113 protein-coding genes and 1 tRNA gene (2 of these 114 cut by a window edge) are annotated in these 108,755 nt (G+C 71.0%); 58 read left to right on the forward strand and 56 right to left on the reverse strand.

Going from position 1 to position 108,755, the window contains the following annotated elements; genetic code table 11:
• From DFI_RS00915 to DFI_RS00935, 5 genes are all read left to right on the forward strand, one after another.
• On the forward strand, positions 1-47 hold the 3' end of the coding sequence (locus tag DFI_RS00915; RefSeq protein WP_043779788.1) for an ImmA/IrrE family metallo-endopeptidase. Its footprint begins 757 nt before the window's first position; 47 of the gene's 804 nt are visible here — the last part of the coding sequence; the start codon falls outside the window, past its left edge; the stop codon is at positions 45-47.
• Positions 44-919, forward strand: coding sequence for a dihydropteroate synthase (gene folP, locus DFI_RS00920; RefSeq protein WP_027464326.1), 876 nt, complete (start codon positions 44-46; stop codon positions 917-919). The genes DFI_RS00915 and folP overlap by 4 nt, the downstream gene beginning before the upstream one ends.
• 19 nt (positions 920-938) lie before the next feature.
• On the forward strand, positions 939-1,301 hold the full coding sequence (gene folB, locus DFI_RS00925; RefSeq protein ID WP_027464325.1) for a dihydroneopterin aldolase: 363 nt from the start codon (positions 939-941) through the stop codon (positions 1,299-1,301).
• Positions 1,298-1,816: a 2-amino-4-hydroxy-6-hydroxymethyldihydropteridine diphosphokinase gene (gene folK / locus DFI_RS00930; protein ID WP_027464324.1), complete on the forward strand. Its 519-nt coding sequence runs from the start codon at positions 1,298-1,300 to the stop codon at positions 1,814-1,816. Before folB ends, folK begins: the two co-directional genes overlap by 4 nt.
• A gap of 64 nt (positions 1,817-1,880) precedes the next feature.
• A complete protein-coding gene (locus tag DFI_RS00935) occupies positions 1,881-2,375 on the forward strand; it encodes a hypothetical protein (protein WP_027464323.1) in 495 nt (164 codons plus the stop codon).
• A gap of 69 nt (positions 2,376-2,444) precedes the next feature.
• On the opposite strand, the gene DFI_RS00940 is transcribed toward DFI_RS00935, so the two are convergent.
• The 3 genes from DFI_RS00940 to DFI_RS00950 are packed head-to-tail and all read right to left on the reverse strand — an operon-like array spanning position 2,445 to position 3,570.
• Positions 2,445-2,759, reverse strand: a complete 315-nt coding sequence (locus DFI_RS00940) for a hypothetical protein (protein ID WP_022800569.1) — start codon at positions 2,757-2,759, stop codon at positions 2,445-2,447.
• A 37-nt stretch (positions 2,760-2,796) separates the two neighbouring features.
• Entirely contained in the window at positions 2,797-3,138 is a 342-nt protein-coding gene (locus DFI_RS00945; RefSeq protein ID WP_027464322.1) for a YraN family protein, read from the reverse strand.
• A gap of 3 nt (positions 3,139-3,141) precedes the next feature.
• Positions 3,142-3,570: a putative dsRNA-binding protein gene (locus tag DFI_RS00950; RefSeq protein ID WP_027464321.1), complete on the reverse strand. Its 429-nt coding sequence runs from the start codon at positions 3,568-3,570 to the stop codon at positions 3,142-3,144.
• A 139-nt stretch (positions 3,571-3,709) separates the two neighbouring features.
• Here DFI_RS00950 and DFI_RS00955 point away from each other — a divergent pair, with 139 nt between their 5' ends.
• Entirely contained in the window at positions 3,710-4,996 is a 1,287-nt protein-coding gene (locus DFI_RS00955; RefSeq protein WP_081426040.1) for a uracil-xanthine permease family protein, read from the forward strand.
• A 40-nt stretch (positions 4,997-5,036) separates the two neighbouring features.
• Positions 5,037-5,495, forward strand: a complete 459-nt coding sequence (locus tag DFI_RS00960) for a DUF488 domain-containing protein (RefSeq protein ID WP_027464319.1) — start codon at positions 5,037-5,039, stop codon at positions 5,493-5,495.
• 4 nt (positions 5,496-5,499) lie between these two features.
• On the opposite strand, the gene DFI_RS00965 is transcribed toward DFI_RS00960, so the two are convergent.
• A complete protein-coding gene (locus tag DFI_RS00965) occupies positions 5,500-5,955 on the reverse strand; it encodes a hypothetical protein (protein ID WP_051308356.1) in 456 nt (151 codons plus the stop codon).
• A gap of 145 nt (positions 5,956-6,100) precedes the next feature.
• On the opposite strand from DFI_RS00965, the gene DFI_RS00970 reads away from it, so the two are divergent.
• Both DFI_RS00970 and DFI_RS00975 read left to right on the forward strand, forming a co-directional pair.
• Positions 6,101-6,889: a tryptophan-rich sensory protein gene (locus DFI_RS00970; RefSeq protein WP_027464318.1), complete on the forward strand. Its 789-nt coding sequence runs from the start codon at positions 6,101-6,103 to the stop codon at positions 6,887-6,889.
• On the forward strand, positions 6,886-7,668 hold the full coding sequence (locus DFI_RS00975) for a DUF72 domain-containing protein (protein WP_051308355.1): 783 nt from the start codon (positions 6,886-6,888) through the stop codon (positions 7,666-7,668). The genes DFI_RS00970 and DFI_RS00975 overlap by 4 nt, the downstream gene beginning before the upstream one ends.
• Positions 7,669-7,700: 32 nt before the next feature.
• Here DFI_RS00975 and DFI_RS20025 read toward each other — a convergent pair whose 3' ends face one another.
• From DFI_RS20025 to DFI_RS01005, 6 genes are all read right to left on the reverse strand, one after another.
• Positions 7,701-8,060 carry a hypothetical protein gene (locus DFI_RS20025; RefSeq protein WP_155864620.1) on the reverse strand — a complete coding sequence of 120 codons (360 nt, stop codon included), beginning with the start codon at positions 8,058-8,060 and terminating at the stop codon, positions 7,701-7,703.
• Between the two features lie 186 nt (positions 8,061-8,246).
• Positions 8,247-12,248, reverse strand: coding sequence for a DNA polymerase III subunit alpha (dnaE, locus tag DFI_RS00985; RefSeq protein ID WP_027464316.1), 4,002 nt, complete (start codon positions 12,246-12,248; stop codon positions 8,247-8,249).
• Positions 12,249-12,291: 43 nt separating this feature from the next.
• Entirely contained in the window at positions 12,292-12,861 is a 570-nt protein-coding gene (locus DFI_RS00990) for an endonuclease dU (RefSeq protein ID WP_027464315.1), read from the reverse strand.
• A 2-nt stretch (positions 12,862-12,863) separates the two neighbouring features.
• Complete coding sequence (locus tag DFI_RS00995) at positions 12,864-14,120, reverse strand: M24 family metallopeptidase (RefSeq protein WP_244940290.1); 1,257 nt, start codon at positions 14,118-14,120, stop codon at positions 12,864-12,866.
• A 28-nt stretch (positions 14,121-14,148) separates the two neighbouring features.
• Positions 14,149-14,820, reverse strand: coding sequence for an amino acid ABC transporter permease (locus DFI_RS01000; protein WP_051308019.1), 672 nt, complete (start codon positions 14,818-14,820; stop codon positions 14,149-14,151).
• A gap of 98 nt (positions 14,821-14,918) precedes the next feature.
• Entirely contained in the window at positions 14,919-15,689 is a 771-nt protein-coding gene (locus tag DFI_RS01005; RefSeq protein ID WP_027463600.1) for a transporter substrate-binding domain-containing protein, read from the reverse strand.
• A gap of 201 nt (positions 15,690-15,890) precedes the next feature.
• Between DFI_RS01005 and DFI_RS01010 the strand changes: the two genes are divergently transcribed.
• Together DFI_RS01010 and DFI_RS01015 are read left to right on the forward strand one after the other, a co-directional pair.
• The gene (locus tag DFI_RS01010) at positions 15,891-17,405 is read left to right on the forward strand and encodes a hypothetical protein (protein ID WP_027463599.1); all 1,515 of its coding nucleotides are present in this window, start codon (positions 15,891-15,893) and stop codon (positions 17,403-17,405) included.
• 58 nt (positions 17,406-17,463) lie between these two features.
• The gene (locus DFI_RS01015) at positions 17,464-18,207 is read left to right on the forward strand and encodes an SAM-dependent methyltransferase (RefSeq protein ID WP_022800556.1); all 744 of its coding nucleotides are present in this window, start codon (positions 17,464-17,466) and stop codon (positions 18,205-18,207) included.
• A gap of 11 nt (positions 18,208-18,218) precedes the next feature.
• Here the strand turns inward: DFI_RS01015 and DFI_RS01020 are convergent, their stop codons facing one another.
• The 3 genes from DFI_RS01020 to DFI_RS01030 are packed head-to-tail and all read right to left on the reverse strand — an operon-like array spanning position 18,219 to position 20,402.
• Positions 18,219-19,016: an ABC transporter permease subunit gene (locus DFI_RS01020; protein ID WP_027463598.1), complete on the reverse strand. Its 798-nt coding sequence runs from the start codon at positions 19,014-19,016 to the stop codon at positions 18,219-18,221.
• Entirely contained in the window at positions 19,006-19,908 is a 903-nt protein-coding gene (locus DFI_RS01025; protein ID WP_043778768.1) for an ABC transporter ATP-binding protein, read from the reverse strand. Before DFI_RS01025 ends, DFI_RS01020 begins: the two co-directional genes overlap by 11 nt.
• A complete protein-coding gene (locus tag DFI_RS01030; RefSeq protein WP_051308018.1) occupies positions 19,905-20,402 on the reverse strand; it encodes a GbsR/MarR family transcriptional regulator in 498 nt (165 codons plus the stop codon). The genes DFI_RS01025 and DFI_RS01030 overlap by 4 nt, the downstream gene beginning before the upstream one ends.
• Before the next feature lie 150 nt (positions 20,403-20,552).
• On the opposite strand from DFI_RS01030, the gene DFI_RS01035 reads away from it, so the two are divergent.
• Both DFI_RS01035 and DFI_RS01040 read left to right on the forward strand, forming a co-directional pair.
• Positions 20,553-22,391: a menaquinone biosynthesis decarboxylase gene (locus DFI_RS01035; protein ID WP_027463597.1), complete on the forward strand. Its 1,839-nt coding sequence runs from the start codon at positions 20,553-20,555 to the stop codon at positions 22,389-22,391.
• Positions 22,392-22,445: 54 nt separating this feature from the next.
• The gene (locus DFI_RS01040) at positions 22,446-22,925 is read left to right on the forward strand and encodes a hypothetical protein (protein WP_027463596.1); all 480 of its coding nucleotides are present in this window, start codon (positions 22,446-22,448) and stop codon (positions 22,923-22,925) included.
• A 76-nt stretch (positions 22,926-23,001) separates the two neighbouring features.
• Here the strand turns inward: DFI_RS01040 and DFI_RS01045 are convergent, their stop codons facing one another.
• On the reverse strand, positions 23,002-24,621 hold the full coding sequence (locus DFI_RS01045; RefSeq protein WP_051308017.1) for a glycoside hydrolase family 26 protein: 1,620 nt from the start codon (positions 24,619-24,621) through the stop codon (positions 23,002-23,004).
• 97 nt (positions 24,622-24,718) lie between these two features.
• Between DFI_RS01045 and DFI_RS01050 the strand changes: the two genes are divergently transcribed.
• The 6 genes from DFI_RS01050 to DFI_RS01070 all read left to right on the forward strand — a co-directional run bounded on the left by DFI_RS01050 (position 24,719) and on the right by DFI_RS01070 (position 29,202).
• Entirely contained in the window at positions 24,719-25,306 is a 588-nt protein-coding gene (locus DFI_RS01050) for a hypothetical protein (RefSeq protein ID WP_027463595.1), read from the forward strand.
• A 35-nt stretch (positions 25,307-25,341) separates the two neighbouring features.
• A complete protein-coding gene (locus DFI_RS01055) occupies positions 25,342-26,163 on the forward strand; it encodes an enoyl-CoA hydratase/isomerase family protein (RefSeq protein ID WP_027463594.1) in 822 nt (273 codons plus the stop codon).
• Positions 26,164-26,327: 164 nt separating this feature from the next.
• Positions 26,328-26,498, forward strand: a complete 171-nt coding sequence (locus DFI_RS20030; RefSeq protein ID WP_022800549.1) for a hypothetical protein — start codon at positions 26,328-26,330, stop codon at positions 26,496-26,498.
• A 149-nt stretch (positions 26,499-26,647) separates the two neighbouring features.
• Positions 26,648-27,637: a malate dehydrogenase gene (locus DFI_RS01060; protein WP_027463593.1), complete on the forward strand. Its 990-nt coding sequence runs from the start codon at positions 26,648-26,650 to the stop codon at positions 27,635-27,637.
• A gap of 222 nt (positions 27,638-27,859) precedes the next feature.
• The gene (locus DFI_RS01065; RefSeq protein WP_162899068.1) at positions 27,860-28,372 is read left to right on the forward strand and encodes a MerR family transcriptional regulator; all 513 of its coding nucleotides are present in this window, start codon (positions 27,860-27,862) and stop codon (positions 28,370-28,372) included.
• A gap of 38 nt (positions 28,373-28,410) precedes the next feature.
• Positions 28,411-29,202: an APH(3') family aminoglycoside O-phosphotransferase gene (locus tag DFI_RS01070; protein WP_027463591.1), complete on the forward strand. Its 792-nt coding sequence runs from the start codon at positions 28,411-28,413 to the stop codon at positions 29,200-29,202.
• A gap of 15 nt (positions 29,203-29,217) precedes the next feature.
• On the opposite strand, the gene DFI_RS01075 is transcribed toward DFI_RS01070, so the two are convergent.
• Positions 29,218-29,967 (reverse strand): hypothetical protein, encoded by a 750-nt coding sequence (locus DFI_RS01075; protein ID WP_027463590.1) that lies wholly within the window; start codon positions 29,965-29,967, stop codon positions 29,218-29,220.
• A 147-nt stretch (positions 29,968-30,114) separates the two neighbouring features.
• On the opposite strand from DFI_RS01075, the gene DFI_RS01080 reads away from it, so the two are divergent.
• From DFI_RS01080 to DFI_RS01100, 5 genes are all read left to right on the forward strand, one after another.
• Positions 30,115-32,340, forward strand: a complete 2,226-nt coding sequence (locus DFI_RS01080; RefSeq protein WP_027463589.1) for an MMPL family transporter — start codon at positions 30,115-30,117, stop codon at positions 32,338-32,340.
• A 27-nt stretch (positions 32,341-32,367) separates the two neighbouring features.
• On the forward strand, positions 32,368-32,949 hold the full coding sequence (locus DFI_RS01085) for a GIY-YIG nuclease family protein (RefSeq protein ID WP_027463588.1): 582 nt from the start codon (positions 32,368-32,370) through the stop codon (positions 32,947-32,949).
• A gap of 103 nt (positions 32,950-33,052) precedes the next feature.
• Positions 33,053-35,650, forward strand: a complete 2,598-nt coding sequence (locus tag DFI_RS01090; protein ID WP_081425904.1) for a S8 family peptidase — start codon at positions 33,053-33,055, stop codon at positions 35,648-35,650.
• A gap of 112 nt (positions 35,651-35,762) precedes the next feature.
• Positions 35,763-36,182, forward strand: coding sequence for a CBS domain-containing protein (locus DFI_RS01095; protein ID WP_022800542.1), 420 nt, complete (start codon positions 35,763-35,765; stop codon positions 36,180-36,182).
• Between the two features lie 138 nt (positions 36,183-36,320).
• Positions 36,321-37,028: a DUF421 domain-containing protein gene (locus tag DFI_RS01100; protein WP_043778762.1), complete on the forward strand. Its 708-nt coding sequence runs from the start codon at positions 36,321-36,323 to the stop codon at positions 37,026-37,028.
• A gap of 59 nt (positions 37,029-37,087) precedes the next feature.
• Here the strand turns inward: DFI_RS01100 and DFI_RS01105 are convergent, their stop codons facing one another.
• The 4 genes from DFI_RS01105 to dnaK all read right to left on the reverse strand — a co-directional run bounded on the left by DFI_RS01105 (position 37,088) and on the right by dnaK (position 41,399).
• Positions 37,088-38,008, reverse strand: coding sequence for a DnaJ C-terminal domain-containing protein (locus tag DFI_RS01105; protein WP_027463586.1), 921 nt, complete (start codon positions 38,006-38,008; stop codon positions 37,088-37,090).
• 36 nt (positions 38,009-38,044) lie between these two features.
• Positions 38,045-38,764 (reverse strand): VF530 family DNA-binding protein, encoded by a 720-nt coding sequence (locus tag DFI_RS01110; protein ID WP_043778760.1) that lies wholly within the window; start codon positions 38,762-38,764, stop codon positions 38,045-38,047.
• A 6-nt stretch (positions 38,765-38,770) separates the two neighbouring features.
• The gene (locus DFI_RS01115) at positions 38,771-39,421 is read right to left on the reverse strand and encodes a nucleotide exchange factor GrpE (protein ID WP_027463585.1); all 651 of its coding nucleotides are present in this window, start codon (positions 39,419-39,421) and stop codon (positions 38,771-38,773) included.
• A gap of 88 nt (positions 39,422-39,509) precedes the next feature.
• A complete protein-coding gene (gene dnaK, locus DFI_RS01120) occupies positions 39,510-41,399 on the reverse strand; it encodes a molecular chaperone DnaK (RefSeq protein WP_027463584.1) in 1,890 nt (629 codons plus the stop codon).
• Between the two features lie 246 nt (positions 41,400-41,645).
• Between dnaK and DFI_RS01125 the strand changes: the two genes are divergently transcribed.
• The 6 genes from DFI_RS01125 (at position 41,646) to DFI_RS01150 (ending at position 48,144) form a co-directional block, all read left to right on the forward strand.
• Positions 41,646-42,236: a Jag family protein gene (locus DFI_RS01125; protein WP_022800536.1), complete on the forward strand. Its 591-nt coding sequence runs from the start codon at positions 41,646-41,648 to the stop codon at positions 42,234-42,236.
• A gap of 54 nt (positions 42,237-42,290) precedes the next feature.
• A complete protein-coding gene (gene prmC / locus DFI_RS01130; protein WP_027463583.1) occupies positions 42,291-43,130 on the forward strand; it encodes a peptide chain release factor N(5)-glutamine methyltransferase in 840 nt (279 codons plus the stop codon).
• A gap of 35 nt (positions 43,131-43,165) precedes the next feature.
• A complete protein-coding gene (locus DFI_RS01135) occupies positions 43,166-43,993 on the forward strand; it encodes a VC0807 family protein (RefSeq protein WP_027463582.1) in 828 nt (275 codons plus the stop codon).
• A 92-nt stretch (positions 43,994-44,085) separates the two neighbouring features.
• A complete protein-coding gene (locus DFI_RS01140; RefSeq protein WP_027463581.1) occupies positions 44,086-45,795 on the forward strand; it encodes a M3 family oligoendopeptidase in 1,710 nt (569 codons plus the stop codon).
• A gap of 102 nt (positions 45,796-45,897) precedes the next feature.
• Entirely contained in the window at positions 45,898-47,112 is a 1,215-nt protein-coding gene (locus DFI_RS01145; protein WP_244940291.1) for a YihY/virulence factor BrkB family protein, read from the forward strand.
• 36 nt (positions 47,113-47,148) lie between these two features.
• Entirely contained in the window at positions 47,149-48,144 is a 996-nt protein-coding gene (locus tag DFI_RS01150; protein ID WP_027463579.1) for an NAD-dependent epimerase/dehydratase family protein, read from the forward strand.
• A gap of 3 nt (positions 48,145-48,147) precedes the next feature.
• Here DFI_RS01150 and hisA read toward each other — a convergent pair whose 3' ends face one another.
• On the reverse strand, positions 48,148-48,876 hold the full coding sequence (gene hisA / locus DFI_RS01155; protein ID WP_027463578.1) for a 1-(5-phosphoribosyl)-5-[(5-phosphoribosylamino)methylideneamino]imidazole-4-carboxamide isomerase: 729 nt from the start codon (positions 48,874-48,876) through the stop codon (positions 48,148-48,150).
• A gap of 59 nt (positions 48,877-48,935) precedes the next feature.
• Here hisA and DFI_RS01160 point away from each other — a divergent pair, with 59 nt between their 5' ends.
• Positions 48,936-50,099 (forward strand): glycosyltransferase family 4 protein, encoded by a 1,164-nt coding sequence (locus tag DFI_RS01160; protein WP_027463577.1) that lies wholly within the window; start codon positions 48,936-48,938, stop codon positions 50,097-50,099.
• On the opposite strand, the gene DFI_RS01165 is transcribed toward DFI_RS01160, so the two are convergent.
• Together DFI_RS01165 and DFI_RS01170 are read right to left on the reverse strand one after the other, a co-directional pair.
• Positions 50,086-50,571 carry a hypothetical protein gene (locus tag DFI_RS01165; protein ID WP_027463576.1) on the reverse strand — a complete coding sequence of 162 codons (486 nt, stop codon included), beginning with the start codon at positions 50,569-50,571 and terminating at the stop codon, positions 50,086-50,088. The genes DFI_RS01160 and DFI_RS01165 overlap by 14 nt on opposite strands.
• A 96-nt stretch (positions 50,572-50,667) precedes the next feature.
• Positions 50,668-50,752, reverse strand: a tRNA-Leu gene (locus DFI_RS01170).
• 141 nt (positions 50,753-50,893) lie between these two features.
• Between DFI_RS01170 and DFI_RS01175 the strand changes: the two genes are divergently transcribed.
• Entirely contained in the window at positions 50,894-51,535 is a 642-nt protein-coding gene (locus DFI_RS01175; protein ID WP_043778754.1) for a GDSL-type esterase/lipase family protein, read from the forward strand.
• 19 nt (positions 51,536-51,554) lie between these two features.
• Here the strand turns inward: DFI_RS01175 and DFI_RS01180 are convergent, their stop codons facing one another.
• Together DFI_RS01180 and DFI_RS01185 are read right to left on the reverse strand one after the other, a co-directional pair.
• Positions 51,555-53,609 (reverse strand): prolyl oligopeptidase family serine peptidase, encoded by a 2,055-nt coding sequence (locus DFI_RS01180; protein WP_162145425.1) that lies wholly within the window; start codon positions 53,607-53,609, stop codon positions 51,555-51,557.
• Positions 53,610-53,647: 38 nt separating this feature from the next.
• Entirely contained in the window at positions 53,648-54,118 is a 471-nt protein-coding gene (locus DFI_RS01185; RefSeq protein ID WP_155864567.1) for a hypothetical protein, read from the reverse strand.
• A 127-nt stretch (positions 54,119-54,245) separates the two neighbouring features.
• On the opposite strand from DFI_RS01185, the gene DFI_RS01190 reads away from it, so the two are divergent.
• A complete protein-coding gene (locus DFI_RS01190) occupies positions 54,246-55,118 on the forward strand; it encodes a hypothetical protein (RefSeq protein WP_027463572.1) in 873 nt (290 codons plus the stop codon).
• Positions 55,115-55,477 carry a hypothetical protein gene (locus DFI_RS01195; RefSeq protein WP_027463571.1) on the forward strand — a complete coding sequence of 121 codons (363 nt, stop codon included), beginning with the start codon at positions 55,115-55,117 and terminating at the stop codon, positions 55,475-55,477. Before DFI_RS01190 ends, DFI_RS01195 begins: the two co-directional genes overlap by 4 nt.
• 68 nt (positions 55,478-55,545) lie before the next feature.
• Here DFI_RS01195 and DFI_RS01200 read toward each other — a convergent pair whose 3' ends face one another.
• Positions 55,546-56,238, reverse strand: a complete 693-nt coding sequence (locus DFI_RS01200; RefSeq protein WP_051138506.1) for a DUF2270 domain-containing protein — start codon at positions 56,236-56,238, stop codon at positions 55,546-55,548.
• A gap of 265 nt (positions 56,239-56,503) precedes the next feature.
• Here DFI_RS01200 and DFI_RS01205 point away from each other — a divergent pair, with 265 nt between their 5' ends.
• Positions 56,504-57,880 carry a S8 family peptidase gene (locus DFI_RS01205; RefSeq protein ID WP_027463569.1) on the forward strand — a complete coding sequence of 459 codons (1,377 nt, stop codon included), beginning with the start codon at positions 56,504-56,506 and terminating at the stop codon, positions 57,878-57,880.
• A 53-nt stretch (positions 57,881-57,933) separates the two neighbouring features.
• On the opposite strand, the gene DFI_RS01210 is transcribed toward DFI_RS01205, so the two are convergent.
• Genes DFI_RS01210 through DFI_RS01235 form a run of 6 tightly spaced genes read right to left on the reverse strand, consistent with a single transcriptional unit; the run spans position 57,934 to position 62,838 of the window.
• Positions 57,934-58,578 (reverse strand): MBL fold metallo-hydrolase, encoded by a 645-nt coding sequence (locus DFI_RS01210; protein ID WP_027463568.1) that lies wholly within the window; start codon positions 58,576-58,578, stop codon positions 57,934-57,936.
• A gap of 24 nt (positions 58,579-58,602) precedes the next feature.
• Complete coding sequence (locus DFI_RS01215; protein WP_027463567.1) at positions 58,603-59,574, reverse strand: DNA polymerase III subunit delta'; 972 nt, start codon at positions 59,572-59,574, stop codon at positions 58,603-58,605.
• On the reverse strand, positions 59,571-60,332 hold the full coding sequence (locus DFI_RS01220; protein ID WP_027463566.1) for a metallophosphoesterase family protein: 762 nt from the start codon (positions 60,330-60,332) through the stop codon (positions 59,571-59,573). The genes DFI_RS01215 and DFI_RS01220 overlap by 4 nt, the downstream gene beginning before the upstream one ends.
• A gap of 60 nt (positions 60,333-60,392) precedes the next feature.
• Complete coding sequence (locus DFI_RS01225) at positions 60,393-61,436, reverse strand: S66 family peptidase (protein ID WP_027463565.1); 1,044 nt, start codon at positions 61,434-61,436, stop codon at positions 60,393-60,395.
• Positions 61,421-61,942, reverse strand: coding sequence for a GNAT family N-acetyltransferase (locus tag DFI_RS01230; RefSeq protein ID WP_027463564.1), 522 nt, complete (start codon positions 61,940-61,942; stop codon positions 61,421-61,423). The genes DFI_RS01225 and DFI_RS01230 overlap by 16 nt, the downstream gene beginning before the upstream one ends.
• Positions 61,939-62,838, reverse strand: a complete 900-nt coding sequence (locus tag DFI_RS01235) for a carbon-nitrogen hydrolase family protein (RefSeq protein WP_043778750.1) — start codon at positions 62,836-62,838, stop codon at positions 61,939-61,941. The genes DFI_RS01230 and DFI_RS01235 overlap by 4 nt, the downstream gene beginning before the upstream one ends.
• Before the next feature lie 138 nt (positions 62,839-62,976).
• On the opposite strand from DFI_RS01235, the gene DFI_RS01240 reads away from it, so the two are divergent.
• The 3 genes from DFI_RS01240 (at position 62,977) to DFI_RS01250 (ending at position 65,703) form a co-directional block, all read left to right on the forward strand.
• Positions 62,977-63,615: a DNA-binding protein gene (locus DFI_RS01240; protein ID WP_051308016.1), complete on the forward strand. Its 639-nt coding sequence runs from the start codon at positions 62,977-62,979 to the stop codon at positions 63,613-63,615.
• A 79-nt stretch (positions 63,616-63,694) separates the two neighbouring features.
• Complete coding sequence (locus DFI_RS01245; RefSeq protein WP_027463562.1) at positions 63,695-64,780, forward strand: PilT/PilU family type 4a pilus ATPase; 1,086 nt, start codon at positions 63,695-63,697, stop codon at positions 64,778-64,780.
• A 395-nt stretch (positions 64,781-65,175) separates the two neighbouring features.
• On the forward strand, positions 65,176-65,703 hold the full coding sequence (locus tag DFI_RS01250) for a GNAT family N-acetyltransferase (protein WP_027463561.1): 528 nt from the start codon (positions 65,176-65,178) through the stop codon (positions 65,701-65,703).
• Positions 65,704-65,712: 9 nt separating this feature from the next.
• Here the strand turns inward: DFI_RS01250 and DFI_RS01255 are convergent, their stop codons facing one another.
• From DFI_RS01255 to DFI_RS01270, 5 genes are all read right to left on the reverse strand, one after another.
• Positions 65,713-66,066, reverse strand: a complete 354-nt coding sequence (locus DFI_RS01255; protein ID WP_022800502.1) for a DUF2089 domain-containing protein — start codon at positions 66,064-66,066, stop codon at positions 65,713-65,715.
• A gap of 18 nt (positions 66,067-66,084) precedes the next feature.
• Positions 66,085-66,270, reverse strand: coding sequence for a hypothetical protein (locus DFI_RS20035; protein ID WP_027463560.1), 186 nt, complete (start codon positions 66,268-66,270; stop codon positions 66,085-66,087).
• Positions 66,271-66,280: 10 nt separating this feature from the next.
• Positions 66,281-67,006 carry an SHOCT-like domain-containing protein gene (locus DFI_RS01260; RefSeq protein ID WP_027463559.1) on the reverse strand — a complete coding sequence of 242 codons (726 nt, stop codon included), beginning with the start codon at positions 67,004-67,006 and terminating at the stop codon, positions 66,281-66,283.
• The gene (locus tag DFI_RS01265) at positions 67,003-67,311 is read right to left on the reverse strand and encodes a hypothetical protein (RefSeq protein WP_027463558.1); all 309 of its coding nucleotides are present in this window, start codon (positions 67,309-67,311) and stop codon (positions 67,003-67,005) included. Before DFI_RS01265 ends, DFI_RS01260 begins: the two co-directional genes overlap by 4 nt.
• Before the next feature lie 104 nt (positions 67,312-67,415).
• Positions 67,416-68,276, reverse strand: a complete 861-nt coding sequence (locus DFI_RS01270) for a DUF4097 family beta strand repeat-containing protein (RefSeq protein WP_027463557.1) — start codon at positions 68,274-68,276, stop codon at positions 67,416-67,418.
• A gap of 215 nt (positions 68,277-68,491) precedes the next feature.
• Between DFI_RS01270 and DFI_RS01275 the strand changes: the two genes are divergently transcribed.
• From DFI_RS01275 to DFI_RS01285, 3 genes are all read left to right on the forward strand, one after another.
• Positions 68,492-69,877 carry a ribonuclease R family protein gene (locus tag DFI_RS01275; protein WP_027463556.1) on the forward strand — a complete coding sequence of 462 codons (1,386 nt, stop codon included), beginning with the start codon at positions 68,492-68,494 and terminating at the stop codon, positions 69,875-69,877.
• A 147-nt stretch (positions 69,878-70,024) separates the two neighbouring features.
• On the forward strand, positions 70,025-70,294 hold the full coding sequence (locus DFI_RS01280; protein ID WP_027463555.1) for a hypothetical protein: 270 nt from the start codon (positions 70,025-70,027) through the stop codon (positions 70,292-70,294).
• Positions 70,295-70,362: 68 nt separating this feature from the next.
• Positions 70,363-70,734 (forward strand): hypothetical protein, encoded by a 372-nt coding sequence (locus DFI_RS01285; RefSeq protein ID WP_244940292.1) that lies wholly within the window; start codon positions 70,363-70,365, stop codon positions 70,732-70,734.
• 15 nt (positions 70,735-70,749) lie between these two features.
• Here the strand turns inward: DFI_RS01285 and DFI_RS01290 are convergent, their stop codons facing one another.
• Positions 70,750-71,013: a hypothetical protein gene (locus DFI_RS01290; RefSeq protein ID WP_027463553.1), complete on the reverse strand. Its 264-nt coding sequence runs from the start codon at positions 71,011-71,013 to the stop codon at positions 70,750-70,752.
• Positions 71,014-71,061: 48 nt separating this feature from the next.
• Here DFI_RS01290 and DFI_RS01295 point away from each other — a divergent pair, with 48 nt between their 5' ends.
• Positions 71,062-72,129 carry an agmatine deiminase family protein gene (locus DFI_RS01295; RefSeq protein WP_051308013.1) on the forward strand — a complete coding sequence of 356 codons (1,068 nt, stop codon included), beginning with the start codon at positions 71,062-71,064 and terminating at the stop codon, positions 72,127-72,129.
• Between the two features lie 49 nt (positions 72,130-72,178).
• Positions 72,179-73,339, forward strand: a complete 1,161-nt coding sequence (locus DFI_RS01300; protein ID WP_027463551.1) for a GNAT family N-acetyltransferase — start codon at positions 72,179-72,181, stop codon at positions 73,337-73,339.
• A 7-nt stretch (positions 73,340-73,346) separates the two neighbouring features.
• Here DFI_RS01300 and DFI_RS01305 read toward each other — a convergent pair whose 3' ends face one another.
• Positions 73,347-73,973 (reverse strand): DsbA family oxidoreductase, encoded by a 627-nt coding sequence (locus DFI_RS01305; RefSeq protein ID WP_027463550.1) that lies wholly within the window; start codon positions 73,971-73,973, stop codon positions 73,347-73,349.
• 105 nt (positions 73,974-74,078) lie between these two features.
• Between DFI_RS01305 and DFI_RS01310 the strand changes: the two genes are divergently transcribed.
• From DFI_RS01310 to DFI_RS01330, 5 genes are all read left to right on the forward strand, one after another.
• Complete coding sequence (locus DFI_RS01310) at positions 74,079-74,969, forward strand: peptidoglycan-binding domain-containing protein (protein WP_043778744.1); 891 nt, start codon at positions 74,079-74,081, stop codon at positions 74,967-74,969.
• 125 nt (positions 74,970-75,094) lie between these two features.
• Positions 75,095-76,900 carry an N-acetylmuramoyl-L-alanine amidase gene (locus tag DFI_RS01315; protein ID WP_027463548.1) on the forward strand — a complete coding sequence of 602 codons (1,806 nt, stop codon included), beginning with the start codon at positions 75,095-75,097 and terminating at the stop codon, positions 76,898-76,900.
• Positions 76,901-76,942: 42 nt separating this feature from the next.
• Positions 76,943-77,350: an MGMT family protein gene (locus DFI_RS01320; RefSeq protein ID WP_022800488.1), complete on the forward strand. Its 408-nt coding sequence runs from the start codon at positions 76,943-76,945 to the stop codon at positions 77,348-77,350.
• 88 nt (positions 77,351-77,438) lie between these two features.
• Positions 77,439-78,200, forward strand: a complete 762-nt coding sequence (locus DFI_RS01325) for a c-type cytochrome (protein ID WP_051308012.1) — start codon at positions 77,439-77,441, stop codon at positions 78,198-78,200.
• 174 nt (positions 78,201-78,374) lie between these two features.
• A complete protein-coding gene (locus tag DFI_RS01330) occupies positions 78,375-80,228 on the forward strand; it encodes an ABC transporter ATP-binding protein (protein WP_027463546.1) in 1,854 nt (617 codons plus the stop codon).
• 55 nt (positions 80,229-80,283) lie between these two features.
• On the opposite strand, the gene DFI_RS01335 is transcribed toward DFI_RS01330, so the two are convergent.
• From DFI_RS01335 to DFI_RS01385, 11 genes are all read right to left on the reverse strand, one after another.
• Positions 80,284-80,808 (reverse strand): YsnF/AvaK domain-containing protein, encoded by a 525-nt coding sequence (locus DFI_RS01335; RefSeq protein WP_051308010.1) that lies wholly within the window; start codon positions 80,806-80,808, stop codon positions 80,284-80,286.
• 136 nt (positions 80,809-80,944) lie between these two features.
• A complete protein-coding gene (locus tag DFI_RS01340) occupies positions 80,945-82,012 on the reverse strand; it encodes a PRC and DUF2382 domain-containing protein (protein WP_081425903.1) in 1,068 nt (355 codons plus the stop codon).
• A 482-nt stretch (positions 82,013-82,494) separates the two neighbouring features.
• Positions 82,495-83,025 carry a hypothetical protein gene (locus DFI_RS01345; RefSeq protein WP_027463545.1) on the reverse strand — a complete coding sequence of 177 codons (531 nt, stop codon included), beginning with the start codon at positions 83,023-83,025 and terminating at the stop codon, positions 82,495-82,497.
• Positions 83,026-83,121: 96 nt separating this feature from the next.
• Positions 83,122-84,354, reverse strand: coding sequence for a 2,3-bisphosphoglycerate-independent phosphoglycerate mutase (locus DFI_RS01350; RefSeq protein WP_022800482.1), 1,233 nt, complete (start codon positions 84,352-84,354; stop codon positions 83,122-83,124).
• Positions 84,355-84,449: 95 nt separating this feature from the next.
• Positions 84,450-86,024, reverse strand: a complete 1,575-nt coding sequence (locus tag DFI_RS01355; RefSeq protein WP_027463544.1) for an ABC transporter substrate-binding protein — start codon at positions 86,022-86,024, stop codon at positions 84,450-84,452.
• A 107-nt stretch (positions 86,025-86,131) separates the two neighbouring features.
• The gene (locus tag DFI_RS01360; protein ID WP_022800480.1) at positions 86,132-86,494 is read right to left on the reverse strand and encodes an ArsR/SmtB family transcription factor; all 363 of its coding nucleotides are present in this window, start codon (positions 86,492-86,494) and stop codon (positions 86,132-86,134) included.
• Positions 86,491-88,704, reverse strand: a complete 2,214-nt coding sequence (locus DFI_RS01365) for a heavy metal translocating P-type ATPase (RefSeq protein ID WP_027463543.1) — start codon at positions 88,702-88,704, stop codon at positions 86,491-86,493. The genes DFI_RS01360 and DFI_RS01365 overlap by 4 nt, the downstream gene beginning before the upstream one ends.
• 107 nt (positions 88,705-88,811) lie before the next feature.
• Positions 88,812-89,624 (reverse strand): TerC family protein, encoded by an 813-nt coding sequence (locus tag DFI_RS01370; RefSeq protein ID WP_027463542.1) that lies wholly within the window; start codon positions 89,622-89,624, stop codon positions 88,812-88,814.
• A gap of 242 nt (positions 89,625-89,866) precedes the next feature.
• A complete protein-coding gene (gene trmH / locus DFI_RS01375; protein WP_027463541.1) occupies positions 89,867-90,535 on the reverse strand; it encodes a tRNA (guanosine(18)-2'-O)-methyltransferase TrmH in 669 nt (222 codons plus the stop codon).
• A 123-nt stretch (positions 90,536-90,658) separates the two neighbouring features.
• The gene (locus DFI_RS01380) at positions 90,659-91,519 is read right to left on the reverse strand and encodes a phosphotransferase enzyme family protein (protein ID WP_027463540.1); all 861 of its coding nucleotides are present in this window, start codon (positions 91,517-91,519) and stop codon (positions 90,659-90,661) included.
• Complete coding sequence (locus DFI_RS01385; RefSeq protein ID WP_022800474.1) at positions 91,516-92,172, reverse strand: trimeric intracellular cation channel family protein; 657 nt, start codon at positions 92,170-92,172, stop codon at positions 91,516-91,518. The genes DFI_RS01380 and DFI_RS01385 overlap by 4 nt, the downstream gene beginning before the upstream one ends.
• Before the next feature lie 205 nt (positions 92,173-92,377).
• On the opposite strand from DFI_RS01385, the gene rpmF reads away from it, so the two are divergent.
• The 3 genes from rpmF (at position 92,378) to DFI_RS01400 (ending at position 94,970) form a co-directional block, all read left to right on the forward strand.
• Entirely contained in the window at positions 92,378-92,560 is a 183-nt protein-coding gene (rpmF, locus tag DFI_RS01390; protein ID WP_022800473.1) for a 50S ribosomal protein L32, read from the forward strand.
• A 93-nt stretch (positions 92,561-92,653) separates the two neighbouring features.
• A complete protein-coding gene (locus DFI_RS01395) occupies positions 92,654-93,445 on the forward strand; it encodes an AIM24 family protein (RefSeq protein WP_022800472.1) in 792 nt (263 codons plus the stop codon).
• 187 nt (positions 93,446-93,632) lie between these two features.
• Positions 93,633-94,970 carry an AAA family ATPase gene (locus DFI_RS01400; protein WP_027463539.1) on the forward strand — a complete coding sequence of 446 codons (1,338 nt, stop codon included), beginning with the start codon at positions 93,633-93,635 and terminating at the stop codon, positions 94,968-94,970.
• A 104-nt stretch (positions 94,971-95,074) separates the two neighbouring features.
• Here DFI_RS01400 and mobA read toward each other — a convergent pair whose 3' ends face one another.
• From mobA to DFI_RS01415, 3 genes are all read right to left on the reverse strand, one after another.
• Positions 95,075-95,674: a molybdenum cofactor guanylyltransferase gene (gene mobA / locus DFI_RS01405; RefSeq protein ID WP_027463538.1), complete on the reverse strand. Its 600-nt coding sequence runs from the start codon at positions 95,672-95,674 to the stop codon at positions 95,075-95,077.
• Entirely contained in the window at positions 95,667-97,133 is a 1,467-nt protein-coding gene (locus DFI_RS01410) for an aldehyde dehydrogenase family protein (protein ID WP_043778798.1), read from the reverse strand. Before DFI_RS01410 ends, mobA begins: the two co-directional genes overlap by 8 nt.
• Before the next feature lie 98 nt (positions 97,134-97,231).
• The gene (locus DFI_RS01415; RefSeq protein WP_027463536.1) at positions 97,232-98,425 is read right to left on the reverse strand and encodes a DUF418 domain-containing protein; all 1,194 of its coding nucleotides are present in this window, start codon (positions 98,423-98,425) and stop codon (positions 97,232-97,234) included.
• Positions 98,426-98,600: 175 nt separating this feature from the next.
• Here DFI_RS01415 and DFI_RS01420 point away from each other — a divergent pair, with 175 nt between their 5' ends.
• Positions 98,601-99,092 carry a DUF4385 domain-containing protein gene (locus DFI_RS01420; RefSeq protein ID WP_027463535.1) on the forward strand — a complete coding sequence of 164 codons (492 nt, stop codon included), beginning with the start codon at positions 98,601-98,603 and terminating at the stop codon, positions 99,090-99,092.
• Positions 99,093-99,316: 224 nt separating this feature from the next.
• Here DFI_RS01420 and groL read toward each other — a convergent pair whose 3' ends face one another.
• Complete coding sequence (gene groL, locus DFI_RS01425; protein WP_022800467.1) at positions 99,317-100,951, reverse strand: chaperonin GroEL; 1,635 nt, start codon at positions 100,949-100,951, stop codon at positions 99,317-99,319.
• A gap of 60 nt (positions 100,952-101,011) precedes the next feature.
• On the reverse strand, positions 101,012-101,299 hold the full coding sequence (gene groES / locus DFI_RS01430; RefSeq protein ID WP_022800466.1) for a co-chaperone GroES: 288 nt from the start codon (positions 101,297-101,299) through the stop codon (positions 101,012-101,014).
• A 269-nt stretch (positions 101,300-101,568) separates the two neighbouring features.
• Here groES and DFI_RS01435 point away from each other — a divergent pair, with 269 nt between their 5' ends.
• Genes DFI_RS01435 through DFI_RS01450 form a run of 4 tightly spaced genes read left to right on the forward strand, consistent with a single transcriptional unit; the run spans position 101,569 to position 104,196 of the window.
• Positions 101,569-102,177, forward strand: coding sequence for a GGDEF domain-containing protein (locus DFI_RS01435; protein WP_022800465.1), 609 nt, complete (start codon positions 101,569-101,571; stop codon positions 102,175-102,177).
• Positions 102,174-102,881: a nucleoside deaminase gene (locus DFI_RS01440; protein ID WP_244940293.1), complete on the forward strand. Its 708-nt coding sequence runs from the start codon at positions 102,174-102,176 to the stop codon at positions 102,879-102,881. The genes DFI_RS01435 and DFI_RS01440 overlap by 4 nt, the downstream gene beginning before the upstream one ends.
• Positions 102,882-102,928: 47 nt before the next feature.
• Positions 102,929-103,477 carry a GNAT family N-acetyltransferase gene (locus tag DFI_RS01445; protein ID WP_027463533.1) on the forward strand — a complete coding sequence of 183 codons (549 nt, stop codon included), beginning with the start codon at positions 102,929-102,931 and terminating at the stop codon, positions 103,475-103,477.
• Positions 103,478-103,533: 56 nt separating this feature from the next.
• Positions 103,534-104,196: a hypothetical protein gene (locus DFI_RS01450; RefSeq protein WP_118375813.1), complete on the forward strand. Its 663-nt coding sequence runs from the start codon at positions 103,534-103,536 to the stop codon at positions 104,194-104,196.
• A 31-nt stretch (positions 104,197-104,227) separates the two neighbouring features.
• Here the strand turns inward: DFI_RS01450 and DFI_RS20900 are convergent, their stop codons facing one another.
• Both DFI_RS20900 and DFI_RS01460 read right to left on the reverse strand, forming a co-directional pair.
• On the reverse strand, positions 104,228-106,942 hold the full coding sequence (locus DFI_RS20900) for a putative bifunctional diguanylate cyclase/phosphodiesterase (RefSeq protein ID WP_051308008.1): 2,715 nt from the start codon (positions 106,940-106,942) through the stop codon (positions 104,228-104,230).
• 181 nt (positions 106,943-107,123) lie between these two features.
• Positions 107,124-107,558, reverse strand: coding sequence for a DUF3197 domain-containing protein (locus DFI_RS01460; protein ID WP_027463530.1), 435 nt, complete (start codon positions 107,556-107,558; stop codon positions 107,124-107,126).
• Positions 107,559-107,662: 104 nt separating this feature from the next.
• Between DFI_RS01460 and DFI_RS01465 the strand changes: the two genes are divergently transcribed.
• Together DFI_RS01465 and zapE are read left to right on the forward strand one after the other, a co-directional pair.
• The gene (locus tag DFI_RS01465) at positions 107,663-108,370 is read left to right on the forward strand and encodes a S4 domain-containing protein (RefSeq protein ID WP_022800459.1); all 708 of its coding nucleotides are present in this window, start codon (positions 107,663-107,665) and stop codon (positions 108,368-108,370) included.
• 5 nt (positions 108,371-108,375) lie between these two features.
• A protein-coding gene (gene zapE, locus DFI_RS01470) for a cell division protein ZapE (RefSeq protein ID WP_027463529.1) crosses the window boundary here: on the forward strand, positions 108,376-108,755 show its beginning. 634 nt of this gene lie beyond the right edge of the window; 380 of the gene's 1,014 nt are visible here — the first part of the coding sequence; it begins with the start codon at positions 108,376-108,378; the stop codon falls past the right edge of the window.

Raw genomic sequence — 108,755 nt, forward strand, 5'->3', positions numbered from 1 at the left:
CCGAAGCTGACGGTGCCCTCTCGGACAGCGCCGCGCTCCCCACATGACGCGCGTCGCGAGGCCCCACACCCTGACCTTCGGACGGCCGGTGCCGGATGCCGAGCCGGACCCGGACGGCCGCTGGCGCCTGACCTGGACGGGCACGGCAGTGATGGGCATCCTGAACGTCACGCCGGACAGCTTCAGCGACGGCGGGAAGCACGCCGCGCTGGACACCGCCCTGCACGCCGCGCGGCGCATGCGGGACGCGGGCGTGCTGATCCTGGACATTGGCGGGGAAAGCACCCGGCCCGGCGCGGACCCCGTCCCCGCCCACACGGAGCTGGACCGCCTGCTGCCCGTGATCCGCGCCCTGGCGGGGGAGGGCGTGGTGCTCAGCGTGGACACCATGAAACCCGAGGTGGCGGCCGGGGCGCTGCGGGCCGGGGCGCACCTGATCAACGACGTGACCGGCCTGCGCGACCCGGAGATGGTCCGCGTGTGTGCCGAGGCCGGCGCGCCCGCCTGCGTGATGCACATGCAGGGCGAGCCGCGCACCATGCAGAAAAATCCCGTGTACGCGGACGTGGTCGCGGAGGTGCACGGTTTCCTGCGCGCCCAGGCCGCCCGGGTGCTCGCGGCGGGCGTGCCGGACGTGCTGCTGGACCCCGGCATCGGGTTCGGGAAGACGCTGGAGCACAACCTGGCGCTGCTGCGTGCCACGCACGCCCTGACGGCCGGACCGCACCCGGTGCTGATCGCCGCGAGCCGCAAACGCCTGATCGACTACCTGGCCGGCGTGCCGGACGCCGCGCAGCGCGACCCGGGCAGCCTTGCCATCCACCTGCACGCGGCGCGGCAGGGCGCGGCCCTGGTCCGCGCGCACGACGCGGCCGGGCACGTGCAGGCCCTGCGGGTGCAGGCGGCCCTGGAGCCATAACCGCCCTAGAATCCGGGGCGTGAGCCGCATCGTTCTGGAAGGCCTGGAATTTCACGCCCGTCACGGCGTCTTCGAGACGGAGGCCGCCCTGGGCGCGCGGTTCGTGGTGGACGTGGAACTGCACTACCCCTTCGCCGGAATCCCGGACGAGCTGGACGCGGCCGTGAACTACGCCGCGGTGTACGCCGCCGTGCAGGAGGAGGTGACCGGGCAGCGGTACGACCTGATCGAGGTGCTTGCCGACCGTATTGCCCGGCGGGTGCTGCGCGACCAGCCGAAACTGACGCGCGTGACGGTGCGGGTGCACAAGCCGTTCGCGCCGCTGCCCGGCATCTTCCGCGACGTCCGCGCCGAACTGGACCTGAGCCGCGGGGACCTGTGACCACGACACCCGCCTTGCACGACGCCTTCATCGCGCTGGGCGCGAACCTGGGCGAACCGCTGCCCACCCTGCGCCGGGCCGTGGAAGCCCTGGGCACGCTTGGCGAGATTGCGGGCGTCTCACGTCTGTACCGCACGGCGCCGGTGGGCGGGCCGGGCGGGCAGCCGGACTACCTGAACGCCGCCGTGCACCTGCGCACGCCCCTGGACGCCCGCGCCCTGCTGGCTGCCCTGCACAGCATCGAGGCCGCGGCGGGCCGCACCCGCACCGAGCGCTGGGAGGCCCGCACGCTGGACCTGGACCTGATCCTGCACGGCAGCGCGGTCTCCGACGACGAGACGCTGGCCCTCCCGCACCCCCGCGCCTGGGACCGGGCGTTCGTGCTTGCTCCGCTGCATGACCTGAACCCGGACCTGCGCCACCCGGTCACCGGAGAGAGTGTGCGGGAGGCCCTGACGCGGCTCGGGCCGGCCGCGGACGTGCAGCCCGGCCTGACCGGCTGGCTGGACGCCTGAGCATCCCGTCGATGCCCGGGGCCGGTGACGGCCCCAGCGTCCCCGGCGTATGCTGGGAGGCGTTATGAGCCAACACAACTCCATCACGCACAACCGGGGCAGCTCCCGCCCCTGGCTGTGGCTGACGCTGCTGCTGGGCCTGCTGCTGTTCGGCTGGGTGACCGCCCTGACCACCGGGAACAACCCCTACTACAGCGACCGTGACGCGAACGGCACCAGCAAGTTCCACTTCCTCAAGGAGTGCCGCGAACTGGCCCACGACGCCGAGAAACTCACCGTGGGCGCCATGGGCCAGGAACTGCCCCTGAAGACCCTGATCGAGCAGGGCCAGCCGCTCGGGAAGAACGACACCTTCCACGCCGCGCTGGAAGCCCCCTCCGCAGACATCGTGCGCGGCATCAGCTCTGTGCAGGGCGGCGGCTGGCTCATGACCACGCCCGCCACCATCAGCGTGACGCGCGGCGGCACGAACCAAGTGCTGGGCCAGCTGCCCTACCAGTGCAGCTACGACAAGAAGGCCGGCAAGACCACCGCCCAGATCCAGCTGCCCAGCCAGTAAGCCCCCGCAGCACCGCCGCGGCCCGCCACGTTCTGGCGGGCCGCGGTTCCTGTTGGGCTCAGCCGCGCGTCACAGCACAGCGTCCAGGCCGCTCAGGCACTCCTCCGCGATGGCGCGCGCCAGGGGGTCCCGGGTGCAGCGGGCGTAACTCACGCCCTGCGACAGGTGGTGGTCCACGTCCCGCGCGCCGATCAGCGTCAGCGTCTGGTAGTACGCCAGGTGCGTGTGCGCCAGCAGGATGTCCCGCGTCCGCTCCGGCGGCAGGGTCCGCAGGATGCCCAGCGACTCGTCGTACAGGCGCAGCGCGCGGTTCGCCTCGCCCTCCACGGCGTGCTCGCGGCCCAGTTGCAGGGCGCGGGCCGCATGCAGGTAATCCGGACGCATGCCCGGAAGTCTAGCGCCTGCCGCCCACGCGGGGCGGTTACGTTAGCGGGATCAGCGCGAGGGTGCCCGTGTCGGCCGGTCCGTCGATGGTGAGCACCTCCAGCCGGCAGGGCAGGTCCTCGCGGCCCAGCTCGCGGGTCAGGTATGCCAGGGCGGCGCGGTGCATCAGCGCCAGCTTGCGCGGCGTGACGCTCTCCGCGGCACTGCCGAACCGCCCGGCAGCCCGCTGACGGACCTCCGTGAACACCAGCGTTCCATCCGGCTCACGGGTGATCAGGTCAATCTCGCCGCCAGGCAGGCGGTAGTTCCGGGCGACCACCGCCCGCCCCAGGCCCGCGAGGTGCCGGGCGGCGCGGTCCTCGGCCTCTGCGCCCTTCAGGACTTACTCCGGGCCGTGCCCGAGGTCCGCGAGCAGCTCCCGGTACAGCCGCGCCGCGTCCCGGCGCACGTCGTCCAGCGAGGCGTCCTCGGCGGCGAACTCGGTGGCGGTGTCCAGCGCCTGCGCCAGCACCGCGGCGTACACCGGCCACACGCCGCCCGACGCCTCCGGGGCTTCCGCTTCCGGCAGCCAGCCGTCCCCGCTGGCACTGGCAGGCGCGCCGCCGTCCAGCACGCCCAGCGCCTCCTCCGCCGCCAGACGCTCGGCCTCGCGTTTGCTGCGGGCCTCCCCGTGCCCGAGCACCTGCCCGCCCGAGCGGACCACCGCGCGGAACACCCGCTCGTGCGCCGGGCCGGCCGCGGTCACGTCGAACTCCGGCGTGCCCCGACCGAGGGACAGCAGGCGCGCAATCAGGTCACCCTTCGCGTTCATGCGCCCAGCCTACCGCGCGCCTGCGGCCCGCATGAGCGGGCCCTGTGCAGTACGCTGGTTTCCCGGAAGGCAACCCCGCTCACCCCCACCCGGGGCGTGCCGGCGCCCTGCCCGCGACCCGCGAGCCTCCGGAGGCCCCATGACGAACCCGACGAACGCCGCCCCCCCGCCCAGCGCCCCCGAACCGCGCGTGAACGACCCGGCCCGGCGCGTGGTGCTGGGCCTGCAGCACTCCATCGCCATGTTCGGCGCGACGGTGCTGGTGCCGATCCTGGTGGGCCTGTCACCCAGCGTGGCGCTGTTCGGCGCGGGGCTCGCCACGCTGCTCTTTCACCTGCTGACCGGCGGGCGCGTGCCGATCTTCCTGGGCAGCTCGTTCGCGTTCATCGCGCCCACCGCGCTGGTCGTCAAGGAGATGGGTCCGGCGGCGGCCGGCGGGGGCCTGATCGCCGCGGGCGCCATGTACCTGCTGTTCAGCGGGCTGGTGAAGGTGTTCGGCACGGACCGGCTGCTGCGGGTGTTCCCGCCGGTCGTGACCGGCCCGGTGATCATCGTGATCGGCCTGGGCCTGAGCAGCGTCGCCGTGAACCAGGCGAAGACGAACTGGTGGCTGGCCCTGGCGACCCTGGCGGCCGCCGTGATCGCCAGCCTGTACGGCCGGGGGCTGTTCCGCATGATTCCCATCCTGATCGGGGTGGTCACCGGGTACCTCGTGTCGCTCCTGACCGGGCAGATCGACGCCAAGGCCCTGGCGGACGTGGCGGCCGCGCCGCTGCTGGGCCTGCCGGACTTCCACGCCCCGGCCCTCGACTGGCGGGCGGTGGCGGTGATCGCGCCCGTCGCGGTGGTCACGTTCATCGAACACGTCGGGGACGTGATCGTGAACGGCCGCGTCGTCGGGCAGAACTTCCTGCAAAAGCCCGGCCTGAGCCGCACGCTGTTCGCGGACGGCGTGGCGAACATGAGCAGCGCCGTCCTGGGCGGCCCGGCCGCCACCACGTACGCCGAGAACACCGGCGTGCTGGCCCTCACCCGCGTGTACGACCCGCGCGTGCTGCAGATCGGCGCCGCATTCGCCATGGCGTTCGGCTGCTCCCCGAAACTCGCCGCGCTGCTCAGGAGCCTGCCGCAGGGCGTGCTGGGCGGCGTGAGCATCCTGCTGTTCGGCATGATCGCCTCGGTCGGCATCCGCACCCTGGCCGAGGCCCGCATTGACTTCGCGCACAGCCGCAACCTGATCATCGTGTCCCTGATCCTGGTCCTCGGGCTGGGCGGCGCCGCGTTCCCCATCAACTTGGCGGGAACCAGCCTGGAACTGCACGGCATGGCGCTGGCCGCGCTGGTCGGCATTCTCGCCAACCTGATCCTGCCCGCCCAGCACCAGGAGGTCCAGGGCCTTCCCGAAGGCGAGGACGTGGCCGCCTGAAGGCACGGTTCCCGGCGCGCCCGCCCGCTACGCTCCGGGCATGACGCCCCCCACCATCTGGACCATCGGGTACGAGGACGCCGAGCTGCACGCCTTCCTGGACACGCTCGTGCAGGCGGGCGTGCAGGTGGTCGTGGACACCCGCGAACGCGCCCAGAGCCGCCGCCCCGGCTACAGCAAGACCGCCCTGGCCGCCGCGCTGAAAGAGCAGGGCATCGAATACCGTCACCTGCGGCCCCTGGGCACGCCTCCCGCCGTCCGCAAGGCGTACCGGCTGGACCACGACTTTCCGGCCATGAAGGCCGCGTACACCCTGCACCTCGCCACGCAGGGCGACGCGCTGCACGAGCTCGCGGACCTGGCCGCCATGCACCGCGCCGCGCTGCTGTGCTACGAGCACGAGCCCGGCGAATGCCACCGCAGCCTGATCACCGGGCGGCTCACGGCGCTGGGCCTGATCGGGGACGTGGTGGACCTCAGACCCCCGCGCCGCGCCTGAGCGGTCAGTCCCGCCGGTCCTCCGGCACCCGCTCGAACCCCTGAATCCGCGTGATCACCGTGCTGTTCCGGCACACCAGCTCCACCGGGTCGCGGCCCGGCACCTCCACCCAGATCCCGTGCCGGTCGGTCAGGTCCAGGCGGTCATGCGAGCTGTACACGCTGTAGCGCACGCCGCCGTTCGTGAAGTTCAGCGCGTCGTAGATGGCCCGCCCGATGCCTTTCCAGGGCGTGCGCGTCCAGCCGGAGTACGGCCGCGTGACCCGCAGTTCCGGCCGGCTCAGGTCCCGGCCGAACGCGTACGAGAGGCCCGTGCCCAGGTCGCGGACCTCCACTTTCTTCCCGCTGCCCTGCATGGTGCACGCGAAAATCACCCGGCCCGGCTGCGCCTGGGCCGACGCCCCCCCGGAGAGCAGCGCGGCGAACACGGCAGCGGACAGCAGGGCACGGGCAGGGCGCATGTCCCCAGCGTACGCCAGCCATGCCCCCGCCCGGCCCCCCGACGCGCCCAGGGGGCCGGTGATCCTCAAGAATCCCTGAACCCCACCCCGGCCGCAATGCCGTCCAGGCCATAGACCCCCGGCCCGCGGCCGTGGACGCTGAGGCATGACCGGACTCTCCCGCCAGATCACGCTGGTCCTCGCCACCGCGCTGACCCTCGTGATGAACTACCTCAGCCAGAGCCTTCCGCTGTTCGGCCGCACGAACGCCGACGTGAGCGACGCCCTGCCGAACGCCTTCACGCCCGCCGGCCTGACCTTCGCCATCTGGGGCGTGATCTTCACCGGCCTGATCGTCTTCGCCGTGTACCAGGCCCTGCCCGCCCAGCGCACAGAGCGGTACGACCGGCTGTTCTGGCCGTACCTGCTCTCCAACCTCCTGAACGCCTCCTGGCTGCTCGCCTTCCAGAGCCTGAACCTGGGCGTGAGCGTGCTGATCATGCTGGCCCTGCTCGCCACCCTGATCTGGCTGGACCGCACCGTGCGCGGCATGAACACCACCAACACCCTCACCACCCCGCCCCCCAACCGCGCAGACCACTGGGCACTGCAGGTCCCCACCAGCCTGTACCTGGGGTGGATCAGCGTGGCGACCATGGCGAACATCACCGCGTACCTCGTCAGCCAGGGCGTCACGGGCGGCCTGCTGGGCCTCAGCCCGCAGGCATGGTCCGCCGCGCTGCTCGTGATCGCCGGTCTCGTCGGTACGCTCATGCTCACCCGCTTCCGCGACTACGCCTTCGCGGGCGTGCTGCTGTGGGCGTTCCTCGGCGTGTACCTCGCCCGCCCCGACGCCGGCACCGTCACCCTGGGCGTGGTTATCGGCGCGGCCCTGGTCGTCCTGGCCGCCCTGCGCACCCTGAGCATGCGCCGCCCCCACACCGCCGCCGCATGACCCCCCGGCAGGTGCTGATCGGCTGCGCCGGCTGGAGCGTCGCCAGCGGCCGCCCGGAATTCGGGAAGGGCGCCAGTGTGCTGGAACGCTACGCCACGCGCTTCCATGCCGTGGAGATCAACAGTTCCTTCTACCGCCCCCACCGACCCACCACCTACGCCCGCTGGGCCGCCAGCACCCCGCCCGGCTTCCGCTTCAGCGTGAAGGTCCCCAAGGCCATCACCCACACCGCGAAACTCCGTGACGTGCAGTTCCCGCTCATCGAGTTCGTGGAACAGGTCAGCCACCTGGACGAGAAACTGGGACCGCTCCTCGTGCAACTGCCGCCCAGCCTGAAGTACGACGCCGCCCTCGCCACGGACTTCTTCGGCACCCTGCGCCAGCTCACGCCCGCCCCGATCGCCTGCGAAGCCCGGCACGCCACCTGGTTCACCCCCGAAGCCGACGCCCTGCTCACCGCCCACCGCGTGTCCCGCGTCGCCGCCGACCCAGCCGTCGTGTCGCAGGCTGCCCACCCCGGCGGATGGACGGGCCTGACCTATTACCGCTGGCACGGTTCGCCCAGGAGGTATTACTCCGCCTACACACCAGAAGCTTTACGGGATCTTGCCCAGGACGTCCAGGCGCGTGACGGGAACGTCTGGGTCATCTTCGACAACACCGCAGGAGGCGAAGCGGCAGGCAACGCCCTGGACCTGATCGCCCTGGACCGCAGGGGCCGCCGAGTATGTGGCCGATGGCGGCCCCTGAGTCAGTCCCTCAAGCCCGACGAACGTTGATCTTGGTAAAGAGGCCCTGTGCCTGTACAGCTTCAGGGGTTATGGCGCCACACCCGTTCTGCATTTTTTCCGGTTGCCGCTATCTCGTCCCACGCGGCTTCAAGGTGGCCGGTGTCACCCGCGAGGAACTGTTCCACTTCCTGTGCGAGTTGGCGCCGCGCGTCCGCCGTCTGCTGGGCCGTCAGCTGGTAGAGCCCATCGGCCTCATCGGAGAAATGGTCCATGCGTGCCAGAAGCATGTAGTCGTCCGAGTCATGGGGGATGAAGGCTCCGGCCAGTCTCCAGGCTTGTTGCGTGATCTCGAAGTCATCCAGCTCACCGGTTTCCCGTCTCTTGGCCCACAGTTCTTTTAGAACTGGGAGAACTTTGGAACCCTCGCCGTGACCGGCCAAATGTGCGAGGCCATCCTGAGCGTCCCGATAGGTTACCGGCTCAGGCTGACGGCGAGAAGATCGTCAGGAATCTCGGGCAGGGCCAACACCCAGTCGTCAGCCCAGGCGACGATGTCGCGCCAGCTCAGCAGGCGCAGGCTGCATGCCGGGCGCTGGCCTTCTCGTACAGCTGGGCGAGGGGCCGGTTCAAGCGCGCATGCCGCCGTTCTGCTTGTTCATCCAGGCGGGGGGTTTGGGCGCGAAGCGGCCGAGGATGGTCTGCTGGTCGTAGGCGAGGTGGGCGTTCGCCCAGGGGAAGGTGTGGTTCAGGACGCGGATGGCCTCGGGGCTGCCCATGCCGTGGTCGAGCTGGTAGATGACGAACTGCTCGGGGGTTTCCAGCCTCAGGTAGGTGGGCATGCTGCCGGCGTGTTCGTCGAGGAGGCTCTGGAATTCGCCGATGGCGTCGGGGCTGGCGGTTTCCAGGTCGATGGTGACGTACATGACCTTGGGGACCTCGCCGAGCTGTTCGATGCTGACGACTTCCTCGGCGATGGCGCGCAGGCCGCCGTCCTCGCTCTCGAGTTCGACGATGACGAGGGCGGGGGTGTCGTTGACGAGTTTGTCCTGGATGCGGTCGTAGGCGCGGCTGAAGGCGACGAGTTCGGTTTGTCCTGATTCGTCGGCGAGGATGAAGCGGGCCATCATGCCGCCACTCTTGGTGGGCTTCTTGACCACGCCTTCGATCATGCCGGCGAGGACGGCCTTGAGGCGTTTGCCGGGGGCGACGTTCTGCTGCGTGAACCAGGTATCCAGGTCGCTGATGCGGCAGCTGGCGGCTTCGCGCAGGCCCTCGTGCTGTTCGAGGGGGTGGCCGCTGATGTAGAGGCCGAGAGCGTCTTTCTCGATTTTCAGGCGGTCCAGGTCGGTGTAGGCGGGGACGTTCTGTTTGAGTCTGGGTTCAGGGGCGGTTTCGTTCATGCCGAACAGGGCGTCCATGCCGCTGGCGGCCATGGCGGCCGCGCCCTGGGCCCAGGCCATGGCCTCTTCCAGGCTCTGCATGAGCTGGTGGCGTTCGCCGAAGCTGTCGAAGGCGCCGCTCTTGATGAGGCTTTCCATGGCCTTGCGGTTGCAGACCTTGTTGCCCAGGCGGGAGCAGAAGTCCGCCAGGGATTTGAACGGCCCGGCTTTCTCGCGTTCCTCCAGGATTTTCAGCACGGCGTTCTCGCCGAGGCCCTTGATGGCGTACAGGCCGAAGAGGATGTCCTCGCCCTGCACCGCGAAGTCGCTGCTGGAGCGGTTGATGTCCGGGGGGAGGACGTGCAGGTCCATCTTGCGGGCGTCACTGACGTACTCGGCGACCTTGTCGCTGTCGCGGCGTTCCACGGTAAGGAGCGCGGCCATGAACTGCACGGGGTAGTTCGCCTTGAGCCACGCGGTCTGGTAGGTGATGACGCCGTACGCCGCGGAGTGGGACTTGTTGAAGCCGTAGTTGGCGAAGGCGTCCAGCAGGTCGAACAGGCGGTTGCCTTCGTCCTCGGGGACGCCGTTGCCCTTGGCGCCGGCGACGAAGATCTGCCGCTGGCGTTTCATCTCCTCGGCGTCCTTCTTGCCCATCGCGCGGCGCAGCAGGTCCGCGCCGCCCAGGCTGAACCCGGCGACCTCGGAGGCGATCTGCATGATCTGCTCCTGGTACACGGGGATGCCGTAGGTTTCCTTCAGGATCTTCTCCAGCCACTGGGCGCTGGTGGGGAAGCCGTCCTTGACGTAGTCCACGTCTTCCAGGCCGTGGTGGCGGCGGACGTAGGTGGGGATGTTCTCCATCGGGCCGGGGCGGTAAAGCGCCGACAGGGCGATGATGTCGGCGAGGCGGCGGGGCTTGAGGCGGCGACTGGCGTCCGCGATGCCGGCCCCTTCGAGCTGGAACACGCCCTTGGTGTCACCGCGGCTCATGAGCTCGTAGGTCTTCGCGTCGTCGAAGGGGATGTTGTCGAAGTTGCCGTAGCGCTCGTCGAAGTCGGTGCCGGATTCCCGCAGGATGCGTTTGGCCTCGTCCAGGAAGCTCAGGGTGCGCAGGCCCAGGAAGTCCATCTTGATCAGGCCGATGTCCTCCACGGCCTTCATGTCGTACTGGCAGACGATGCCCTCACCGCTGGTGTCGCGCATGACCGGCACGAGGTTCGTGAGTTCGGTCTTGCCGATCACCACGCCGGCCGCGTGGACGCTGGCGTGCCGGGTGAGGCCCTCGAGTTTCTGCGCGAACTCGTACGCCTCGAGCAGCTGGGCGTCCTCGGCGAGCATCTGCTGGATGTCCGGGACGCTCTCGCGGGCCTGTTCCAGGCTGTAACTCTTCCCGAACTTGATGGGAATGAGCTTGCTGACCTTGTCCACCTTGGCGTACTCCAGGCCCATCACGCGCGCCACGTCCTTGAGGCACGCCTTGGAGGCCATGGTTCCGAAGGTGGCGATCATGGCGACCTTGTCGTCCCCGTACTTCTGGCGCACGTAGTCGATCACCTCGACGCGGCGGGCGTCGTTGAAGTCAATGTCGAAGTCCGGCATGGAGATGCGGTCCGGGTTCAGGAAGCGCTCGAACAGCAGCTCGAACTCCAGCGGGTCCAGGTTGGTGATGCGGATCGCGTACGCGACCAGCGACCCGGCCCCCGACCCACGCCCGGGGCCCACGCTGATGTCGTGGTCCTTGGCCCAGTTGATGTAGTCCGCCACGATCAGGAAGTAATCGGGGAACCCCATGTTGTTGATCACGCTCAGCTCGTACTCGGCGCGGCGCAGCAGCACCAGCGCGTGCCGGTGGTGGCTGCGGGTGGTTTCCTGCTCGGCCTCGCCGTCCAGGTCAATGGTGGTGTCCCCGGCCCGCTCGCGGGCGCGGCGGCAGTCCTCGGCGGCGTAGGCGGGCAGCTCGCCGGTGTCGCCGCGGGCCTCCATCTTCACCAGGGCCGGGTACGGCGTGTACTTCTCCCCGGCGTCCTGCCCGCGTTTTTCCCACTCGCTGCCCATGAAGGCCAGCAGGGTGTACAGCGTGTCGGGGTCGCAGGTCTGCGGGTCGCAGCCGTTCACGCGGCCCAGCACCCGCGCGGCGTCCTCCGCGCCCAGTTCCGCCAGGGAGTACGCCGCGTAATCCCGCAGCAGGCCTTCGGTGAGGTACGCCGGGTAGCGTTTCACGGCGCCGGCGTACGTCTGCACGCGCAGTTCTTCCTTCATGGTGCGGCCCTCGGGGATGGGCAGCTCCGGCATCTGGTACACGCGCTTCTTGCCGACCGGCAGATCCACGTTGCACAGTTCGGCCACCAGGGCGGTGTTGTCGAACACCTCCTCGCCCCAGTCGCTCACGGGCAGCGCGGCCTGCATCTCCTCCAGGCTTTTCACGTAGAACTCGTCGCAGGGGAACTTGAAGCGGTTCTCGTCGGCCAGCGTCGCCTTCGTCTGGATCGCCAGCAGCGTCTCGTGGGCGGTGGCGTCGCTCTTCTTGACGTAGTGGCCGTCGTTCGTGGCGACCATCCCGATGCCCAGCTCCTGCGCCCAGGCCCGCAGGATGGGGTTGTTCTTCTTCTGCTCGGGCAGCCCGTGGTCCTGAATCTCGATGAAGTAGTTCTCCCCGAACAGCTCCCGGTACCACAGCAATCTCTTTTTCGCGTCGTCCTCGCGGCCCTGCAGCAGCAGCTGCTGCACCTCGCTGCCCAGGCACCCGGAAAACGCGATCACGCCCTTGTGGTGCTCCTGCAGCAGCTCATGGTCGATGCGGGGCTTGTAGTAGTAGCCCTCGGTGTACCCGCGGCTGCTCAGGCGGCACAGGTTCTGGTAGCCCTCGAAATCCCGGGCCAGCAGCGTCAGGTGAAAGATGCCCTTCTCGCCGTCCTGCCCGCGCGTGCGGTCCCGGCGCGTGCCCTGCCCCGGCACCACGTACGCCTCGTAGCCCAGGATGGGTTTCACGCCCATGCCGGTCGCGTAGTTGTAGAAGTGCACCGCGCCGTGCATGTTCCCGTGGTCGGTCATCGCCAGGGCCGGGGTGCAGCCGTCCGGCGTGACCTCCTTGGCCCATTTCAGCAGGTCCTTGAGTTTCGCCGCGCCGTCCAGCAGGCTGTACTGCGTGTGCTGGTGCAGGTGCGCGAACCGTTTGGGCTTGCAGCACGACCCGTCAGGAAGGTGAATGTGGGGCGTTTCCTGGGTGGGGGCGGCGGGCGCGGTCATACCCATCAGGATATGCGCTGAGCGTAATGCCGGGGTGTGAGCCTCACACCCGCTGGCGGCTGCGCACCCCCGGCGTGACCCCGGCCGCGATCAGGTGCGCGGCCCGCAGCGGCTCCGGAATGCGGCCAGCCAGCGCGAACTGCCGCACGGCCGCCTCCGCGTCCGGCAGGTCCAGTCCGCAGCGCTGCACGAACACGCCCGCGCAGGGTTCCATCTCCCCGGCGGCCTGCACCAGGCGCCACTTGCGCGCCCCGCCCGGCACGTGCGAGAGCAGCGCCGCGCGGATCCGGTCCAGGTCCGGGCGGCGCCGGGCGACGACCAGCACCGGCCGCCCGGTCGCCGCGTGCAGGGCCTCCAGGTCCACCACGTTGAAGCCCGCCAGCGCGATGCCCTGCAGGAAGATCAGCCCCGCGCCGTGCCCGTGCGCGTTCACCAGCCGCGCCAGCTCGGCCGTGCTGTTCCGCCCGTCGCGCCGCACCTGCCCGCGCATCACGCCGTGCAGCACCGGCCCCACATACCGCGTGCCGATCACCGGCACGTCCCCCCGGTGCTCCCGCCGGAAGGGCGCGTCGTCGAAGCCCACGGCGTGCGTGAAGCCCCGCGGTGCCCCCACGTTTACTCCCCGGCCGGCTCCCCGTACCCGCGGGCGCGCACCTGCGCCCAGGTGTCCGGGCCGCCCAGCACGAACGGCTCGCGCTGCACGTGCGTGGTGACCTCCGGTCCCGCCGGGGAGAGGAACACGTCGATCTCCGTGCGGATCCCGAAGCCCCGGTGCGCCGGGTACGTGCCGGGTTCGATGGTCACGCACAGCCCGGGCGTGAGGGTGCGGGTGTCGCGCGTCTCGTAATCGTCCAGGTTCGCGCCGGACCCGTGAATCTGCACGCCCAGGTCATGCCCGGTGCGGTGCAGGAAGTACGGCTCCCACGCCTCGCCCATGGCGTCCCGGGCAGCGCGGTCCAGTTCCCAGCCCTGCACCCGGCCCCAGCCCTCGGCCTCGAAGCGGTCCTGCACCAGGCTCAGCGCGGCGTCCCGGGCGGCGCGGGTGGCCTGCCACGCCTCGGCGTACTCCGGGCCCGGCTCGCCCGCATGCGCCACCCAGGTCACGTCCGCGAACGGCCGGCCCGGCTCCTGCGCCCACAGGTCGATCAGCACGCACTGCCCGGGCTGCAGCGTGGCGTTCTGCGCCTCGCCGGGCTCGTAGTGGCTGTCGGCGGCGTTCACGCCGAAACTCACGTTCACGTCATGCCCGGCCTGCATGCCTGCCGCGCGGATCTGGTCCATGATCAGCGCCTGCACCTCCAGTTCCGTGACCGCCTGCCCGGACTGCAGCCGCTCGTGAATCAGGCGGAAGGCGTCGTCCTTGGCGCGCATCAGGACGCTCGCGGCGTGGTCGTGCGCGGCGCGGTCCTCCGGCGACCACACCAGGAATGCCTGCAGCAGGTCCGCGCTGCTCTCGATCCCGGCGGCCCCGGCGGCCCGCACGCGCTCCACGGTGCCGGCGTCCACGCGGCTCACGTACGGCACCGCGCCCAGGGGGCTGTACTCCATCGCCACGCGCTGCCCGGCCACGACCGCTTTCAGGGCCGCGTCCAGTTCGGCGTGCGACCCGAAGGGCCGCAGGTCGGCGTCCCAGGCCCGGGTGATGTTCCGCCAGTTGCCGCCCTCGATGTGGTTGTGCAGCACCACTGCGCGGCCCTCGCGGGGCACCCACACGAAAAACCGCCGCGTCAGGAAGACGCTGGCGGGAATGTCCAGCACGCGCCGGGCGTGGGGGTTCAGGCCCTGGAAGTCGTACATCAGCCAGCCGTCCAGGGCGGTGGACTGCAGGGCGGCCTGCATGCGCTGGATGGGCGTTGCGGCGGGAGTGGTCATGCCCGGCAGCTTAGCGTCCCGCCGGCCCTCAGAACCCTCGGGCGTAACGGCGTTCCAGGCGGTGCTGCACGAGTTCCAGCGCGCTGCTGATCACCCAGTAGATCAGCGCGGCCGCCAGGTACGGCCCGAACGGCTCGAAGGTCCGGGCGATTTCCAGCTGCGCGCTGCGCAGCAGTTCCACGACCGTGATGACGGAGACCAGTGAGGTGTCCTTGACCAGCCCGATCAGGGTGTTGCTGAGGCTGGGCAGCGCCACCCGCGCCGCCTGAGGCAGCACGATCAGGCGCATGACCTGCGAGTCCGTGAGGCCCAGGCTGGTGCCCGCCTCCCGCTGGCCCCGGCCGATGCTCAGGATCGCGGCGCGGATCGTCTCGCTGAGGTACGCCGCGGCGTTCAGGGTCAGGGCGATCACGCCGCCCGCGATGGGGCTGAGGGTGAGCCCCAGGCTGGGCAGGCCGTAATACACCATGAAGATCTGCACCAGCAGCGGCGTGCCGCGGATGAACGACACGAACACGCTGCTCACGCGCCGCAGCGCTCCGAAGCGCGAGAGCCGTGAGAGCGCCACCAGGAAGCCCAGCGGCAGGCCCAGCAGCATGGCCGCCAGCGCGAACCCCAGCGTGATCGGGGTGGCCTTGAGCAGCGCCGGCAGGGCGTTCACGGCACTCTGGAACACGAGTTGCAGCTGTTCGAGGTTCATGCGGGCTCCGGAACGGGAAAGAGGCGAAACGGGGCGGTGACCGCCGGGGGTCAGGCGAGCATAGTGTGCCCGGCCCCGGCGGTCACCGCGACTTCAGTTCAGGGTTTGCTGACGTCCTGCCCGAACCACTTGCGGCTGATCTTGGCGTACGTGCCGTCGGCCTTGATCTGCAGCAGGGCGCGGTCCACGGCCTTTTTCAGCGCGGTGTTGGTCTTCTTCATGGCGATGCCCACGGGCTCGGGCTGGCCGACCACGCCGGCGCCGCGCACGGGGAGGTTTTCCTTGGTGATCAGGTAGCCCACCAGCAGGCGGTCGTTGAAAGCGGCGTCCAGGCGGCCGGCGGCGAGGTCCGCGAGGTACTCGGGCGCGCCGGGGTAGGTGACGACGTTGATGCCGCCGGCGTCACGCAGCTGCTTTTCGAAGTTGCTGCCCAGGCCCACGCCCACGCGCTTGCCTTTCAGCTCGGCCAGGCTCTTGGGCGCGAAGCTGCCGGTCTTCTTCACGATGATCTGCGCGCTGGAGTAGGCGTAGGGGGCGCTGAAGCCGATGGTCTTCTGGCGCTCGGCGGTGATACCGACCTGGTTGACGATCACGTCGTACTTGTTCGCCTGGAGCCCGGCGAGAATGCCGCTCCATTCGGTCAGGACGAATTCGGCCTTCAGGCCGAGCTTCGCGGCGACGGCGCGGGCGATGTCTACGTCGAAACCGACAAGTTCGCCCTTCTCGTTCTTGAAGGTGAAGGGGGCGTAGGTGCCCTCCATGCCGATTTTCAGGGTGCCTTTGCTGAGGGTGGGGACAGTGGCGGCGTGCGCGCCCTGCAGGCCCAGCAGGGCGGTGATGGACAGGGCCAGGATGGTGCGGTGCTTCATGGGTCTCCTTGGGGCCGGCGCGGTGGGCCGGGTGAGGGTCATGGGATGGGCGGGGTCGCCCCGACTCCATAAGATACCAAATTGGTCAACTATTGACCACCCCTCTGCCCTGGACAACCCCGGCACCTGCCACCCCGCCGCCCCGCCCAGCGGCTACCCTGAACCCAAACGCCGCCCCCCCTTCACCCGGAGGTTCCCCACATGCGCCGCCCCCCCATCCTGCTTCCCGCCCTGGCCGCCCTCCTGACCACCCTGCCGCCCGCCGCCCGGGCACAGGACACCTTCACGCCCGGCCCGGTAAAGACCACCACCAGCCGCTGCGGAGCCTACACCGTGCAGCTGCGCGAGAACGGCTTCGGCGACCCGCAGGACAGCGTGAGCCTGCTCCTGAATGGCCGCGCAGTCCTCACCCTGAAAGACGAAATGGTGGGCCGCGACCACTGCGGCGACCTGACCGGCGACGGCGTCCCCGAGGTGATCCTCACGCAGTTCAGCGGCGGCGCGCACTGCTGCACCACCGTCAGCGTGTACAGCCTGACCACCCCCCCGCGCCGCATCCTGCACACCGACACCCAGCACTCCGGCGGCGTGAGCGTTCTCCAGCTCGACGGCCGCGGCCCGAAGGAACTCGTGACCGGCGACTGGCGCTTCGCTTACGCCTACGACCTCAGCTTCGCCGGCAGCCCCGCCCTGCCCCTGGTGTACAGCTACCGGGGCGGCCAGTACGTGGACACCACCCGCGAGTACCCGCAGTACCTGCTGAACCAGGTGACGCCCCCCGAGTACCCGGAACTGGCCAGCGGCACGCACCTGTTCAACTACGCCGTGCAGGTCATCGCGGGCCGCACGGCGCAGGCCGAGGCGTACGTGCGCTCCCTGACCGGCCCGGACCGCGCGTGGCTGGACAACTACCTGCCCGACATCCGCCAGAACCTCAGCAGCGCCGGCCTGGACGACTGGCCCCAGCAGACCGGCGTGCCCCTGGACGGCGTGCGCGGCGCGGTGGGCGGAGCGTTCACCACGCCCGGGAAACTGGATCTGCTGGCCGCCGTGCGGGAACCGGGCGGCGCGGCCAGCCTGCGCATGTACCGCCAGCAGGCCGGAAAGGTCACGGCCAGCGGCCCGCTGCTGAGCTTCCCCAGCGCCGCCGCGCTGGACTGGCCGCTGGGCTTCACGGTGCCCCGCGCCGACGGCCGCGCGGACTTCGTGCTGAACGACACCCGCAGCGGCAGCGTGCGCTACCCCACCTACCGCGTGACCGCTGCCAGCCTGCAGGAACGCACGAACGACCCCCTGGCCGCCGCCGTGAAACCCCTCGCGGAACTCAGCAGCGTCGCCCGGCACCGCGCCAGCCTGTACCGCGCCAGCGTGAAGACCGGAGAGCAGCGGCAGGTGATCGGGGGCCGCATCCAGGCGGCCGTGACCCGCGCCGCGCCGTGGCTGGGCACCCTGAGCACCCCTGAAGTCATCAAACTGTCCACGCTGGGCAACTTCACCGTGAACGCCCTGGAAGTCACCCGCGAGAACACCGGAAACGCCCTGATCGCCGGCACGGTGGATGTCGGGCACGTGGAACCCGACCAGGACAGCGAGTACGTGCTCGCCGAGCGGTACACCCTGGCGGTGTTCGTGGAGAAGCGCGGCGGCACCTGGACGGTCACGCGCTGGCAGCTCACGCCCCGCACCGGCCCCGGCCCCCTGTACCGCGGCGAGTAAGGACCGCTCGGCCAGACGGCCGATGTGCCGCCGGCCCGGGGCGCCCTAGCCTGGGGGAATGCATTTTCTGGAGTTCTTCACCATCGTGGAGGAAGACCGAGACGTCCTGAACCCGGTCAGCCCAGGGGCCCTGGACCGCGTCGCTGACTACGCCGGGCTGCGCGACGGCCAGAGCGTGCTGGACATCGGCAGCGGCAAGGGCGCAGTGCTGCGGCAGTGGGCGGCACGCCGGGCGATCACCGGCACGGGCGTGGACCTGAACCCCGCCTTCGTGCAGAACGCCCGGCAGCGCGCACAGGACGCAGGGCTGAGTGCCGCCCTCACCTTCCCTCACGGCCCCGCGCTGGACTTCACGCCGGACCCGGCCGGGTACGACGTGGTGAGCTGCCTGGGCGCCACCTTCGCCCTGGGCGGCTTCACCGAGGCGGCCCGCTGGATGACCCGTCACCTGCGGGACGAAGGCGCCGTCGTGATCGGCGACGTGTACCGCCGGGGCCCCGTTCCCGATCAGGCGCAGGCGGAATGGTGGGCGGCGCTGCCCACCCTGGAGGAACGCAGCGACGAATTCATGGCGGCGGGGCTGGACCTGACCGGCCTGACCGTGTCCAGCCGGGCGGACTGGGACCATTACAGCAGCCTGATGTGGGCGGCCGTGCAGCGCTGGGCGCGCGTACACCCGGATCATCCGGACCGTGCCGAGGTGCTGGCGAAGACCCACGAGAGCCGGGCGGCCTACCTCCGCTGGGAACGGGCCTCCCTGGGCTGGGCGATCTGGGTGGGGCGGCCGGCGCAGGACGCGTAGGGTTCAGTCGCTCAGACGCTCACGTCCCGCCGACTGAACAGCGGAGCGGCCGCCGCCACTAGAAGTACGCCCACCAGCAGGGCCACCACGGCCGGCATGAGGCTCACCTGCTCCTTCAGGGCGTTCAGGGCCAGGGCGTACTTCCAGGGGTTCAGGCCCTCCACCGCGCTCAAGGCGGGCACCTGGGCGCCCAGGCCGTACAGCACCATGCTGAAGATCCCCAGGCCCACGCCCAGACCCGAGGCGAGCCCCGGCTGCCCGGTGGCCGCCCCGGCTGCCAGGGCCAGCGCCCCGAACACCCAGGCGCCCAGCGTGTGCAGCGCCACCGTGGTGAGCAGGTGCGCGGCGTTCAGCGGCGCCTGGAACAGCGCCCCGCCGACCCAGGTGGCCGCGAACAGCGTGCCCCCCAGGGCCAGCAGCAGGACCAGCAGCGCCAGGGTTCGCCCGGCCAGCAGGCCCGTACGGGACAGCGGCGTGGCGAGCGGGAATTCCAGGTGCCCGCGCTGCTCCGCGCCGGCGATCAGGCCCGCGCCGGTCAGGCCGGCGTACAGGCTCAGCAGCACCGGCATCAGGCTCAGCAGCTTCCCGCCCACGTACCCGGCGGGGCTGGTGTAGTCCTCCCCGAACAGGACCTTCAGCGCGTCCGGGAGGCTGCGCATCACCTCGTTCAGGCTGGGGTCGTCCTTGAAGGCGGGGTACACGGCCAGCACGCTCAGCGTGTACAGGCTGAGGCCCAGCGCCCACCAGCCCAGGGCGCGGCGATGGTCGTGCAGGGTGTCGCGCAGCACATGCGTGATCTCAGGCCACATGGGGACCCCCGGTGCGGTACTCGTCCATGAAGGCGTCCTCCAGGCTGGACGGCGTGAACGAAAGCGCCCGCACCTGCTCGCCCGCCAGCGCGCGCAGCAGCGGGTTGGGATCCCCGCGCCACAGGCCCTCCACGCTCAGGAGGCCAGCCCGGGTGACGGTCAGGCCCGGGAGCGCCGCAAGGTCCGCGCGGGGTGCGGCGGCAAACGTCACGTGCAGGCGCTGCGGCAGGCTGGCCTTCAGGTCCGGGAGCCGGTCCACGCGCACCAGCTGCCCCGCCCGGATGATGCCCACCCGGTCCGCGACGCGCTCCACCTCGCTCAGCACGTGGCTGCTCAGGAACACCGTGCGGCCCTCCGCCCTCGCCTCACGCAGCAGCGCCAGCACCGTGTCCTGCACCAGCGGATCCAGCCCGTCAGTCGGTTCGTCCAGGATCAGCAGGTCCGGGCGGTGCATCAGCGCCAGCGTCACGCCCACCTTCTGCCGGTTGCCCTTGCTGAGCGCGCCCACCCGCCGCGTCAGGTCCAGATCCAGGCGGCCGGCCACCTCCAGCCCGTACGTCACGTCCCGCAACCCGCGCAGCCGGGCGCCGCGGTCCAGCAGCTCCTGCCCGGTCCAGGCGGGATTCAGGTGCACCTCGCCCGGCAGGTACCCCACCCGCGCGTGCACCGCCTCGCGCGCCCGCCACACGTCCAGGCCGAAGATCCGCCCCTCGCCGCCGGTGGGCCGCAGGAAGCCCAGCAGCGTGCGGATGGTGGTCGTCTTGCCCGCCCCGTTCGGCCCCAGAAAGCCGAACACCTCGCCCGGCGGGACGCTCAGCGTCAGGGCACTCACGCCCACGCCCGGCGCGAAGTGCTTGCTCAGGGCCTGCGTCTCGATGGCGTCTGCGTTCACGCCTCACCACCCTCTGCCTGAGACTGGGCGCTCAGGCGGCGCCACTCGTCCATCATCCGGGGAAACAGCGCCAGCCACACGCGGTAGAACGCCTCCATCTCCCGCAGCGGCCCGGGGTCCGCGCCGTCCGGCAGGACCGCCAGGCCGTCCTGCGCGATCTGCCGGAAACTCTCCAGCTTGCGGGTGCCGGCCTCGGTCAGGGTGGCCCAGCTGCCCGGTTTCATGCGGAAGCGGTCGGCACGCTCCCCGGGATTCGGGGCGTGCTCGATCATGCCGATCAGCAGCAGCTGGTTCAGGGCCACGCTGATGCTCGCCCGGCTGGCCTGCAGCAGCCCGGCGATCTCAGCGGGCGTGCTGCCGCGCTCCGGGGCGATCAGCAGGGCCGCCAGCACCCGCCCGGACATGCGGGGGAACCCGGCGGCTTCCATCAGCACGCCGGTCCGCTCGATGAAGAGCTTCTGTTCCACCAGGGGCGGCTCCAGCCGGTCGGTCATGCCCCAAGATTAGCAAATTTCAGGAAGTTCTGAAAACTCGGCAATCACTCTGATACAGCCTCAGCCCGCGAGTCTGGACACCCCCGCACCCCCACGCGCCCTGAAGTCCCGGCGACCATTCGCCCACCCCACCCGCCCTATCCTGCCTGCATGGCGTTCCCGGACATTCAGTCGTTCATGGCCCTGCTGGAATCCCGCGGCGAACTGCTGCGCGTGCGCGAACCCGTCTCCCGCGACCTGGAAATCACCGAGATCAGCGACCGCCTCGTGAAAAAAGGCGGCCCCGCCGTGGTCTTCGAGAACGTCGTCGGCAGCGACTACCCGGTCGTGATGGGCCTGATGGGCACCCGCGAACGCACCGCCCTCGCCCTCGGCGTCCACGACCTCGACGACCTCGCCGCGAAAGTCCGCGCGCTGATCGACCTGAAAGGCGCCGGCGGGCTGATGGGCATGCTGGGCAACCTCCCCAAACTCCGCGACGCGATGAACCTCCCCCCCCGCCGCGTGAAACGCGCCCCAGCCCAGGAAGTCGTGTGGCGCGGCGACGAGGTGGACCTCAGCAAGATCCCCGTCCTCAAGTGCTGGCCCGAGGACGGCGGCCCCTTCGTCACCTTCCCCCTGGTCATCACCAAGGACCCCGACACCGGCGAACGCAACATGGGCATGTACCGCATGCAGGTCATGAGCAAGAACACCACCGGCATGCACTGGCAACGCCACAAGACCGGCACCAAGCACCTGGAAAAAGCCCGCAAGAAAGGCCAGAAGCTGGAAGTGGCCGTCGCCATCGGCGGTGACCCCGCCCTGATCTACGCCGCCACCGCCCCCCTGCCGCCCATCCCCGGTCTGGACGAGTTCGCGCTCGCCGGGTATCTGCGCGGACAGCGCTACCCGGTCGTCAAGGGCCTCACCGTGGACCTCGACGTGCCCGCCAACGCCGAATTCATCCTCGAAGGTTACGTGGACCCCCAGGAAGACTGGGTGGTCGAGGGGCCCTTCGGCGACCACACCGGCTTCTACACCCTCCCCGACCGCTACCCCCTCTTCCACGTCACCGCCGTCACCATGCGCCAGGCCCCCGTGTACCCCGCCACCATCGTGGGCCGCCCCCCCATGGAGGACGCCTACCTCATCGAGGCGTCCGAACGCCTCTTCCTGCCCGCCGCGCAACTGATCATCCCCGAGATCGTCGACTACCACATGCCGCCCGCCGGCGTCGCCCACAACCTCGTCGTCGTCAGCATCAAAAAGGACTTCCCCGGGCAGGCGTACAAGGTCGCCAACGGCCTGTTCGGCCTCGGGCAGATGATGTTCGCCAAGGTCATCGTCGTCGTGGACGACCACGTCAGGGTCAACGACATGGACGCCGTGTGGCGCGAAGTCACGCAGAAGGCCGTCCCCGGCCGCGACACCCTCACCACCCGCGGTCCCATCGACGTCCTCGACCACAGCAGCCGCGGCTGGGGTTACGGCGGAAAACTCATCATCGACGCCACCACCAAACGCCCCGAGGAAATCGGCAGCCCCAAAAGCAGCCGCGAAGCCCAGGCCCAGGACACCACCCCCGAAACCTTCCAGCCGCGCGCCCGCACCGACCTCCCCACCTTCGAAGGCGTCCTCGACCAGACCCAGACCCCGGACGGCTACTGGATCGTCACCCTCGACAAGACCCGCGCCGGCCAGACCCGCGACCTCGCCGCCGCGTTCGCCGCCCACCCCGCCGCCGCCGGCATCCGCCACCTCCTCATCGCCGACGAACACACCGACCCCCACGACCCCGGCGACGTCTGGTGGACCATCCTCAACAACATCGACCCCGAACGCGACGTGTGGCTTGAAGGTCAGCTTCTCGCCTGGGACGGCGCGAAAAAACTCCCCGAGGAGGGCTTCGTGCGCGAGTGGCCGCCGAAAATCGTCATGGACGCCAGCGTGATCGCCCGCGTGGACCGCATGTGGAACGTGTACGGCCTGCCCGAGCAGTGGCGCTGAGTGAGGCGGATCTGACGCCCTGGCCGCCCGCGGCAGGCCTCATCATGGAGCGGTATGCGACAGGTCCGGCCCGCCCTGGTTGTTGTCCCCGCTGCCTTCGTCAGCCTGGCCCTGGCAGGGTGCGCGCCCTCCGTCTCCCTGGCGGAGCCGCTGCCCTTCCGCGAAGGGCAGGAATGGGAACTGAAGGTGCAGGCCGGCGGCAGCTCCCTGAGCTACGCCGTCCGTCTGGGTGAGCCTGTGCTGCGGGACGCCGGGACGCGGCACTGGACCTGGAAAGATCAGCGGTCCGGCGACGTCCTGGTGGACTACATGGCGCGCCCCACGCAGGGGGCCCCGCTCCTGCGGATCAACTTCACCCGCGGTACTCCCACCATGGGCGTGTGCCGGATTCCCGTGTTCATGGCGGACGGAAGCGCCCATGAATTCACGGGCCGCTCCGCGGACCGGCCGCAGGCCCTGGACCACTACCTGAAGACGGGGGAGATCACAGGGACGCAACTCTGCACGTTCAAGCGCATCACGCCCGGGTGGTGAGGTGCGGCGCCGGTCGGGGTAGGCAGGCGCCACACCGTCGCAAGTCCAGGACTCCTGCCCGCTTCACCGGGCGTCGTCACTGGGCCTGGAAGGTCTTCTCGGTTCTCAGCATGAGCTGGCCGCTGGCGCTGTACGCGGTGACGGTCAGGCGGTGCGTGCCGGGCGTGGCCTGGAACCGGAAGGTGTGGGGGAGGGTGGGGGCGGTGGGGATGTCCTGGCCGTTCACGGTGACCTGCACGCGGGCGGGCGGGGTGGCGGTCTGGAGCCACAGGACGCCGCTGAGGTCGGTGTGGGCGGGCACGCGGGCGGGCCAGGGCGTGGCGGTGCTGACGGTGCAGGTGAGGCAGGCTTTCTGGAAGCGGCGCTGGAAGGCGTTTATGGTCCTCAGGTCCTGGAAGGCCTGCCATTTGGCGGGGCTGGCGAACAGGCGGTAGTCGTTGCGGCGGGCGGCACTCTTGCCGTTTGCTTCGCCGGTGAGCATGTTCAGGTCCAGCCAGTTGATGTTCTTCAGGCGGGGGTAGCGGATCCAGGCGCCCCAGTACACCTCGCGCAGCTGCCGGGCGGCGAAGTCGCTGTGGTCCTGGCTGGCGGCGGCGCCGCTGCGGTGGGAGGCGGCGTACTCGGAAAGCTGGATGGGGTGCGCGGGCGCGTAGCGCGCGTAGAAGCCGTCCACGAGGTCCAGGGGATGGGCGTTCAGGCGGGGGGCGCGGACGTTGCCGTTCTCGAAGGGCAGGCTGTACAGGCTCAGGCCGGCCCAGTCCACGGCGTCCGGACCGGGGTAGTAGCGGCCTATTTTCGTGAGGTCGCCGGGCATGGGCATCCAGACGGTCGCGGCGTTCGGCGCGTGCTGGTGCAGGGCGCGGGCGAGGCGCTGGAAGGTGCTGCGGTACAGCGCCGGGTCGCGGCTCCATTCGTTCTGGGGGTCGTTCATCTCGGCGGCGAAGCGCACGAAGACGGGCAGGCCGGCTTTCGCGGTTTCCTTCGCGAAGGCGCTGAGCATGGCGTCGGTGACCTGCCGCAGCGGCACGGCGGGTTCCAGGGCGATGTGCAGCGCCTGCCCGTGGGTGCGGGCGGCCTGGGCGTGCCGGTGGGGGAAGATCACGTCGGGGCTGCGGCTGGGTTTCAGGTCCCAGTAGCGGAAGATCACCGCGAAGTCCTGCCGTTCCGGGGACAGGCGGGGCGGCACGCCAGTCACGCTGAGTTCCGGGGCGTACGCGCCGAGCAGGATGCCGCGGGCGGGTTCCAGGCGCGCCAGGCGGGGCTGGGTGCTGCCGGTCTGCGCGGTCACCAGCCGGACATCTATGGTCTGCCGGTAGGGCGCGGCCTTGTACTCCAGGGCGCGGGCGGTGACGCCGTCGCCCTGCGCGCGGTAGCGGGCGGCGGCGCGGGTATACGCGTCGGTGGCGCTGGTGTAGTCGCCCAGCGCGACGTACGCGTCGGCCAGGGCGCGCCAGTTCGCAGCGGTGGGGTTCAGGGCGGCGGCCTGCGCGAACGCCCGGGCGGCGGCGCCGGGGTCGCCGGCGCGGGTGGCCTGCACGCCCAGCGCGTACCAGCCGTCGGCCTTGCGGGGCAGGACGGCCGGGAACGCGAACGTGCCGGCGTGGGCCGTGCCGGACAGCAGGGTGCCGGTCAGGAGGGGCGCGGCGGGAGAGAGCAGGGCGGCGAGGAGCAGCGCGGGACGGGCCGGGACGTTCACGGGCCGCATCCTATGGTGGGGCCTGGCGGGCCGGGCGTGCGGGACTTCACCGGGTCAGTTCGCGGTCAGGTTGGCCGGATGCTTTACGCTGCGGGGCATGCTGACGTTCGCTGAAGCGGCCCGCCGTGCCGAAGCGGAGGTGGGGGCGGAAACGCACCGGCTTGCCGCGCACGGCGTGACCGGCATGCTGATTCCCGCCACGTTCGAGGAAGGTTATTACCGGCAGGCGAATCTGCCCGAGCAGCTGCGCCGGCTGTTCGCGCCCGTGAACCCGCACCGCATCGATGAGGACGCCCTGGAGCCGCTGACCGTGCAGGCGCAGGCGCTGGTGCGCACCAGTGCCCTGCTGGACGACGCGGTGCAGATCTTCTACCGCGCGCTCGGCAACGCCGGCCTGAGCCACGGGGAGATGCACGCCCGTCGGCCCGGGGTGACGCGCGCGCAGACGGCCACCGTGACGCCGCCCGGCACGGCTGCCCTGCACGCCGTGAAGCGGCTCTGGGCCGACGACTGGTCCTTCGACGCGGTCCTCGCGCGGCTGGACGACACGGGCAGCATCGCCCTGGACGCCCGGCCCACGCTGCTGCTGGCCGGTCCGCCCGGCACGCCCGACTCGGCCCGCGCGGCCGAACTGGGGGTCCCGGTGGCCCTGGTGAACGCGGCCGGGCTGGTCGGCCTGCCCTGAACGGCCCGCCCGCGGCGGTGCGGTAGCCTCCTGCCATGCAGGCACACGAGCTCACCCGCCCGGGCGCGTACCCGGGCCTGAACCTCACGCTTCATGACGGCGGCATCCTGGAGGTCGTGATCGCCAACGAGCGCACGCTGAACAGCGTGGACCGCGGCGGGCACCAGTCCCTGACCCGCATCTGGCGCGATATCGACGCCGCGCAGGGCGTGCGCTGCGTCCTGATCCGCGGGGAGGGCCGCGGCTTTTCCAGCGGCGGGGACTTCGAACTGATCGAGGAGATGGCCTCGGACTTCACGGCCCTGGCCCGCGTGTGGCGGGAAGCGCGGGACCTCGTGTACAACGTCATCAACTGCGGCAAACCCATCGTGAGCGCCATTCACGGGCCCTGCGTGGGCGCGGGCCTCGCAGTGGCGCTGCTCGCGGACGTCAGCGTGGCCGCAAAAAGCGCCCGGATTCTGGACGGGCACGTGCGCCTGGGCGTGGCCGCCGGGGACCACGCCGCGATCATCTGGCCGCTGCTGTGCGGTCTGAACAAGGCCAAGTACCACCTCATGACCGGTGAGCCTGTGTCCGGCGAGGAGGCCGAACGCATCGGGCTGGTCAGCCTGTGCGCCGAGGACGATCAGTACCTGGAGCGCGCCTGGAAGGTCGCCCGGCAGCTCGCCGCCGGCAGCCCCACCGCCGTGCGCTGGACGAAGTACGCCCTGAACAACTGGCTGCGCGCCATGGGCCCCACCTTCGACGCCAGCCTCGCCCTGGAGTTCCTGGGATTCACCGGCCCTGACGTGAGGGAAGGCCTGGCGAGCCTGCGCGAGAAACGCCCCCCGACCTTCATGGAGGACGCCCCCCTCTGACCCCGCCTCGCCCCGTTTCCTGAAGGGCACGCTCACACATTCAAGAATCGTCAACCCCGCATGATGGCCCGCTGAACGCCCGGTGACGCTCCCCTGAACGTTCGCTCCACGGGCCTTCAGGCGGGTGTCACCGCCGCTCAGGGCCACCGGGGAATACTCCAGGCATGACCATCCTCCTGCTCATGACCGTGCTGACCGCCCTGCTCGTGGCGTTCGCCCTGTACAGCCTGGGCAGCGAGGACCGCGCCCTCGCCCGGGAACAGACCCTGCGCACCCTGCGCCGCACCGCACGCGCCCCGGGCCGCAGCGCCGGCCACCCCGCCATCGGCGACTGACCCTCCCAGCCTCCGCGCCCGCCCCTCCGGCGGGTCTTTTTTATGTCCCCTGTCCGGCATGCGCGGCTGTCCCCCACCCGGGAACGGGACAGCGCTCACCTTTGCGCGCGATAATCTCAGGCGCTATCTCACCCCCAGGAGGGACCCCCATGACCAAAGAACCCGCCCGCGTGACCGTAACCGGCGCCGCCGGCCAGATCGGCTACAGCCTGCTGTTCCGCATCGCCTCCGGCGACATGCTCGGCAAGGACCAGCCCGTCATCCTGCAACTGCTGGAAATCACCCCCGCCCTCAAGGCCCTCAACGGCGTCGTCATGGAACTCCGTGACTGCGCCTTCCCCCTCCTGCACGACATCGTCGTCACCGACGACCCCATGGTCGCCTTCAAGGACGCCGACTACGCCCTGCTGGTCGGCGCCATGCCCCGCAAGGCCGGCATGGAACGCGGCGACCTCCTCAGCGCCAACGGCGGCATCTTCAAACCCCAGGGCGAGGCCATCAACGCCGTCGCCAAACGCGACATCAAGGTCGTGGTGGTCGGCAACCCCGCCAACACCAACGCCCTCATCGCCCAGCAGAACGCCCCCGACATCGACCCCAAACAGTTCACGGCCCTGGTCCGCCTGGACCACAACCGCGCCATCAGCCAGCTCGCCGAGAAAACCGGCGGCGCCGTGAAGGACATCAAGAACGTCACCATCTGGGGCAACCACTCCTCAACCCAGTACCCCGACCTGAGCCAGGCGACCGTGAACGGCCAGCCTGCCCTGGACCAGGTGGACCGCACCTGGTACGAAACCGAGTACATCCCCACCGTCGCCAAGCGCGGCGCCGCGATCATCGAAGCGCGCGGCGCCAGCAGCGCCGCCTCGGCCGCCGGCGCCGCCATCGACCACATCCGCGACTGGGCCCTCGGCACCCCCGAAGGCGAATGGACCAGCATGGCCATCCCCAGCGACGGCAGCTACGGCGTGCCCGAAGGCCTCATCTACGGCTTCCCCGTGCGCGTCAAGAACGGCAAGTACGAGATCGTCCAGGGCCTGGACATCAGCGACTTCAGCCGCGCCCGCATGGACGCCACCGCCAAGGAACTCCAGGAAGAACGCGACGAAGTGCGCAAACTCGGCCTGGTCAAGTAAGACCGCACATCAATCTGGGAGCGGGGGGCGCAGGATGGCCCTCCGCTCCCTGTCATGGTCTGGTACGGGCTTGACGTGCAGTGGCCTGCACAGACAACGCTGAGGGCGGGAGGCCCACCCATGACTCAAGCCATGAGGACACCACTCACCCGGGAGCAGTTCCGGATCCAGGTTCAGGCGTTTCAGGGAGCGATGGATGCCAGCCCCTCCATGAGGGACGCCATGACCACCCTCTGCGGGAGCGCGGAAACACTGGACGCCCTGATGGACCCAAGAGGCGTAGGTATCGGGCAGTTCGCGGCTCTGATGAATCTACCCTCGACCACCGTACGCCACCTGTTACGCGAAGGCCTGCTGCATCCCTACAGGCTCGGAGCACGCTTCGTCTTCTTCGTGCAGAACGTGATCGAACTGCGTGGCGTGCAGCAGTGGCAGGCCCTGGGCCTGACCCTGGAGGAAACCCGGGACTTCATTCAGGCACAGAATCTGGTGGGGATGCTCATGGAGGCCGACCAGGACGGCACACGGCTGATGACGGTCAGCCACACGCAACCTCACCCTCCCGGTCCCGCTCAGGTCCAGGAACTGCAACTTCAGGCCCTGGAACGCATCCAGGCCGCCAATGCCCGCCTGAACGAAAAAAAGCGTGCTCTGGAAGAACAGCTTGCTCGGGGACAAAGCCTGGAGGAGGCGCTCAGAACCACCCTTCAGGAGGCGACGACCTCAGTGGAATAAGCCCCCGTCCCTTCGCATCGCCCCGTATCCTGCCGGGCATGACCGATCCTCTCGCTGCTGCCCAGCCTGACCTTCCGCCTTCCTTCCGGCGGGTGCTGCCGGCCGCCCGCTGGGAGCGCGTGACGGTGGGGGAGAGCGGGGCGGGCGTGTGGCGCAGCCAGCGGTTCGTGGTGAAGCTCCAGCCCCGCACCGGCCTGAGCGTGAGCAGCCTGTTGCAGGAGCGCGAGCGGCTGCGCTGGCTGGCCGGCCGGGTACCGGTGCCGCAGGTGGTCGCCTACGAACAGGACGCCGGGCAGGAGTTCCTCGCCATGACGCGCCTGCCCGGCATTCCCATGAGTGACGACGACGCCCGGCTGCACCCGGAACGCATGGTGAGCCTGCTCGCCCGCGCCCTGCGGGAACTGCACGCCCTGCCCATCCGGGACTGCCCGTTCCGGGAGACGCTGGACGTGCGCCTGCACGCCGCGCGGGAGAACGTCGTCCGCGGCGTGGTGGACGCCGACGACTTCGACGAGGAGCGGCTGGGCCGCACGCCGGAGAGTGTCTTCAACGAGCTGGTCCGCACCCGGCCCGTCCACGAGGACCTGGTCGTCACGCACGGGGACGCCTGCCTGCCGAACTTCATCGTGAACGGCGAATTCGTGGAGGGCCTGATCGACGTGGGCCGCGCCGGCATCGCCGACCGGCACATGGACCTCGCCCTGGCGTGGCGCAGCACCCGCAGCAACCTCGGCCCGGACCACGCCGAGCGCCTGCTGGACGAGTACGGCCGCGCGCTGGTGGACGAGGTGAAGATCGCGTACTACCTGCTGCTGGACGAACTGTTCTGACCGGCAGATGGGTGGTCAGTCCTTCAGTTCTGTCCTCGTGAAGTCTGCCGCCACATAAGTGCGCTTTTCCGTGCCGTACCCCCGGTCGAACACGAGTTGCAGGGTATGCAGGTTCGAGATGACCTGGGCGGAGTCTCTGGGAAATCCAAACTTGAACAGGCTGAATCCATGCCAGCGGCATTCGCCCTCCACGCACCGGCGCTCCCACTGGGCGGGATCGGCGGGTTTGGATAGACGATGCTGCTCCACTTCGGCGAGCAGCTTGCCGTTCTGATCCAGGAAGCGGAGGGTGGCCGTGAACTTCAGGGCGTCGCGGACCATCGCAATGTCGGTCTGCACGTAGAACGTCGTGGTCGTCAGGACGTTCTTCACGTCCACGGTGCGGTTCTCGCGGGCGGCATTCGCGCAGATGACCGCGTCGATCGCGGCCGGAAGCTGAACCAGGATGTTGTCCACCACCCTCTCCGGCACGCCAGGGCTGCTCCGGCGGTCCGTGAGTTGCTGCCCGACCGTCTGCTCGGCGGGCAGTTCGGCCGACGTGTACTTCTGCCCGGCCGGACTGGGGTTGACCTTCTCGAAGGCGGCCAGGGCGTCGCAGGCCTTCTGCCGGGTCGTCAGGGTGGGAGAGAGCAGCTCCGCCCAGCGGGGGGTGGCCGCCGCCGTCTGCGGGACCGCCGGGCCTGCGGTCTGGGCCACCGTCAGGGCAGGCAGACTGAGCAGGGCGAGCAGGCCGGACATCAGAGCAAAACGGAACTGGGGGCGCATACGGGGGCAGTATGCGCCGGGCCGTGCGCTTACCTGCGCGGAGCCGCGGGTGTTCCTGTCGCCGTTGCAACTTCCTGCCGCAGGGTTCGCTGGACTGTCTGCCGGAGTTGGTTGTTCGTCAGTGCGGGTGTTCTAGGATCGGGCGTTATGCGTGCTCTCTCCCTGTTGGTGTCGCGTGCTCCGTGGGCCGTGTTGATCGTGTGGGTGCTGGTGGCCCTGCTGAGCGTGCCGCTGGCCGCGCGGGCCCCGGCGGCCCTGACGGCCGACCCGGCCGGCGGTCTGGAGGGGTCGGAGGCCACCCGGGCGCTGGACATCCTGCGGGACGAGTTCGGGGAGAAGGACACGAACATGGCGCTGCTGGTCACGCGCAGCACCCCGCCGCTCAGCACGCCGGAAGGGCAGGCGCGGTACGAGGCGTTCGTGGACGGCCTGGAGGACGTGCCGGGCGTGACGCGGGTGATCTCGGCGGGGTCCGGGACGGTGGGCACGCAGTCCGAGGACGGCCGCATGGCCCTGACGGTCGCGCAGATTCCGCTGGAGGAGGGCGCGACCGAGGCGGTGCGGGAACTGCGGAACTACGCCAGGGCCAGCAGCACGGACGGCCTGAGCGTGCGCGTCACAGGCGGGCAGGCCATCGCGGACGACTTCACGGAGTTCGCGGAGGCGGACACCAAGCGCAGCGAGTTCGCGGCGCTGCCGCTGATCGCGGTGATGCTGCTGGTGGTGTTCGGGGCGCTGGTCGCCACGGGCCTGCCGCTGGTGGTGGGCGTGCTGAGCATCAGCGTGGCGATGGCCGGGGTGTATGGCCTGACCCGCGTGATGGAGGTGAGCACCTTCGCGCAGAGCGTGATCACCATGCTGGGCCTGGGGGCCGGGATCGATTACGCCCTGCTGATGGTCAACCGCTTCCGTGAGGAGCTGCGGCGCCTGGGCGGAGACAGCCGCGCCGCGGCGGCGCAGACGGTGCTCACGGCCGGCCGCAGCGTGACGTTCAGCGGCCTGACCGTCGCCATCGCCATGGCCGGCCTGATCGTGCCGCCCGTGATCTTCGTGCGCAGCCTCGGGATCGGCGGGGTGCTGGTGGTTCTGCTAACAGTCCTGGCCAGCCTGACGGCGCTGCCCGCCATGCTGGCCCTGCTGGGCGACCGGGTGAACAGCCCCCGCGTGCTGAAGATCGGCTGGTCGCAGAATGCGGGCGCCTCGGCCGCCTGGACCGCCTTCGCCCGCCGCGTCACCGCCCGCCCCTGGCTGGGCGTGCTCGGCAGCGCCGCGCTGCTGCTGGTGCTCTCGGTGCCTGCCCTGAACATGCGCATCGGGTACGCGGGCGCCTGGGCGCTCACCCCTGGCGTGGAAAGCCGCGACGCCCTGGCCGACGTGCGCACCCTCGGCGCCGGCGGGCTGCTCAGCCAGTTCGAGGTGATCCTGGACCTGAAAGGCCAGCGGTACACGCCCGACGACCGCGAGAAATTCCAGGCGGTCGTGAACGACCTCAAGGCCCTGCCAGACGTAAAGGCCGTCCTGAGTCCCTTCGTCACGCCCGAGGACCTGCGGCAGGCCGGGGACAGCACCGGCACGGACGCCCTGGGCGCCATGACCACCCTCACCCGGCGCTCCTTCAGTCAGGACCGCACCTTCCTGCGCGTGACCGTGATTCCGAATGACGCGCTGCGTGCCGACGCGATCCCCGAGTACGAGGCCCGCATCCGCGCCACCCTCGATCGCAGCGGGTACGCGTACCTGCTGGGCGGCTCCCCCATCGGGGGGCAGGAGTTCAGCCGCGCCATCACCGGCACGCTCCCCACCGTGGTCCTCACCGTATTCGCCGGGACGTTCCTGCTCCTGATGGTCGCCTTCCGCAGCCTGCTGATCCCCCTCAAGAGCATCGTCACGAACGCCCTCACCGTCGGCGCGGCCGCCGGGGTCGTCACCGAAATCGTGCAGAACGGCTTCCTGGCCGGACCGCTGGGCATTCCCACCGACGTCGGCGTGCTCGACTCCAGCCTGCCGGTGCTGCTGTTCGCCGTGATGTTCGGCCTCAGCATGGACTACGAGATCTTCCTGCTCTCCCGCGTGCAGGAAGAGCACCTGCGCGGCACCCCGAACGACGAGGCCGTCGTGAAGGCCGTCGGCCACACCGCCCGCATCATCACGAGCGCCGCCATCATCATGTTCATCGTGTTCTCCGCCTTCATGTTCGGCCGCGTGGTCGCCAGCAAGAGCATCGGCCTGGGCCTCGCGGTGGCCGTGCTGCTGGACGCCACCCTGGTCCGGCTGGTCATGGTCCCCGCCTTCCTGAAACTCGCCGGGAAGTGGAACTGGTGGCTGCCCGCCTGGCTGGACCGCCGCCTGCCCCACGTCACCCTCGAACACTGAGCGCGGCGGGCTGTGCCACAGTCAGGCATGGCTGAGGACCGCACCTACTACGTGTACGCCCTGAAGGACCCGCGGACCTCCCCCGCGGCGCCCTTCTACGTGGGCAAGGGTACGGGCACGCGGGCGCACGATCACCTCGTGCGGGTGGACGCCACCCCGAAAGGCGAGCGGATTCAGGAGATTCAGGCCGGCGGTCATGACGTGCTCGTCAGCCGACTCGTAGAGGACCTCTCCGAGCTTCAGGCCCTGCGTCTGGAGGCGGAACTCATCGCGGCATTCGGCACCGTTGCCAGCGGCGGCCTGCTCACCAACACGGTCCTCCCCTCCGGCCTGGGCGCCCGGCAGCGCCCGGCGCTGACCGTGCCGTCCGGCGTGAAGGAAAAAGCCCAGCTGGGGCTGGGGCTGTTGAAGGGCGCGGTGCTGGAGTTCGCGCAGGCCAACCCGCAGGGGGTCACGAATTCCGAAACGGCCAGCCTGCTGGGGCTGCGCAGCGATTACGGCGGAGGCTCCAAGGATTACCTTTCCTACAGCCTGCTGGGCCTGCTGATGCGGGACGGCAAACTGGACCGGAAGCTGAACAGCAAACGTCATGTGGCCCGCGTGCGCTGAGGCCGTCCGGGCGCCGCGCTGACTGACGGTGTCCTGATGAGAGGTCAAGGTGTCCTCACGCTCCATTCAGGGGGCGTCACAGGGGCGCGGCTACCCTGGCGGCATGACTCCCGAACCGAAACACCGCACCCGCATGGGCCTGCTGGGCCGCCGGGCCGGCGTGGCCGCGCTCGGCCTGGCCCTCACCATGGGCAGCCTGGGCAGCGCCGACGCCGGCACGCTGTCCCCCGGCCTGCTGAAAAAAGCCCAGGCCGGCAGCCAGAAGGTCGAGCCCGTCATCGTGCGCTTCCGCATCGAGAACACCACCCGCGGCCGGTCTTCCTTCCAGCAGATGCGCAAGCAGCTGCAAGACCGCGTGAACCTGCTCGCGCCGCAGTACAAGAACCTCGTCAAGCAGCTGTGGCTGGACGAGAGTGTCCTGCTGCCCCTCACGCCCGTGCAGGCGCGCCTGATGGCGCAGCTGCCGTTCGTGGAGGCGGTGTTCGAGAACTTCCGCGTGCAGATTCCCCGCGCGGTCGCCCTGAGCGCCGCGAACGCGCCCAGCGGCACCCCCTGGCACCTGGAGAAGATCGGCGCGCCCGCCGCCTGGGCCGCCGGCTTCAAGGGCCAGGGCATCACCATCGGCCACCTGGACAGCGGCATTGACCCCGATCACCCTGAACTGGCCGGGAAACTCAAGGCCTTCCAGGAGTTCGACGCGGAAGGCAACCGCAAGGCCGGCGCGGCCCGCGACACCACCGACCACGGCACGCACACCGCGGGCCTGCTGGTCGGCAGCAAGGTGGGCGTCGCGCCCAGCGCCAAGGTCATCAGCGCCCTGGTCCTCCCCAACAACGAGGGCACCTTCGCGCAGGTGATCGCCGGCATGCAGTACGTCCTCGACCCGGACAACAACGCCAACACCGACGACGGCGCGGACGTCGTGAACATGAGCCTGGGCATCCCCGGCACCTTCGAGGAATTCATCACCCCGGTGGACAACATGCTCAAGGCTGGCGTGGTCCCCGTGTTCGCCATCGGCAACTTCGGCCCGGCCCCCGCCAGCACCGGCAGCCCCGGCAACCTCCCGCAGGCCATCGGCGTGGGCGCCATCGACCAGGACGGCTCGGTCGCCAGTTACAGCAGCCGCGGCCCCGTGAACTGGACCGGGAAGATCAGCGGCGTGTTCGTGAAACCCGACATCGTCGCGCCCGGCACGGCCATCACCAGCACCTTCCCGAACGGCGCGTACGGCGCCAAGAGCGGCAGCAGCCAGGCCAGCCCCATCGTGGCAGGCGCCGTGGCCGTGATGCTCTCCGCGAAACCCGGCACGAGCGTGGACGCCATCAAGAACGCGCTGTACAGCAGCGCCAGCAACGCCGGCAGCAAGAACAACAACAGCGGTTACGGGCTGATCAGCCTGCCCGGCGCCCTCGGCAAGCTCGGCGCTTCCGCCGGGGCGCCCGCTCCGGCCCCTGCTCCGGCGCCCACACCCGCTCCGACACCGGCCCCCACGCCTGCCCCGGCCCCGACTCCCACTCCTGCGCCTACCCCAGCGCCTACACCTGCCCCGACTCCTGCGCCCGCTCCGACGCCAGCCCCGGCCATTCCGACCGGCCCCGCGGGCTTCACCTTCTGCGGTTGGGAAGGTAGCCGCTGCACCGGCGCCACCCAGAAGCAGGTGGCCTTCGGCATCAACGGCCGCTTCGTGAGCGGCACCAGCACCGACGACAGCTTCATGTGCACCGTGGCTGAGTGGGGCACCGATCCGGCTCCGAACACCCGGAAGGCCTGCTTCATCAAGAACCCCGGCACGGCCACCACGCCCGCACCGGCCCCTGCCCCGGCACCCAAACCCCAGCCCGCGCCCACCCCGGCCCCCGCGCCTGCTCCGGCGCCCAGCACCCCGGCCACCAAGCCCACCGTGCTGCTCGTGGATGACGACATGGGACAGGGCACCGACGTGACCGCCGCCCTGCGCGACGCCATCAAGGCGAACGCTGCCAGTGCGCTGGTCTGGAACACCCAGACGCAGGGAAACGTGCCCCTCAGTGAACTGCGCCGCGCGCAGGTGGTCGTGTGGGCCACCGGCGACCAGTACCAGAACACCATCACCGGGGCGGATCAGGGCGCCCTCGCCGAGTACCTGCAGGGCGGCGGGAAGCTGATCGTCACCGGCCAGGACATCGGGTACGACATCGGCACCAGTGCCTTCTACACGAACTTCCTCAAGACCCGCTTCCTGGCGGACAGCAGCGGCACCACCAAGTTCGTCACGACCGGCGCCTTCGGGAACACGGCCTTCACCCTGAACGCTCAGGGCAGCGCCGGCAACCAGTACTACCCGGACGTGATCGCCGACCTGAACGGCAGCGCGACCGTGGCCGGCTGGGGCAGCGCGAACGCCACCGCTGGAACGATCACCGCGCAGAGCCTCAAGCAGGACCCGAACAAGGCCCGCGCCACGCAGAAGCAGCGTGATCCCCGCGGCCGCACGCAGCCTGTGAACCGCGCGCCTGCGACCCTCGGGCAGCTGGTCGGCCAGCTGCTGGGCGTGCCGGCCCGCGTGACCGCGCAGAGTGCCGGGGACAACGCCGGGGCGATCGTGGTGAACAATGCCGGAAACTACCGTACGGTGAACATGGGCTTCGGGATGGAGGGCCTGACGCCGAACAGCCGCAACCTGCTCATGAAGACCGCGCTGGAATGGCTGATGCGCTGAGGACACTCACCCCCTGTTCCTGACTTTCCCGGAGAGGCCCCTGTGGCCTCTTCTTTGTTGCCCTTGAGGGTCCTGCCACGTGGGCCTCAAGCCGGGTGGGTAGCGTGGGGGCATGACCACCCTGAAAGACATCATGACGAAGGACCTGACGACCGTGGACGGCAAGGCGACCCTGCGGGAGGTGGCGCAGCGCATGAAGGCCGACGACATCGGCAATGTCCTGATCATGGATGGGGATCAGCTCACCGGGATCATCACGGACCGCGACATCGTGATCCGCGCAGTGGCGGATGGGCAGGACGTGAACACGCCGGTGAGCACGTACGCCACGAAGGACGTGTTCACCCTGCCGTGCAGCACCAGCGTGCAGGACGCCGCGAAGGCCATGGCGGAGCGGCAGCTGCGCCGTCTGCCGGTGACGGACAGCCAGACCGGGAAGATCGGCGGGATCGTGAGTCTGGCCGACCTGTCCAACCGCACGAGCGGGAATGCGGACCAGAAGGCGCTGGAGGGCATCAGCAAGCCCGGCTGACGGACCGGTGTCCTGCTCACAATGAAGAGGAAGCGCCCTGATTCCGGGGCGTTTCTTTATGTGTGATCTCCAGCGGGCTCAGCCATATACAGTGCTCGGCATGAAGGTTCATCCGAGCCCTGTGTGCGGGGAGCGCCCATGAGCGCCGGGTCGCAGGACGTCCAGCCCTTCGACTGGCAGCGCATCTTCCTGGGCGACATCGACCCGCTGTTCCTGCTGGAGATCGTGTTCCGCACGTCGGTGATCTTCCTGTGGCTGGTCTTCCTGCTGCGCATCAGCGGGAAGCGCGGTCTGGCGCAGCTCAGTCCGCTGGAACTGGCGATCGTGATCGGGCTGGGGTCGGCGGCAGGGGACCCGATGTTCTACCCGGACGTGCCGCTGGTGCACGCCATGCTGGTGCTGGCCCTGGTGGTGGGCTTGCAGCGGCTGCTGGCGCACCTGGTGATTCACAGTGAGCGGGTGGAGACCTTCGTGGAGGGCGTGCCGGTAGAACTCGTGCGGGACGGCGTGATTCAGCTCGATGGCCTGGAGCGGGCGAAGCTCAGCCGGGAGGACCTGTTCGAGACGGTGCGCACCCGGGACGTGCGGCAGCTGGGGCAGGTGCAGCGCGCGTACTTCGAGCAGAACGGGCAGCTGTCCTTCTTCCTGCGCGATAAGGAGGCGCCGCCTGTGCCCGGCCTGCCGATCGTGCCGCCCTGGGACGTGGAGGCGCCTCCCCTGGCGCCGGCCGGGTTTGCCGGTGCCGTGGCGTGCCTGAGCTGCGGTCGCGTGCAGGACACGCCACAGGCTCAGTGTGTCTGCGGCGGGCACGGCTGGACGCCAGCCCGGACCGACCCACTCGGCTGAGACGCATAAAGTGCTGGGCCGCGGGGGTGATTCCTCGCGGCTCAGCACTTTTCGTCCGGTCAGTGCTGCAATTCGCGCAGCTGGCGGTACAGGTCCTTTTCCTGCTCGGTGGGGTGCTTCGGTACGGTCAGGTTCAGTTTCACGTACAGGTCGCCGTGGCCGCCGCCGCGTTTCGGCCAGCCCTGCCCGCGCAGGCGCATCTTGCGGCCGCTGCTGCTGCCGGGCGGGACGGTCAGGTGCCCGGTGGTGCCGCTGAGCGTTCTGACCTTCACGTCCCCGCCCAGCGCGGCCACCGGGGCGGGCACGTCCACGGTGGTGGTCAGGTCGTCACCGTCCAGTTCGAAGCGGGCGTCTTCGAGCACGCGGATGTTGAGGAGCACGTCCCCGCCGCCGGGGCCCTGGCCGGCCAGCCGCAGCCGCGCGCCGTCCCGCGTCCCGGCCGGAACGCGCAGGGAGAGGCGTTTGCCGTCCACGTTGATGACCTCGTCGGACCCGGCGTAGGCTTCTTCCAGCGTGACCTGCAGTTCGCCCTCGACGTTCTGCACGAACCGGCGGGACTGCCCGGCGCCGCCCAGGCCGCCCAGCAGGTCCTCGATGTTGATCTGCTGCCCGCCGGGGCTGCGGAACCCGCCGCCCGCGCCGCCGCGGCCGCCCGGGCCGGCCTGCCCGAACAGGCCCTGGAAGAAGTCGCTGAACTGCGAGCCGTCGAATCCGCCGAAGTCCCCGCCCTGGAAGCCGCCCTCGTACCCGGGGGGCACGTGCCCGGTGTGGCCGAACTGGTCGTACACCTTGCGTTTTTCCGGGTCGTTCAGGACCGCGTACGCCTCGCCGATGTCCTTGAACTTCTCGGCGGCCTTCTCGTCCCCGGCGTTCTTGTCCGGGTGGTACTGCTTGGCGAGCTTGCGGTAGGCGCTCTTGATGTCGGCGTCGGAGGCGCCCCGGGAGACGCCCAGCACCTCGTAGTAGTCCTTGTAAGCCATGCGGGAACCTCCGTCAGGGGGTGCGGGGAAGAGGAATCAGGAGCGGGCCGGGAGTTTGTGCAGCGCGGCTTTCAGGCCGTACGCCTCGGCGATGCTGTGGGCGGTGTGGCCGCGCGGGTCGGCGCGGGTGGGGTCCGCGCCGCGGGCGAGCAGCAGGTCCAGCAGGTCGGTGCGCGGCGCCCGGGTCCGTTGCCGGTAGGCGAGGCCCTCGACGTCCACGGTGTGCAGCAGTGGCAGCCAGTAGCGCGCGTCGTTGGGGTCGGCGCCGCGGTCCAGCAGGGCCGGGATGAGGCCCGGGTCGTAGTCGCCCTCGCCCAGGCTGGAGTGCTCGATGGCGAGGTTCAGCAGGGGCATGCGCGCCTCGTCCGGCCAGAAGTTCACGTCCTGCACCTGCGCGAGCACCGGCAGGAAGTACAGCCGCAGCGTCTCGGCGTTCTGCGGCACGTGGCGCAGCATCCAGCCGAGCGCGGCGTGCAGTTTCGTCTGGCTCACATTGGCCGGGACCGCTTGCCCGCGCTTGACCGCGTCGATGACGGGGTTGGCGTCCTCGCGGTGCAGCAGCTTCACGTACTCGCCTTCCACCTGCGCGCGCGCCCAGGCTTCCTTGCGCAGGAATTTCAGGCTGCTGTTCACGCTGGGGTTGCTCTGGAAGCACTTCACGGGCACCCGGCGCGCGAGTTCGTCCCAGCCGTACTCCGCGTGCAGGTGCTGAACGAGGCGTTCCAGGGTCACGCCGTGCAGGGGATCGCGGGTCACGGGGGCTTACCCCTTCCGGCTGACGACGACGCGGGCCGGGCGCACCAGGCGGTCTCCCATGCGGAAGCCGAGCTGGTACACGGTGACGATCAGGTCGTTCTCGTCGCCGGGCACGACCTGAATGGCCTCGTGCCACTGCGGGTCGAACACCTCGCCTTCCCGGCCGGTGGCTTCCAGGCCCAGGCCGGCGAACACGCTCAGGACCTTGCTCTGCACCGCCTGAATGCCGGGGATGAGTTTGGCGGGGTCCTCGCCGCCCATGCTCAGGGCGCGGTCCAGGTCGTCGTACACGGGCATCAGGGCCTCGGCGGCCTTGCTCACGCCCTGGCCCTGCGCGGCGGCGACGTCCTGCTGGGTGCGGGTGCGGTAGCCCTCGAAGTCCGACGCGAGCCGGCCGAGCTTGAGTTTCAGGTCGGCGTTTTCCTTTTCCAGGTCCTCGGCGCGCTGGAGTTTGTCCATCATCTCCTGCACCTGGCCCAGCATGTTCTCGTCCATCTCGGGGAAACTGGCCGTTTCGGCGTCTTCCTGCATGTTGTCGGTTTCGGTTTCGGGGCTGGCGTCGAACTTGATGTTCTCGGTGTCGGGGGTGGTGTCGGCGTCCTGCGGGCCGGTCTTGTTCTGATCGTCGTTCATGCGCGGACCTCTCTTGCGGAACATTCGTTCAAGGATAGGGGAGAGGGGCCTGTCGGGCCGTCCTCTCCCCTGCGGGTGGGTGGTGGTGGGCGTGAGGGGACGTGCGGGGCCGTTACTCGGCGGGCTTGAAGTCCGCGTCGATCACGTCGTCGTCGGCCTTGGGCGCGCTGCCGGTGCCGGCGTCCGCCTGCGGCTGGGCCTGGCCCTGCTGGGCGGCGGTCATGAAGGCGCGCAGTTCCTCTTCCAGTTTCTTCTGCGCGGCGTCGATCTTCGCGTCGTCGTCGGCGCGCACGGCTTCCTCGGCCTCATCTGCGGCGGCCTTGAGGCGGTCCTTGACGTCCTGGGCGGCGCCTTCGTTCTCCTCGATCTGCGCGAGGGCCTGCACGCGCAGGGAGTCGAGGTTGTTGCGCTTCTCGACGCGTTCCTTGCGGGCCTTGTCGGCGGCGGCGTTCTGCTCGGCTTCCTGCACCATGCGTTCCACGTCGCTCTTGTCGAGGGTGGTGGTGTTCTCGATGCGGATGCTGGATTCCTTGCCGCTCTGTTTTTCCTTGGCGGTCACGTGCAGGATGCCGTTGGCGTCGATGTCGAAGGTCACTTCGATCTGGGGCTGCCCGGCACGCATGGGCGGGATGCCCTCAAGCTTGAAGCGGCCCAGGGACTTGTTGTCGCTCGCCATGGGGCGCTCGCCCTGCAGCACGTTGATCTCCACGCCCGGCTGGTTGTTCTCGGCGGTGGTGTAGATCTCGGTTTTCTTGGCGGGCACGGTGGTGTTACGGGTGATCATGGGGGCGATCATGCCGCCCTTGACCTCCACGCCCAGGGTCAGCGGCGTGACGTCCACCAGCACGATGTCGCCCAGCGCGCTGTCGCCCTGGATGATGCCGGCCTGCACGGCGGCGCCGAGGGCCACGGCCTCGTCGGGGTTCACGCTCTCGTTGGGGGTCTTGTTGGTGATCTCCTGCACGATGCGCTTGACGGCCGGGATGCGGGTGCTGCCGCCCACCAGGATCACTTCGTCGATCTTGCTGGCGTCCAGCTTGGCGTCCGAGAGGGCCTGCTCGACGGGTTTGCGTACGCGGCGCAGCAGGTCGGCGGTGAGTTCCTCGAACTTCGCGCGGGTCAGGGTCCGCTCCAGGTGCATGGGGGTGCGGGTTTCCGGGTCGAAGGTGATGAAAGGCAGACTGATGGTCGTTTCAGACGCGTTGGACAGGTCGATCTTGGCCTTTTCGGCCGCTTCGATCAGGCGCTGCAGGGCCTGCTTGTCCTTGCGCAGGTCGAAGCTGTGTTCCTTCTGAAACTCGCCGGCCAGCCAGTCCACGATGCGGTGGTCGAAGTCCGCGCCGCCCAGGTGGGTGTCGCCGGCGGTGGATTTCACTTCGAACACGCCGTCCCCGAGTTCCAGGATGGTCACGTCGAAGGTGCCGCCCCCCAGGTCGAAGACGAGCACGGTCTCGTTGCCCTTGCGCTCCAGGCCGTAGGCGAGCGCGGCAGCGGTGGGCTCGTTGATGACGCGCAGCACGTTCAGGCCCGCGATCTCGCCGGCCTGCTTGGTGGCCTCGCGCTGGGAGTTGTCGAAGTACGCGGGCACGGTGATCACGGCGTCGGTGATCTTCTGGCCGAGTTTGGCGCTGGCGTCCTGCACGAGTTTGCGCAGCACTTCGGCGCTGACCTGCTCGGGGGCGAGGTCCTTGCCGTCCACGGTGATGCGCACGCTGCCGCCGGGGCCTTCTTTCACGGTGAAGGGGCTGCGGGCGGCTTCTTCCTTGACCTCGTCCCAGCGGCGGCCGATGAAGCGCTTGACCTCGAACAGGGTGGAGGCGGGGTTCAGGGCGGCCTGGCGGCGGGCGATCTGCCCGACGAGGCGTTCCTCGCCCTTGTAGGCGACGACGGAGGGGGTGGTGCGCCCGCCTTCGGCGTTGACGATGACGTCGGGACGGCCGCCTTCCATGACGGCGATGACGGAGTTGGTGGTGCCCAGGTCGATACCGACAGCTTTAGCCATGAGTTGACTCCTTGAGTGCTGTTTGTGTGAGTGTCTTGCTTGTGCGGGATCTGCCGGCCGTGTGGACAGCAGTCTTGAAGCGAGAAGCATCATAGCCCCACAGTTTTTCAGTGTCAATAGACTTGAGTGCATTACGCTCAGGTTTTCCATTGGCAAAAACTTAACTCCCTGGCGCGGCACCACCCCCGCCCCGGCCCCCCAGCAGGGCAGGGAACGGTCCCAGACGCCCGGGGTAGACTGCAGGGCATGGACAACCGCACGAACCTCGACGATTACCTCGCGGGGCTGGGCATCAGTGACGCCGACGAAGCCGAAAGCGTCCCCCCACCCGCCCCGGACCCCCAGGCGCCGGCCATCAGCCCGGCCCTGAGTCACCCGCACGAGGAACCCAGCGTTGTCCTGGAACGCTTCCTGCAGGGCGTCATCGCCCGCATCGACCCCACCCTCGCCGTCACCGTGCGCGAGGCCGAGGACGCCCTGGAAGCCGACATCACCGGCGAGAACGCCGCCCGCCTCGCCGGCCGCGACGGCCGCACCCTCGGCGCGCTGGAGGTGCTCGCCTACACCGTGCTCGCCAAGACCGAGGGCCGCAGCGAACAGCGCGTGCGCATCGACATCGGCGGCTTCCGCCGCCGGCAGGCCGACACCCTCGCCAAACTCGCCGAACGGCTCGCCGTGCAGGTCGCCAAAAGCGGCGAACCGCACGAGATGCAGCCCATGCCCGCCTCCGAGCGCCGCATCCTGCACATCACCCTGAAAGAACACCCGGACGTGATGACCGAATCCGTCGGCGAGGGCGCCGCCCGCCGCCTGATCATCCGCCCCCGCCACGGGTAAGCGGGCCCGCGCAGGCCGGGGGCGCGTCCCCTGGCCTTTTCTTCTGGAGCGACGATGACCCTGCGTGAGTGGCTGCGCCACGCCGAAACCCGCCTCCAGGCCGCGGGCGTGGCCTCCCCCGGCGTGGACGCCCGCGCCCTGCTGCTGCACGTGCTCGGCGCCCCCGCCTCCGCGCTGATCCTGCGCAGCCACGAGCCCCTGCCCGACAAGGCCGCGCCCCGCCTCGCCGAGCTGCTCGCCCGCCGCGAGGCCCGCGAACCCCTCCAGCACCTGCTGGGCGAGGTGGACTGGGGAGGCCTGCGGCTGTCCACCGACGCCCGCGCCCTGATTCCCCGCCCGGAAACCGAGTGGCTGCTGCACCTCGCGCTGCAGGGCCTGCGAGGCGTGCCCGCCCCCCGCGTGTTGGACGTCGGCACCGGCACCGGCGCCCTGGCCCTGGGCGTGAAGGCCGCCCGGCCCGACGCCCACGTGACCGCCACCGACCTGAGCGCCGACGCGCTCGCCCTGGCCCGCGAGAACGCCGGGCGCAACGGCCTGGACGTGACCCTCGTGCAGGCCGACCTGCTCACCGGCGTTCCCGGGCCCTTCGACCTGATCCTCAGCAACCCCCCGTACCTCCCAGACGCGGACGTCCTCACCGCCGACCCGGAAGTGCAGCACGACCCGCCCCTGGCCCTGTACTCCGGCCCGGACGGCCTGGACCTGCCCCGGCGGCTGTGCATGCAGGCCCGGGAGCGCCTGACGCCCGGCGGGACGCTGTGGCTGGAACTCGACCCCCGCAACGCCCCCACCCTGGCCGCCGAACTTCGCGCGGCCGGCTGGTCCGCCTGCCTGCACGCCGACCTGACCGACCGGGAACGTTTCGTGCAGGCCACCCTCACCCCCCGGCCGTAGCGTCCTCACGCGCGCCTGACGTACCCTGAACGCCTGTGACCGCGCCGACCCCCACCCCCGCCAAGCCCCGCGCCCGCATTCCCAAGACCGTCTGGGACCTGATCTTTACCGCGGCAATTCCCATCGCGATTCTCAGCCCCAACCTGCTGGGCGAGGGCATCGGCGTGGCGAGCCTGCTGGGCGGTGGTAAGGACGGCAATGTCCGTGCATTCCTGCTTTCTGCGGCGATTCCTATCGCTTACGTGGCGTGGGACCTCATGCGCCACCGCACCCTGAGCCCTGTGGCGATGATTGGGGGGGCCGGGGCCATTGCGTCGGGTGCCCTCGCTCTGGGCATTGCTCACTGGGAGGTAGACGGACTGCCGTACGCCATCCTGGACAGTGCCCGGCTTTACCTCACAGCCCTGCTGTTCGCCCTAAGTACCCTGACGGCCGTGCCGCTGTTCCGGGTGCTTCTGGACGCCACCACCATCGGCGAGTCCGACGCCGACCGGCAGGCTACGACCACCGCGCTGCGCGACCCAGTGGTCCACCGCGGGCTGGTCGGGGCGACTCTGCTGTTCGCGGTGATGGAACTGGTGCAGGGCGTGATTAACAGCTACGTGAACTACGAGCGGGTCGTGGCGAAGTTCGGCACCGACGACTTCAACGCGCAGGTGGCGCAGGTGAACGCCATCATGCGCGTGCCCGGCATGGTGATCAGCCTGATCGGGGTGTGGCTGGCGATCTCGCTGGTGCAGCGCGCCGTGAAGGCCCGCTACGGCGCGGACGCCAGCCTGTTCGAACCGGCGAAACTCGCCGAGCGCCACCGCGCCCTGCAGGCGGGCGCCGCGCCCGTCCCCTCCGGGGAAGCGCAGGCCTGAACGCCCGCCCCCGGCTGCTTGCTGCTTGCTGCGGGCCGGTAAGCGAAGTGGCCTAGTGCCCCCGCGCGGGGCGGCACTAGACTCGCCGGCATATGACCACCCCACTGGACGCCGTGGAAGCCCGATTGCAGGTCGCGCCGGAACACCTCACCTGGGACACCTACCGCCCGGACTTCGAGGCGCTGCTCGCGCAGGACCTGACGGCCGCGGACGTGCCCGCCTGGCTGGACCGCTGGAGCGCCCTGCAGGCCCAGCTGGGCGACGTGTCCGCCCGCCTGAGCATCCACAAGGACCTGCACACCGACGACGACACCATCCAGCAGCGGTACCAGGACTACGTGGCGCAGGTGCTGCCGCCCGCCACGCGCATGGAGCAGGCCCTGACCGAGAAGCTGCTGGCGGTGCCCGGCTACGCACCCGCGCCGGACTTCGCGCTGAACTACCGCCGCTTCCGGGACGCCGCTGCGCTGTTCCGGGAAGCGAACGTGGACCTCAGCGTCACGGAAAACGAGCAGTCCAGCCGGCACTCGGTGATCACCGGGAACCAGAAGGTCACGCTGGACGGGCAGGACCTCACCATCCCGCAGGTCAAGCAGCGCCTGGACAGCCCGGACCGCGCGCAGCGCGAGGCCGCCTGGCGGGCCTGGCAGGACAGCAACATGGCGGTCGCCGGTGAGCTGGACGCCGTGATGCTGGACCTGATCGGCACCCGGCGCCAGATGGCGAAAAACGCCGACGAACCCGATTACCGCAGCTACCGCTGGAAGCAGCTGGACCGCGTGGACTACACCCCCGCGGACTGCGAGGCCTTCCACGCCGCGGTGCGGGACGAGGCCGTGCCCCTCACCACCGCCATGATGCGCGACCTGGCCGGGAAGCTCGGCCTGGACAGCATCCGCCCCTGGGATTACAACCGCAACAACCTGCTGGACGCCGAGGGCCGCGAGAGCCTGAAGCCCTTCACGACCGGCGCGCAGCTGGAGGAGCTCGCGCAGACGGCCTTCGCCGGCCTGGACGCCGACCTCGCCGCCCGGTTCCGGCACATGCGGGAGCACGGCCTGCTGGACCTGGAGTCCCGCCCGGGCAAGATGAGCCACGCCTACTGCGCGTACTTCCCCACCAGCAACGAGCCCTTCGTGCTGATGAACGTGGTCGGCACCGCCGAGGACGTGCGGGTGCTGTTCCACGAGGTCGGGCACGCCTTCCACGGCTTTTACAGCGGCGACGCGCAGGCACAGGTGTGGAACCGCTGGAGCCCCATCGAGTTCGTGGAGATTCCCAGCATGGCCATGGAATTCCTGACCCTGGACCACCTGAACCACGTGTTCGGGCCGGACGAACTGTCCCGCTACCGCACCAAGCAGCTCGAAAGCGTGATCGCGTTCCTGCCCTGGGCGGCGCAGATGGACGCCTTCCAGCACTGGCTGTACGCCCAGGCCCCGGAGCAGATCACGGTGGCCGACCTGGACGCCAAGTGGCTGGAACTGGACCGGACCTTCCACCCGTTCATCGACTGGAGCGGCCTGGACGAGACGGTCCGCGCGAAGGGGTGGCAGTACTACCACATCTTCCACATTCCCTTCTATTACATCGAGTACGCCATGTGTTACCTCGCCGCGGTCGGCATCTGGCGCGAGGCCCGGCAGGACCCGCAGGGCGCCCTGGACCGGTACAAGGCCGCGCTGCGCCTGGGGAACGCCTCGCCCGTTCCGGACCTGTACCGCGCTGCCGGCGTGGAGTTCCGCTTCGACCGGGAGCACATCCGCGGGCTGATGACCTTCCTGCGTGAACAGCTGAAGTAGGCGCCCGTCCCTGAACCTGCATGGCCGGGCCTGCCCTGACGTGCAGGTTCTCTCAATGCGGGCCGATTTCAGCGGGGAGGCCCGTTCCCTACACTGCGCAGCATGACCCGTGTGCCCGCGCCGACCGCCGCGCCCCGCCCGATGGGGATCGGGGACATCTTCACCATGCTGAAAGACGCCGCGCTGGCCTTCGGGCAGGACAAGGCCCCCCGGCTCTCGGCGGCGATCGCGTTCTACGCCATGCTCAGCCTTTCGCCGCTGCTGGTGCTGGCGGTGGCGCTGCTGGGCCGCTTCCTCACCGACCCCAGCACGCTGCAGGGGCTGTTCGGGCCGAACGGCACGGTCACGCAGGCGCTCGGCCCGCAGGCCGCCACCACCCTGCAGGGCCTGATTCCCAAGGGCGACGCCCTGAACAAGGGCACATTGATCGCCAGCCTGGTCGGCTTCGTGACCCTCTTCCTGGGGGCCACGGGGCTGTTCGTGCAGCTGCAGGACACCCTGAACAGCATGTGGGGCGCCGACCCGCCCCCCAAGCAGACCCTGGCGCAGATGGTGAAGACCCGCGCGGTGGCGTTCCTGATGATCCTGTTCATCGGCGCGATCCTCATCACCTTCCTGGGCGTGAACACGTACCTGTCGTCCATCGCCTCGGACCTGGGCGACCGCTTCGGCGCGGGCGCCTTCTTCGTGCGGCTGGTGAGCCTGCTGGTCTCCACGCTGTTCCTCACGCCGGTGTTTGCGTTCATCTTCAAGTTCCTGCCCACCATCAAGCTGGAGTGGCGGGAAACCTGGGTGGGCGCGGCCGTCACCGCCCTGCTGTTCAGCGTGGGGCAGGTCCTGATCAGCATCTACCTGGGCCGCACCGCGCCCGGCAGCGCCTTCGGGGCGTCCGCGGCGCTGTTCGCGCTGCTGGTGTGGATCTACTACAGCGGCATGATCTTCTTCTTCGGCGCGGAGGTCACCTGGGTGTACTCGCAGAAGTACGGCTCGCACGCCGGCGGGGCCGCGAACGTGGCGAAGAAGCAGGCCCTGGCCCAGCGTGGCGCGCAGATTCCCACCGAACCCAGCGAGCAGGAACGCCGCGCGGCCGCGCAGGCGGACGAACCCGTCCGGGACAGCCGCGGCCGGGTGCTGGGCCTGCCCGTGCCGCGCCTGCCCACCCGCCAGGAGCGCCGCGAGCGGGCGCGGGCGCGCGCCGCGAACCCCTCCCTGCTGCCCAGTCTGGGCGGCGCGGTGTGGAACCTGGTGAGCGCCGCGCTGGCCATCCCGTCCCTGCTGATCCTGAAACTGGTGGGCCTGAACGGCCGCAAACGCTGAGGCTGGCGGCCGCCGCGTCCGCTACAGTGCCGGGCGATGAAGGTCCTGATTCTCGGCGGGACGGGCATGCTCGGCTACCCAACGGCCCTGGAATTCCTGCGGGGCGGCCACGAGGTGCACAGCGTCTCCAGCCGCCCCGCCCGTATTGACGCGGAGTTCGACAAGGGGGTGCACCAGCACGCCCTGAACCTCTCGGACGCCAGCGACGAGGACCTGCTGGCCGTGCTGCGCGGCATGGACGTCCTGATCTACGCCCTGGGCCCCGACGACCGCGTCACCCCCCCGGCGCCCGCCCTAACCTACTTCCGCCGGGAACTCGCCGACCGGACCGCGCGGCTCCTCACCCTGGCCCGGCAGGCCGGCGTGAGGAAGGCCGTGGTGTTCGGGTCGTACTTCGCGACCTTCGACCGGCTGCAGCCCGCCTGGGGCCTCGCCGCCCGCCACCCCTACGTGCAGGCCCGCGTGGAACAGGCCCGGCGCGCCATTCAGGCCGGGCAGGAGCCGGGGGCCGCGCCCCGCATGGACGTCGTCATTCTGGAAATCCCGTACGTGTTCGGCGTCACGCCGGGCCGGGAGCCCTTCTGGAAGGCGGTGCTGTTCGACCGGGTGCGGGGCGGCCGCGTGGCGCTGTACCCGAAAGGCGGGAGCGTCGTCATGACCACCACGCAACTCGCGCAGGCAGCGGTGGGTGCCGCCCTGCACGGCCCGCACGGCGCGCACTACCCGGTCGGGGACGTGAACATGACCTGGACCGACCTGATCGGCCTGATCCGCTCGGAGCTGGGCGTCCCGCCACGCGTGCTGCACGTGCCCGAATTCCTCACCCGCCTGAACCTGCAGGCCGAAGGCCGCCGGCACCGCGCCCAGGGCCAGGAGTCCGGCCTGAACCCGGACACCCTGGCCGCCGACATCATGTACCGCGCACTGTACCCCGACGTTCAGGAAAGCCGCCGCGTGCTCGGCTACGCCTCCGGCGGCGTGCAGGAAGCCATCCGGCAGACCGTCCGCGCCAGTTACCCCACCCGCAGCTGAGCGTTACTGCGGCACCGGGTACGGCAGGGTGCCCTCGTAGATCGCGCGGCCCACGATCGCCCCCTCGATCCGCTCGTCCTCCAGTAGGTGCACGTCCTGCACGTCGGCCACGCCGCCCCCCACGATCAGGGTGTTTACCCATAGCTGCCGCACCTGCCGCATCAGGTCCCGGTCCAGGCCCTTCAGGGTGCCGTCCCGGCTCACGTCCGTGAAGATCAGCGTCTCCAGGCCCGCGTCCGCCAGGGCCGGCGTCAGGTCCGCCACGTGAATGCCGCTGCCCTGCGCCCATCCGTGCGTGGCGACGTCCAGCACGCCCTGCTCGCTGCGGCGCGCGTCCAGGCTCACCACCACCCGCTCCGGGCCGTGCGCGGCGATGAGTTCCCCCACCAGCTCCGGGTGCTTCACCGCCGCCGTGCCGATCACCACCCGCTGCACCCCCAGGCGCAGCAACTCCTCGGCCGCCTCCCGGGAGCGGATGCCGCCCCCCACCTCCACCGGCACGCCCAGTTCCTGCGCGATCAGGGCGATCACCGCGCGGTTCTCCCCCCGCCCGGTCGCGGCGTCCAGGTCCACCAGGTGCACCAGTCCCGCGCCCAGCCGCACCCAGTGACGCGCGGCGTCCAGCGGCGACTCGAAGTACACCGTCTCGCGGTCCGGGTCGCCCTCGTACAGGCGCACGGCGCGGCCGGACTGGATGTCCACGCACGGAATGATCAGGGGACGGGCACTCATGCCCCCAGCTTACCGCCGGGCCCCGCCCCGGCCCGGGCCAGGGGTAGACTGCCGGCACTGTGCGCATCGGGATCGTGACCGCCACCTACCTGCCGTCCCGGAACGGGGTGGCGACCAGCACCGCCCTGTTCGCCCGGGGCCTGCGGGAGCGCGGGCACGAGGTCCGCATCTTCGCGCCCCGCCACCCTCAGCTGGCCCCCGGCGAGCAGGGCGTGTACCGCCTGAACACCTCCTTCGTGGGCGCCCGCGCGCTGGGCGGCCCGGCCGACTACCCCGTGATGCTCGCTCCCGGCCCCCGCCTCACCGCGCGGCTTCCCCTGCGGGACCTGGACGTGCTGCACACCATGCACCCCTTTCTCGCCGGGCAGCTCGCGCTGAAGTGGGCGCGGGTGTCCGGCGCGCCTGTCGTGTACACCGCCCACACGCAGTACGAGCAGTACCTGCACTACGCGCCTGTGCCCCGCCGCGTCAGCCGCGCCGTGGTCCGCCCGCACGTCGCGGCCTTCGCGCGCCGCGTGGACCGCGTGCTCGCCCCGGGCCGCGCCATGGTGGACATGCTGCGCGCCTACGGGTACGCCGGCGCCGTGGACCTGATGCCCAACCCCGTGGACCTCGGCAGCTTCCAGGCCGCCGGCGGGGCCGCCGTGCGCCGCGAGTACCACATTCCCGCCGACGTGCCCCTCGTCACTTACCTGGGCCGCCTCGCCCCGGAGAAGAACCTGAGCGTGATGCTCCGCGCGTTCAGTCAGGCGCGCGCCACCCGCCCGGAACTGCGGCTGCTGGTCGTGGGGGACGGCCCCAGCCGCGCCGACGCGCAGGCCCAGGCCGGCACGCCCGAGGGCGTGACCTTCACCGGCCCGGTGCCCTACGCCCGCGTGCCCGAACTGCTCGCCGCCGCCGACGTGTTCCTCACCGCCAGCACCAGCGAGGTCCTCCCCATGAGCATGATCGAGGCCCTCGCCGCCGGCACCCCCCTGGTCGCCGCGCAGAGCCCCGCCGCGCTGGACCTCATCGAGGAAGGCGTGAACGGCACCGTGCGCCCCGCCACGCCCGAGGCACTCTCCGAGGGCCTGCTGGAACTCCTGCACCCCGCCCGCCTGCCCGCCCTGCAGGACGCCGCCCGGCGCAGCGCCACCCAGTACGACCTCACCACCCGCGCCGCCGCCCTGGAACGCGTCTACGAGAACGTGATCGCCGCAAAACGCCGGGTCAGGGCGCCTTAACGAACACCGTTTCGGCCAGGAACGGCCCGGTCTGGCCGTAGGCCCGGAGGGAAGCCTCCAGCCGGTAATTCCCGGCGGGGAGGCCCGCCACGTCCGGGAGGAGGGAGAGGGATGTGGCGTTCAGGGCCCGTCCGGGCTGGAGGAAGAACTCGCGGTCGCCGCCAGCGCAGGCCAACCGGGCGTCGTAGTGCGTGACCTCGTTGGGCGTTCCGGCCTCGAAGACCCTGTACCGGACCGTCATGCAGCCGAGCGTGATGGGGATGGGCGCCGCCCCGGCATTGGCGAGGACAAGCAGGGTGTTCGCCTCCGAGAGCTGCCGGACCGGCCCCCGGACGCGTAGGAACGCCTTGAGCTGGAAGACCGAATTTCCCTGGATCGTCCGGGCGGTGGCTGTGCCCAGGGGAACCGGAGTGGGGTAGGCCAGCAGCGTGCCCAGGACCAGGACGGCAGGGATCAGGGACTTGGCGGGCATGGCGAACCTCCGGCGTTTCTGTAAGGAAGTGCCCCCAGCATGCGCTGCGCCGGCAGGAACAGCAAGAACCCCCAGCCTCGCGACTGGGGGTCTTTGTGGTGCCGAGGATGGGATTTGAACCCACACACCTCGCGGCGCTAGTCCCTGAAACTAGTGCGTCTACCAATTCCGCCACCTCGGCACACTGGATTGGTTACGCCCCGGGGGGCGCGTTTCAGGCTCAGTTAATTTACTCAGTTCGGGCGGTCCTGTCAACCGGTGCCAGCCCCCTGCCCAGGGCGGCGTTTTGACAGCGGCCCGCCGGGCGCGGTATCACGCGGGCATGGCCGTGCACCTGCCCACCGAACCCCTGCGCGCCCTGTTCATCGGGGACAGCATCACGGACGTGGGCCGCCGCGACGACCCGGACGGCCTCGGGCACGGGTACGTGGCCCGCATCCGGGAGGAACTGCTGTGCCGCGACCCGGCGCACGCGCCGGAAGTGCTGAACCGCGGCGTGAGCGGCGACACCGTGCGTGACCTGGCGCGGCGCTGGCAGGTGGACGTGCTGGACCTGGACCCCGACCTGCTGAGCGTGAAGATCGGCGTGAACGACGTGTGGCGCGCGTTCGGTACCCGCGCGCACGAGGCGGTGCCGGAGGACGAGTTCCGGGAGACGCTCACGGCCCTGCTGCGCGCCGTGCAGGCGCCGGACCGCACGCTGGTGCTGGTGGCGCCCTTCATGGTCGAACCGGACCGCCGGGATGAGATGCGCGTGCAGGTGGTGCGCCGCGCGGCGCTGGTGGCCGAGGTGGCGCAGGAGCTGGGCGCCGCCCTGGTGGAGCTGCAGCCGGCCTTCGACCGGGTGATGCGGGTGTCCCCGCCGGTGTGGTGGTCCGCGGACGAGGTGCATCCCACCCGGGCCGGGCACCACCTGATCGCCCGGGAATGGCTGCGGGTCGCCGGACCGCTGCTGCAGGCCTGAGCAGTCCGGCGGGGTCCTTTCAGCGCAGGTGGTGCTCCAGGAAGGCGAGGATGTCGGCCCACTCGTCGATCAGCAGCGCCGTGGGTTTGCCCGCGCCGTGCCCGCCGCGCGTTTCCAGGCGAAGCAGCGTGGGCGAGTCGCCCTGCTGCACGTGCTGAAGCTGCGCGCCGAACTTGAAGGAGTGGCCGGGCACCACGCGGTCGTCGTGGTCGCCGGTGACGATCAGGGTGGGCGGGTAGGCCGCCGCCTTCAGGGCGTGCAGCGGGGAGTAGGCGAGCAGGTGCCCCAGCATGGCCGGGTCGTCGCTGCGGCCGTAGTCGCTGGCCCACGCCCACCCGATGGTGAACTGGTGGTAGCGCAGCATGTCCAGCACGCCCACCTGCGGGATCGCCGCGCCGAACAGGTCCGGGCGCTGGGTCATGCAGGCGCCCACCAGCAGCCCGCCGTTGCTGCGCCCGTGAATGCCCAGGTGCGCGGGCGCGGTGACGCCCGTGCGGATCAGGTGCTCGGCGCAGGCGATGAAGTCGTCGAAGACGTTCTGTTTGCGCTCCAGGGTGCCGGCCTCGTGCCAGTCCTTGCCGTACTCGCCGCCGCCGCGCAGGTTCGCCTGCACGAACACCCCGCCGCGTTCCACCCAGGCGAGCCGCGCCGCGTTGAAGGCGGGTTTCAGGGCGTTGTTGAACCCGCCGTACCCGTACAGCAGGGTGGGATTCGTGCCGTCCCGCTTCAGGCCGCGCGGCGCCACGATGAACATGGGCACGCGGGTGCCGTCGTGGCTGACCGCGAACTCCTGCGTCACCTCGAACTTCGAGGCGTCGAAGGCGGGAATCTCCGTACTCAGGGGTTCCAGGCTGCCGCCGGTCACGTCCAGGCGGTAGGGGGCCGGGCGGGTCAGGAAGGACGTGAAGGTCAGGAACACCTCCGGGTCGTCCGGCTGGGTGTGCAGGGTCTCCACCGCGCCGGGGCCGGGCAGGGGAAGGTCACGGACCTTCGCGCCCGTGCGGTCGTGCAGGGTCAGGCGGTGGCTGGCGTCCCGCAGGGTCAGGAGCAGCAGCCCGCCGGGCACCAACGCGCTCTGCTCCACGGCGTCCGGCCCTTCCGGCACGAGGTCGCGGCGCTCCCCGGTCGTGAGGTCCCAGGTGATGACCTTCCCGCGCGGGGCGCCCTCGTCCGTGTGCAGGTAGAAGAGGGGGCCGTCATTGCCCAGCACCTCGAAGGCCGCGCGGAAGTCGCCCACCAGTTCCCGGAAGGCTTCGGCGCGGCCCAGCGGCCGGACCCACACCTGATTTTTCCGCGCGGTGCCCTTCCACACGTGAATGACGAGGTACTCGCCGTCGTTCGTCACGCGGGCGCGGAAGCCCCAGTCCGGTTCGTCCGGCCGCTGAAGGGCCACCTCGTCCTGCGCCTGGGGGGTGCCCACGCGGTGCAGCATCAGGCGCTGGTTGCGGTTGGTGCCGGTCAGCGCCCCGCCGGAGGCCGGCGCGTCGTACGCCGCGTAGTAGAACCCGGACTCGTCCGGCAGCCACGCCGCCCCGCCGAACTTGCTCCACTCCAGGGTGTCCGGCCGGTCCTCGCCGCTCTCCACGTCCCGGACGCGCCACGTCACCCAGTCGCTGCCGGCGCTCTGCGTGCCGTACGCCAGCAGCCGGCCCTGCGGGCTCACCGACGTGCCGGCCAGCGCCACCGTGCCGTCCGCGCTCAGGGCGTTCGGGTCCAGCAGCGTGCGCCACGGCCCGCGCGGCGAGGGGGCCACCTGCAACAGGGGCTGGTTGAGCAGCCCCGGGTTGACCTGCCGGAAGTACTGCCCGCCGCGCTGCCAGGGCGCGCCCTCGGCCGGCGCGTCCCACAGTTCCCGGATGCGCGCGCGGTAGGCGTGGCGCTCCGGGAGGTCCGTCAGGTGCGCCTCGGTCAGGACCCTCTGCGCCTGCACCCAGGCGCGCGTCTCGGGGCTGTCGGGGTCCTCCAGCCAGCGGTAGGGGTCGGCCACCCGCACCTCGGCGCCGGAGGCGTCCAGGTACACATCCACATGGTCGCCCCTGGGCGACGCCGGATACGTTGTCTTCACGCCCCGCATCCTGCCACGCGGGCCGGCGCCCGGTGCTCGACCCAGGGTTACTTCGTGGTCTGCAGCTGCAGGGCCATCTGCCGGTTCAGCGCGCTGGCGTTCGACGCCACCGCGTACGCCGAGAGCAGTTCCGCCCGGGTGGGCGCGTTCGTGCCGCACACCGCCCCCACGACGACCTTGAGGTCCATCGCCAGGTGCGTGACGTTCGTGAGCCACTCGTAGGTGCGGGTCGCGGTCGCCCAGTTCAGCGGCGTCAAGAACGCCGTGTACTCCGCCGTGAACAGCGGATCGAAGGTCTTCACGTCCGCCGTCCAGGCCGCGCAGCTCTGCCGCAGCGGCGCGGCGTCGCCGGTCGTGGCCGCCGCGTACAGCTTCTGGTGCACCTCCACCACCAGGGCACTCAGGGGACCGCTCAGGCGCGCGATCTTCGCGTTCATCGCCGCGTCGTTCGACTGCGCTCCCGCCCCGCCCAGCACCAGCACCGCGCCCAGCACCACACCCGCCCGCACACTTGACATGCGCGCAGCCTACCCCGCGTCCCGCGGCGCACGATCAGCGGAACCTGACGCAGCATTCATGCACCGCCCCCCGGGGCGATCGGCCCGATCCGGCGGCGCGGGAGGGTTTGCTCTGTAGACTGTGAAGGTGAAGGTCGGACTGCTGCACTCTGACGCCGCGCGCCTCGGCGCGTACTGGAAGGCGTACCTGAAAGAACTCGGCGTGGACCTCGTCACGCCCACCCTGCCCGACGCCGAGGCCCTGCAGGTCGGCCGGGACAGCCTGCCGGGCGAGAGCGTGAACGTGCAGCTCGCCCTGGGCCGCATCCTGGGCCTGGGCCGCGTGGACGCCGTGCTCGTGCCCCGCTGGAGCGCCGTGAACGGCGACGCCTGGAGCGAGGCCCTGACGGAACTGCTGCCCCGGCGCATCAGCGGCCTGCCGCTGCTGATCCCGGTTCCGGACGGCCCGCCGGACCTGGAGAACGCCGCCGCCGAGGTCGGGCTGCGCCTCTCGCAGAACGGTGGGCGGGTCAGGCTCGCGCTGGAACGCGCGCGGCTGCTCGCCTCCCCGCGCGAGGAGATGCCCATGCTCAGCCGCGCCGGGCGGGCCACGGTGGCCGTCATCGGCCCGCGCGCCCTGCTGGCCGAGCCGCACCTGAGCGCCCCGCTGCGCGCCGAACTGGACCGCCTGGGCCTGCACGCCGTGTACAGCCCGGACCTGCCGCACGGCGACGTGATGAAACGCGCCGAGCGCATGGAGCAGCCTGCCCCCACGGCCGGCGAACGGGAACTGTTCGGCGCGGCGTCGCTGCTGTCCGGGAAGGGCGGCGTGCGGGGCCTGCTGTTCGTGACCTCCGCCCGGGACGGCGCCACCCACGCCGCCCTGGACCGCCTGGCCGCGCGGCAGCACAAACCCACCCTGGTGCTCGAACTGGACGCCGACCAGACCGATTTCACGGCGCTGGAGGCCTTCCGGGACCGCGTGACCCTGGGTGAGGGCGGGGCGGGGGAGGGCGCGTGAACCCCTGGCACTGGCTGACCCGCCCGGACCCCACGCCGGGCTTCACCACGGGCAAGCTGCTGAAACTGCTGGCGCGCATCCTGATCTTCGCGGTGATCGCCACGGTCCTGTCGTCCCTGCTGCAGATGACGCCGCTGAAACCCTACCTGGAGACGTGGTGGGGCAGCCTGATCTTCGTGCTGATCCTGTACATCCCGGCCGCGAAGCTGCTCAGCATGAACGACATGTTCGTCCGCCCCGCCCCGCGCGGCGCCGCGCCCGGCAAGGCACAGACCCTGAGCAGCGCCGAGCGCCGCAAGGAACGCCACCGCTACGCCGGCGTGAAAAAGAGCGCGCCCCGCCAGGGCGGCCGCCGCTAGGCGCCAGGGCACACAGGAGTGCGGGCAGGGGACCATCCCCTGCCCGCACTTTTCTTCCAGGCCGCTTCTCAGCCTTCTTCCAGAGGGTAGGTGCGGAACGCCCGCACCGCCAGCCAGATCAGGTGCAGGTAGAACAGGGCCACGCCCAGCGCCACCAGCCACCCGGGGAAACTGCCGATGTCGGCCAGCGTGAATGCCTCCGGGAAGCTCAGCACCCAGCCCTTGGGCTGTGCGAGGTCCAGTTTCGCCAGCCACGCCACCAGCACCGCCGTGTAGATCCACAGGTAATTGCGGCCCAGGCGCCAGCCCAGCGCGTCCGCGCGGCTCATGGGGCTGCGCGGCTTGGCCAGTTCCGCCAGCAGCAGCTGGTGCCAGTTGGCGTCCACCCGGTCACCCAGCATGGCCGGGTAGAAGAAGCGCTCCATGATCCGCACGCGGTGGTGCGCGATCTCGAAGGTCCGGAACCGCCGCGCTTCCAGCCGCAGGAAGAAGTAGTTCATGAACATCGCGAACAGGAACGTCGCGTGGCTGTTGTTCACGTCCCCCAGCGCGAAACTCGCCAGACCGGCGGTCGTCACCACCGACCAGTTGGTGGTCATGTCCAGCCGCTGCCGGTACGCGGTCATCTTCCCGACCTCGGCCCGGTACAGGTGAATCAGGGCGTTGGCGGTGTTCGTGCTGTAACTGGCCTCCGTGACCGCCGGCAGCGGCGCGGGCGGACTGGCCGGAGGCGTGACGGGAAAGGCGGCAGGGTCAGTCATCAGGGTCCAGGAGGCCGGCACGGCCTGCCCCCAGCCTACCCCAGGCGCCTCAGTGCCCCGGGCAGTGGGCGGCCAGATGAACAGACGAGACTAAGGCCGGATTAAACCTCAATGCGAACCCCTTCACATCATCGGCGGCCGGGCGCCCGGTACAGTTCCCGAACTGCGAAAACCAGTACCGGCACCGCCGACCCCGCCCCGGGGCCGGACCGTTCAGTCATCTCTGCCGCCCCGGGCCGCGCCCGGAAGTGTCCCAGGAGGATCCATGAACCCAGCCCGTCTCGCCGCCCTGATGACCCTCGCCCTGACCCTTGCCGCCTGCGGCCAGAACAGCACCCCCGCGGCCGAAGCGCAGATCCCGGCCGGTGAACCCGCCGCGGTGAGCCCCGCCACGCCCGAATTCGTGGAAGGCGAGGTGCTCGTGCAGCTGCAGAGCGGCCTGAGCGCCCAGGGCCTCACGGCGCTGAGCGGGCTGGGCGTGCAGTCCCTGGAAACCCTGGCGGTCACGAACGGCGCGCCCCTGCTGCGCATGCAGATCAGCGACGGTGCCAGCGTGCAGGCGAAGATCGGGCAGCTGCAGGCCAGCGGCATGGTGCGCTTCGCGGAACCCAACTGGGTGTACCACCACCAGGCCACCGCCAGCGACAGCTACTTCACGAACGGCACCCTGTGGGGCATGTACGGCGACGCCAGCAGCCCCGCCAACGCGTACGGCAGCCAGGCCGCCGAGGCCTGGGCGCGCGGGAACGTCGGCAGTGACGGCGTGTACGTCGGGATCATCGACGAGGGCTACCAGTTCGACCACCCCGACCTGAAGAACAACGCCTGGACCAACCCCTACGACCCCGTCAACGGCGTGGACGACGACGGCAACGGCTACGTGGACGACACCCGCGGCTGGGACTTCGCCAACGGCGACAACAGCGTCTACGACGGCGGCACCCGCGGCAGCCAGGACAGCCACGGCACCCACGTCGCCGGAACCATCGGCGGCACCGCCAACGACGGCGGCGTGGTCGGCGTGAACCACAACGTCACATTCATCAGCGGCAAGTTCCTGGGCCGCCGCGGCGGCACCACCGCCAACGCCATCAAGGCCGTGGACTACTTCACCGACCTGAAAACCCGCCACGGGATGAACATCGTCGCCACGAACAACAGCTGGGGCGGCGGCGGGTACAGCCAGGCGCTGTACGACGCGGTCGTGCGCGCCGCAAAGGCGAACATCCTGTTCATCGCCGCGGCCGGCAACAGCGGCACGAACAACGACACCACCGCCAGCTACCCCAGCAACTACGACACCTCCTCCTCCTCCGCCGGGTACGACAGCGTGATCGCGGTCGCCGCCATCGACAAGGCCGGCGCGCTCGCCAGCTTCAGCCAGTACGGCGCCAAGAGCGTGGACCTCGGCGCGCCCGGCGTGGCGATCATGAGCAGCGTGCCCTACAACGGCTACAGCAGCTACAACGGCACCAGCATGGCCACCCCGCACGTGACGGGCGGCGCGGCCCTGTACGCCGCCAGCCACCCCGGCGCGACCGCCAAGCAGATCCGCGACGCGATCCTGGGCAGCGTGGTCGCCACCAACAGCCTGAACGGCAAGACGGTTACCGGCGGCCGCCTGAACGTCAGCGGCTTCTGAACCAGGACTAGGCACGTGGCCCGGGGACGCTCCCCGGGCCACCTGTCATGCCCTCAGCGCAGGAAGGGGTTCGTGCGGCGCTCGAAGCCCACCGTGGTGCGCGGCCCGTGCCCCGGGTACACGCTCACGTCGTCCGGCAGGGACAGCAGTTCCCGTTCCAGGCCCGCGATCAGCTGCGGGTGGTCGCCGCCCGGCAGGTCCGTGCGCCCGATCCCGCCCTGGAACAGCGTGTCCCCGGCGATCACGAACCCGGGCCCCAGGAACACCACATGCCCCGGCGCGTGCCCCGGCAGCTCCCGCACCCGCAGGCTCAGGTCCCCGGCCGTGAGGGTCTGGTCCTGCCTCAGGGCATGCTCCGGGTCGGCGGGCTGCACGAACGGCAGGTTCCAGCGCGCCGCGCTCGCCTGCCCCAGCCGGTACAGCGGCAGGTCCGCCGGATGCAGGTGCACAGGCACGCCCAGCGCCTCGCGGGTGGCCTGTACCGCGCCGATGTGATCGAAGTGCGCGTGCGTGAGCAGGATCGCCTGCACGCTCACCCCGGCGTCCCGCACCAGTGCCAGGATCCGTTCGGCGTCGTCGCCCGGGTCGAACAGGAAGCCCTGCCCCTGCGCTCCCGCCACCAGCACCGCGTTTTCCTGCAAGGGCCCGGTGGGCAGGGACCACACCCGCACCGGCCCGTGATCAAACGGTTTCACCATGACGCGCAGTGTAGAGCCGCGCCCTCAGGCGGACCCCAGCGCCTCCCGGAGCCGCAGCGCGAACACCTGAAAACTCAGGGCCGGGTTCGCGTACGCCTCCAGCGCCTCCTGAAGGGCTTCCAGCGCCGTGTCCGCCCGGGCGCGGGCCGGCGGCGGCAGGTGCCGCCACGCGAAGCGCAGCGTCTCCGGGTGCCACGCCGCGTCCCAGTGCTTCTCCAGCGCGGAGGCGGCGTCCAGCGCGGACAGCAGGCCCTCCTCCAGCGCGCGGGTGAAGTCCGCCGCGCCCGCCAGGGCTGCCAGGACAGTGACGTGCTCGGCCAGCACGCCCGCGCGCCCCGCCGCGAACGCCACCAGGTCCGGGTCCGGACTCACGCCGGCCTGCGCCAGCGCGAACTCCAGCGCCCGGTCCGCGACCGGCGGGACGCTCAGGCGCCCGCTGCGGCTCACGATGGTCGGCAGCACCGACCGCACGTCCTCCGCGATGAACACGAACAGCGCCCCGTGCGGCGGTTCCTCCACCAGTTTCAGCAGCGCGTTCGCGGCCTCCTGCCCGAGGAACTCCGCGCCGTTCACCACCACCACCCGCCGCCGGAAGGTCGGGCGGACCTCCAGGAACTCGTAGACGTGCACCTCGTAGTCGCGGCCCTTGTCCCGCCCCTCCAGCACCGCCCCGATGGGGATGATCCTGCGCCGCGCGGCCTTCCCGGTGGTGGTTGTGGCGCGCGGCTCCACCAGCAGCACGTCCGGGTGCCCGCCCGCCGCCAGCGCCCGGCACGACGGGCAGGTGCCGCACGCCTCGCCGTACATGCCGCGCACCCCGGAACAGTTGTGCTGCGCCGCGACCGCCAGTGCCAGCGCCCGCCGCCCCACCCGGGCCGGGCCGGTCAGCAGCAGGGCATTGCCGCGAAACGCCCCCGTCTGCTCCAGCAGCGGGCCGTGCAGGGTCGCGGCCGACAGGGCCGGCAGACCGCCCAGCGGCGAGGCCGGGTCCGTCATTTGCCCAGCGTCAGGCGCGCCGCCAGGACTTCCGGCAGGCCCGCCTCCCGGATCAGGGCGCCCGCCCGTTCCACGTCATACGTCACGCGCACCACCTCGAAGTGGTTACGGGCCGTGTCGTACACCCCGTAACTCGCCTGCGGATTCCCGTCCCGCGGCTGCCCCACGCTGCCCGGGTTCAGGATCACCCGCGCGGTCGGCGGCACCAGGTAACTGCCGCCCTCCGCGAAGGTCTGCGACTTGATCCACTCCCCGACCGGGGCGTTCAGCGTGGCGAACACCGCCGGGGTGTGCGTGTGCCCCACGAACCCCAGCCGCCCCTGCCAGCCCTGGAACGCCTCCCGGGCCGCGGTGACGCTGTCGGTGTAGTCGTCCAGGCTCAGGGGCGTGCCGTGCCGGTAACGCGCGCCGACCTCCGGGTCGTCCACACCGTCGCGCCACAGCCGCAGCCACTCCAGGTGCGCCGGGGTGAGCCGCTCCAGCTGCGCGCGCAGCGCGGCGTACACCACGCTCTGCCGGCCGGAGTCCGCGCCGCCCGCCAGGCCCAGCAGCATGTGCTCGTGGTTGCCCTGGATGCACACCGGGTCCAGGTCCCGCAGCACGTCCAGCACCTCGTTCGCGTGGGACCCGTACCCGACCGCGTCGCCCAGGCACACCACCTGATCGAAACGCCGCGTGCCGGCATCCTTCAGGACGGCCTCCAGGGCCGTGATGTTCGCGTGAATATCGGAAAGCAGCAGCAGCCGCACGCCGCGCATCATACCCAACCCCACCTCCCCTCACCGGGACAGGTCTTCCCCCGGCCGGCACCGGCGCCGTTACGGAAAGACCGTGATCCGCCCGGCGGGCGGGTCCAGCCGCGCCCGGCCCCCCAGCGGCAGGGTCAGCTGCGGGCTGGTGTGCCCGAAATCCACGTTCGCCACGACCGGCAGGTCAGGGCGCCCGGCCTCCCCGAGCACGCGCCGCACCCAGCCGTACAGCGCCTGCACCTGCTCGGGGGCGTACCCGCGCGGGCGGGCCAGCAGCAGCCCGGCCAGCCCGGCCAGCAGGCCCTGCGCCGCGTAATTGCGCAGCCAGTACCCCACCTGCTCGGGCGGGGGCACGTTCTCGCTGGTTTCCAGCGCCAGCACCGCGCCCCGCCACAACTCCGGGGCCGGCCAGCCGGGCGTGCCGACCAGCATGTCCAGCACCTCCACGCACCCGCCGATCAGGTGCCCCTCCGCCGGCCGGTCGCCCTGCACCCACGTCCAGCCGTCCCCCGCCCGGAAGGGCCGGGGCACCTCCTGCAGCGCCGGGTCCGCCCAGTCCTGCCAGTGCTCCGTCCACTCCGGTGCGGGCGACAGGTCGAACGGCGCCGGCTCGTCCACCACCGCCCGGCGCACCCCCTGCACCACGAAGGGGTGCATCCCGCCGTTCTCCGCCAGGTCCGTCAGCAGCGCCGGGCCGTGGTAGGCCATCACGCCCGCCCGCAGGAAGTGCAGCAGCGTGACCGTGCTGTCACTGAACCCCAGGAACACCTTCGGGTGCCGCCGCACCAGCCCCGCGTCCAGGTGCGGCAGCAGGCGCACGCTGTCATCCCCGCCGATCACGCTCACCATGCCGTGGATGCCGGGGTGCTCCAGCGCCCAGTGCAGGTCGTCCGCGCGGGCCGGCGGGTTCGCGTCCAGGAAGTCCGGGCCGCGCAGCGCGTTCGGGGCCGGCACGACCTCCCACCCGAACTCCGCGGCGCACTGCCGCACACCCGCCCGGTACCGGTCCATCACGGCCGTCACGAACCCGCTCGACAGGCTCAGCGCCGCCACCCGCGATCCCGGCCCCAGCCGCGGCGGCCGCACGAAGTTCAAGCTCACAGGGGCCGCCACATGAAATGCTCCTGCAGCACCTGCCCGGCCCGGCGGATCGCGTCCGGCTGCGTGCCCCACACCTGAAACCCGTGCCGCTCGTACAGCCGCCGCGCGGCCGCCTGCGTGTCCGTGACCGCCAGATGCAGGCTGGTCAGGCCCTCCCAGGACCGGGCGTGGTCCAGCGCGGCGCGCATCAGGGCGTCCCCGGCCCCCTGCCCGCGCGCTTCCCGCAGCACCGCCACGCCCAGCACGTCCGCCCGGTGCGCGAACCCCGGGCTGTCCAGCCGGACCAGGGTCAGGATGCCCACCAGCGCCTCCTGGCCGTCCGGGCCGCTCAGGAACGCCCCGAACGACACGCGCGTGTCGCTGGGCGTGACCCGCTGGGCCACCTGCTCCAGCGGCAGCGCCGCGAACCGCTCGGCGGTCGTGCCGAACGCGAACGGGTCACTGCTCAGGGTCGCGTACCGCACGTCCCAGTAGGGCTGCGCGTCCGCCGCGCCCAGCGCCCGGACGCGCACGCTCACGCCCCGGCCTCCACACCCGCCCGCTCGGCCGGGGTGGCCCGCGTGAGCGCCGCCTGCCGGTCCCGCCAGTTCAGCACGTGCCCGTCCACGCGCACGTTCCGCGTCAGGGCCAGGTCCAGGTCCGCCACCAGCCAGCCCGGCTCGTTCCAGCCGCCCGCGGCCACCACCCCGTCCTCCGGCAGGCCGTTGTCGGCCGGGGCGTACACGCCCGCCGCGCCCACAGCGTCCTCCACCGCGTACGTCCACGGCGCGTCCGCGATCAGCGGCGCGTGCACCGCGTAACACTGCCCTTCCAGCGCGCGGGCCATGCTGCCCACCCGCACCCGCGTGTACCCCGCCCGGGACCCCGTGAAGGACGGCACCACCAGCACCTCCGCGCCCGCCTCCGCCAGCTGCCGCGCCAGGTGCGGGAACTCACTGTCGTAGCAGATGGCGATCCCGAAGGTCACGCCCGCTGCCCCGAACACCCGCACACCCGACCCCGGCGCGATGTCCCATTCCTCAGCCTCGAAGCGCGTCATCATCAACTTGTCCTGATACCCCAGCAGCCCCGATGGGCCGAACACGTACGCCCGGTTCACGAACGCGCCCGCGTGCGCCACCGGCAGGCTCCCCGCCACCACCGTCACCGCGTGCTCGCGGGCCAGCCGCTCGTGCAGCGCCAGGAAGTCCGGCAGGAACGCCTGCAGCGCCGGGCGCATGCCGTGCATGTCGTGGTGCAGCGCCCCGGGCAGCAGGCTGATCAGTTCCAGCGGCGCGTACTCCGGGAAGACCAGCAACTGTGCACCCTGCCCGGCGGCGTCCGCCACCCAGCGCTCCACCTTCGCCGCGTACGCTGCCCAACTTTCCAGGTACTCCACCGGGTACGCCGCCGCCGCCACCTTCAGGACCGTCATGCCCCGCAGTGTACGCACCCCTCCCCGCCCCCCACCTGTCCCAAATGGCCTACAGCGCGCATTTCCTTCACCGAGACTGCCGGCTGGACCGCGTTCCACGGAGGGAACCGGCGAAGGCTGAACCGCGTACAGTAAGGCATGAGCCGCCGCCCGTCCCCGCCCACCGTGCTGCTGCCTGCCGTGATCACCGTCGCCACCGTCGGCGTGGCCGCCGGGGCCGCCTATCTGGCCCGCAACCGGCGCGGCGACGTGAAGAACGCGGTCGTGAACCGCGTCCTGGAAGCGCCCGCCGGCCGCAGCAGCTACCAGGAACTCCAGACCGCCCTGGAACGCGCCTCCGTCGCCCTCGCCGCCCGCGCCGACCGCGCCGCGGACACCCCCGGCAACCGCGACCTGCTCATGCACATCATCGGCATCGAACGCTGGGGCCAGGAACGCCTGAAAGTCGCGCTGGGCCAGAAACCGTACGTGGAGGACACCCACCACCCCTACCGGCCCGAGGGCGGCCGCAGCCTCCCGGACCTGCGCGAGGACCTCTCCCGCACCCGCTCCGGCACCGTGGACCTCGTGCGGCAACTGCACCGCACTCCGCCCGAGGACGCCCTGACCGTGAACCACAACGCCCTGGGGCCCCTCACCGCGAAAGCCTGGGTGCGCTACCTCACGCAGCACGCCGACCTGGAAAGCCGCAAACTCCGCGCGCAGAAACCCGGGCAGGACGACCCCGGCACGGCGGCTGCCGAGACGGTCACGGCCGGCCCCACCCGCTCCGGCTGAACGGCCAGACGCGCACCGTGAGCGCTTTACGAGAAACGCAGTAAAATTGTAAGAACCCCCCCCGTACGCTCAAGGCACCATGACCAGTGTCCTCAACAGCGTCCTCACCGCCATCGTGAAAGAAGGGGCCAGCGACATCCACCTGCGCTCCGGCAGTGCCCCCGCCGGACGCGTCAACGGCGTCATGGTCCGCTACGGCGACACCAGACTCAGCCCCGAACACGTCGAAGGCTTCGCCCGCGAAATGATGATCCGCCCCGGCATGTGGGACGAATTCCAGCAGACCCGCGAAGCCGACTTCGCCTACGGCATCGCCGGCCTCGCCCGCTTCCGCGTGAACGCCTACTACCAGCGCGGCACCATGGGCCTGATCATGCGCGTCATCGAGGAAAAAGGCATCCCCAGCTTCGAACAGCTCGGCCTGCCCCGCGAAACCTTCGAATACTTCGGCGCTCAGGAACGCGGCCTGGTCCTCGTCACCGGCCCCACCGGGTCGGGCAAGACCACCACCCTCGCCAGCCTCATTGACCACATCAACGCCACCCAGCCCGTCAACATCGTCACCCTCGAAGACCCCATTGAGGTCCTGCACAAGGACAAGCAGGCCATGATCAGCCAGCGGGAACTTGGCATCGACACCATGAGCTTCTCCAACGGCCTGCGCGCTGCCATGCGCCAGGACCCGGACGTCATCCTGATCGGTGAGATGCGCGACAAGGAAACCGTCGAGGCGGCACTCTCCGCCGCGCAGACCGGGCACCTGGTGCTCAGCACGCTGCACACCCAGGACGCCATCCGCACCGTGAACCGCATCATCGACTTCTTCGCTCCCCACGAACGCGACCAGATTCGCCAGGGCCTGAGTGAAAGCATCGTCGGCATCGTCAGCCAGCGCCTGCTGCCCAACGCCAGCGGCGGCCGCGTCCTCGGCATGGAAGTCCTGCTCGGCACCCCCACCATCAAGGAATGCATCAAGGACGAAAACCGCACCGAGGAGATCAAGCAGGCCCTGATGGAAGGCGGCGCCCGCGGCATGCACACCTTCGACCAGCACCTCGCCAAACTTGTCGAGTACGGACAGATGACCGACGAGGACGCCATGGCCAGCGCCACCAGCGCCCACGAACTCAAGATCATGCTGATGCGCCACCAGTTCGCGTCCTGAAGAGCAGGTCCTCCTGCGCCAATCGCGTCAAGAAGAGTGAGCGACCGACCGTGAACGGATGGGCCACCAAAACCTGATCGCCCATCCAACATGATCTGCAGCTCAAGCTTGGAAATCACCCCGCGTTCGTGCGGGGTGGTTTTTTGGGCTCACCGGTGACCCCGCCGATGGGGACGGGTGAACAGCGCTCCGCTGAGGAGATGGGGGTGGGCGTTGTTCGGCTGGCCAGGCGCGGTCGTTGGCCTTGAACAGGGCGTCATCCACGGAATGTGCGGATTCGGTTCCCAGGCCCTGACGCTGTGCGTCAAACGGCCGGCATCGCCCTTCGTCTTCCGCTTCTGCACCTCTGGGCGATATGTGGCTGGCGGGAACGGTCCTGAACGGTACGGTGGGGCATGACGGTTTCGGTTCGGGCGGCTGGGGTGGCGGATGCGGCGGGCATCGCGGCGGTGCACACGCAGAGCTGGTCGGAGACTTACCGGGGCCGGATGCCGGACGCGTTTCTGGACCGCATGACGTCCGGGGAGATGCAGGTGCGGCGGGAGGCAGGCTGGGCGCAGACCGTCACGCAGGGGGCGGAGGTCGTGTGGGTGGCCGTGCTGGGGGGGGAGGTGGTGGCGTTCGCGTCGGCGGGCGAGGCGCGGGACCATCCGGGCGTGGCGGCGGAACTGCTCACGCTGTACAGCCTGAACCGGGTGCAGGGGCGGGGCGTGGGGCGGGCGCTGCTGCACGCGGTTTTGCGGGAGGTGCGGGCGCGGGGGGCGGGCAGCGCGGCGTGCTGGGTGCTGGACGTGAATCCCGCCCGCGCGTGGTACGCCCGGCAGGGCGCGCACGAGGCGGGCGGGAAGGTGCAGGCCATTCCGGGCGGGGAACTGCGGGAGGTGCGGATGGTCTGGCCGGACCTGGGGGCGCTGCCGGACTGAGGGGGCCGGTTACCGCCGGAGTTTGCGGGCGGCCTCGTCGGGGGTGATCTCGCCGCGTTCCAGGCGTTGCAGGATCTCTTCCTGCGGGTCGGGCGTTTCGGGTTCGTACCCGATGGCGCGCAGCAGGGTGTCGAAGCGGGCGCGGACGGTGGGGTAGCTGATACCCAGCACCCGCTCGACCTCCTTGAGGTTGCCGCGCACCTTGATGTACAGGCGCAGGAAGTCCAGGTTCTCCGGGGTCAGGGTGGCGAACTCGTTGAGTTCGAACACGCCCTTGACGGTGGTGCCGCTGGTCGGGAAACGCAGTTCGGTGACCAGCGGCGCTTCGGTCTCGTCCGGGAAGGGCAGGGGCAGGGGGCGCATGTACGTCATGCTAGGCGTTCAGGGCAGGTCCAGGCGCAACGGGGGCCGGGCGGGCGCCTGGGGGGGTGTGGGGTGCCAAGCGGACCAGCGGGCCAGCAGGGACGTGGAGGCGCTGGCGCGCACCTTCCGGGTGGCGGAGGCGGCGGTGTCCCGCTGGACCGGGTGGTCCGGGGACGCCGGGGGTGGGGTGAGGCGGGGCAGCATGCGCCGGGCCTTACCGGAGGATGATCTTGATGCTGTTGCCGTCGCTGTCCTCGGCGCTGATGAGTTCGCCGCTGGGTGCGCCGGACTCGATCAGGAGCTGCAGCGCCTCCAGGCTGAACCCGGCTTTTTCCAGGGCGCGGATGCCGTGCGCGGGAATCAGTTTTTCCAGGTGCGGCGCGAGGCTCAGGGGCAGGTTGGCGTTGTAGCTGTCGCCGTCCTCGGATTCCACCTGGATGCGCAGGACGCGGCTGCGGCCGGCGGTGGGTGAGGGGGGCCCGGCGGGGTCCCAGCTGTCCATGGTGCGTTCCATGTCGTGCGCGAACTGACTCATGTGGTCCTCCACGTTCTGCCCGAGGCGTTCGGCCTTCGCGGCGAATTTCTCGGCGGCCTGTTCCAGCTTCGCGGCGATGCGTTCGCCCAGGTCGTCCAGGCCCGGGCCGTGCCCGAAGTCCATGCGGCGTCCGCCGATCACGACCTGGGGCCGGCGGGGTGGGGGCGGCGGGGGGGGCGGGAAGCCGGGGTTGCCGGGGCCTTTCAGGCCGCGCAGGAGCAGCAGGTGCTCGGCGATCTGGTCGGTGTCCAAGTCGTCGCGGTCCAGCAGGGTGCGGATCAGGTCCTGGTCGCTGCCGATCAGCGCGAGGCGGCTGCTCAGGGCGGTGAGGAGGGGGGCGGCGTCGTCCAGGGTGAGTTTCCCGGCGCGGATCAGGTCCAGGATGCGTTTGACTTTCTCTTTCATACGTGGCCTCGGATGAGCAGGCGCCGGTGGTGGGCTTCGGCCTCGGCGGTGAGTCTGGCGCGCAGGTGCTGCCGCGCGTACTCGCGTTCGGCGTCAGGCGTGAACAGTTCGGTCAGCAGGGCGCGCAGCCGGGCCGTCAGGGTGGCGGGGGCGGGCGCCTGCACGCGGGCCGCGCGGATGGGCCGCAGGGCGCGCTGGCCGGCGCGGATCACGCGGTACCGCCGGGTGGGGGAGGCGGGGGCGCCCAGGGCGGGGCTCAGGCGGGTGGCGTGGGTGAGGTGGGGTGCGGGGGTGAGCTGGGTCATGTGCGGCCTCCTTTCCCGGCGGGTGGCGTGCTCCTGACGGGGCGGTGCGTGGGGCCTGCGGGGCGGTCGGCCCGGTCAGGCGGCGTGGGGGGCTGGGGGTGGGTTCAGCTGTAGAGGGCGACGCTGCCGCCGGTCACGCGGACGTTCAGGGTGGCGCTGCCGCCGCCGAGCACGCCGTGGTACCTGTGCGTGGCGAACTGTCCGGTGCGGGTGGTGGGGAAGTCGGCCTTCAGGTTGCCGGCGGTGGCCTGACCGTTCAGGGTGACGCTGCTGCCGGGCGCGAGGTCCAGGCGGGCGCTGCCGCCGGCGACGGTCACGGTGTGCTGCCCTTCGCTGAGGTGCCCCTGCCAGGCGAGGCTGCCGCCGGCGACGGTGGCGTTCAGGGCGCGGCCCTCCTCGATGCGGGCGCTGCCGCCGCCGATGGTGAGCTGCGTGCCGCCGTGAACGGCGCCGGCTTTCAGGCTGCCGCCGCCGATGCTGGCGTTCAGGGCGTGGGTGCTGTGCAGGGTGACGCTGCCGCCGCCGATCTTCAGGTGCGCTTCGCCGCGCAGGTCGGGCAGGTTCAGGCTGCCGCCGCCGACGAGGCCGCGCACGTTCTGCGGCTGGAAGGGCACGGTCAGGATGGCGCGCAGGTCGCTCCAGCCGGTGTGCCGGTGGCCGGGGGTGCGGCTGACCTTCCAGCCGTCCGGGGTGGCTTCCAGCATGAGTTCCTCAGGGCGGGTGGCGTTCAGCTGCGGGGCGGGCACGCGGGGGTCGTGGACGACCTGCAGGGTGTACCCGCTGATTTCCAGGTGCAGGTTGGCGCGGTCGGTGGCGGTCCCTTCGGGCGGGGTGGGGAAGTCCGGGGCGCTGTCCTCTTCGGCGGGGTGGAGCAGGCCGGCGGCCTCCTCGGCGGTGAGTTTGCCTTCGGCCACCAGACGCTCCACCTGCGAGCGGAAATCTTCGTTCGGGGTTGTGTCACTCATACTCGCCTCCTGAGAGAATAGAAACATAGAAATCACTGATTGTCAAATCAGATTTTACATACCGTGAGATGCTGGAAGGAGAGAGGCGTCTCAGACAGAGTTTTCAAGAACCTTTCATCCAGCTCTCTGAACCGGGTATAAAACCGGGATTGCCAATCAGCGAGCCGCCTCATCCCTTCCCGGCGGTCACGAGGCCGGCGCTTATGCTGGAAGCGATGACCGTCACGCCCGAACTCACGCCCGCGCAGCGCACCGAGGTGGAACTGCTCGCCCGCGGCAAACAGGAAAAAAGCCGCACCCTGCGCGACCTGAAACTCCCGGAAACCCCGGAGGCCGCCCACGCCCTGCTGCTGCGCCTGGGCGTCTGGACCGAGGCGCACACCCCGTACGCCGACCGGCTGCAGGCCGCCCTGAGCCCCGTTGCCCTGCCCGTGCCCGCCTTCCCGGACGAAGCGCGCCTGGACCTGACGCACCTGCCGGGCTTCGCCATCGACGACGAGGGCAACCGCGACCCGGACGACGCCGTGGCCGTCGAGGCCCTGGCAGGCGGCCTGACCAGGCTGTGGGTGCACGTCGCGGACGTCTCGGCGCTGGTGCCGCCGGACAGCCCGCTGGACCAGGAGGCCCGCGCGCGCGGCGCCACGCTGTACCTCCCGGACCGCACGGTCGGCATGCTCCCGGACGCCCTGGTCGAGCAGGCCGGCCTGGGCCTGCACGACGTGACGCCCGCCCTGTCGGTGTCGCTGGACCTGGACGCCGAGGGCAACGCCGAGGCGGTGGACGTGCAGCTCACCCGCGTGCGCGTGCAGCGCCTCACGTACTCGCAGGCGCAGGCGCAGCTGGACGCCGGGCAGGAGCCGTTCGTGACCCTGGCCCGCCTGGCCCGCGCCAGCCGGCAGCTGCGCGAATCGGAAGGTGCCCTGAGCATCGACCTGCCGGAGGTGCGCGTGAAGGCCGACGAGCACGGGGCCAGCGTGACGCCCCTGCCGAAACCCGAGATGCGGCAGGTGGTGCAGGAGTGCATGACCCTGGCCGGCTGGGGCGCGGCGATCTTCGCGGATGACAACGAGATCCCTCTGCCGTTCGCCACGCAGGACCACCCCACCCGCGAGGTCCGTGGGGACACCCTGAGTGCGCAGTGGGCTCGGCGCAAGACGCTGGCCCGCACGCGCTTCCAGCCGTCGCCGGGCCCGCACCACGGCATGGGCCTGGACCTGTACGCGCAGGTCACCAGCCCCATGCGCCGCTACCTGGACCTGGTGGTGCACCAGCAGCTCCGGGCGTTCCTGGCCGGCGGGGAGCCGATGCCGGGCAAGGTGATGGCCTCGCATATCGCGCAGGCGCAGCTGAACGCGGACGGCACCCGGCAGGCCGAGCGCCTGAGCCGACGGCATCACACGCTGCGGTTCGTGGCCGCGCAGCCTGATCGCGTGTGGGACGCGGTGGTCGTGGACCGGCGGGGCCCGCAGGCGACCCTGCTGATCCCGGACCTGGCCTTCGACGTGCCGATGAGCACGCCCGCGGCGCCCGGCACGGCCCTGCGTGTGCAGCTCACGGACGTGAACCTGCCGGCGCTGAGTGTCCGGGTCCGGGCGGTGTGAGGGGGATGGCCTGGCCGGGCCCGCTTCAGGCAGGCGCGAAATGGACGCGGTTCATTTACGACTGGGGCGAAGAATGCCGCGCTGCACGTCCCGAAACCTGCTTCACCTTGCATTCATGCACCGGGGGGCCTGATTACACTGCCCCCCATGAGCGCCGTGAGCAGCATGAGTGACATCGTGGCCCTACGCATCAGTCACTGCCGTGCCGAACAGGCCGCCAAAGACCGCATGTACCACCTGGCCGTCATGCACTACCGCGACTGCCTGAACGCCGCCGAACGCCGCCAGGACGCGCGCGCCACCGAATTCTTCGCCCTGCAGCTCGCCCGCTGCTACGAGCACATGGGGCTGCGTGACAAGGCCGCCCAGTTCCGCGCGCTCGCGGAACCCGGCCCCGACGTCCACCCCCTCGCCTGATCCCCCTTCACGGCACGGCGGCCCGTCAGCGGCCCTTCAGGCTCCGGGCCTACGCTGCGCCCATGCCCATGACCCGCACGTCCCCCCCGGCCCTGTCCCGCCTCCTGCGCCCCGCCGCCCTGGGGGCCGCGCTGCTGCTCCCGGCCGCCAGCGCCGCCACCCTCACCCTGAGCGCCGGGCAGAGCGGGCAGCTGGGCGATCAGCGCGTCACGGTCGTGCGCGTGCAGGACAACCGCTGCCCCATCAACGCCCGCTGCATCCGCGCGGGCGAACTGATCGTGAAGGTCCTGGTCGGCCAGGGCCGCGCCCTGCGGTTCCTGACACTGGAACTGCCCGCCCCGCAGGACGCCGCCTGGAAGGGCCTGCGCGTCCTGTCCGCACCGGGCCGCGCCACGAATGACCGCCGCCCGGTGCCGGTCACGTTCAGCGACCAGCCCTGACCGGCCCCGGGCGGCTCAGGCCTGCCGGTCCAGGCCTTCCAGCACCCCTTCCACGAACGCCACGGCCTCCGCCTGGGTGGGAAAGCGCCGCACCGGGAACAGCTTTTCCTGGAACGACACGATCACCTCGAACGCCCCGGTCGCCTCGTGCAGTTCCTCCAGCGCCGGACCGCCCTCACGGGTCGCGGTGCTTTGCAGGTGCGGCCGCACCGCCAGCACGTCCACGCGGTTCAGGTTCAGCCACGCGGCCTCGTCGGCGACTTTCAGGAAGCGGCCCATGCGCCCCAGCGTACCGCGGCCCCATGCGGAACTGCTCTAATGCGGGGCATGCAGCACCTCGCGCCCGCCGACGCCACGCCCCGCGACCTGGGGTTCGCCATGCCCGCCGAGTGGGAGAAGCACGCCGCCACCTGGATGAGCTGGCCCGCCGACGACGACCTGTGGTTCGGGCACCTGGACGGCGTGCGCGCCGAGTTCGCGGAGCTGGTCGCCACCATCGCCCGCTTCGAGCCGGTGCACCTGCTCGTCCGCGACGAGGAGAGCGACACGGACGCCCGCGCGCGCCTGGGCAACGCCAACGTGAAGTACCACCGCGTCCCCCTGGACGACGTGTGGATGCGCGACAACGGCCCCATCTTCGTGCAGCGGCACGTAGACGGCCGCACCGAGGTCAGCCTGGTCAACTGGAAGTTCAACGCCTGGGGCGGCAAGTTCCACTTCGCCAACGACGACCGCGTGCCGGAGTACGTGGCCGGCACCATGAACGCCGCCCACTGGGACATGAACATCGTGCTTGAAGGCGGCGGCCTGGAAGTGAACGGCGCGGGCGTGGGCCTCACCACCCGCTCCTGCTTCCTGACCGACACCCGCAACCCCGGCCTGACCGAGGAGGGCTACACGCTGCTGCTGCACGACCTGCTGGGCGTGCAGAAACTCCTGTGGCTGGACGGCGGCCTGGAAAACGACCACACCGACGGGCACATCGACACCATCACCCGCTTCACCGACCCGCGCACCATCGTGACCAGCGTGGAACCCGACCCGGCCGACCCGAACCACGCCGTCATGGCGAAAAACCTCCAGGACCTGCGCGCCATGACCGACGCCGACGGCCAGCCCTTCCGCATCGTGGAGCTGCCCCTCCCGGCCGAGTACCTGGAAGGCGCCGAGGGGCGGCTCCCGCCCACCTACGCGAACTTCTACATCGGCAACGGGTTCGTGGTCGTCCCTCAGTACGGCGACCCGAACGACGCCCGCGCCCTGGAAGTCCTGCGGCCCCTGTTCCCGGACCGCGAGGTGATCGGCCTGCCCAGCCGCCAGATCATCGAGGGCGGCGGCAGCTTCCACTGCGTCACGCAGCAGCAGCCGGCCGGCGTGGTCTGGAAGGGCGAGTAGGCCGGAACGCCGACCTGGACCGCCCGGGCCGCGTGTGCCACCCTGGGCCGTGACCCACATCGACCTGGGCGGCGGGTACTCGGCCCGCCCCATCCCCCACGCGGCGTACCAGGACGCCTGCACCCGCCTGGAAGACCGGATCTTCGGCGGGGGCTGGCTGTACGACTTCGGCCCGGCCCCCAAGGCGCCCCCGCCGCTGGGCGAGACCTTCACCTGGGGCCTGTACCACGCGGGCCCCCAGGGAGAGGCCCTGATCGGCTGGAGCCACGCGCAGCAGCAGGACGAACGGACCGTGTACATGGCCGACACCGGCCTGCTGCCCGAACACCAGGGCCACGGGCTGTACACCCGCCTGCTGCCGCACCTGCTGGGCACCTTCCGCGCCGCCGGGTACACGCTGGTGAAAAGCCACCACCGCGCCACGAACAACCGCGTGCTCATCCCCAAACTCCGCGCCGGGTTCACCGTGCAGGGCCTCAACCTGTACGAGGGCGGCCTGAACGCCGCCCTGACCCTCGCGCTGGACGGGGCGTATGCCGGTGCGCAGCACGTCCGCAGCGGCTTCCGGCCCGCCACTGGAGAAACGGCCCGGCGCCTGGGCGTGCCGGCTGCCGCCCCCCACCCGGCCCTGCCGGCGCCCGAGGTCCCGCTCCCGGACGTGGTGGGCCCGGCCGTGGACCTGGGCGGCGGGTACCGCCTGCACCGCGTGCCGTACGACGTGTACCAGGGCGTGTACGGGCAGCTGGAAGCCGCCGCGTACGAGACGGTGTCCTTCGACTGGCAGGCCCCCCCGCTGCTCTCCCCCCCGGACCTGCCGCGCTATACGTGGCTGATCGGCCATGAGGGGCAGGTCGCCGGCTGGCAGTACTCCCGGCAGTGGGACGCCCGCACGGCGTACATGGTGAACACCGCCCTGCTGCCCGCCCACCGCGGCCAGGGCGTGTACTCGCGCCTGCTGCCCGTGATCCTGAAGGCCCTGCGCGCCGAGGGCTACGCCGTGGTGCGCAGCCACCACCACGCCACCAACAACGCGGTGATCGTGCCGAAACTCCGCGCCGGGTTCCGCCTGCAGGGCCTGGAAGTGGACGAGCACGGCGTGATGGCCGTGCTGCACCACAGTTTCGACCCGGTGTACCGCGCCTACATGGACGTCCGCAGCGGCCTGACCCGCCCGACCGGCGAGGTCGCGCGCCGCCTCGGCCTGGACTGAGCGGCGCTTACTTCGCCGGGCGGTGTTTCGCGCGCTTGATCGTGCCGATCCCGGCCTCGCTGCCCAGCACCGTGCGGTACAGGCTCCAGCGCTCCCGGGCCACGGCGGGGTCGCGGGTCAGGTGCTCGAAGCGGTAGTAGGCGGCCGCGCCGTCCGGCAGCACGAACGTCGGCGTGCCGAACACCCCGATCTCCGCCGCGGCGTCCAGTTCCGCGCGCAGGTCCGCGCGGCGCGCCACGTCGTCGGCGCGGTCCTGCGCCCAGCGCTCCAGGTCCAGCCCGGCGTCCTGCGCGGCCTGCGCGAAGGCCGGTTCGTTCAGGTCCTGCCTGGCCTCGTGGCGGGCGCGCAGCAGGGCCAGCGTGAACGCCCAGCGGGCCTCCTCACCCTGCAGGGCGGCGGCCTGCGCGGCCAGAAACGCCTGCAGGCTCTGCTCCTGCCAGCCGCCCTCCCCGCCCGCCGGCGCGGCCTGCGCGGTGATCTGCCAGGTGCGGGCGCCCGCGTTGTCCGGGTGGTTGCCCTCCACCAGCGAGTAGTGCCGCAGCCGGAAGGGTTCACCCTCGGCGCGCAGCACCGCCGCCAGCTCCACGCCGCGCCACGCGTACGGGCACAGGAAATCCAGGTACAGGTCCGTCATGCGCCCGAGTCTAGGCCCTGCCGGGCGGCCGTCCCTGAGGGCTTGCTGAACCCGGCGCGGGGGCGGGCTCAGCCCGCGTCAGGTCCGGCGTGCTACCACTGCCTGATGAGGCCCCTGCTGCTGCCCGCCCTGACCCTGACCGCCCTGCTGGGCAGCGCGCAGGCCGCGCCCGGCGCGCCGGACCTGGAGGCGGCCGCCACCCGGGTGGCGCAGGCGCTGGACGGCGTGGTGCGCAACTGCCCGGCCGCGTACGCGAAGATCGGCACGGCCGCCAAGCGCTGCGTGGGGGCGCCCAGCACCACCGAGCAGACCCGCATGAAACTCACCGCCGCCCTCAAGGACGATCTGCACGGCGTGTGGCGCAGCCGGGACGAGCAGCGCAGCGTCTACAACTGGCTGCGCACCCCGGGCGGGTTCGTGTACCTGCGCCTGCAGCCCGATCCGGACGGCCGCGCCGAGACGCTGGTGTACCTGGACGTGCCGCCCGAGGCCGTGCCCGCCGCGGCCGGCAGTGCAGCCCCCACGCCGCCCGCGGTGACGGTGACCTCCGAGACGGGCACGGTCACCATCAGCCGCCCGGCGGAGCCCCCGAAAGCCCCGGCGGCCCCCGCGGTGAAACCGGCGGCGCCGTCACCGACCACCCCGGTCCCGAAGTCGGCCGCGGAGCCCAGACCGGCCACGCCGCCTGCTTCTGCCGCCGCGCCGCGCCCGGCGGTGATGGCGCCGGTGCCGTTCCGGCGGGTGCTGGGGGTGCAGTCGCCCCGGATGAACGGGTCGGATGTGCTGGCCGTGCAGAACCGCCTGATCGCGCTGACGCTGGGGGGCGCGGGCGGACGGGGTGACGGGTGGTACGGGCCGGTGACGGCCGCGACCGTGCGGGCCTTCCAGGCGGTGAACGGGTTACCGGTGACGGGGCGGGTGGATGAGGCCACGTGGCGGCGCCTGTTCTCAGATTCGGCGCGGCCGTTCCAGATAAAGGCCGTGTCCGGCTCCTGAGGCGGGGCTTGGCATCTGGTCTTTCCAGCGTCTGGGAGGGCGGGGGGGCCACGTGACCCCTCTACAACTTTCGGATGAGGGCCTTGATGCTGTTCTCATGCATAAACAACGCAAAATGGATGTATATGCTGCGGTCTGTCATCCTGCTCTCATCTTTTCTCGTGATGGCCACCCCCCACACCCTGGCGCAGACCAATGCCCAGCCCGACCCCTTCCAGCGCAGCGCCCCCACCCAGAACACCCCGGTCCTCCAGACCACCCAGACGCCCGTCGCCCAGGCCGCCCCACCCAGCCTGCCCGCGCAGGCTCCCAGCTTCGGGTCGCCCCGCACCAGCAGTGACAGCAGCACCACCCGCGTGGTCTTCGACCTGCCCACCGGGGTCGCCTACACCCTCACGCCCACCTTCACCGGCCTGCGCCTGGACGTCCGCGGCGCGCGCATCACGCCCGCCGTCACCGCCCGGCTGGGCCCCAGCGTCACCGAGTACCGCGCCACCAGCACCAACGTGCTGCTGAGCACGCCCTTTCCCCTGGCCCTCAGTGACGGCTGGCGCGCCTCGGAAGCCACCCTGGCCTCCGGCAGCCGCGTGCTGATCCTGGAATTCGGCCCCACCCTCAGCGGCGGCGCCGGGCCCACCCTGAAGGCCGGCACGCTGAAGGTCGCCGGCGTGGCGGCCCCCGCTCCCGCGCCTGCCGTGACGGCCGTGGCCCCGGTCACCGCCAGCGCGAAACCCCAGCCGCTGGTGCCCGTGGCGAAGCAGCCCACCAACCTGCCGGTGGGCCTGCCGCCCGGCGACACCCTCACCAGCGGCCAGGGCCTGCCGGCCGCGCCCATCCTGCCGTCCGCGCCGGACCAGAACACCCCCAATGTCACCGCCGGGCGCGTGCCGGGCAGCGTGCAGGCCGGCGCGACCCTGGCGCAGCCCCGCCTGGGCAAGAACCCCGGGCAGACGCGCGTGGTGCTGGACCTGCCGCCCGGCACCGGGTACCGCATCGTGCCCAGCGGCCTGAGCCTGCGCGTGGAACTGACCGGCGTCACCGCCGCGCCGCAGGAATCCACGGACGTCTCCCCGGAACTGCGCAGCTGGCGGTACAGCCAGGAGGGCGGCACGCTGGTCGCCACCCTGGTCACCGGCACGCCCATGAGCATGCGCCGCGGCTGGCACGTGCAGCTGCTGCCGCCCCTGGCCGGCGACCGCTCCCGGCTGGTGCTGGACCTCTCCCCGGCGTACGCCGACCTGACACCCCTGCCGGCCGCGCAGCGCCAGATCGCCGCGGTGCCCCCAGTCCCCGCCACGCGCGGCACCGCCATGCTGGCCCTGAGCGCCAGTTACGTGCAGCCGCGCGTGGTGATCGACCCCGGGCACGGCGGCAAGGACCCGGGCGCGGTGGGCATCATCGTGGAGAAGGAAGTGAACCTGGAGATCGCCCGCCGCGTCCAGACCCTGCTGCGCGCCGCCGGGGTGGACGCCGTGCTCACGCGCGCCAACGACACCTTCATCCCGCTGGAGGGCCGCCCGGCGATCGCCTCGCCCGGCACGCAGCTGTTCGTGAGCATTCACGTGAACTCCACCGAACCGTACGCGGCGCTGCGCAACTACGGCATCGAGACGTGGTGGAACCCCAACCACCCGCTGTCCAGCAACCTCGCGCAGGTGCTGCAGGACAACATGGTCGAGATGACCGGCGCGGTGTCCCGCGGCCTGAAAAACCGCACGTCGCTGTCGGTCCTGCGCAACAGCCGCGTGCCGGCCGCGCTGGTCGAGGTGGGCTTTACCAGCCACCCTATCGAGGGCCAGAACCTGCTGGACAGCAACTACCTGGACCGCCTCGCGGTGGGCATCGCGCGCGGCATCCGGCAGGCGCTGATCACCGGCATCACCGCCAGCGGCTCCGGCACGCCGGTCGCGGCGGGCGGCGCCGGGAAGTAAACACCCGGCCCGTTCGGGCGCCGGGCGTGCTGGAATGGGCGCATGACCACGCCTGACCCGACCGACCTGCCGCTGGGCTTCCGTGACCGCGTGCTGGCCCTGGTGGCCCGCATCCCGCCGGGGCGGGTGATGACCTACGGGCAGCTGGCGCTGCTGGCCGGGCAGCCCGGCGCGGCGCGGCAGGCGGGGTTCGTGCTGAACTCCCTGATGGGCGGCACGGACCTGCCCTGGCAGCGGGTGATCAACGCGCAGGGTCGCGTGAGCACCCACAAGCTGGGCTTCGGGGACGTGCAGCAGAAACTGCTGGAGGCCGAGGGCGTGGTGTTCGACGCGTCCGGCCGCTGCGACCTGAAGGCGCGCCAGTGGTGGCCGGACGAGGACCGCAATGCCCCGCCGGAACCGATGCTGGGCATGTTGCCGCCCCGCCGGAACGGCCCGCAGGACGCCTGACCGGGCGGGATGTGGGCGCGCTCAGGCGGCGTGAAGGAAAGCCTGAACGTCCCGTCCGGCGCGGCGGGAGGCGTCGTATGCTGAACGGATGAACGCCACACCACACCACCGTCAGGCGGGCAGCGCCACGTCCTGGATTGCGGGGGCGACCCTGGGCCTGCTGCTGGGCGCCACGCTGCTGATCGCCATTCCCCGCACGCTGGGCGGCGGCGAGCCGGTCGGTCAGGAAATCAGCGCGGAAAGCCCGGACATCGAGAGCGCCAACAACACCGAGGCCGGCAGCATGGAGTCCGGCACCGCCAGCGTCGGCAACCCGACCAGCAGCACCACCAGCAACGACGAGGCCGTGACCGCCGAGGCGATCGCGCCGGAGGCGAACACCACCACCTCCACCCCCACCACCCCGGACACCGCCGGCGGTGAGGGCAGCGACATGGGCAGCGCGGCGGGCGGCGGCGCCATGGACGAGACCGGCAGCGGCGGCGCGGACGGCAGTGGCGAGGCGGCCATGCCCGGCGCGGCCGCCGGTGAGCCCACCCCGGGCGGCGTGGCGGTGGCCCCGGGCGGCACGGCCGCCGAGAACGCCGCGGACAGCGGCGACGCGAACGCAGGCAAGAGCACCTTCGCGTCCAGCTGCGCCGGCTGCCACGGCGCCGAAGGGCAGGGCGGCATCGGGCCGGCCATGACCAAGGACGCGAACAAGTGGACGGCGGCGCAGTTCACGGCCGCGGTGCGCGAGGGCAAGGCCCCCGGGCGCGATCTGGCGCCGATGATGCCGCACTTCACCGCCTCGCAGCTGTCCGACGCGGACCTGAACAACATCTACGCCTGGGTGAAATCCCTGCAGTAACCGGTGACCCCAACGGGCCGCCCTGGATAGTGCAGGGCGGCTTTTTCGTGTCTGGTCGGCGCTGCTTTTCGGGAGACGCGCTCCCCTACGGCACGCATGGTACCGCGCCCGGCCGCGCGGCAGGGCCGCACCTGCCGCAGCGGCCGGCCGGGCCGGTCCCTACACTGCGCCCTCATGCCAGCACAGACACAGGCGAAGGAACTGACCGGGTGGGAACTCCTGCGGGTGCTGCGGCGGGCGCTGCCGGACCTGCTGCGCAGCGCGCCGCTGCTGGTGGGCGGCATGTTCCTGGCCGGGCTGGTGCAGGGCCTGCTGCCGGCCGTGACCGTCCTGATCGGAAAGTGGACGGTGGACGGCGTGACCCGTCTCGCCGCGGGGGGGCAGGCGGACCTGACGGCCCTGGCCGCCGCGTGGGCCGGCGCGGCCCTGCTGGGGCAGGTGGCGTTCGCCGCGCGCGGCATGCTGCAGGGCTCCGTCGCCGACCACTTCACGGTGCAGACCGTGGCCCGCCTGATGGGCAAGATGGAGGCCCTGCCCGGCCTGGACGTGCTGGAGGACCCGCGCTTTCACGACGACGTGGAGATCCTGCAGACCGGGGCGTCCCACCGGCCGCTGAACCTCACGGCGGTGGTGCTGGCGCTGCTGAACGACGGGGTGGCGATCCTGGCGCTCGCGGCCACGCTGCTCACGGTGGGGTGGTGGGTGCCGCTGGTGGCCGTGGCGGGCCTGCTTCCGCTCGCGCGGCGGCAGATGGACCTGTACAGGCTCGGGTGGAGCCTCACCCTCCAGAAGACGCAGGAGGCCAGGGAGCTGAACTACCACCAGCGGGTGGCGATCCGGCACGAGTACGCCAAGGAAGTGCGCCTGTACGGCCTGCTGCCGCACCTGCGTGACGCGTACGTGGGGCGCGCCCGGGCGTACCAGCGCACCATGCGCGGCGTGCGCAACGCTCAGCTGGGCGGCGTGCTGCCGTACCAGGCGCTGTCGCTGCTGGTGACGGCCGGCATCTTCGCTTACGCCGTGCAGGCGGCGGGCACGGGCACCCTCACGGCCGGCGGGGTGGTGCTGGTGATCACCGCCCTGGGGCAGATGCGGGACCGCCTGGAGGCCCTGTCGAACATCGTCAGCAGCGGCACCGAGCACCTGCGCTGGTTCGGGCGGTACCATGCCTTCCTGGACGCCGCGCCGCGCGTCGCCCGGCCTGAGACCCCGCGCCCGCTGCCCGCCCGGCTGGACCTCACGCTGGAAGGCGTGAGCTTCGGGTACCGCGACGGCCCGGCCGTGCTGGAGGACGTGACCGTGCACATCCCGGAGGGGCAGGTGGTGGCCGTGGTCGGCGAGAACGGCGCGGGGAAAAGCACCCTGGTGAACCTGCTGCTGCGCTTCTACGATCCCCGCTCGGGGCGGGTGCTGGTGGGCGCTGGGGAGGCCCGGACGGACCTGCGGGACCTGGACCCGGCCGCGTGGCGCGCTCAGGTGGCGGCCGTGTTTCAGGACTTCGCGCGTTTTGAATGGACGCTGCGGGAGAACGTGACGCTGGGCCGGGCCGGCCTGCCGGCGGACCTGCACCGTGCGGTGCACGGCAGCGGCCTGAACGCTGTGCTGGAGCGCGTGGAGGGCGGCCTGGACGCCAGGATCGGCGCGGCGTTCGGCGGAATAGACCTGTCGGGCGGGCAGTGGCAGAAACTCGCGACCGCCCGCGCCCTGTACCGGGACGCGCGGCTGCTGATCCTGGATGAACCGACCGCGGCGCTGGACCCCCGCAGCGAGGCAGAGGTGTTCCAAGCCTTCGCGGCGCTGGCGCAGGGCCGGACCACGTTGCTGATCACGCACCGCCTGGGCAGCGTGCTGATGGCCGACCGCATTCTGGTGATGAAACGCGGCCGGCTGATCGAGGACGGCACGCACGCGTCCCTGCTGGCCGCCGGCGGCGAGTACGCGGAACTGTGGCAGCTGCAGGCGCGTCAGTACGCCGGGCAGGAGGGAAGGGGAGACGTCACGCCCACCGGTCCGGCCGTCCTCACCTGAACACCATGACAAGGCCGCGCCCCTTCAACCGTGGGAGCGCGGCCCGGAACGGGAATCAGACCGGGCGGTCCAGGCCGGCGATGCCCGGAGTAGGGTCCCCGTCGAGGCGCTGCACGGCGCCGTCCTCGGTCACGACGAGCTCCTCGCGGCCCAGCACGGCGTCGAACACGCGCTTTTCAGTCACGGTGCGCTTGCCGATGTTCACCTGTTCGGCCACCACGACCTGCTTGTCCACGGTCGCTTCCTCGCGGTACAGCGTGATTTCCCGCCGCGCGCCGGGCGCGAGCTCCACGCCGTCCACGATCACGCCGGGCGCGCCGGTGCCGCCGTGATGTTCGATCACCACGACCTCCGACACGAGCTCAACCGGGACCTTCACGGTCTCGCGGCGCAGTTCCCGGGTGAAGGTCACGCTGCCGGCCACCTCGCGGCGTTTCTCCACGATCAGCCGCTCCTCCCGCAGCTCGATCTGCCCCACGGGGCGCACGGTCTCGTCGCGCACGACCTCGCGCAGGCGGGTGGCGGTGCCGTCGGTCACGGAGTGGGTGTGGGACAGGTCGGTGTCTTCGTGGTCTGGCATGGGACCTCCTTTGGGGCTATTGGGGGATAGGAAGAACGCGGGGCGGCCACAGTCAGGGCCGCGTCCCGCGTTCGGAGGGGTGCAGTGGGTTCAGGGCGGCGGGTCAGGTGCTGCCCTGCAGCCACTGCGCCGGGGGTCAGACCTTGCGGTCGGCGTCCATCATGTCGCGGTCGGCCTGGTCGTTGTTCATGTTGGCCTTGGCGCGGTCCTCGGCGGCCAGGGCGTCATGCTTGGGGTTGCCGGTGACGGCCCCGGCGACCTCGTGGCCCATGGCGCGCAGGCGGTCGGCGCCCTCTTCCAGCTTGTTGCCCGCGGCGCCCGCCACGTCGCCCGCCGCGCTGCCGGTGCGGCCGAGGGTGCCGGCGCCCATGCTGGTGTCGGTGCCGCTCAGGCCGTCCATGCGGACCTCGCCGGTCTTGTTCACGTCGAGGACTTCACGGCCGAGTTCGGCGGTGTGGGTCTGCGTTTCGGTCACGGTGCGCTTGCCGACGCTGACTTCCTCGGTCACGTAGGCTTCCTTGCCGATGTTGGCGCGTTCGGCTTCCAGGTCCACGCGCATGGTCTGGCTGCCTTCACCCAGGCGCACGTCGCCGGTCACGGGGCGGGCGTCACTGACGGTGTGGCGCTCGATGACCACTTCCTCGCGCTGCAGGGGCACCTGCACGCTCTCCTGGCGGGTCTCGACGTGCTTGCCGATCTCCACGCTGCCGGCCACGAAGCGGTCCTTGTTCACGATCAGGCGCTCTTCGAGGAGCTGCAGGCGGTCGGGCGTCTGGTACAGCGCGTCGTCGTTGCGGTAGCCGCGGTCACGGGTGTAGCTCTGCTCGTCCATGGCGTACTGGGGGTTGGCGGCGCGCAGCACGCGCTCGTCGGCGTACTGGGCGTCCATGCTGTAGTCCTGGCCCACGGCGTAGGCCTGCATGCCGCTGACCTGGTCCTTGGTGAGGTTGTCGAAGTACACGCCGTCACCCTCGATGCGGGCCATGCCGACCGGCACGACGACTTCCTTGCTGCTGAACCAGCCGCCCACGTCCACGATCAGGGAGCGGATGCGGCCCGTTTCCGGCTCGGCCAGGGCGCCGCGGATGGTGCCGATGCGGTCGCCGTTCAGCCCGTACGCGGTGCTGCCGGTGGGATCGTAGTAGTCGTTGCCCAGGACGTCGGCGTGGCGGGTGGTCAGTTCGGACAGGGGAATAAGTCGCATGCTGTTCTCCTTGTGGGGTCGTGCCGGACCGAGCGGGGGTCAGGCCGTTCCCCGGGTTCCGGGCGTCAGGCGGTCGCGGCGTTCGACAGGGTCGGGGGCCGGGGGCCTGCGGGGGTCCCGGGAACCGGGAATGGATTTGCGAGGATGGGTCCGGCCGGGTCGTGCAGGCCGGGCACACCGCTCATGACAGTCATGCTGCGGCCCGCCCCACCGGAACGCATGGCAATCCGCTGAAGGGGGCCTACACGCACTGTTCGCCGAAGTCTGAGCTGCGGCCTATGCTTTTCCCATGAGGCGCCCGGCCGGCCGGTGCGGTTTACCCTTCTCAGGAAGGAAAAAACTGCCCGGGACAGGATTCCGCTGTGCCTGCCCAGACAAGCTGACGCCAGAATGAACTTCACCCGGACTTCATGGCCCGGCGCGCCCCACACGCCAAAAACCAGCCCGGCACGCGGCCGGGCTGGTCTGGGAAACAGCAGGGTTTACTTGGCGCAGAGGGCGTTCTTGGGATCCGTCTTGCACAGCTGCTTGAGCTGGCCGGGCGGCATCTGCCCGCGCTTCTTCTGCAGGCCGGGCGCCTTCGCCCACGCGGCCTGACGGCCCATCACGCTGGTCAGCGGGACCAGTTTGCCGTTCTTCGCGCGGACCATGATCGTCTGCGCGGCCACCGGCTTGCTGGTGCTGATCGGCGTGGCCAGGGGGTAGACCTCCTTGATCACGGTGCTCGTGCCGGGGATGGGCGTCATGACCTGCACGTACGTGACCTGCGGGGCGGGCGTGGCGGGGTTCACCACGATGCCACCGCCGGAGCTCAGCGTGGCGGCCGGCTGGGACGCAGGCGTCAGGAAGGACACGCGCACGCCCTGCGACAGCAGGTTCACGACCTGGGCGGCGGTCTGCACGATCTGCGGGAACGGCACGCTCACGTCGATGTTCGCGCTGACGGTCTGAGCCGAGGCGGCCGGGAGGGCCAGGGAGCCGCTCAGGGCCAGGGCAAGCAGGAATTTACGCATGGGAAACCTCCTTAAGGTCCCTCCAGGGTGCCCGCCGAACCTGACGCCGGCCTGAAAGCGGGCGCAGCAGGCCTTCAGGGACGGTATCCGGCGCGTTCAGGCGCCGTACTTGTTCAGCTTCAGCGCGTTCGCCATCAGCAGCGGCATCAGGTCCGTGCCGCGCCGCAGGCCCAGGCTGCCCCGCCCGGCTTCCTCCTCGGTGTACCGCTGCGCGGCGTCCTTGCGGCCGTACTCGCTGCGGATCAGGAGGGGCACCGGGTGCCAGCTGTGGCTGGCGAGCTTGCTGGGCGTGCTGTGGTCCCCCACGATCGCCAGGACGTCCGGGTTCAGGGCCAGCAACTCGGGCAGCAGCGCGTCGAACAGCTCGATCTTCTTCACCTTCGCCGCGAAATCCCCGTCCTCGCCGGTGCTGTCGGTCTTCTTCACGTGGAAGTAGAAGAAGTCGTACGCGTCCCAGTTCTCCTTCAGGGCCGCGACCTTGCCGTCCAGGGCGTCCTCGTGGCCTTCCACGGGCAGCACGTCCATCCCGACCAGGCTCGCCAGGCCCTTGTACATGGGGTAACTGGCGATGCACGCCGAGCGCAGCTGGTACACGTCCGCGAAGGACGGGAAGTGCGGCACGTCGCTGTACCCGCGGAACAGCACGCCGTTCACCTGCGTCTCCCCGGCCAGGGCCTGCTCGGCGCGGGTCACGAAGGCGTTTACCAGCCCGGCGGTCTTCTCGCTGGCGGCGTCGTGCGCGGCGGCCGTCATGGGCACCACCCCGGTCGCCTGGGGGTCCACGTCGCTGATCTGGGCGCCCAGCACCTCGCCGCCCGCCGCGCGGAACACCACCACGAAGCGGTGCTCGGACTCGGTGTAGATCTCCACCGGCGTGCCGTCGATCTCAGGAATGGCCGCGCGGAGCTTCGCGACGATCTCGGCGTTCTTCTCGTCGCTGGGCCGGCCGGCGCGGCGGTCCTGCACGACGCGGCCCTCACCCAGCGTGGCGAAGTTCCCGCGCACCGCGACGTCCCCGGCGTTCAGTTTCACGCCGATGCCCACCGCGGACAGCGCCCCGCGGCCCACCACGAATTTCAGGGGGTCGTACCCGAACAGGCTGAGGTGCCCGGGGCCGCTTCCGGGCGTGATGCCCGCCCCGACCAGTTCCACCAGCCCCAGCTGCGACCCGGCCGCCAGCGCGTCCAGGTTGGGGGTCTTCGCGGTGGCCAGTTCGGTCTCGCCGTTCACGCCCATCGGCAGGCCGCCCACGCCGTCCAGCACGACCATCAGGATCTTGCTGTCGGTCTTCTTCGACAGGCCACGCACGGTTTCCAGCAGGTCACTCATGCCCCCGAGTGTACCCCCGACACGAACAGGCGCCGGTCAGCCTGCGCAGCCGACCAGGACGCCCGTGTGTCTCAGGGAGAGCAGTGGGAGGCCGGTTACTTCTTCCCGACCAGGGACACCGTGTTGTACGGCTCGCTGGAGAAGGGGCTCAGGACCCAGCCTTTCACGTACGTGCGGGCGGCGGCCACCGACTGGCTGTGCACGATGGGAAGGCGGTACCCGGCCGCGTACGTCAGCTCGTGCACCCGGGCGTACGCCTGCGCGCGGGCCTCGCGGGTCAGGCCGGCGCGGGCCTGTTCCAGCAGGGTGCCCACCTCCGGCGCGTTCCAGCCGATGTCGTTCGTGCTGGTCGGGTTGTACAGCGCGCCGTAGAAGTAATCCGGGTCGCCGTAATCGCCGATCAGGCCGATCTGGTACATGGACAGCCGCCCGGCGAACAGGTCCTCCAGGTACTTCGCCCAGTCGCTGGTGCGCAGGGTCACGCGGATGCCCACGTCCGCCAGGTCGGCGGCCATCGCCTCGGCGGACGCCTTGGGGTTCGGGAAGTAGCTGCGGGTGATCGGCATGTACCACAGGTCGATGGAAAAGCCGTTCGGGTACCCCGCCTCGGCCAGCAGCTTCTTCGCGGCGGCCGGGTCGAAGGGGTAGTCGGCCGGCACCCGGCTGCTCGTCGCCCACTTCAGGGCGGGGGGCAGGATGCTGGTGTCGGTGGTGCCCAGCCCGTACCAGAAGGCGTCCACGATGGCCCTGCGGTTGATCGCCAGGCTGATCGCCTGCCGCACCTTGGGGTGCTTGAGGTACTCGTTGCGGTTATTCAGGCCCAGGTACCCCAGGTTGAAGCTGGGGCGCCTGTACAGCACGAGGTTTTTGTCCGCCTGAATGGCTTTCAGGTCGTCGGGTTGCAGGTCGCTGGCGATGTCCACCGTGCCGGCGCGCAGTTCGTTCAGCCGCTGGCTGGGGTCCTTGATGTTCCGCACGATCAGTGCGTCCACGCGGGGTTTCACGCCCCAGTACGTGCGGTTGGCGGCCAGGGTCACGCGGTCCCCGGTCACCCAGCTCCTGAACATGAACGGCCCGGTGCCCACGGCGGTCCCGGCCGGCGTGCCGTACCGCGCGCCCTGGGCCTTCACGGCCGTGGGACTGGACATGCCCCAGTACGACGCGCTCATCTGCACGGGAAACACGGTGTTCGGGCGGGTCAGGTCCACGCGCACGGCGTACTCGCCGACCTTCACCACGTCCTTCACGACGGCGTTCTTCTCGCCCTTGTAGCCGCCCAGGAAATCCGGCACCACCGTGAACAGCCGGCCGGCGTCCCGCAGGCCGTTCGGGTCATTCTTGTCCCACCAGCGCCTGAGGTTGAACACGGCCGCGTCGGCGTTGAAGGGCGTGCCGTCGTGGAACTTCACGTTCCGGCGCAGCGTGAACGTCCAGCTGGTCGCGGTTGCGTTTGGCTTCCAGCTCGTCGCCAGCCCGGGCGCGAGTTCGGCCGTGCCAGGCTTCACGCCGATCAGCCGGTCGTAGATCTGGCGCTGCACCAGCATGGACACCGAATCGTGGGCGTTGCCGGACTCCAGCGTGACCGGTTCACCACTGCCGGCCACGACCAGCGTCCCGGCGGCCGAGGCGCCGGACACGAGCAGCGCCGCCATCAGAGCGTACGTTTTCATCAGGAACCTCCAGGGCCCGGGGCACGCCCGGGCGCTCAAACGACCAAGGGTATCGTGCGCGGCGGGCCGGGCCGACCCCGGGTGTCCAGCATTCCGGTCCTGCCCGGCTACTCCCGGGCGTGCTCCAGGGCGTTCTCGATCAGGGTGGTGACGTGCGCGTCCAGCAGGCGGTAGTACGCCACGCGGCCCTCCTTGCGGTGCGTCACGACCCGGCCGGTGCGCAGCAGCCGCAGCTGGTGGCTCACGGCGCTCTCGCTCATGCCGATCACGGCCGCCAGGTCGCACACGCACAGTTCCCGGGTGTGCAGCGCGCTCAGAATCTTCAGGCGCGTGGGGTCCGCGACCAGCTTCAGGAACGCGGCCGCGCCCGCCACGCAGCCCTCCTCCGGCAGCGCGGCCCGGGCGGCCTGCACGGCTTCCGGGTGCAGGCACGGCACCTCGCATACGTCCGGCGCGGCGGCACGGGTCATGCGCGGCCCTCCTGCACGGGCGCGCGGCCCCAGCCGAGCAGTCGCAGGGCGTTCAGGGTGACCAGCGCGGTCGCGCCGGTGTCGGCCAGGATCGCCATCCACAGGTTCGTGTACCCCAGCAGCGTGGTCACCAGGAACACCGCCTTCAGCGCGAGCGCGAAGAAGATGTTCTGCCGGATGTTGCCCATGGTGGCCCGCGACAGCCGGATCAGGTCCGGCACGCCGCCCACCCGTTCGCGCAGCAGCGCGGCGTCCGCGGTTTCCAGGGCCACGTCGGTGCCGCCCCCCATGGCGACGCCCACGTCCGCGCGGGCCAGGGCGGGCGCGTCGTTGATGCCGTCCCCGATCATCGCCACGCTTCCCTGCGCCTTCAGGGCGTCGATCACGCGCAACTTGTCCTCCGGGAGCAGTTCGGCCTGCACGTCCAGGTTCAGCCCCCCCGCAATGGCGTGGGCGGTGCGGGCGTTGTCGCCGGTGAGCATGACGGCCTTCACGCCCAGCGCATTCAGGTCGGCGATCGCGGCCCGCGCGTCCTCCCGCGCCTCGTCGCGGACAGCCAGGATCCCCAGCGCCTCGTGGGCGTCGTGCAGAACCACGGCCGTCTTGCCGTCCTCCTCGAAGGCGGCGATGCGCGCCGCGAGGTCCGGCGTGAGCAGCGCCGCCGCCGCGCGGGGCGACGAGACGTGCAGTGTGCGGCCCTCCACGGTCGCCTGCACGCCGTGCCCGGCGCGGGCCCGCGCATCCGTGGCCGGCGGCAGGCTCAGCCCGGCCTCCCGAGCGGCGGCCAGCACCGCTTTCGCCAGCGGGTGGCTGCTGCCGGCCTCCACCGCCCCGGCCAGCCGCAGCACGGCCTCGCGGGGCAGGGTCACGCCGTGCACGTCCGTGACCTGTGGCCGGCCCACGGTGAGGGTGCCGGTCTTGTCGAAGGCGACGGTCGTGACCCGGCCGATCTGCTCCAGGGCCGCGCCGCCCTTGATCAGCAGGCCCCGGCGCGTGCCGGCGCTGATGCCGCTGGTGATCGCGGCGGGCACGCTCAGGACCAGCGCGCACGGGCAGCCGATCAGCAGCAGCGCCAGGCCCTTGTACAGCCACTCGTGCCACGGCTGCCCCAGCAGCAGCGGCGGTGCCAGGGCCACCAGCGCCGAGACGGCCACCACGGCCGGCGTGTACCCGCGCGAGAAGCGGTCGATGAACCGGGCGGTGGGCGCCCTGCTCGCCTCGGCCTCCTCGACCATGTGGATGATCCGCGCGATGGTGTTGTCGCTCGCGGCCCTGTCCACCTGCACGGTGATCCCGCCGTCCGTGCTGATGCTGCCGGCGTACACGCGGTCCCCTGCGGTCTTGGTGACGGGCACGCTCTCGCCGGTCACAGGGCTGTCGTCCAGGCCGGACGTGCCGGTCAGGATCACGCCGTCGGCCGGGACGCGCCCGCCCGGGTTGACCTGCACGACCTGCCCCACCCGCAGCGTGTCGGCCGGCACCTCGCGCGCCCCGCCGGCCTCCAGCAGCAGCGCCGTTTTCGGCGTGAGGGCCGCCAGGGCCTGAATGCCCTGGCGGGCCTTTCCGGCCGCCACGCCTTCCAGCAGTTCCCCCACCGCGAAGAAGAACACCACGACCGCGCCCTCCGGCGCCTCCCCGATCAGCAGCGCGCCTACGGCCGCCAGGGTGACCAGCATGTTGATGCTGAAGGGGTCACCCAGGCGCGCGCCCGCCCAGGCCTTGCGGGCGAAGGGCGCCACGCCGATCAGGGTGGCGACGATATAGAAGGCGTCCGCGAAGGCCGGGGCGAGGAACCCCAGCGCGTACGCGGCCACCAGCAGCGCCCCGGTGAGCAGCACGAGCCGCCCGATCCCCGTGGCATACCAGGGGAGCCCGGTCCTGGGCGCGTGGGTGTGCCCGGCGTGGGAGGCGTGGTCGTGGCCGCTGTGGTCGTGTGGCTCGTGCGTGGCCGGGGCGGAGGGGGGGCTGGCCTCCGCGTGGCCCCGCAGTGAGGGGACGTACCCCAGCGCCCGCAGGTTGCCTTCCAGCACGGCGCGGTCGGTGCGGGTCTCGTCCAGGGTGAGTTCCAGGGTCTGGCGGGTGAAGCTGGTCCGCACGGCGCCGGTGCCGGGCAGGCGGTCCACCATGCGCTCGACCTTCTGCACGCAGGAGGCGCAGTCCATGCCCTCCACGAAGTACGTGAGGCTGGCGTTCGGGTCCGGGCGGGTCATGGCTTCACTCTACACCCAAACATCTGAGCAGGTATTCAGATATCTGAACCTGGCCGGAATGGAAAAGGACCGGGAAGCTTCCCGGTCCTTCAGTGATGCTGGTCGCTTCAGCGGGGCTGGCTGGGCGGCGCGGGGTCCTGATCGGTTTCCAGCAGGTCCACGCCTTCCACGTGGGCCTTCACGTCGGCGGCCTCGTCGCTCATGGCCGGCTTGCGCAGCGCCACGACCGTCCCGATGATCGCGATGGCCGCCATCACGCCCCAGAACAGCGGGGTGGGCATGTGCCAGGTGGGCACCCAGGGGTACACCTCGTGCGCCGCCTCCAGCGTCTCCACGCCCAGCTTCACGGCAATCCAGCCCACCAGCGCGTACGCCACCGTGTCGAACGCCGGGTACTTGTTCAGCAGCTTCAGGAACAGCGTCGCCGCGATCCGCATCAGGATCAGCCCGATGATCCCGCCGATGATCACGATGGTCAGGCCCTGGTTGCTGGGCATGCCGCGCGGAATCAGGGCCACGCCGGCCAGGATGCTGTCCACGCTGAACGCCAGGTCGGTCAGGTTCAGCATCACGACCGTCATCCAGAAGCCCATGGGTTTCTTCCCGCTGCCCTCGGCGTGGTGGTCGTCCTTCTTCGTGAAGTGACTGATCGCCAGGTACGCCAGGTAGGCGGCGCCGAACGCCCGCAGCCACCAGTACTCCAGCACAAAACTCGCCAGCAGCACGCCCAGGATGCGCAGCACCACCGCGCCCCCGATCCCGTACGCCAGCGCCTTGCGCTGCAGTTCCCCCTTCAGGTGCCGGACCATCACGGCCAGCACCAGCGCGTTGTCCGCCGAGAGCAGGCCCTCGAGCAGCACCAGCGTGCCCAGAATCGCCCAGAACTCCGGCGTAAGGGGCGGCATCTCCAGCCCGAACATCAACAGGCCCCCCGGGTGAACCGGAGAACGGGGGCGGTACGGGCGTCACCGGTCAGTGGCGTTCCAATCGTGTGTTGTTTCAATGTGATTCCCTCTGGCCCCACAACGTCCTCCAGGGACGCTCAAGAGGCGCGGTCCGCCCAGTGTACCGGGTCATTCGCCCCGCCGGTCCAGGACCGCCGGGCCGCCGGTGAACGCAAGGCACGAAATGCACCCCCAGACGGAGGTCCAGGGGTGTCCAGTCAGGCGAACTGCCCGAGTTCGTCCAGCGCCGGGTACGCCTCGCCCCGCTCCCGGTACGCCGGCGCGAGGTCCGGGTACGCCCACTCGAACGCCAGGGCGTTCAGGGCGTCCGGCGCGAGCTGGGGCTGCGCGTACATCCCGGCCGCCAGCCGCTGCCGCTGCGCCTCGAACAGGATCGTCGCGGCCGCCACCGACACGTTCAAGCTCTGCACCATCCCGAACATCGGAATCACGATGTTCGCGTCCGCCGCCTCGGCCGCCGCGTCCGACACGCCCCACTTCTCCGCGCCCAGCAGCACGCAGGTGGGCCTCGTGTAATCCGGTTCGCGGTAGTCCACGCTGCGCTGCGACAGGTGCGTGGCCAGCACCTGGAAGCCCCGGCCCTGGAGCGCCCGCACGGCACTGATCGCGTCCTCGTGCCGGTTGACCCGCACCCACTTGTGCGCGCTGCCGGACGTCGCCTCGTACGTGTGGCCCTCGAACTCCGCGAGCTTCCCGCCCCTGGGCGGCACCGCGTGGGCTTCGAGCACGCCCACCGCGTCGCAGGTGCGCACGATGGCCGACAGGTTGTGCGGTTTGTTCACCTCGTCCATCAGGACCGTCAGCGTCGGCTGACGCTTCTGAAGCACGCGCATGATCTTCGCAAACCGCTCGGGGGTGGGCGCCATAACCCACGCACTCTACCGCCCCCGCCAGAACCGCAGGGCCGCGGCGAAACCGCCTGCATACCCTTGACGCCACCCGCATACCGCGCTAGATTGGTTCTATCACCGCCGAAGAAGGCGGCTTTTTTATTGCCTTGATCCGGTGTAGCGGTCCACCGGCAGCAGGGCGCTGCGCCGCCGCAGCATCCGTGCGGTCCATCCGCCATCCTGCCGCCCGGCCCGCAGGTCCCGGAACGCACCTTCCAGCAGCAGCGCCCACCACACCGGCGTGATCAGCGCCCACTCCGCCTCCGACAGGGGAGAGACCTCCGCGTACCCACGCAGGACCTCGTCGTGCTCGCCGCGCCACGCCAGCGCGAACTCCGCCACCCGGCACGCCGGCCGGCCCAGCTCGAAATCCAGCACCCCGGACAGCCGCCCGCCGCGGTACAGCAGGTTCCACGGCGTGAAATCCCCGTGCACCGGCTGCTGGGGCAGGCCCGCCGTGTCCACCTGGGCCAGCAGCGCCCGGGCGCGGTGCAGATGCCACAGCAGCAGCCGGGCCTCGTCCGGGGCGGCCTGCCCGAACGCGCGGTCCAGCGCCGGGTCCGCCAGGATGTCCGGCGTGTCCCGCCACCCCGGGCGGGGGCCGAGGGGCAGCGACCGCGTGGCCTCGTGAAAGTCGGCCATCAGCCGGCCCCGGGCCCGCGCCTCTGCCGGCGAGCGGCCCCGCGGCCTGCCGGGCCGCCATTCCGCCAGACTCCACAGGGCCCCCTCACCCTCCACGACCTCCGAGACGTCCCGCGCGGCCGGCCAGCCCAGCGCGGCCACCTGCGCGCGCAGGGCCCGCTCGTACTCCACGTCGGCCCGCCCGGCTCCCCAGCGGCGCAGCACCAGGGGCGCGCCGTCGCAGGTCACGCGCCAGTGCCGGTTCACGCGCCCACCCAGGGCCTCCCCGGCCCGGATGTTCAGCCGCTCCAGGACGTCCGGGGGTGGTGCGCCCGTCATCCTGACCCGTCCGGGAGGCGGCGGACGGGGAGTTTCACCCAGCCCTGCCGGGACACCCAGCGCAGCAGGATCACGACCAGCGCGCCGGCCAGCTGCGTCTGGAAGGGCGTGAGGCCCGGCCGGAGCAGCAGCACCGCGAGGCCCCCGGCGGCGGCGGCGGTGGCGTACAGGTTCTCCCGGCGGTACATGACTTCCGGGACCTCGTTGGCGAGCAGGTCGCGGATGATGCCGCCGCCCACGCCGCTGATCATGGCGACGAAGATCACGCCCAGCGGCCCCAGCCCGAACTTGATCGCGCCCAGCGCCCCGGACGCCGCGAACAGGCCCAGGCCGACCGAGTCGAACACGCTCAGGGCCCGTTCGGCGCGGGCGAGGCGTTCCCCGAACGCGAAGGCCAGGAACGACCCGAGCAGCGCGGTCCACAGGTACGTCTCATCCCTCAGGAACAGGGGTGGGGTCTGGCCGGTCATGGTGTCCCGCACGGCGCCCCCGCCCACGGCGGTCACGCAGCCGAGCACCACCACGCCGAACAGGTCGAAGCGTTTGCGCACGGCGAGCAGCGCGCCCGACATGGCGAAAGCCAGGATGCCCAGCAGGTCCAGCCAGCGCAGCCCCGCTTCCAGGGTCACGGGCGCCGGCAGGAACTCTTGCATGGCCTTCACTTTACGCACCTGGGACCGGGTTCCGGGCCGGGCAGGTCAGTTCCCCGGACCCTCCCCTCCACCCGCTCCGGGGGCATGCTGGACAGGTGGAATGTTGTGGTATACTCCCGGCTGTTGTCTCGCCCGCATGGCGGGTCAGAGCTTGCCCCGGCAACCCCCCTGCACAGCAGCGCCGAGCGGCCCCAGGAGAGAGAAAATGGCGAAGCACCCCGTTCCCAAGAAGAAGACCAGCAAGAGCAAGCGCGACATGCGCCGCAGCCACCACGCCCTGACCGCGCCCGCACTGAACGACTGCCCCCAGTGCCACGCGAAGAAACTCAGCCACCACGTGTGCCCCAGCTGCGGGTACTACGACGGCCGTCAGGTCCTCGCGGTCTAACCGACCCACCCGTAAGCCCCCGCCCTGCGCGGGGGTTTTTTCATGCCGCGCCCCGTCGGGAACCCCGGGCGCACACCGTGCGTAATGCACAGTATGGAATTCACCTGGACCGCCACCACCGAACGGGAACTCAGCGCGCAGGGACAGAAGCTGGAGGTGCTGGAATACAGCGCCCACCCCATGGAAGCCCCCGTGCAGGGCTACATGCAGGGCCTCACCCGCCCCAGCCGCTGGCGCCAGCTCGCCATTCACACCACCACCGGCGCCACCCTGGAAGCCGGCGCGCTGCAGTACCTGCGCGGCAACCTGGAAATGCAGGCCGTGTCGGCCTCCGGCTCGGGCGGCGGCCTGGGCGGGTTCCTGCGCGGGGCCGTGACGGCCGCCGCCACCGGCGAGGGCATGTACAAGACCGCCCTCAAGGGCCAGGGTGTGGTCTACACCGAACCCACCCGGCTTCACCTGCTGCTGGGGGAACTGCGCGGCGAGTCCCTGATCGTGGACGACGGCGCTTTTGTCGCCTGCGTGGGCGACATCAGCGTGGGCCGGCACGTCAACCAGGGCTTCGCGCAGATGGTCGGCAGCGGCGAGGGCCGCGTGCAGCCCAAACTGACCGGCAGCGGCCTGTTCGCCCTGCAGAGCCCCGTGCCGCCCGAGGAATTCCAGCTGCTGGAACTGCAGAACGACGTGCTGAAGGTGGACGGCAACCTCGTGATCGCGTACACCGACAGCCTGCAGTTCAGCGTGGAACGCAGCAGCCGCGGCCTGATCGGCAGCGCCAAGACCGGCGAGGGCTTCATCCAGGCGTTCCGCGGCACCGGGCGCGTGTGGCTGTGCCCCACCCTGCCCCTGCACGCCGGACCGCTGGGCGCCGTCACCTCGCTGTAAGGTTCGCCCCCGTCCGCTCCCCTCCATGCGGGGGGAGTTTTTTCGTGCCGCTCCGCCGTTGTGCGCGTGGCCGGGTCCGCCAAACAGCGCAGGCGCGCGATGCCTACCGGACGCTACCTTCCGCGTGTCGCGTGGACGTGCCACGCCAAACGCGGTGCCCCGTCCGCCACTCCCAAACGGCAAAACCATGGATCCCCTGAACCTTCACAGCCTGTGGCTGGAGGCGCAGGCGACGGTTCAGCACACCCTCGCGAACAATGAGTTCGCCCAGGGCGGCCTGCTGATCGGTCTGCTGAGCGCCCTGGCCGTGTACGCCCGCACCCTCCCCGGCCAGCTCTGGACCCGCACGAAGGGCCGCCTGACCCTCACGCTGGAAGTGCAGGGCGACGACGCCGCCTTCCCGTGGCTGGCCGCGTGGCTCGCCGCGCAGCCGGTGGGCCGCCACCTGCGGCACCTGGGCGTGGTTACCCGCTACAACGAGCAGATGGGCGGCCAGAACCTCCTGCTCGGCACCGACCAGGACGGCGACGACATTCACGTCCGCCTGGTGCCGCTCAGCGGGCAGGTGATCCTGCGCTACCGCGGTCACTGGCTGCTCGCGCGGCCCAGCCGAGAGAAACGCGAGGGCCAGGGCGAGCGCTTCCTGGGGTACACGCACAGCCTCACCTTCCGCATGCTCACCCGCAGCCGCGCCGTGATTCCCCACCTGCTGCGCGAGGCGTACGAATTCACCGCCGGAAAGGCCGACGGCAAGGTCGAGATTCACGTGCCGCAGTACGAGAACTGGACCCTGGCCGAACGCCGCGCCGCCCGCCCGCTGGGCAGCCTGATCTACGACGGCGGACTGTTGGACACCCTGCAGGCCGACCTGCGCGACTTCTTCCGGGACCGCGACTGGTACGCCGACATGGGCATCCCCTACCGCCGCGGGTACCTGCTGCACGGCCCGCCCGGAAACGGCAAGAGCAGCCTCGTGGCCGCGCTGGCCGGCGACGCCGGACTGAACGTCTGCGTGCTGAACCTCGCCACGCCCGACCTCACCGACGACCGCCTCACCGCCCTATTGGGGAACCTGCCCCGGCGCGCCCTGCTGCTGCTGGAGGACATCGACGCTGTCTTCCTCGGCCGCGAGCCGCGCGCCCCCGGCGTGAAACTCAGCTTCAACGGCCTGCTCAACGCCCTGGACGGCGTCGCCGCCGGCGAGGGCCGCATCACGTTCATGACCACCAACGACCTGGCCGGGCTGGACGCCGCCCTGATCCGCCCGGGCCGCGCCGACCGCCACGTCCTGATCGGGAACGCCACCCGCGCGCAGGTGGCCGGAATGCTCCGCCGCTTCTGGCCCGACTGGACGCCCGCCGAGGTGGACGCCCTGGCGGCCGGGGTGCCGGACGGATTGCTCAGCATGGCCCGCGTGCAGGAGTACCTGCTGGAACGCCGCACAGACGCGGAGGCCGTGCGCCGCGACTGGCCGCAGCTGACGGGCGCAGGCTGCCCCACCCGCCTGAACCTCCTGGCCGGATAAGCCGGGGCCTGCCCCTCATTCAGGGCAGGCCCCGCTGCATGACCTTGACGGGCGCTGCATACCGCGCTATCTTTTTGCCTAGCAGCGTCCGAGTGGCGCGTTTTTTATCGCTTGGATTCCATCAGTTGTTCCAGATCGGTGGGCGTGTTCACGTTCCGCAGCAGGTCGGGCGACAGGCCCAGAGGAACCAGATCCACCGTCCGCACCGCTTCCGGCGGGGCCGCCTGCCGCAGTCGCCGTTCCCCGGCGTCCAGCAGCGCCGTGACCCGCGGCCGCAGTGCCGTGTGGTACAGCGCCCCCAGCGGCTGCGCCCGGCCACTGTCGTCCAGCGCCTGCACGCTTAGCACGCCGGGCGGCACGCCCGCGCTGGCGGCCACCAGGGCCGCCCAGTACGCCGGGGTGAGCCCGGGCAGGTCCACACCCACGAACGCCACCCAGCCAGGCGGCGCGGCGGCCAGCGCCGCCTCCAGTCCCGCCAGCGGACCCTCGCCGGGGCGGGTGTCCGGCACCGCCCGCCAGCCGGGCAGGGCGTAGCGGCCGGGCGGGGCGACCAGCACGCGCTCCGGGAACGCGGCGAGGGCTCCGGCCACGTGAGTGAGCAGCGGGCGGCCGTGCAGGAGCGCGGCGGCCTTGTCCGTTCCGAAGCGGCGCGACTGCCCGCCGGCCGTGATGGCGGCGGTCAGAGTTGGCGGGACGTCACTCACGCGGGCCACTCTGGCGTTCCAGCTGCCTCAGGGCCCACGCCGCCAGCCGCGGCAGAGGCCGCCCGTACGGCGGGTAGGTGAACCCCGCGGCGCTGAATTTCCCTTCGTGCAGCACCGCGCGCTCGTGACTGAAGGTGCGGAAGCCGTGGTGGCCGTGGTACGCGCCCATGCCGCTGGGGCCCACCCCGCCGAATGGCAGGTGCGGGTTGGTGAGGTGAAGCACCGTGCCGTTCACGACCATCCCGCCGCTCGTCGTCTCGCGTTTCACCCGCTCGGTCACGCCCGGGTCCTGCGCGAACAGGTACAGCGCGAGCGGCGCGTCCAGCCGGCGAACGAGGTCCAGCGCCTCGTCCAGCGTGCGGTACGTCAGGACCGGCAGGACCGGACCGAACAGTTCCTCCTGCATCAGCGGCATGTCGGGCGTCACGTCCACCACCACCGTCGGGGACACGAACCGCCCGGCCGGGTCGAACTCGCCGCCCAGGGCCACGCGCGCCCCCTGCGCCACCGAGCCCTCCGTCAGGGCCTGGAGGCGCTCCACGCTGGCGGCGTCCACCAGCCGGCCGTAGTCCGGGCCGGCCCGCAGCCACGCGCCGTCCCCGAAGCGGCGGGCGATCACGCGGTCCAGCCTCACGACCAGCTCGTCCCGCCACGCCTCCGGGATCAGCACGTAATCCGGCGCGACGCAGGTCTGCCCGGCGTTCAGGAGTTTGCCCCAGGCGAGCCGCTCGGCCGTGAGGGCCATGTCCGCGCTGCCGTGCACAATGGCCGGGCTCTTGCCGCCCAGTTCCAGCGTCACGCTGGTCAGGTTCCGTGCGGCGGCCTCCATCACGCGGCGGCCCACCGCGGTGCTGCCCGTGAAGAAGATGTGGTCGAAGGGCAGGGCCGTCAGTGCCTGCGCCACGGCCGCGTCCCCCTCCACCACCGCCACCAGGTGCGGCTCGAACGCCGACTCCAGCAGCGCCCTCAGCGCCCGGGCGACGTTCGGGGCCTTCTCGCTGGGTTTCAGGATCACCGTGTTGCCCGCCGCGAGACTGGCGGCCAGCGGGGCCAGCGCCAGATTCACCGGGTAGTTCCAGGGACTCAGGATCAGGGTGACGCCGCGGGCCTGCGCGCGGATCTCGCTGGTGGATCCGGTCAGCGCCAGCGTGGACGCCACGCGCCGGGGCGACATCCAGCGCGGCAGGCGGCGGATCATGTGCTGCAGCTCCTCCAGCACGGGGTGGATCTCGGTGATCTCGGCCTCGGCGCGGCTCTTGCCCAGGTCGGCGGCCAGCGCCTGGGCGAGCGGCACGCGGTGTGCGCGCAGGGCGTCGTACAGGCGGCGCAGGATCACCTGCCGCTGCGCGGCGGTCGTCTGCGCGGCCCGCCAGCGCCACGCGCGCTGCCGGTCGAACAGGGCCTGAAGTTCGGCGGGAGAACCCTCGGGGGGACGGAACGGAACGGCGTTGCCGGTCATGGGGAGCACCTCGGGCAGGAAAGGCGGGGGCCGCAGCGAAGGAATTGAACCCAGTCTAGGGGCCGGGGCGGCCGGCTTCTGTGCGCTGCGTTCCCGGATCAGCCCGGCCCGGCCGGCCCCCGGCCCCGCTGCCCGGCGTACACCACGGCCCGCACCAGTTTCTCCACCGGGCCCATGCCCAGGTGCCGCAGCCACCACGCACTCACCGGCAGCTGCGCCAGCCCCACGCCGACGGCCAGCAGCAGCCCGGCCGCCGCGCCCCAGCGCCCGAACTGCGCCCCGGCGTACGGGTAGAACAGCAGCGTCATCAGCACGCTCTGCGAGAGGTAGTTGCTCATCGCGACCCGCCCGCTGGCCGCGAAGTGCCGCCACCACCCCAGCCGCCCCTGCGCGGCCAGCAGGCCCAGCAGGCCCACGTACCCCAGCGCGCCCGCCAGCCCGCCCGCCATCCGCACGGGTGTGGACAGCAGCCCCGCGGCGCGGTCCGCGTGCGTGTTCAGCACCGCCAGCCACACGCCCAGCGCCAGCCCCAGTGGCACCCCCACCCACGCCAGGCGCCGCCACAGGCGCAAGTGGTTCTGTGGCCGACCGAGCACTCCGGTGCGCTGCGCGGCCACGCCGAGCAGGAACAGCGCCAGCAGCCACGGCCCGTTGTACAGGTTCCCGCCGATCACGTTGCTCCAGAAGTCCGCGGCCCGCTCCACGAACAGTTCCGCGTACCCCTGCCCGGGCCGCAGGTCCGGCAGGCCCGTGAACCGCGGCCGGTCAGCCCCGCCATTCGCGTACGACGCGGCCGCCTCCATGCCCCAAACGAACAGCCCGTACCCGCCAGACGCCACGGCCGCCGTGAGCACCGCGCCCGCCCCCAGGCGCACCGTGAACAGCAGGAAGAACGCCATCAGGGCGTAGTTGCTGATGATGTCGCCGTGCCACACGAACACGAAGTGCGCCCACCCGATCAGCAGCAGGATCAGGTGCCGCCGCGCGAACAGCGCCGCGCCGTGCCGCGCGAGCAGGCCGGCCGCGCCCCACCCGAACAGCATCGCGAAGATGCTGATGAACCGCCCGTTCGCCAGCACGTCCGTGATCACCTGCGCCACGCTGTCCAGCCCGCGCTGCTGCCACGGCAGGAACCCCGCGAAGTCCTGCATGTTCACGACCAGAATGCCCAGCAGCGCCACCCCGCGCAGCACATCGGGCAGCACCGCCCGTTCCCGCACCGGGCCGGCGGGGGGCGGCGCCGCGTCCGGCAGGGTGGGGGAGAGCTCGGGCGGCTGACTGGGGGCGCTCACCCGCGCAGGCTAGCGCGTTCCGGGCTGCGTGCACGGCAATAAAAAAGCCGCCCTCGCAGGCGGTGATAAAACCAAGATACCGTCATATGCAGGGCAGGTCAAGGCTATGCGCCGGATTCAGGCGCGGTGAAGGAAGGCTGCACCGCACGGCCCGCCCCACGTCCTTTACTGCGGCATGCCCAAGTTCGACTACTCCCTGCACTACGCCGAACTGGACCTGCGCGCCCGCCCGGACCTGTACCGCGTGGGCGTGGGCGAACAGGGCGTACTGCTCGTGCAGCCTTACAAGAGCGAACTGCTGCCCCACTGGCGCTTCGCCACCCCGGACGTCGCCCGGCAAAGCAGCGAAACCCTGTACCACATGTTCCTGGACTACCTGGCCGCCGACGACTTCGTGGGGGCAGACATGGCCCGCAAGTTCCTGCAGATGGGCTTCACGCGCGCCCGCCGGTACGCCAACCACAAGGGCGGGAAGAAGTACGCCGGCCCGGTGCCTGCCGACAAGAGAGGCCAGAGTGGCGCCCACGGCCGTCCTGAACTGCCCCGCACGCCCGAGGACCCGGTGAAGGCCGAATCCGCCCGGATTTTCAAAGCGAAATGGGACCAGGCCGAGGCGAACGAGCAGTACGCCGAGATGAAAAAGGCCCACAAGGCGCAGTACGGTTGAGCCGCCGGACTCACCGCATACCCTTGACGCCGCGTGCATACCGCGCTATCTTTTTCCCTATCAGCGCCCGAGTGGCGCGTTTTTTATTGCCTGTAGATGCCAACCGTCGGCAGGGCAGCGAGGACGAGCCCAGACAAACAGACAAACGAACGCCGCCCACCATGTTCTGGTGGGCGGCGTTCGTCTGGGGGCTCAGCGGCCCGTCAGCAGGGACTGAGTGGACTTTAGAAGTCCATCCCGCCCATGTCGGGGGCGCCGGCCGGCGCGGCTTTTTCCTTCTCGGGCTTGTCGCTGACAATCGCTTCGGTGGTGAGGATCAGGGAAGCGATACTCGCGGCGTTCTGCAGGGCGGTGCGGGTCACCTTGGCGGGGTCCACGATGCCGGCGGCGACCATGTCGTCCACGTACTCGCCGGTGGCGGCGTTGTAGCCGTAGCGGGCCTTGTCGCTGTTGATGACGGCGTTGACGATGACGCTGCCTTCCTCGCCGGCGTTCGCGGCGATCTGGCGGGCGGGTTCTTCCAGCGCGCGGATCAGGATGCGGGCGCCGGTGGCCTCGTCGCCGATCAGGCCGGCGGCGGCTTCACGGACGGCGGGGATGACGCGCAGCAGGGTGGTGCCCCCACCGGCGACGATGCCTTCCTCCACGGCGCTGCGGGCGGTGCTCAGGGCGTCCTCGTAGCGGTGCTTCTTCTCTTTGAGTTCCGTTTCGGTGGCGGCACCGACGCGAATGACGGCCACGCCGCCGCTCAGCTTGGCGAGGCGCTCCTGGAGCTTCTCGCGGGCGTAGTCGCTGTCGGTGTTGTCGAGTTCGCCCTTGATGGCGTTGACGCGGGCGTCGATGGCGCTCTGCTCACCCTTGCCGTCCACGATGGTGGTTTCGTCCTTGGTGATGCGGATGCGCGCGGCGCGGCCCAGCATTTCCATGGTGACGTTCTCGAGCTTGTGGCCGAGGTCCTCGCTGACGACTTCCCCGCCGGTGACGGCGGCGATGTCGCGCAGCATTTCCTTGCGGCGGTCACCGAAGCCGGGGGCCTTCACGGCGGCGATGTTCAGGGTGCCGCGCAGCTTGTTGACGACCAGGGTGGCGAGCGCTTCGCCTTCGACGTCCTCGGCGATGATCAGCAGGGGACGGCCGGTCTGGGCGACCTTCTCGAGGATGGGCAGCATGTCCTTGAGGTTGCTGACCTTCTTCTCGTTGATGAGGATGTAGGCGTCTTCCAGGACGGCTTCCATCTTCTCGGGGTTGGTGATGAAGTAGGGGTTGATGAAGCCCTTGTCGAACTGCATGCCTTCGACGACGTCCACTTCGGTGTCGAAGCCCTTGCTTTCTTCGATGGTGATGACGCCTTCCTTGCCGACCTTGTCCATCGCGCTGGCGATTTCCTGACCGACGACCTCGTCGTTGGCGCTGATGCCGGCGACTTTCTTGATGGCGTCGCTGTCTTCCACCGGCTGGGCCTGCTTCTTGATTTCCTCGATGGCGACGGCCACGGCCTTCTCGATGCCGCGCTTGAGGGCCAGGGGGTTGGCGCCGGCGGCGACGTTGCGCAGGCCTTCTTTCACGATGGCCTGGCCGAGCACGGTGGCGGTGGTGGTGCCGTCACCGGTGATGTCGTTGGTCTTGCTGGCGACTTCCTTCAGCAGTTGAGCGCCGATGTTCTCCAGCTTGTCTTCCAGCTCCACTTCCTTGGCGACGGTCACGCCGTCCTTGGTGATGGTGGGGCTGCCGAACTTCTTCTCGATCACGACGTTGCGGCCACGCGGCCCGAGGGTCACTTTGACGGCGTTGGCGACGGCATTCACGCCGCGCTCGAGGCTGCGACGGGCGGATTCATCAAACACGAGCTGTTTGGCCATGGTGTTGCTCCTTGGGAATGAAGTGAGAATTCAGGGTGAGGCGGGCCCGGGGGCGCGGCCTTACTCGACGATGGCGAGGATGTCGCGTTCAGACAGGAGGCTGTAGTTCTTGCCTTCCAGGCTGACTTCGGTGCCGCCGTACTTGGCGAAGTACACAGTGTCGCCCACGTTGATGTCCATGGGGATGCGTTTGCCTTCGTCGGTCATCTTGCCGGCGCCGACGGCGACGACCTTGCCGCGCTGGCTCTTTTCCTTGGCGGTGTCGGGGACGTACAGGCCGCCGGCGGTCTTCTGCTCGGTCTCTTCGACGATTTCCACGAGTACGCGGTCACCTAGGGGTTTCAGCATGGGGGTTCCTCCTGCGAATGATGTAAGAGTCTGGCGGCGGTCACGGCCGGCGTATCCGGCGCGTTTTCGCCGTTCCGCACGGAAGAATACTCAGGCAGTAAGAAAAATGTCAAATGCCCGAAGCTGGGAATCTGAGTCTGTGGCGCTCAAGGTGCGCTGGCACGCGAAATCGACGTATGCCTTCTTCAACTATTGTTTAAGACGTATATATATCGATCATATACTTAGGCCGAATTCTGCCCCTCGCCCACCCCGCAGGAGGACCCCGTATGGCCGCCCGTCCCGTCATCCTCACCCGGCCCGCCTTCGAGGACGCCTTCCAGGCCCTCGCCGCCGCCCCCCTCACCCTCGCCCGTCTGGACCTCGACCACTTCAAGGAAGTCAACGACACCCTCGGCCACACCGAGGGCGACCGCGTGCTCCGCAGCGTGGAACGCCTGCTGTCCGGCAGCCTCCCCACCGGCAGCGTCATCGGCCGCATCGGCGGCGACGAGTACAGCGCCATCCTCCCGGAAACCGCCGCCGAAACCGCCCTGATCCTCTTCGACGAGGTCATTCGCCACTTCCACATCCACCGCGACCCCCACTGGCCCCGCACGCTGGGCCTCAGCGTCGGCCTCGCCGCCCGCCCCGCCCACGCCAGCACCTACCCCGACCTCAGCCGCGCCGCGGACGAGGCCCTGCTGCGCGCCAAACGCGAGGGTCGCGGCCGCGCCTGCATCTACGTGGAAAGCAAGATGGTCCTCAAGAGCAACTACTACCCCAAAAGCCAGCTCGACCGCCTGACCAAACTCTCCGCCGCCCTCGGGCAGACCGAGGCCAGCCTGCTGCGCGAGGCCCTGGACCGCCTGATCGAGCAGCACCGCGAGGCCCTGTGACCCTCCCGGAACCCGCCGCGGACCGCACGAAACGCCCGCACCACCCCCGCGACCGCGGGGGGCGGCCCGTGCCCGCCGACCTGAACGCCGGGTGGCAGGCGGCCCTGGAGGAAGCCTGGGCGGCCTACGGCGCCGGGTCCTACGCGATCGGGGCGTGCATCGTGGACGCGCGCGGGCAGGTGCTCGCCCGGGGCCGCAACCGGCTGAACGAACCCCGCGCCGCGCACGGCGGCGTGATCGGCGGACACGACCTGGCGCACGCGGAGATCAACGCCCTGCTGAACCTGCCCGCCACCCCCCGCCCGGACTGCTACGGCTGGACGGTCCTGACCACCGTGGAACCCTGCCCCCAGTGCGCGGGCGCGGTCAGCATGAGCGGCATCCGCGCGCTGGAGTACGCCGCGCCCGACCCGTGGGCCGGATGCGCCCGCCTGCTCACCGACGACCCCTACGTGCGCCGCAAGGGCATCCGCGTCGGGCGCGCCCCGCAGGACGTGCAGCGCCTCGCCACCGTGCTGGCCCTGGTGAGCTTTATGGAAGAAGGCCACGACACGCCGGACTCCGCCGTGCTGCGGGCCTACGCTGAGGTCGCCCCCGACGACACCCGGATGGCCCTGGACGTCCACCAGTCCGGGCGGCTGCGCTCCCTGCGCGCCGCACACGCCCCACTGCACGAGGCCGTGACGGCGCTGCGGATCGCCTGACGGCCCCGGCGGCCCTGCCCGGCCCGGTCCCGGTGTAGCGTCGGGGCATGCGGCACGACGTGACCCTTCAGGACGGGACCCTCACCCTGCGCCCCCTCGCCCCGGAGGACCTGCCGGCCCTGTGCGCCCTGGCGGACGCCGACCTGGATGAGTACCGCCAGATGGGCACCCTGCCGAACACCCCCGCCTCCTACGAGGCCGCCCTGGACAGCCCCACGGAGATGCCGTTCGTGATTCTGGTCGGGGGTGAACTGGCCGGCAGCACCCGCTACGGCGACATCCGCGCCGCGCACGCCGGGCTGGAAATCGGCTGGACCTGGCTGGCAAGGAAGTGGCACGGCACCGGCGTGAACCGCCGCATGAAGCGGCTGCTGCTCACCCACGCCTTCGAGCGGATGGGCATGGAGCGCGTGCAGCTGAAGACCGACGTGCGGAACACCCGCAGCCAGCGGGCCATCGAGAAGCTCGGCGCAGTGAAGGAGGGCGTGCTGCGCGCCCACCTGCGCCGCCCGGACGGCACCCTGCGCGACACCGTCATGTACTCCGTCACGCGCGCGGACTGGCCGGCCGTGCAGGCCCGCCTCAGCCAGGACTGACCCGCGCCCGGCCCGGCCTGTCCCCGCAGGGTGGCCGAACGGCCCGGGATGGTCGTATGCTGAACCCAGAGTCCATGGACGAACTGCGGGAAGCCACTGAACCGAGCGCCACCACCCTGCTGGACGTGGTGGGCGAGGACGTCGAAGCCCTGTACAGCGCCGGCCAGATCCTGACCGTCCTTGAAGGCCTGCAGCTGCGCCAGCCGGGCCTGCGGATCCTGCTGGTCGGGCAGGGCCAGGTTACCCCCACCGTGATGGCGCTGGACGCCGGCCGCCTGTACTCCATGCCGACCACCGCGCCCCTGCGCACCGACCTGAACCACCAGAACCTGCTGCGCCAGCTGTGCAGCAAGGCCCTGGCCGCCGAACCCCTGGACCTGACGCGCCTGCTGTACCGCGGCGACGTGTACGAACTGCGACCGTCCAGCCTGGTCGGCATCCGGCAGGCCACCTGGGAGGTCGCGGCCACCGCCGACGCCCTGGTGGGCCTGCAAACCCCCCGGACCGGGCTGGCCGGGCTGTTGGACGCCACGCCGCTGGCCCTGCTGCGCCGCCGTCAGCAGATTCAGGACGCCGAGAACGCCTGGACGAGCGCCCTGACCGCCCTGATTCGCATGGCCGGGCAGACCCCGGTGCGGGAACTGCGCCCCGGCCAGGAGGCCCGCCGGCCCGCCGCGGCCGCACCCGACCAGACCACCGCCAGCTGGGACGTCGCCTGACCGGACGCCGCACCCCGGCCCGGGGTGAGCGTCAGGGCTGACGGCCCAGCCAGGCGAGCAGTTCCGGCAGCGCCAGCGGCGGCGCGATCGCGAAGCCCTGCGCGGCGTCGCAGCCGAGTTCGCGCAGCACCTTCAGCTGCCCCGGCGTTTCCACGCCCACCGCCACCACCCGCAGGCCCAGGCGGTGCGCCAGGTCCACCGTGCCCTGCACCAGCGACACGCTGCGCGGGTCCTCGGGCAGGCGGGCCGTCAGGGTCGGGTGGAGCTTCACCGCGTCCAGCGGGAACTGCGTCAGCGACGCGAGGCTGGTGGCGCTGTCCCCGAAATCGTCCACGCTGAGTTTCGCCCCGAAGGCCCGTAGCCCGTTCAGCACGTCCCGGGTCTCCTCCGGGTGGCCCATCAGGCTGGCCGACGTCACCTCGACGTCCGGCGCGCCCTCCTCGGCCAGCAGCGGCAGCAGGCCCTGGAACTCCGCGCCGCCCTGCAGCTCGCGCAGGTTCAGGTTCACCGCCACCTGCCACGCCCCGCGCCGCTGCGGCAGGGCCCGGCGCACCTGCCCGCGGTCCCGGATCGCCGAGCGCACCACCCACTCGTTCACCTGCGTGACCAGCCCCGCGCGGCTCACCTGCGGCAGGAACGCCCCGGGTTTCAGTTCACCCAGCGCCGGGTGCTCCCAGCGCAGCAGCGCCTCGGCGCCCAGCGCCCGGCCGTCCGAGAGCTGCACGACCGGCTGGTACAGCAGGTGGAACTGCTCGCCGCTCACCGCCTCGGTCAGGGCGTCCTCCAGCTCGAAGGACCGCGACAGTTCCTCCCGCATGAACGGCGCGAACACCTCCGCGCCCGCCACCCCGCCGCGGCGCACGTACTGCATCGCCAGTTCCGCCTCGTGCAGCACCGCCGACCCGGCCGGGTCCTGGCCCGGCGTGCCGGGGCGCCTCGTGCCGCTGCCGCCCAGCGCGAACGCCAGCGGCACGAGGCGCCGGTTCGCCCGGAACGCCGGGCGCAGCAGCTCCTCCACGCGCCCCAGCGCCTGCGCGGGCGTCATGCCCGGCAGGTACACCGCCAGCGCGTCGTCGGCCAGCCGGCCCGCGTACCCGTGCGCGGCGCCCTGCAGGTCGTTCAGGCGCGCCGCCACCTGAATCAGCAGGTGATCCACCGCCGTGCGCCCCAGCGCCGCCACGACGTCCCCGAATTTCACCACGCCGATCACCACCGCCGCGCCCGGCGCGGACCCGTCCACGAAGCGGTCCACCACCTCCCGCAGGCCGCTGCGGTTGAGCAGCCCGGTCAGCGCGTCGTGGCGCGCGTCGTGCCGGAGCTGCGCCTGCGCGTGCCGCAGGGCCGTCATGTCCCGCATGCTGATCAGCACGCCCGTCCGGCCCGTGTCGGCCCGCCGCCCCTCCAGCCGCCCGTCGTCCAGCGCCACCGGGGAGAGCCGCACCTGCATGTGCCGCGCCGTGCCGGCCGGCAGGCCCAGCACCACCTCGGCGTCCATCGGCAGCGGCTGCGCGCGCCAGTCCGGGAACGGGGTGACCTGCCCGTCCGGGGTGTACACCTGCACGCCCAGGTCCGCCAGCACCCGCGTGAACCCCAGGCCCGCCAGCCGCCCGCTCTCCACGCCCAGCAGCCGCGCCGCCTGGTCACTGATGAACTGCACCCGGCCCGCCTGATCCACCACGACCGTGGTGTCCTCGGTGACCGCCAGCACCTGCCCCAGCAGACCCGCCGCGCCGTGCGCGCCGCGCTCCACGGGCCGCTGCCCTTCCAGCAGCAGCATGCCCGGCACCGCCGTGCGCCGCGCCGTGAACGGCAGCGACAGCGGCGCCATGCCGCCCGCCTGCCACACCGGCAGTTCCGCCGCCGCGCGCCCCTGCCCCGCCGCCAGTTCCAGCAGGTCCCGCAGGGCGTTCACGCGGCCTGCCTGGCCCTCCGCGAAACAAGGCCAGCTCCACAAGGGCCCGTCCGGCGCCGCGCCGCCGCACAGGTCCAGCACGCCCTGACTGGCCTGCCACACCCGCCCGTCGGCGCCCAGCAGCACCTGCAGGCCCGGCGTGTCCAGCAGCGCCCGCACCCGCGCCGCCTGATGATGCTCGCCGCTCACGTCCTGCAGGGTGAGCAGCACCCCGGCCGACCCGCCGCCGAAGTACGGCCGCACCTCACCGCGCACCCACAGCGGCTCCGCGCCCGCCCGGGGGAACTGCTCGTCCGGGACCGCCGCGGCCCGCCCGGCGGCCGCCTGGGCCAGCGCCGCGAGCAGCCCCGGCCGGTCCGCCCACACCTCCGTCGCCAGCTGCCCGGACAGGGCCCCTTCCGGCAGGCCCAGCAGGTCCAGCAGCGTGCGGCTCACCGTCCGGAAGCCCAGGTGCCCGTCCAGCCACGCGGTCGCCACCGGCAGCTGCGAGACCAGCATCTCCGCCTCGCGGCTCACGCTGTCCACCTGCGCGGACAGCAGCAGCGTCATCACCTGCGTCATGCTCTCCGGCGCGGGGCGCGCCTCCTCGGTCCAGATCAGGCCCAGCAGCGCCCCGTCATGCGTGAGCCAGGTCATCTCCCCGCCGTCCAGCCACGCGTCCGGCGGGACCAGCCCCCCGACGCCCGGCACCGCGTGGGCGCCGCCCTCGCGGATCATCAGGACCTCGCCGCCCAGGCTGGTCAGCAGGGCTGCGTCCGGCGCGTGCACGCGCAGCAGGTCGCTGAGCGCCTCCCGCAGCGCCTGCGAGGAAGCCGGGGGGGTGGTGGTGGACACGTCACTCAAGGGAAACCTCGTGGGCCGCCCCCGCAGACCCCGGGGCACGGCCGGCCCCCGGGGAGCCGGGAACCTTCGCCCTGATGCTCACACGCCGCGTCTTACAAGCGTCATGCACACCCGCCACACGCGGGCGGGCCAGGCGGGGACGCGCCCCCGCCCGGCCCGACGCGGCCCCCGGTCAGTCCAACCGACGCTGCAGCCTGTAGATGCCGGCGTCCACCGGGTTGCTCGCCGCCACCAGACGGTTGACCTCCCGCGTGTCCGGTTCCTCCAGCACCCGCACGAAATCCCCGGCGGGCAGCACCGTTTCCCGCAGCACCAGCCCCGCACCGGCCGCCCAGTCCGCCAGGCCCGCCAGCGCCTCCTGGCCCGCCACGCCGAACCGCGGCCCGAACGACGGCGAGATCACCACGGCCCGGTCCACGCCCAGGCCCTGTGCGTTGGCCGGCGGGACCACCACCGCCCCGTACCGCGCGCCCTCCCGGTGCCCCTGGGTGTCCGTCACCATCAGCAGGTGCCCGCCCTGCAGGTCCACGCCCTGAAAGCGCGAACGGACTTCATTCAGGGTTTCCAGCGAGGCGCCCGGCAGGCCGATGGGATCCACATTCAACATGCCCTCCAGTGTAAAGCCGCGCCGCGCGGCCACGCCGGGACAACCCCGCCCCATCCGCCACCCGGCTCAGGCGCGCGATCAGCCCCTCACGGTATCCTGCCGGGATGAAGGCCAAGACCCCCTCCCTCGCCACCCTGGTCGCGCAGGCCGCCGGGGGCCGCGTGATCCGCACGCCGTTCACGGATGCCGAGACCGTGGACCGCCGCACCCTGCAGGCCGACGGCGTCCGCCACCGCATCGACGGCGGCTTCCCCGACGCCCGGCGCGTCATCCTCACCCTGCACCCCGACCACATCCCCGAAGTGGACAGCCCCGTCACCGTCCTGCGCGTCACCCCCGAAGACGCCGCCCCCACCTGGGACCTCCAGGACTTCACCGTGCAGCTCCGCCGCCTGAACCTTCCCGAAGAGGGCCTCGGCGACCTGCGCGAGGACCGCGGCAGCTTCCTGATCGCCGCCACCGGCAAGGCCGCCCAGCAGCTCGCCGAACTCACCGAGCTCGGCGGCCGTGGCCTGGACGTTCAGGAGATCGGCGAGAGCGCCGGGAAAGGCAGCAAGGTCCGCGAGGTCGTCGTGCCCAGCATGCGCGTCGACGTCGTCGGCGCCAAGGGCTTTGGCGTGAGCCGCGCGTACTTCCAGCAGGGCATCGACGGCGGCAAGGTCCGCCTCAACGGCCAGCCCGCCCGCGCCAGCAGCGAAATCAAGGAAGGCGACAGCCTCAGCGCCGACGGTCTCGGCCGCATCGACTTCAAACGCGTCCTGAACGAAACCCGCCGCGGCAACTACAAAGTCGAACTCGACGTCCACCGCTGACGCCCGTGATCGACCTCACCGCCCGCCACCCCCACGTCACCCCCGACACCCTCCTCACCACCCTGCGCCCCAGCCCCCGCTTCCAGCACGTCCGTTTCGACACCTACCAGCCCAACCCCCACTACCCCAGCCAGCAGCAGGCCCAGGAGACCCTGCGCGCCTTCGCGCAGCAGGCCACGCCCCCGGACACCGGCGGCTTCCGCCTCTTCCGCCGCCGCCGCCCCGAAGGCCAGGGCCTCTACCTCGACGGCGGCTTCGGCGTCGGCAAAACCCACCTTCTCGCCAGCGCCTGGCACAGTGCCCCCGGCCGCGCCGCCCTCATGAGCTTCCAGGACCTGATGTACCTGATCGGCGCCCTCGGCATGACCCGCGCCGTGGACGCCTT

The organism is Deinococcus ficus (assembly GCF_003444775.1).
Lineage (GTDB): Bacteria > Deinococcota > Deinococci > Deinococcales > Deinococcaceae > Deinococcus > Deinococcus ficus.

What these genes read in the sequence shown, in the direction of transcription:
- DFI_RS01185 (WP_155864567.1), bottom strand. Translation starts at nt 54,118, where the DNA reads ATGTCAAGTGTGCGGGCGGGTGTGGTGCTGGGCGCGGTGCTGGTGCTG.
- DFI_RS01370 (WP_027463542.1), bottom strand. Translation starts at nt 89,624, where the DNA reads ATGTTCGGGCTGGAGATGCCGCCCCTTACGCCGGAGTTCTGGGCGATT.
- dnaE (WP_027464316.1), bottom strand. Translation starts at nt 12,248, where the DNA reads ATGACCGCGCCCGCCGCCCCCACCCAGGAAACGCCCCACATTCACCTT.
- DFI_RS01285 (WP_244940292.1), top strand. Translation starts at nt 70,363, where the DNA reads ATGACCCGCACGTCCCCCCCGGCCCTGTCCCGCCTCCTGCGCCCCGCC.
- DFI_RS01330 (WP_027463546.1), top strand. Translation starts at nt 78,375, where the DNA reads ATGCCAGCACAGACACAGGCGAAGGAACTGACCGGGTGGGAACTCCTG.
- DFI_RS00955 (WP_081426040.1), top strand. Translation starts at nt 3,710, where the DNA reads ATGACGAACCCGACGAACGCCGCCCCCCCGCCCAGCGCCCCCGAACCG.
- DFI_RS01345 (WP_027463545.1), bottom strand. Translation starts at nt 83,025, where the DNA reads ATGCGTAAATTCCTGCTTGCCCTGGCCCTGAGCGGCTCCCTGGCCCTC.
- DFI_RS01100 (WP_043778762.1), top strand. Translation starts at nt 36,321, where the DNA reads ATGAGCGCCGGGTCGCAGGACGTCCAGCCCTTCGACTGGCAGCGCATC.
- DFI_RS01050 (WP_027463595.1), top strand. Translation starts at nt 24,719, where the DNA reads ATGCTGACGTTCGCTGAAGCGGCCCGCCGTGCCGAAGCGGAGGTGGGG.
- DFI_RS01145 (WP_244940291.1), top strand. Translation starts at nt 45,898, where the DNA reads ATGACCCGTGTGCCCGCGCCGACCGCCGCGCCCCGCCCGATGGGGATC.
- DFI_RS01260 (WP_027463559.1), bottom strand. Translation starts at nt 67,006, where the DNA reads ATGAAAGAGAAAGTCAAACGCATCCTGGACCTGATCCGCGCCGGGAAA.
- DFI_RS01365 (WP_027463543.1), bottom strand. Translation starts at nt 88,704, where the DNA reads ATGACCCGCCCGGACCCGAACGCCAGCCTCACGTACTTCGTGGAGGGC.
- DFI_RS01245 (WP_027463562.1), top strand. Translation starts at nt 63,695, where the DNA reads ATGACCAGTGTCCTCAACAGCGTCCTCACCGCCATCGTGAAAGAAGGG.
- DFI_RS00965 (WP_051308356.1), bottom strand. Translation starts at nt 5,955, where the DNA reads ATGCGCCCTGCCCGTGCCCTGCTGTCCGCTGCCGTGTTCGCCGCGCTG.
- DFI_RS01280 (WP_027463555.1), top strand. Translation starts at nt 70,025, where the DNA reads ATGAGCGCCGTGAGCAGCATGAGTGACATCGTGGCCCTACGCATCAGT.
- DFI_RS01205 (WP_027463569.1), top strand. Translation starts at nt 56,504, where the DNA reads ATGAACCCAGCCCGTCTCGCCGCCCTGATGACCCTCGCCCTGACCCTT.
- DFI_RS01125 (WP_022800536.1), top strand. Translation starts at nt 41,646, where the DNA reads ATGGACAACCGCACGAACCTCGACGATTACCTCGCGGGGCTGGGCATC.
- DFI_RS01340 (WP_081425903.1), bottom strand. Translation starts at nt 82,012, where the DNA reads ATGCGACTTATTCCCCTGTCCGAACTGACCACCCGCCACGCCGACGTC.
- DFI_RS00950 (WP_027464321.1), bottom strand. Translation starts at nt 3,570, where the DNA reads ATGAACGCGAAGGGTGACCTGATTGCGCGCCTGCTGTCCCTCGGTCGG.
- DFI_RS01380 (WP_027463540.1), bottom strand. Translation starts at nt 91,519, where the DNA reads ATGACGGGCGCACCACCCCCGGACGTCCTGGAGCGGCTGAACATCCGG.
- DFI_RS01420 (WP_027463535.1), top strand. Translation starts at nt 98,601, where the DNA reads ATGCCCAAGTTCGACTACTCCCTGCACTACGCCGAACTGGACCTGCGC.
- DFI_RS01200 (WP_051138506.1), bottom strand. Translation starts at nt 56,238, where the DNA reads ATGACTGACCCTGCCGCCTTTCCCGTCACGCCTCCGGCCAGTCCGCCC.
- DFI_RS00935 (WP_027464323.1), top strand. Translation starts at nt 1,881, where the DNA reads ATGAGCCAACACAACTCCATCACGCACAACCGGGGCAGCTCCCGCCCC.
- DFI_RS01215 (WP_027463567.1), bottom strand. Translation starts at nt 59,574, where the DNA reads ATGACGGACCCGGCCTCGCCGCTGGGCGGTCTGCCGGCCCTGTCGGCC.
- DFI_RS01055 (WP_027463594.1), top strand. Translation starts at nt 25,342, where the DNA reads ATGCAGGCACACGAGCTCACCCGCCCGGGCGCGTACCCGGGCCTGAAC.
- DFI_RS01335 (WP_051308010.1), bottom strand. Translation starts at nt 80,808, where the DNA reads ATGCCAGACCACGAAGACACCGACCTGTCCCACACCCACTCCGTGACC.
- DFI_RS01445 (WP_027463533.1), top strand. Translation starts at nt 102,929, where the DNA reads ATGCGGCACGACGTGACCCTTCAGGACGGGACCCTCACCCTGCGCCCC.
- DFI_RS01030 (WP_051308018.1), bottom strand. Translation starts at nt 20,402, where the DNA reads ATGACCGACCGGCTGGAGCCGCCCCTGGTGGAACAGAAGCTCTTCATC.
- DFI_RS01105 (WP_027463586.1), bottom strand. Translation starts at nt 38,008, where the DNA reads ATGGCTTACAAGGACTACTACGAGGTGCTGGGCGTCTCCCGGGGCGCC.
- DFI_RS01255 (WP_022800502.1), bottom strand. Translation starts at nt 66,066, where the DNA reads ATGCGCCCCCTGCCCCTGCCCTTCCCGGACGAGACCGAAGCGCCGCTG.
- DFI_RS01075 (WP_027463590.1), bottom strand. Translation starts at nt 29,967, where the DNA reads ATGCGCCCCCAGTTCCGTTTTGCTCTGATGTCCGGCCTGCTCGCCCTG.
- DFI_RS01355 (WP_027463544.1), bottom strand. Translation starts at nt 86,024, where the DNA reads ATGAAAACGTACGCTCTGATGGCGGCGCTGCTCGTGTCCGGCGCCTCG.
- DFI_RS01180 (WP_162145425.1), bottom strand. Translation starts at nt 53,609, where the DNA reads ATGCGGGGCGTGAAGACAACGTATCCGGCGTCGCCCAGGGGCGACCAT.
- DFI_RS01350 (WP_022800482.1), bottom strand. Translation starts at nt 84,354, where the DNA reads ATGAGTGACCTGCTGGAAACCGTGCGTGGCCTGTCGAAGAAGACCGAC.
- DFI_RS01210 (WP_027463568.1), bottom strand. Translation starts at nt 58,578, where the DNA reads ATGGTGAAACCGTTTGATCACGGGCCGGTGCGGGTGTGGTCCCTGCCC.
- DFI_RS00970 (WP_027464318.1), top strand. Translation starts at nt 6,101, where the DNA reads ATGACCGGACTCTCCCGCCAGATCACGCTGGTCCTCGCCACCGCGCTG.
- DFI_RS01175 (WP_043778754.1), top strand. Translation starts at nt 50,894, where the DNA reads ATGGCCGTGCACCTGCCCACCGAACCCCTGCGCGCCCTGTTCATCGGG.
- DFI_RS01090 (WP_081425904.1), top strand. Translation starts at nt 33,053, where the DNA reads ATGACTCCCGAACCGAAACACCGCACCCGCATGGGCCTGCTGGGCCGC.
- DFI_RS01010 (WP_027463599.1), top strand. Translation starts at nt 15,891, where the DNA reads ATGCGCCGCCCCCCCATCCTGCTTCCCGCCCTGGCCGCCCTCCTGACC.
- DFI_RS00960 (WP_027464319.1), top strand. Translation starts at nt 5,037, where the DNA reads ATGACGCCCCCCACCATCTGGACCATCGGGTACGAGGACGCCGAGCTG.
- DFI_RS01395 (WP_022800472.1), top strand. Translation starts at nt 92,654, where the DNA reads ATGGAATTCACCTGGACCGCCACCACCGAACGGGAACTCAGCGCGCAG.
- dnaK (WP_027463584.1), bottom strand. Translation starts at nt 41,399, where the DNA reads ATGGCTAAAGCTGTCGGTATCGACCTGGGCACCACCAACTCCGTCATC.
- DFI_RS01235 (WP_043778750.1), bottom strand. Translation starts at nt 62,838, where the DNA reads ATGACGGTCCTGAAGGTGGCGGCGGCGGCGTACCCGGTGGAGTACCTG.
- DFI_RS01140 (WP_027463581.1), top strand. Translation starts at nt 44,086, where the DNA reads ATGACCACCCCACTGGACGCCGTGGAAGCCCGATTGCAGGTCGCGCCG.
- prmC (WP_027463583.1), top strand. Translation starts at nt 42,291, where the DNA reads ATGACCCTGCGTGAGTGGCTGCGCCACGCCGAAACCCGCCTCCAGGCC.
- DFI_RS01320 (WP_022800488.1), top strand. Translation starts at nt 76,943, where the DNA reads ATGACCACGCCTGACCCGACCGACCTGCCGCTGGGCTTCCGTGACCGC.
- DFI_RS01270 (WP_027463557.1), bottom strand. Translation starts at nt 68,276, where the DNA reads ATGAGTGACACAACCCCGAACGAAGATTTCCGCTCGCAGGTGGAGCGT.
- DFI_RS01005 (WP_027463600.1), bottom strand. Translation starts at nt 15,689, where the DNA reads ATGAAGCACCGCACCATCCTGGCCCTGTCCATCACCGCCCTGCTGGGC.
- DFI_RS01325 (WP_051308012.1), top strand. Translation starts at nt 77,439, where the DNA reads ATGAACGCCACACCACACCACCGTCAGGCGGGCAGCGCCACGTCCTGG.
- DFI_RS01460 (WP_027463530.1), bottom strand. Translation starts at nt 107,558, where the DNA reads ATGTTGAATGTGGATCCCATCGGCCTGCCGGGCGCCTCGCTGGAAACC.
- DFI_RS01450 (WP_118375813.1), top strand. Translation starts at nt 103,534, where the DNA reads ATGCTGAACCCAGAGTCCATGGACGAACTGCGGGAAGCCACTGAACCG.
- groL (WP_022800467.1), bottom strand. Translation starts at nt 100,951, where the DNA reads ATGGCCAAACAGCTCGTGTTTGATGAATCCGCCCGTCGCAGCCTCGAG.
- DFI_RS01040 (WP_027463596.1), top strand. Translation starts at nt 22,446, where the DNA reads ATGCGACAGGTCCGGCCCGCCCTGGTTGTTGTCCCCGCTGCCTTCGTC.
- DFI_RS01065 (WP_162899068.1), top strand. Translation starts at nt 27,860, where the DNA reads ATGACCACCCTCTGCGGGAGCGCGGAAACACTGGACGCCCTGATGGAC.
- DFI_RS01240 (WP_051308016.1), top strand. Translation starts at nt 62,977, where the DNA reads ATGAGCCGCCGCCCGTCCCCGCCCACCGTGCTGCTGCCTGCCGTGATC.
- DFI_RS01400 (WP_027463539.1), top strand. Translation starts at nt 93,633, where the DNA reads ATGGATCCCCTGAACCTTCACAGCCTGTGGCTGGAGGCGCAGGCGACG.
- DFI_RS01165 (WP_027463576.1), bottom strand. Translation starts at nt 50,571, where the DNA reads ATGCCCGCCAAGTCCCTGATCCCTGCCGTCCTGGTCCTGGGCACGCTG.
- DFI_RS00940 (WP_022800569.1), bottom strand. Translation starts at nt 2,759, where the DNA reads ATGCGTCCGGATTACCTGCATGCGGCCCGCGCCCTGCAACTGGGCCGC.
- DFI_RS01060 (WP_027463593.1), top strand. Translation starts at nt 26,648, where the DNA reads ATGACCAAAGAACCCGCCCGCGTGACCGTAACCGGCGCCGCCGGCCAG.
- DFI_RS01095 (WP_022800542.1), top strand. Translation starts at nt 35,763, where the DNA reads ATGACCACCCTGAAAGACATCATGACGAAGGACCTGACGACCGTGGAC.
- DFI_RS01360 (WP_022800480.1), bottom strand. Translation starts at nt 86,494, where the DNA reads ATGACCCGTGCCGCCGCGCCGGACGTATGCGAGGTGCCGTGCCTGCAC.
- DFI_RS01220 (WP_027463566.1), bottom strand. Translation starts at nt 60,332, where the DNA reads ATGCGCGGCGTGCGGCTGCTGCTGCTTTCCGATATTCACGCGAACATC.
- DFI_RS01315 (WP_027463548.1), top strand. Translation starts at nt 75,095, where the DNA reads ATGCTGCGGTCTGTCATCCTGCTCTCATCTTTTCTCGTGATGGCCACC.
- DFI_RS01265 (WP_027463558.1), bottom strand. Translation starts at nt 67,311, where the DNA reads ATGACCCAGCTCACCCCCGCACCCCACCTCACCCACGCCACCCGCCTG.
- DFI_RS20030 (WP_022800549.1), top strand. Translation starts at nt 26,328, where the DNA reads ATGACCATCCTCCTGCTCATGACCGTGCTGACCGCCCTGCTCGTGGCG.
- DFI_RS01435 (WP_022800465.1), top strand. Translation starts at nt 101,569, where the DNA reads ATGGCCGCCCGTCCCGTCATCCTCACCCGGCCCGCCTTCGAGGACGCC.
- DFI_RS01035 (WP_027463597.1), top strand. Translation starts at nt 20,553, where the DNA reads ATGGCGTTCCCGGACATTCAGTCGTTCATGGCCCTGCTGGAATCCCGC.
- DFI_RS01115 (WP_027463585.1), bottom strand. Translation starts at nt 39,421, where the DNA reads ATGTTCCGCAAGAGAGGTCCGCGCATGAACGACGATCAGAACAAGACC.
- folP (WP_027464326.1), top strand. Translation starts at nt 44, where the DNA reads ATGACGCGCGTCGCGAGGCCCCACACCCTGACCTTCGGACGGCCGGTG.
- DFI_RS01290 (WP_027463553.1), bottom strand. Translation starts at nt 71,013, where the DNA reads ATGGGCCGCTTCCTGAAAGTCGCCGACGAGGCCGCGTGGCTGAACCTG.
- rpmF (WP_022800473.1), top strand. Translation starts at nt 92,378, where the DNA reads ATGGCGAAGCACCCCGTTCCCAAGAAGAAGACCAGCAAGAGCAAGCGC.
- DFI_RS01295 (WP_051308013.1), top strand. Translation starts at nt 71,062, where the DNA reads ATGCAGCACCTCGCGCCCGCCGACGCCACGCCCCGCGACCTGGGGTTC.
- DFI_RS00975 (WP_051308355.1), top strand. Translation starts at nt 6,886, where the DNA reads ATGACCCCCCGGCAGGTGCTGATCGGCTGCGCCGGCTGGAGCGTCGCC.
- DFI_RS01000 (WP_051308019.1), bottom strand. Translation starts at nt 14,820, where the DNA reads ATGAACCTCGAACAGCTGCAACTCGTGTTCCAGAGTGCCGTGAACGCC.
- DFI_RS01015 (WP_022800556.1), top strand. Translation starts at nt 17,464, where the DNA reads ATGCATTTTCTGGAGTTCTTCACCATCGTGGAGGAAGACCGAGACGTC.
- DFI_RS00995 (WP_244940290.1), bottom strand. Translation starts at nt 14,120, where the DNA reads ATGACCACTCCCGCCGCAACGCCCATCCAGCGCATGCAGGCCGCCCTG.
- DFI_RS01070 (WP_027463591.1), top strand. Translation starts at nt 28,411, where the DNA reads ATGACCGATCCTCTCGCTGCTGCCCAGCCTGACCTTCCGCCTTCCTTC.
- DFI_RS01275 (WP_027463556.1), top strand. Translation starts at nt 68,492, where the DNA reads ATGACCGTCACGCCCGAACTCACGCCCGCGCAGCGCACCGAGGTGGAA.
- DFI_RS01020 (WP_027463598.1), bottom strand. Translation starts at nt 19,016, where the DNA reads ATGTGGCCTGAGATCACGCATGTGCTGCGCGACACCCTGCACGACCAT.
- DFI_RS01410 (WP_043778798.1), bottom strand. Translation starts at nt 97,133, where the DNA reads ATGACCGGCAACGCCGTTCCGTTCCGTCCCCCCGAGGGTTCTCCCGCC.
- DFI_RS20035 (WP_027463560.1), bottom strand. Translation starts at nt 66,270, where the DNA reads ATGCTGCCCCGCCTCACCCCACCCCCGGCGTCCCCGGACCACCCGGTC.
- DFI_RS01085 (WP_027463588.1), top strand. Translation starts at nt 32,368, where the DNA reads ATGGCTGAGGACCGCACCTACTACGTGTACGCCCTGAAGGACCCGCGG.
- groES (WP_022800466.1), bottom strand. Translation starts at nt 101,299, where the DNA reads ATGCTGAAACCCCTAGGTGACCGCGTACTCGTGGAAATCGTCGAAGAG.
- DFI_RS01310 (WP_043778744.1), top strand. Translation starts at nt 74,079, where the DNA reads ATGAGGCCCCTGCTGCTGCCCGCCCTGACCCTGACCGCCCTGCTGGGC.
- DFI_RS01080 (WP_027463589.1), top strand. Translation starts at nt 30,115, where the DNA reads ATGCGTGCTCTCTCCCTGTTGGTGTCGCGTGCTCCGTGGGCCGTGTTG.
- trmH (WP_027463541.1), bottom strand. Translation starts at nt 90,535, where the DNA reads ATGGCGCCCACCCCCGAGCGGTTTGCGAAGATCATGCGCGTGCTTCAG.
- DFI_RS01150 (WP_027463579.1), top strand. Translation starts at nt 47,149, where the DNA reads ATGAAGGTCCTGATTCTCGGCGGGACGGGCATGCTCGGCTACCCAACG.
- DFI_RS01465 (WP_022800459.1), top strand. Translation starts at nt 107,663, where the DNA reads ATGAAGGCCAAGACCCCCTCCCTCGCCACCCTGGTCGCGCAGGCCGCC.
- DFI_RS01385 (WP_022800474.1), bottom strand. Translation starts at nt 92,172, where the DNA reads ATGCAAGAGTTCCTGCCGGCGCCCGTGACCCTGGAAGCGGGGCTGCGC.
- DFI_RS01250 (WP_027463561.1), top strand. Translation starts at nt 65,176, where the DNA reads ATGACGGTTTCGGTTCGGGCGGCTGGGGTGGCGGATGCGGCGGGCATC.
- DFI_RS01305 (WP_027463550.1), bottom strand. Translation starts at nt 73,973, where the DNA reads ATGACGGACCTGTACCTGGATTTCCTGTGCCCGTACGCGTGGCGCGGC.
- hisA (WP_027463578.1), bottom strand. Translation starts at nt 48,876, where the DNA reads ATGAGTGCCCGTCCCCTGATCATTCCGTGCGTGGACATCCAGTCCGGC.